The organism is Melioribacteraceae bacterium 4301-Me, assembly GCA_041538185.1.
GTDB classification, from domain to species: domain Bacteria; phylum Bacteroidota; class Ignavibacteria; order Ignavibacteriales; family Melioribacteraceae; genus Pyranulibacter; species Pyranulibacter aquaticus.
On record JBGORM010000001.1, the window covers coordinates 346,029 to 461,371 of the forward strand.

General features: G+C 33.1%; 77 protein-coding genes (2 of these 77 cut by a window edge). 42 read left to right on the forward strand and 35 right to left on the reverse strand.

Annotated features, from left to right (window positions below; all coding sequences use genetic code 11):
- Together ABRY23_01600 and gltB are read right to left on the reverse strand one after the other, a co-directional pair.
- Positions 1-655: the start of a glutamate synthase subunit beta gene (locus ABRY23_01600; GenBank protein MFA3781741.1), read on the reverse strand. 776 nt of this gene lie to the left of the window's left edge; the window shows 655 of its 1,431 coding nt (coding positions 1-655); the start codon lies at positions 653-655; its stop codon lies off the left edge, out of view.
- Positions 648-5,219 (reverse strand): glutamate synthase large subunit, encoded by a 4,572-nt coding sequence (gene gltB / locus ABRY23_01605; GenBank protein MFA3781742.1) that lies wholly within the window; start codon positions 5,217-5,219, stop codon positions 648-650. The genes ABRY23_01600 and gltB overlap by 8 nt, the downstream gene beginning before the upstream one ends.
- Positions 5,220-5,840: 621 nt before the next feature.
- On the opposite strand from gltB, the gene pgeF reads away from it, so the two are divergent.
- The 12 genes from pgeF (at position 5,841) to ABRY23_01665 (ending at position 21,215) form a co-directional block, all read left to right on the forward strand.
- The gene (gene pgeF, locus ABRY23_01610) at positions 5,841-6,581 is read left to right on the forward strand and encodes a peptidoglycan editing factor PgeF (GenBank protein ID MFA3781743.1); all 741 of its coding nucleotides are present in this window, start codon (positions 5,841-5,843) and stop codon (positions 6,579-6,581) included.
- A gap of 148 nt (positions 6,582-6,729) precedes the next feature.
- Positions 6,730-7,119: a dihydroneopterin aldolase gene (folB, locus tag ABRY23_01615; protein ID MFA3781744.1), complete on the forward strand. Its 390-nt coding sequence runs from the start codon at positions 6,730-6,732 to the stop codon at positions 7,117-7,119.
- Positions 7,106-7,612, forward strand: a complete 507-nt coding sequence (gene folK / locus ABRY23_01620; GenBank protein MFA3781745.1) for a 2-amino-4-hydroxy-6-hydroxymethyldihydropteridine diphosphokinase — start codon at positions 7,106-7,108, stop codon at positions 7,610-7,612. Before folB ends, folK begins: the two co-directional genes overlap by 14 nt.
- 13 nt (positions 7,613-7,625) lie before the next feature.
- A complete protein-coding gene (locus ABRY23_01625) occupies positions 7,626-8,270 on the forward strand; it encodes a deoxynucleoside kinase (GenBank protein MFA3781746.1) in 645 nt (214 codons plus the stop codon).
- A 1-nt stretch (position 8,271) separates the two neighbouring features.
- Complete coding sequence (locus ABRY23_01630) at positions 8,272-8,490, forward strand: hypothetical protein (protein ID MFA3781747.1); 219 nt, start codon at positions 8,272-8,274, stop codon at positions 8,488-8,490.
- A gap of 14 nt (positions 8,491-8,504) precedes the next feature.
- Complete coding sequence (locus ABRY23_01635; GenBank protein ID MFA3781748.1) at positions 8,505-9,644, forward strand: glycosyltransferase family 9 protein; 1,140 nt, start codon at positions 8,505-8,507, stop codon at positions 9,642-9,644.
- On the forward strand, positions 9,641-11,185 hold the full coding sequence (locus tag ABRY23_01640) for an HD domain-containing protein (GenBank protein MFA3781749.1): 1,545 nt from the start codon (positions 9,641-9,643) through the stop codon (positions 11,183-11,185). The genes ABRY23_01635 and ABRY23_01640 overlap by 4 nt, the downstream gene beginning before the upstream one ends.
- A gap of 65 nt (positions 11,186-11,250) precedes the next feature.
- On the forward strand, positions 11,251-12,321 hold the full coding sequence (locus ABRY23_01645) for a hypothetical protein (GenBank protein ID MFA3781750.1): 1,071 nt from the start codon (positions 11,251-11,253) through the stop codon (positions 12,319-12,321).
- Between the two features lie 404 nt (positions 12,322-12,725).
- A complete protein-coding gene (locus ABRY23_01650; protein ID MFA3781751.1) occupies positions 12,726-15,329 on the forward strand; it encodes a PAS domain S-box protein in 2,604 nt (867 codons plus the stop codon).
- Positions 15,330-15,828: 499 nt separating this feature from the next.
- Positions 15,829-19,416 carry a pyruvate:ferredoxin (flavodoxin) oxidoreductase gene (nifJ, locus tag ABRY23_01655; GenBank protein ID MFA3781752.1) on the forward strand — a complete coding sequence of 1,196 codons (3,588 nt, stop codon included), beginning with the start codon at positions 15,829-15,831 and terminating at the stop codon, positions 19,414-19,416.
- A gap of 49 nt (positions 19,417-19,465) precedes the next feature.
- Positions 19,466-20,464, forward strand: a complete 999-nt coding sequence (locus ABRY23_01660) for a dihydroorotate dehydrogenase-like protein (GenBank protein MFA3781753.1) — start codon at positions 19,466-19,468, stop codon at positions 20,462-20,464.
- 577 nt (positions 20,465-21,041) lie between these two features.
- Positions 21,042-21,215, forward strand: coding sequence for a hypothetical protein (locus ABRY23_01665; GenBank protein MFA3781754.1), 174 nt, complete (start codon positions 21,042-21,044; stop codon positions 21,213-21,215).
- A 41-nt stretch (positions 21,216-21,256) separates the two neighbouring features.
- Here the strand turns inward: ABRY23_01665 and ABRY23_01670 are convergent, their stop codons facing one another.
- The 12 genes from ABRY23_01670 to hisG all read right to left on the reverse strand — a co-directional run bounded on the left by ABRY23_01670 (position 21,257) and on the right by hisG (position 33,204).
- Positions 21,257-22,360: a prephenate dehydrogenase/arogenate dehydrogenase family protein gene (locus ABRY23_01670; protein MFA3781755.1), complete on the reverse strand. Its 1,104-nt coding sequence runs from the start codon at positions 22,358-22,360 to the stop codon at positions 21,257-21,259.
- A complete protein-coding gene (aroF, locus tag ABRY23_01675; GenBank protein MFA3781756.1) occupies positions 22,361-23,374 on the reverse strand; it encodes a 3-deoxy-7-phosphoheptulonate synthase in 1,014 nt (337 codons plus the stop codon).
- A gap of 14 nt (positions 23,375-23,388) precedes the next feature.
- A complete protein-coding gene (locus tag ABRY23_01680) occupies positions 23,389-24,045 on the reverse strand; it encodes a DUF1684 domain-containing protein (protein ID MFA3781757.1) in 657 nt (218 codons plus the stop codon).
- Positions 24,042-26,636 (reverse strand): DNA mismatch repair protein MutS, encoded by a 2,595-nt coding sequence (gene mutS / locus ABRY23_01685; GenBank protein MFA3781758.1) that lies wholly within the window; start codon positions 26,634-26,636, stop codon positions 24,042-24,044. The genes ABRY23_01680 and mutS overlap by 4 nt, the downstream gene beginning before the upstream one ends.
- 126 nt (positions 26,637-26,762) lie before the next feature.
- Positions 26,763-27,368 (reverse strand): bifunctional phosphoribosyl-AMP cyclohydrolase/phosphoribosyl-ATP diphosphatase HisIE, encoded by a 606-nt coding sequence (gene hisIE, locus ABRY23_01690; GenBank protein ID MFA3781759.1) that lies wholly within the window; start codon positions 27,366-27,368, stop codon positions 26,763-26,765.
- Complete coding sequence (gene hisF, locus ABRY23_01695) at positions 27,365-28,120, reverse strand: imidazole glycerol phosphate synthase subunit HisF (protein MFA3781760.1); 756 nt, start codon at positions 28,118-28,120, stop codon at positions 27,365-27,367. The genes hisIE and hisF overlap by 4 nt, the downstream gene beginning before the upstream one ends.
- On the reverse strand, positions 28,110-28,829 hold the full coding sequence (gene hisA, locus ABRY23_01700; protein ID MFA3781761.1) for a 1-(5-phosphoribosyl)-5-[(5-phosphoribosylamino)methylideneamino]imidazole-4-carboxamide isomerase: 720 nt from the start codon (positions 28,827-28,829) through the stop codon (positions 28,110-28,112). Before hisA ends, hisF begins: the two co-directional genes overlap by 11 nt.
- A complete protein-coding gene (hisH, locus tag ABRY23_01705) occupies positions 28,823-29,410 on the reverse strand; it encodes an imidazole glycerol phosphate synthase subunit HisH (protein MFA3781762.1) in 588 nt (195 codons plus the stop codon). Before hisH ends, hisA begins: the two co-directional genes overlap by 7 nt.
- Positions 29,407-30,006 (reverse strand): imidazoleglycerol-phosphate dehydratase HisB, encoded by a 600-nt coding sequence (gene hisB, locus ABRY23_01710; GenBank protein MFA3781763.1) that lies wholly within the window; start codon positions 30,004-30,006, stop codon positions 29,407-29,409. The genes hisH and hisB overlap by 4 nt, the downstream gene beginning before the upstream one ends.
- Entirely contained in the window at positions 30,003-31,055 is a 1,053-nt protein-coding gene (hisC, locus tag ABRY23_01715; protein ID MFA3781764.1) for a histidinol-phosphate transaminase, read from the reverse strand. The genes hisB and hisC overlap by 4 nt, the downstream gene beginning before the upstream one ends.
- Positions 31,046-32,338 carry a histidinol dehydrogenase gene (gene hisD / locus ABRY23_01720; GenBank protein MFA3781765.1) on the reverse strand — a complete coding sequence of 431 codons (1,293 nt, stop codon included), beginning with the start codon at positions 32,336-32,338 and terminating at the stop codon, positions 31,046-31,048. The genes hisC and hisD overlap by 10 nt, the downstream gene beginning before the upstream one ends.
- Positions 32,335-33,204 carry an ATP phosphoribosyltransferase gene (gene hisG, locus ABRY23_01725; GenBank protein MFA3781766.1) on the reverse strand — a complete coding sequence of 290 codons (870 nt, stop codon included), beginning with the start codon at positions 33,202-33,204 and terminating at the stop codon, positions 32,335-32,337. The genes hisD and hisG overlap by 4 nt, the downstream gene beginning before the upstream one ends.
- A 776-nt stretch (positions 33,205-33,980) precedes the next feature.
- Here hisG and ABRY23_01730 point away from each other — a divergent pair.
- Complete coding sequence (locus ABRY23_01730; GenBank protein ID MFA3781767.1) at positions 33,981-37,616, forward strand: alpha-amylase family glycosyl hydrolase; 3,636 nt, start codon at positions 33,981-33,983, stop codon at positions 37,614-37,616.
- Between the two features lie 74 nt (positions 37,617-37,690).
- Here ABRY23_01730 and ABRY23_01735 read toward each other — a convergent pair whose 3' ends face one another.
- The 6 genes from ABRY23_01735 to ABRY23_01760 are packed head-to-tail and all read right to left on the reverse strand — an operon-like array spanning position 37,691 to position 43,728.
- Positions 37,691-38,233, reverse strand: coding sequence for an outer membrane beta-barrel protein (locus ABRY23_01735; GenBank protein MFA3781768.1), 543 nt, complete (start codon positions 38,231-38,233; stop codon positions 37,691-37,693).
- 53 nt (positions 38,234-38,286) lie between these two features.
- Positions 38,287-39,453, reverse strand: a complete 1,167-nt coding sequence (locus ABRY23_01740) for an ABC transporter permease (GenBank protein MFA3781769.1) — start codon at positions 39,451-39,453, stop codon at positions 38,287-38,289.
- A complete protein-coding gene (locus ABRY23_01745) occupies positions 39,450-40,613 on the reverse strand; it encodes an ABC transporter permease (protein ID MFA3781770.1) in 1,164 nt (387 codons plus the stop codon). Before ABRY23_01745 ends, ABRY23_01740 begins: the two co-directional genes overlap by 4 nt.
- Before the next feature lie 27 nt (positions 40,614-40,640).
- Entirely contained in the window at positions 40,641-41,621 is a 981-nt protein-coding gene (locus ABRY23_01750) for an HlyD family secretion protein (GenBank protein MFA3781771.1), read from the reverse strand.
- Between the two features lie 10 nt (positions 41,622-41,631).
- Positions 41,632-43,092, reverse strand: a complete 1,461-nt coding sequence (locus tag ABRY23_01755; protein ID MFA3781772.1) for a TolC family protein — start codon at positions 43,090-43,092, stop codon at positions 41,632-41,634.
- 48 nt (positions 43,093-43,140) lie between these two features.
- Positions 43,141-43,728, reverse strand: a complete 588-nt coding sequence (locus tag ABRY23_01760) for a TetR/AcrR family transcriptional regulator (GenBank protein ID MFA3781773.1) — start codon at positions 43,726-43,728, stop codon at positions 43,141-43,143.
- Positions 43,729-43,937: 209 nt separating this feature from the next.
- Between ABRY23_01760 and ABRY23_01765 the strand changes: the two genes are divergently transcribed.
- The 6 genes from ABRY23_01765 to ABRY23_01790 all read left to right on the forward strand — a co-directional run bounded on the left by ABRY23_01765 (position 43,938) and on the right by ABRY23_01790 (position 51,667).
- On the forward strand, positions 43,938-45,083 hold the full coding sequence (locus tag ABRY23_01765; GenBank protein MFA3781774.1) for a Re/Si-specific NAD(P)(+) transhydrogenase subunit alpha: 1,146 nt from the start codon (positions 43,938-43,940) through the stop codon (positions 45,081-45,083).
- Between the two features lie 30 nt (positions 45,084-45,113).
- A complete protein-coding gene (locus ABRY23_01770) occupies positions 45,114-45,398 on the forward strand; it encodes an NAD(P) transhydrogenase subunit alpha (protein MFA3781775.1) in 285 nt (94 codons plus the stop codon).
- Positions 45,399-45,406: 8 nt separating this feature from the next.
- Entirely contained in the window at positions 45,407-46,801 is a 1,395-nt protein-coding gene (locus ABRY23_01775; protein MFA3781776.1) for an NAD(P)(+) transhydrogenase (Re/Si-specific) subunit beta, read from the forward strand.
- Positions 46,802-47,546: 745 nt separating this feature from the next.
- The gene (locus ABRY23_01780; GenBank protein ID MFA3781777.1) at positions 47,547-49,325 is read left to right on the forward strand and encodes a PAS domain S-box protein; all 1,779 of its coding nucleotides are present in this window, start codon (positions 47,547-47,549) and stop codon (positions 49,323-49,325) included.
- A gap of 3 nt (positions 49,326-49,328) precedes the next feature.
- Positions 49,329-49,769: a response regulator gene (locus ABRY23_01785; protein ID MFA3781778.1), complete on the forward strand. Its 441-nt coding sequence runs from the start codon at positions 49,329-49,331 to the stop codon at positions 49,767-49,769.
- Positions 49,770-49,795: 26 nt separating this feature from the next.
- Positions 49,796-51,667 carry a PAS domain S-box protein gene (locus ABRY23_01790; protein ID MFA3781779.1) on the forward strand — a complete coding sequence of 624 codons (1,872 nt, stop codon included), beginning with the start codon at positions 49,796-49,798 and terminating at the stop codon, positions 51,665-51,667.
- 10 nt (positions 51,668-51,677) lie between these two features.
- Here ABRY23_01790 and ABRY23_01795 read toward each other — a convergent pair whose 3' ends face one another.
- Both ABRY23_01795 and ABRY23_01800 read right to left on the reverse strand, forming a co-directional pair.
- On the reverse strand, positions 51,678-52,145 hold the full coding sequence (locus ABRY23_01795; protein MFA3781780.1) for a SufE family protein: 468 nt from the start codon (positions 52,143-52,145) through the stop codon (positions 51,678-51,680).
- Entirely contained in the window at positions 52,135-52,998 is an 864-nt protein-coding gene (locus ABRY23_01800) for a sulfurtransferase (GenBank protein ID MFA3781781.1), read from the reverse strand. The genes ABRY23_01795 and ABRY23_01800 overlap by 11 nt, the downstream gene beginning before the upstream one ends.
- Positions 52,999-53,117: 119 nt before the next feature.
- On the opposite strand from ABRY23_01800, the gene ABRY23_01805 reads away from it, so the two are divergent.
- Entirely contained in the window at positions 53,118-54,023 is a 906-nt protein-coding gene (locus ABRY23_01805; protein ID MFA3781782.1) for a DMT family transporter, read from the forward strand.
- An 83-nt stretch (positions 54,024-54,106) separates the two neighbouring features.
- Here the strand turns inward: ABRY23_01805 and ABRY23_01810 are convergent, their stop codons facing one another.
- From ABRY23_01810 to ABRY23_01820, 3 genes are all read right to left on the reverse strand, one after another.
- Positions 54,107-55,789, reverse strand: coding sequence for a cation:proton antiporter (locus ABRY23_01810; protein MFA3781783.1), 1,683 nt, complete (start codon positions 55,787-55,789; stop codon positions 54,107-54,109).
- A 3-nt stretch (positions 55,790-55,792) separates the two neighbouring features.
- On the reverse strand, positions 55,793-56,632 hold the full coding sequence (locus ABRY23_01815; GenBank protein ID MFA3781784.1) for a universal stress protein: 840 nt from the start codon (positions 56,630-56,632) through the stop codon (positions 55,793-55,795).
- Between the two features lie 913 nt (positions 56,633-57,545).
- Positions 57,546-58,880 carry an MATE family efflux transporter gene (locus ABRY23_01820; GenBank protein ID MFA3781785.1) on the reverse strand — a complete coding sequence of 445 codons (1,335 nt, stop codon included), beginning with the start codon at positions 58,878-58,880 and terminating at the stop codon, positions 57,546-57,548.
- A gap of 430 nt (positions 58,881-59,310) precedes the next feature.
- Here ABRY23_01820 and tatA point away from each other — a divergent pair, with 430 nt between their 5' ends.
- From tatA to htpG, 3 genes are all read left to right on the forward strand, one after another.
- Positions 59,311-59,547, forward strand: coding sequence for a twin-arginine translocase TatA/TatE family subunit (gene tatA / locus ABRY23_01825; GenBank protein ID MFA3781786.1), 237 nt, complete (start codon positions 59,311-59,313; stop codon positions 59,545-59,547).
- A gap of 244 nt (positions 59,548-59,791) precedes the next feature.
- Positions 59,792-60,256, forward strand: a complete 465-nt coding sequence (locus ABRY23_01830; GenBank protein ID MFA3781787.1) for an Hsp20/alpha crystallin family protein — start codon at positions 59,792-59,794, stop codon at positions 60,254-60,256.
- A gap of 144 nt (positions 60,257-60,400) precedes the next feature.
- Entirely contained in the window at positions 60,401-62,365 is a 1,965-nt protein-coding gene (htpG, locus tag ABRY23_01835; protein ID MFA3781788.1) for a molecular chaperone HtpG, read from the forward strand.
- A 113-nt stretch (positions 62,366-62,478) separates the two neighbouring features.
- Here htpG and ABRY23_01840 read toward each other — a convergent pair whose 3' ends face one another.
- Positions 62,479-63,774, reverse strand: coding sequence for a glycerate kinase (locus ABRY23_01840; GenBank protein MFA3781789.1), 1,296 nt, complete (start codon positions 63,772-63,774; stop codon positions 62,479-62,481).
- Between the two features lie 132 nt (positions 63,775-63,906).
- On the opposite strand from ABRY23_01840, the gene tkt reads away from it, so the two are divergent.
- A complete protein-coding gene (gene tkt, locus ABRY23_01845; protein MFA3781790.1) occupies positions 63,907-65,931 on the forward strand; it encodes a transketolase in 2,025 nt (674 codons plus the stop codon).
- 580 nt (positions 65,932-66,511) lie between these two features.
- Entirely contained in the window at positions 66,512-67,510 is a 999-nt protein-coding gene (gene mgrA / locus ABRY23_01850) for an L-glyceraldehyde 3-phosphate reductase (GenBank protein MFA3781791.1), read from the forward strand.
- A 1,334-nt stretch (positions 67,511-68,844) separates the two neighbouring features.
- Here mgrA and ABRY23_01855 read toward each other — a convergent pair.
- The 4 genes from ABRY23_01855 to ABRY23_01870 all read right to left on the reverse strand — a co-directional run bounded on the left by ABRY23_01855 (position 68,845) and on the right by ABRY23_01870 (position 73,501).
- Positions 68,845-69,621: a phosphatase PAP2 family protein gene (locus ABRY23_01855; protein MFA3781792.1), complete on the reverse strand. Its 777-nt coding sequence runs from the start codon at positions 69,619-69,621 to the stop codon at positions 68,845-68,847.
- 326 nt (positions 69,622-69,947) lie between these two features.
- Entirely contained in the window at positions 69,948-71,930 is a 1,983-nt protein-coding gene (locus tag ABRY23_01860; protein MFA3781793.1) for a prolyl oligopeptidase family serine peptidase, read from the reverse strand.
- Entirely contained in the window at positions 71,920-72,852 is a 933-nt protein-coding gene (gene murQ / locus ABRY23_01865; GenBank protein ID MFA3781794.1) for an N-acetylmuramic acid 6-phosphate etherase, read from the reverse strand. Before murQ ends, ABRY23_01860 begins: the two co-directional genes overlap by 11 nt.
- Before the next feature lie 49 nt (positions 72,853-72,901).
- Positions 72,902-73,501 (reverse strand): GNAT family N-acetyltransferase, encoded by a 600-nt coding sequence (locus tag ABRY23_01870; GenBank protein MFA3781795.1) that lies wholly within the window; start codon positions 73,499-73,501, stop codon positions 72,902-72,904.
- Positions 73,502-73,754: 253 nt separating this feature from the next.
- Here ABRY23_01870 and ABRY23_01875 point away from each other — a divergent pair, with 253 nt between their 5' ends.
- The 7 genes from ABRY23_01875 to ABRY23_01905 all read left to right on the forward strand — a co-directional run bounded on the left by ABRY23_01875 (position 73,755) and on the right by ABRY23_01905 (position 87,629).
- Entirely contained in the window at positions 73,755-74,750 is a 996-nt protein-coding gene (locus tag ABRY23_01875; GenBank protein MFA3781796.1) for a hypothetical protein, read from the forward strand.
- A gap of 19 nt (positions 74,751-74,769) precedes the next feature.
- Positions 74,770-77,256, forward strand: coding sequence for an Ig-like domain-containing protein (locus ABRY23_01880; protein MFA3781797.1), 2,487 nt, complete (start codon positions 74,770-74,772; stop codon positions 77,254-77,256).
- Between the two features lie 51 nt (positions 77,257-77,307).
- Positions 77,308-79,686, forward strand: coding sequence for a glucosamine-6-phosphate deaminase (locus ABRY23_01885; protein ID MFA3781798.1), 2,379 nt, complete (start codon positions 77,308-77,310; stop codon positions 79,684-79,686).
- A 361-nt stretch (positions 79,687-80,047) separates the two neighbouring features.
- On the forward strand, positions 80,048-81,916 hold the full coding sequence (locus tag ABRY23_01890; GenBank protein MFA3781799.1) for a PQQ-binding-like beta-propeller repeat protein: 1,869 nt from the start codon (positions 80,048-80,050) through the stop codon (positions 81,914-81,916).
- Between the two features lie 66 nt (positions 81,917-81,982).
- Positions 81,983-84,976 carry a fibronectin type III domain-containing protein gene (locus ABRY23_01895; protein ID MFA3781800.1) on the forward strand — a complete coding sequence of 998 codons (2,994 nt, stop codon included), beginning with the start codon at positions 81,983-81,985 and terminating at the stop codon, positions 84,974-84,976.
- Between the two features lie 76 nt (positions 84,977-85,052).
- Entirely contained in the window at positions 85,053-86,168 is a 1,116-nt protein-coding gene (locus tag ABRY23_01900; protein MFA3781801.1) for an acyltransferase family protein, read from the forward strand.
- A 39-nt stretch (positions 86,169-86,207) separates the two neighbouring features.
- Positions 86,208-87,629, forward strand: coding sequence for a transglutaminase family protein (locus tag ABRY23_01905; protein ID MFA3781802.1), 1,422 nt, complete (start codon positions 86,208-86,210; stop codon positions 87,627-87,629).
- A gap of 1,136 nt (positions 87,630-88,765) precedes the next feature.
- Here the strand turns inward: ABRY23_01905 and ABRY23_01910 are convergent.
- Genes ABRY23_01910 through ABRY23_01930 form a run of 5 tightly spaced genes read right to left on the reverse strand, consistent with a single transcriptional unit; the run spans position 88,766 to position 95,473 of the window.
- On the reverse strand, positions 88,766-89,914 hold the full coding sequence (locus ABRY23_01910; GenBank protein ID MFA3781803.1) for a dipeptide epimerase: 1,149 nt from the start codon (positions 89,912-89,914) through the stop codon (positions 88,766-88,768).
- Positions 89,914-91,110, reverse strand: a complete 1,197-nt coding sequence (locus ABRY23_01915) for an NlpC/P60 family protein (GenBank protein MFA3781804.1) — start codon at positions 91,108-91,110, stop codon at positions 89,914-89,916. The genes ABRY23_01910 and ABRY23_01915 overlap by 1 nt, the downstream gene beginning before the upstream one ends.
- Positions 91,111-91,121: 11 nt before the next feature.
- Positions 91,122-92,903: an MFS transporter gene (locus ABRY23_01920; GenBank protein ID MFA3781805.1), complete on the reverse strand. Its 1,782-nt coding sequence runs from the start codon at positions 92,901-92,903 to the stop codon at positions 91,122-91,124.
- Between the two features lie 38 nt (positions 92,904-92,941).
- Positions 92,942-93,874, reverse strand: a complete 933-nt coding sequence (locus ABRY23_01925; protein MFA3781806.1) for an N-acetylglucosamine kinase — start codon at positions 93,872-93,874, stop codon at positions 92,942-92,944.
- A gap of 39 nt (positions 93,875-93,913) precedes the next feature.
- Positions 93,914-95,473, reverse strand: a complete 1,560-nt coding sequence (locus tag ABRY23_01930; GenBank protein ID MFA3781807.1) for a glycoside hydrolase family 10 protein — start codon at positions 95,471-95,473, stop codon at positions 93,914-93,916.
- 196 nt (positions 95,474-95,669) lie between these two features.
- Here ABRY23_01930 and ABRY23_01935 point away from each other — a divergent pair, with 196 nt between their 5' ends.
- The 10 genes from ABRY23_01935 to ABRY23_01980 all read left to right on the forward strand — a co-directional run.
- Positions 95,670-98,798, forward strand: coding sequence for a two-component regulator propeller domain-containing protein (locus ABRY23_01935; protein ID MFA3781808.1), 3,129 nt, complete (start codon positions 95,670-95,672; stop codon positions 98,796-98,798).
- A gap of 64 nt (positions 98,799-98,862) precedes the next feature.
- Positions 98,863-99,501 (forward strand): response regulator, encoded by a 639-nt coding sequence (locus ABRY23_01940; GenBank protein MFA3781809.1) that lies wholly within the window; start codon positions 98,863-98,865, stop codon positions 99,499-99,501.
- 625 nt (positions 99,502-100,126) lie between these two features.
- Positions 100,127-103,213 carry a carboxypeptidase-like regulatory domain-containing protein gene (locus tag ABRY23_01945; GenBank protein ID MFA3781810.1) on the forward strand — a complete coding sequence of 1,029 codons (3,087 nt, stop codon included), beginning with the start codon at positions 100,127-100,129 and terminating at the stop codon, positions 103,211-103,213.
- 29 nt (positions 103,214-103,242) lie between these two features.
- The gene (locus tag ABRY23_01950; GenBank protein MFA3781811.1) at positions 103,243-105,312 is read left to right on the forward strand and encodes a hypothetical protein; all 2,070 of its coding nucleotides are present in this window, start codon (positions 103,243-103,245) and stop codon (positions 105,310-105,312) included.
- A 23-nt stretch (positions 105,313-105,335) separates the two neighbouring features.
- Positions 105,336-106,361 (forward strand): PorV/PorQ family protein, encoded by a 1,026-nt coding sequence (locus tag ABRY23_01955; protein MFA3781812.1) that lies wholly within the window; start codon positions 105,336-105,338, stop codon positions 106,359-106,361.
- A gap of 33 nt (positions 106,362-106,394) precedes the next feature.
- Positions 106,395-107,648, forward strand: coding sequence for an IPT/TIG domain-containing protein (locus ABRY23_01960; GenBank protein ID MFA3781813.1), 1,254 nt, complete (start codon positions 106,395-106,397; stop codon positions 107,646-107,648).
- A gap of 59 nt (positions 107,649-107,707) precedes the next feature.
- Positions 107,708-109,012, forward strand: a complete 1,305-nt coding sequence (locus tag ABRY23_01965) for a T9SS type A sorting domain-containing protein (protein MFA3781814.1) — start codon at positions 107,708-107,710, stop codon at positions 109,010-109,012.
- A 488-nt stretch (positions 109,013-109,500) separates the two neighbouring features.
- Positions 109,501-111,864 carry a family 10 glycosylhydrolase gene (locus ABRY23_01970; GenBank protein MFA3781815.1) on the forward strand — a complete coding sequence of 788 codons (2,364 nt, stop codon included), beginning with the start codon at positions 109,501-109,503 and terminating at the stop codon, positions 111,862-111,864.
- Positions 111,865-112,948: 1,084 nt separating this feature from the next.
- Entirely contained in the window at positions 112,949-114,418 is a 1,470-nt protein-coding gene (locus tag ABRY23_01975; GenBank protein ID MFA3781816.1) for a glycosyltransferase family 2 protein, read from the forward strand.
- A 209-nt stretch (positions 114,419-114,627) separates the two neighbouring features.
- Positions 114,628-115,343 carry the beginning of an FAD-binding and (Fe-S)-binding domain-containing protein gene (locus ABRY23_01980; protein ID MFA3781817.1) on the forward strand. Its footprint extends 2,212 nt past the window's final position, so the window shows 716 of its 2,928 coding nt (coding positions 1-716); its start codon is at positions 114,628-114,630; its stop codon lies off the right edge, out of view.

A 115,343-nucleotide genomic window follows, 5' to 3' on the forward strand; every position in this document is an offset into this window, starting at 1 on the left:
ATCCTACGTCTACTGAAGGTTCAAAAATTACCCCCTCGGCTTTCATCTGTTCAAGTCTTCTATCGATAATGTGTTTTTCCAATTTAAAATCTGGAATTCCATACCGAAGTAGTCCACCTATTCTGTCATTTTTTTCAAACACAACAATTTCGTGACCTGCTCGTGCCAGTTGCTGAGCAGCAGCTAATCCAGATGGTCCGGAGCCAATTATAGCAATTTTCTTCCCGCTTTTTTGTGAAGGCAATTCGGGTTTAATCCATCCTTCTTCCCAGCCTCGTTCAACTATTTGTAATTCAATGTGTTTTATTGTAACTGGGGAGTTGTTAATTGAAAGGGTGCATGCATGTTCGCATGGAGCAGGGCAAACTCGTCCAGTAAATTCCGGAAAATTTATTGTTGAATGAAGCAAATCGAGTGCTCTTTTCCATTGTTTTTTGTATACCATATCATTCCAGTCTGGAATTCTATTATTAACCGGACAGCCGTAAGAGTGGCAGTAAGGTATTGCGCAATCCATACACCTGGCTGCTTGTTCAACAATGATATTTTCCGGCAAAAGTGATTCAAATTCTTTAAAGTATTTAACCCTTTCTTTAATTGGTTGTTTAGATGGGTTTTTTCGTTCGTATTCAATGAATCCCGTTGTTTTAGCCATTGAAAACCTCCTCAGTAGCAGCAACTGTTTCTATATCAGCAATTTCGCTTTGTTTCATTCTTTCAAGAACTTTTCTATAGTCAATAGGAATAACTTTTACAAACATTGGTACACTCGATTCCCATTTGTCTAAGATTGTTTTTGCTAATTGACTTTGGGTGTAATAAAAATGTTTTTCAATCATTGAATGAAGGAAGAGCTTATCTTGTTTATCCCATACACTTTCAAGGTCGACCATGTCAAGATTACATTTTGTATCAAATAGCTGAGTTTGATCGTATACATACGCGATACCGCCGCTCATCCCAGCTGCGAAATTTTTTCCTGTTGAACCAATAACAATAACTATACCGCCAGTCATATACTCGCAGCCGTGGTCTCCTACGCCTTCAACTACAGCAGTAGCACCGCTATTTCTAACTGCAAATCTTTCTCCAGCCTTACCATTAATGTAAACTTCTCCCCCTGTCGCACCATACAAAACAACGTTCCCACAAATAACATTTTCGTGTGGTGAAAATTTAGATTTAGCTGGCGGTACTACAATTATTCTTCCTCCCGACATACCTTTACCGAGGTAATCATTTGTGTCTCCTTCTATTTTCATTGTAATTCCAGGCGCAAGGAAAGCCCCAAAACTTTGTCCGCCTGAACCTTTAAAATTTATTTTTATTGTATCATCTGGTAATCCTTTAGCACCATATCTTTTTACTATTTCGCCGCTTAATCTTGCTCCTACTGTTCTATGGATATTTCTGATAGGCAGATTTAATTCAATTTTCTTTTTTTGTTCAATAGCTGGTTTAACCATTTCAATTAGTTCGTTATCAAAAGTATCGACTGTAGTTGGTGCGTTAACACAGCAAATTGTATTTTTAGCAGCCATCGAATTGAACAGCGGAGAAAGGTCGAACTTGGAAGCTTTCCACAATTCTTTTGGCGGGTCGTATTCTAATACTTCAGTGTGACCAACCATCTCTTCCACAGTTCTAAAACCTAACTCAGCCATAATTTCCCTTAAATCTTGAGCAAGAAATTTAAAAAATGATTCAATATACTCGGGTTTGCCAGAGAAGCGTGCTCTAAGCAGCGGGTCCTGTGTAGCAACTCCTACTGAACATGTATTTAAGTGACATTTCCTTAGCATTACACAGCCGATTGTAATTAGTACAGAAGTAGCAAAGCCAAATTCTTCTGCACCAAGTAAAGCAGCAATGGCTACATCTCGACCGGTTTTCAATTGACCGTCAACTTGCACACGAATTTTATCTCTGAGTTTATTTTGGATTAATGTTTGATGCGTTTCTGCTAAACCAATTTCCCAAGGAATACCTGTGTGTTTAATAGATGTTAATGGAGAAGCACCAGTGCCTCCTTCGTATCCGGAAATTAAGACTAAATCTGCTTGAGCCTTAGCTACACCAGCTGCAACTGTTCCTACTCCGGATTCTGAGACAAGTTTAACTGAAACTTTTGCATTTGGGTTAATACACTTTAAATCATAAATTAATTGGGCAATATCTTCAATGGAATAAATATCATGGTGTGGTGGCGGGGAAATTAGGGTAACGCCTGGTGTAGTGTGCCTTACTCTTGCGATTTCTTCTGTTACTTTATGACCAGGCAGCTGCCCGCCTTCGCCAGGTTTAGCACCTTGGGCAATTTTTATTTGAAGTTCTTCTGCACTTAATAAATATTCTGGTGTTACTCCAAATCTACCTGATGCTACTTGTTTTACTTTTGACCTTGCTGTATCGCCATTAGCGTCGACTTTATTACGCGACATATCCTCACCGCCTTCGCCTGAATTACTCCGCGAGCTAAGTCGATTCATTGCAATTGCAATTGTTTCATGAGCTTCTTTGCTGATTGAACCAAACGACATGGCAGAAACGACAAATCTTTTTATTATACTTTCAACAGGTTCTACTTCATCAAGAGGTATTGGATTTTTTTTCTTGAATTTTAACATACTTCGTATTGTGGTAGGGCTGTCAGGACCCTCATTCACACTTTTCACATATTCTTTGAAAATCTCATAATCATTAGTTCTCGTAGCTAATTGTAATTTTGCAATTGTATCATGATTCCAAAAATGTTTTTCACCGTTTACCCTGATGGTATATTCTCCGCCTGCATCAAGTAAATTTCCGTCTGATGCAAAACCGTTCTGCGGATACCCGAAGTTATGTCTCATTATTGCTTCTCTTTGGATTTCTGACAGACCTATGCCGCCAAGTCGACTTATCGTGCCAGTAAAATATTTATCGACCATTGACTTATCTAATCCAACGGCTTCAAATGTTTGAGCGCCAAAGTAACCATGTAATGTTGAGATTCCAAGTCGGCTCATAGTTTTTAATAAGCCTTTTTTTACTGCTATTATGTATGAATCAACTGCTTCTTCGGCTTTAAGTTTTTGTTCTAGCAAATTATTTGTTGCGAGATTTTTTACTGTAAGTAATGCAAGATAGGGACAAATAGCATCTGCTCCGTAACTAATGAGCATTGCAAAATTCATAACTTCTCTAACTTCTCCGGAATCAATAATAATACTTGCCTTGTTTCTTAGTCCATTACGGATTAAATAATGGTGAAGTCCAGAAACAGCAAGCAATGAAGGAATTGGAACTTTCCATTGGTTAATGTTCCTATCGGATAATACAAGAATAGTAGCACCTTCATTTATATATTTTTTAGCAGTTTCAAATATTGAGGTAAGCGATTTTTCCAATGTATTTTCATCGCCATTTTTATCGAACAAAATATCAATGTACTTTATTTTAACATTTGGATGATTTGCTTTTTCAATTCTCAATAAGTCTTCGGGTGTAAGAATAGGATGAGATAATTTAAAGCCTCTAAAATTTTCGGGTGTTTCTTCCAATAGATTTCCCTCACCGCCTACGAAGCTTTCTAAGGACATAACTAACTCTTCGCGTAATGGGTCAATTGCTGGATTAGTAACCTGTGCAAATCGTTGTTTGAAGTAATAAAAAAGTAAGTTAGGCTTATTGGATAAAATGGCAAGTGGAGTATCGTTGCCCATAGAACCAACAGCCTCCTGGCTACGTGAAGCCATTGGGGTTAAGATTAACTTTAATTCCTCGTCTGTATAACCAAAAGCACGTTGCTTTTTTAATAAAATTTGCGGCTCTTCTTCTAAAACTGTAGATGGATTAAACAGTCCTCTTAATGTAATTATATTTTCTTTTATCCATCTTCTATATGGTTTTTGACGAGAAATTTTAGCTTTTATTTCTTTATCTGGTACTACTCTATTTTGTTTAAAATCTACAAGCAACATTTTACCTGGCGAGAGTCTGCTTCTTTTAATAATTTTTTCTTCGGGCAAATCTAAAACGCCAGTTTCAGATGCAAGTAAAACAATTCCGTCACTTGTAATAGTATAACGTGCAGGTCTTAAACCATTTCTATCAAGAATTCCACCTAAGTACCGCGAGTCACAAAAAACGATGGCAGCTGGACCGTCCCATGGTTCCATTATTGAAGACTGGTAATCGTAAAATGCCCTTTTATCCTCACTCATTTGAATTCTTGGGCCGTATGCTTCTGGTATCATCATCATCATGGCGTGAGGTAAAGAGCGGCCTGCAAGAACTAATAATTCTAATACATTATCAAAAATTGCAGAATCTGAACCATCTTCAACAATTACAGGCTTAATTTTTTCTATATCGTCACCGAACAATTCTGATTTTAAATTAAATTCGCGTGCTTTCATTCGATTAATGTTACCGCTAAGAGTATTTATTTCGCCATTGTGAGCAATAAATCTAAATGGCTGCGCAAGATTCCAAGTCGGCAATGTATTGGTACTGTATCTTTGATGAACTACACCAAAGCAGGAAGCAAAACGTTCATCGGAAAGATCAGGATAAAATGTAGTAAGTTGATTTGCAGTTAGTAAACCTTTGTAAACAATTCTGTTTGAGGATAAACTTGGTATGTAGAATTGAGTAGTGTCTTCTTTTATTGAAGTAATTTCTTTTTCTATGAGTCGGCGTATAACATATAATTTCCTTTCGAAAGCTTCTTGGTTTATGTTTGCTCGATGAATAAAAATCTGATAAATATTTGGTTCAGTTTTTTTTGCTAGTTCTCCTATAACCGAGTTGTTAACTGGTACCTTCCTCCATGCAAGGACATCACATCCTTCGTTGATAATATGCTTTTCAATAATATTTTTACACTTATTGGCGAGTATTTCCTCTTTTGGCATAAATATCATTCCTACTGCGTAGTCGCCAATTTGGGGAATCTCAATCCCTTGTGCTGACAATTCTGTTCTAAAAAAATTATCTGGTAATTGAACCATAACGCCGGCACCGTCGCCGGTAGATTTATCGCCGCCAAGTGCACCTCTATGTTCAAGATTTATAAGTACCGTAATTGAATCATCAATAACTTTATGAGTTGGGATTCCATCTAATTTAGCTATGAAACCCACTCCGCAGCCATCGTGCTCAAATCTTGGATCGTATAAACCGTTTGGATTAATTTTTCCATCGGCTCTGCTGAAATTATAATTGTCTTTGCTCATGCGATTCTCCTTTACGGTAATCATTAAAAATGTTTAATAAGTTTTATTGGCTATTTATGAGAAGGGGAGTAGACCAATTCACTTGTCAAACTATGGTCTTGGTCTGCACGTCCGTATCCGCGTACAATTAATTTCCACCGTAGTTGATAGTAAATTTTTCCTATAATCTACTTGACTAAGATTTTTACTTGTTCCAGCATTAAAATTGTAAACGGAATTATCTTGCATATTAAATTTTTTATTGTACACGATATTTTCAGTATTGTGCCTCATCGGATAAGCAGTACAACTTCACTAATGGTTTTTTAATTTTTCTTTCAGATGCAGCTTGTGGCAGCAATCCTTGGTAAGTGTATTAGATTTACTTTTGGTAAACCTAAATTTTGCGTGCAAAGGTATATAATTGTAATCGAAATTGCAATACCTTTTTAATTTTATTGTAAAAATATACACCTAATAATGATTTTATGAATACTTATGCATTCGTGAGAAAAAATAATGTTAGAAAATAAACTGATGATTTGAGGAAAAGAGTTATACATAATAATCAAAAAAATTTTTATATATAATGCTCGTTAATTAGTTTAAAATAATTTTTTTAAGAAATCTTTGAACGAGTGAATGAAAATAATTTACAGCAGATTATTCGAGAGATTTCCAGAAATAATCTTTGGCTTTTCTACTAAAGTGGGATTGAACCGACCTGCCCCGTATTATTTTAACTTATCATTAAGTGTAGGAGATGACTCTAATAATGTAATAGAAAACAGAAATTTCTTTTTTAAACAATTAGGCCTTAGCAGTAATGAAATTGCTTATCAACGGCAAATACACAGCGATTTAATATCAATAGTTGACAGAGCTGGTTTTGTTGGAGAAAGCGATGCAATGATTACAAGTAAAAAAGGAATTGGGTTGGCAATTTCTGCTGCCGATTGCGTTCCTATTTTTATTTACGATAAAAAAAACAATTTAATTGCTGCTGTGCATTCAGGATGGAGGGGTACTTACAAAAAAATTTTAGCTAAGACATTACTTAAATTACAATATGAATTTAATTCGATGCCTAATAATTTATTTGTTTGTTTAGGACCATCTATTTCACAAAAAAAATATGAAGTTGGCCAAGATGTTGCTAATTTGTTCGATGAAAAATATTTGATTAAAAAGAATAACAAATTTTATTTGAATATAGTTCAAGCAAACATTGACATGTTGCTAAACGCAGGGGTTCCGGAAAATAATATTGAACAAAGTAACTTATGCACATTTGAAGAGAAAAATTTATTGCATTCTTACAGAAGAGATGGTAAAAACTCCGGCAGGTCATTAGGCATTATTGCGCTAAAAAATGTTGACTAGGGTTAATAAATCTAACTTACTTGCAGCAAACAAGTCAGCTAATTTGGGATTAATTTACTAACTTTATTATGTAAAAAGTTATTAAAAGATATTTCGCTGAATTTTTTGCATTTTATCATAAAATAATTTTTATCTTAACAAGTAAAAAATGATTAACATAATTCGCTTAAAAAATGCTTCTTTTTATGCGTATCACGGTGCACTGCAAGAAGAACAAAATATTGGTGGTAAGTTTGAAGCCGATGTAGATATTTACACAGATTTTAGCGAAGCAGCTAAAAAGGACAGCTTAAAACATACTATTAATTATTACGATGTTTATAAGTATATTAATACCGTTGTTCACGAAAAAAAATATTATTTAATTGAATCGATAGCCACCTTAATAGCAGATGAATTGCTAAAACGTTATCCGGCAATTCAAAAAATAGCTGTTAGAGTAAGAAAGCATAATGTTCCTGTTGGTGGTGTTATAGATTACGTTGAAGCTGAAGTAATAAAAGAAAATGGGAAATCAATAAGTGATGAACTCTCATAAAGTATTTCTTGGGCTTGGTTCCAATAAGGGTAATAGAGAAGAATACATCAGATCTGCTTTAAAAAAAATTAGCGAACTTAAAGAAACAAGCATTAAAAAAGTATCTTCTCTTTACGAAACAAAGCCTTACGGTAATACAGAACAAAACGATTTTTATAATTTAGTTGCCGAAATACTCACTCGGCATGATATTAAGAATCTTTTCAGTGAGTTGAAGCGTATAGAAAGAGAAGTTGGCAGAATACAATTGGACAAAAAATGGCAGCCAAGAGAAATCGATATTGATATTCTTTTTTTTAATGATTGGATTTATTCAGACGGTCAAATTGAAATTCCTCATAAGGATTTACTGAATAGAGACTTTGTGTTAGTGCCACTAATTGAAATTGACCCTAATTTTGTGCATCCTTATTTGGGAATAAGCATAAGTGAAATAGATTTTTCTTCTGTTCAAAAAAATATTATTTGTAAATTCCCATTTGAGTACAAATAAATTTTACACTAATATGATAGAAATAAAATATATTGCAATTGAAGGTGTAATTGGTGCAGGTAAAACTACACTTGCACAAAAATTAGCTGACCGACTTCAAGCTAATCTTGTCTTAGAAGAATTTGAATCCAATCCCTTCTTAGAAAAATTTTATGAAGATAGGAAAAGATATGCTTTCCAAACTCAAATGTTTTTTCTTGTAAATCGTTTTAAACAACAACAGTTACTCAATCAAGGAAATTTATTTTCATCGTATATCGTTTCAGATTACATTTTTGAAAAAGACAAAATTTTTGCATACCTAAATCTTTCAGGCGATGAGCTTAAACTTTACGAAACAATTTTTCCATTGCTTGAACGTAACTTGCCTAAACCAGATTTGGTAATTTATTTACAGTCCGGAATAGACCGTCTTATTTCAAATATTAGAAAAAGAGGCAGAAAAATTGAAAGGAATTTAACACGCGCTTATTTAGTTGAACTTTCGGAAGCTTATAATAATTTTTTCTTTAAATATAATACTACGCCGTTGTTAATTGTTAACTCAAACGATATTGATTTTGTAAATAACAAGAATGATTTTGATTTACTTTTTAACCAAATCTTTCGGGATGATAGGGGGTTTATTGAATATTTTAACCCAGAAATAAGAGGTTGACTTGTTAATTCGATTTATTGTTTGGTCTATTATATTTTATTTCTTTTTTAAGCTTATCAAGAATGTTATTAAATATTTTGCTGATGAACAAAAATTAAATACTTCAAAACGGTATGAATTTACAACCCAGCAAAATAATCCAACTTCTGGCTACAAAGTAAAAAAAGAAGATATAATTGACGCTGAATTTGAAGAATTGGATAATAATAAAAAAAAGTAGTTTAGCTTATTTTAATGCCAATCAAAAAAATATTTCAAAGGATTCTAACAAATTTTATAAAAAGATTTTTTTCTGTTGCGGAACTAAACACTAAAAATTTAGGCCACCCACAAAAAATTTTACTAATTCGACAGCATAACCAATTTGGTGATATGCTCGCTTCCGTACCTCTCTTTAGAGCTATTAAAGAAAAATTTCCAAATTCTAATTTGACCCTTATTGCAAGTCCAGAAAACTATTATGCCGTTACCAAAAATAATTTTATAGATGAACTTTTCATTTTTGATAAAAGGAAAATTATAAACCCTTTGTATTTGTTAAAACTAAAGAAAACCTTAAAAGCAAATTATGATTTAGCCGTAGTGCCAGCAACAGTAGCAATCTCCAAAACAAGCTGCATTTTAGCTGCGCTTAGCGATGCTAAAATTAAAATTGGTCCTTCTTCTCTAAACGGTAAAGTAAATGAATTAAGCAGCCTTTTCAATTTTAAAATTAAACTCAATTGGCAGAAATATCCTGACATACATGTTTCCGATTTTATCCAAGATATTTTGCGACCATTTGGAATCAGCACAAAAAACTTAAAAACGCAAATTACCATTGAAAAAGATGACCTTAAAACCGCAGAAGATTTTATTGAAACTTTGAAGGGAAACACTAACCACGAAGTGGTGAATTCTCATAAATTAGTTGTTGGACTGCATATTGGAGCAGGCAAACGATTGAATAGATGGAGTATTGAGAAATTTTTGCAGTTAACCAATCTACTTTCTGTTGCTTACGAAGTTGTATTCTATTTTACAGGCAGCAAGAGCGATAAGGAAGAATTAAATTATGTAAAAAAAATATTTGGTGAAAATACAGCCTTTTTTATCGACCATAGTATTCCCGAATTGGCTGCATTGATTTCTTTATCCGACTTGTTTATTACAAATGATACTGGTGTTATGCATGTAGCCGGTGCAACTGATACCCCTCAAATTTCTATTTTTGGTCCTACAAATCCGTATAATTGGGCACCTATGGGACCAAATAAGTATTTTGTTAGAAAATCAGATTTAACTGATGATGTTACAGTTGAAGATGTATTCTTACTTTGTAAGCTTATTTTAGAAAAAAAAACTTCAGAAAAAAATAAATCCAATTTGATATGAACAACACAAATTTTGCAGCAATTGATGTCGGCACAAATTCTTTTCATTTAATAGTAGTCAATATAAAAGAAGATGGGAATTTTGAAATAATTGACCGTGAAAAAGAAGTAATTCGTTTGAGTGAAGGAAGTGCTGGTGATATAAAAGAAATTAAAGAAGAAGCGATGCAAAGAGCTATTACAACTTTAAGCCATTTTAAAGCTATCGCTGATTCTCATCAGGCTAAAATTAGAGCAGTAGGTACAAGCGCTGTTAGGGAAGCACTAAATCGAAATGTTTTTATTGAAAGAGTTTTGCAAAAAACAGGTATTGAAATTGAGGTGGTAAATGGACAAGAAGAAGCAAGGTTAATTTACCTGGGCACCATGAAGGCAGTCCCAATATTTAATAAAAGAGCTCTTGTTATCGATATTGGTGGAGGCAGCACAGAATTTATTTTGGGCAGAAAGGGAATACCAGAGTTTTCTGTAAGCATAAAAATTGGTGCAGTTAGACTTTCGCAAAAATTTTTCCCAGATTATAAACTCACCAAAGAAAGAATAAAAGAATGTGAACACTGGGTAGAAGTAGAAATATTTCCCCTCATTAAAAAAATTAAAGAAAAAGGCTTTGATATTTGTGTGGGCTCATCCGGCACTATTATGTCAACAGGATTTATGATACTGTCTCGCCGAAAAAATTCAGTATCGAACAATACTCTTCTTAATAATTTTGAATTTACATCTGAAGAACTGTTTGATATTCGCAAGGAAATTCTAAATGCTAAAACAGTTGATAAAAGAAAAAAAATTAAGGGTATGGATGAAAAAAGAGCTGACATTTTTCCAGCGGGAATAATTATTCTAAGTAAAATATTTGAACTTTTTGAGCTAAAAAAAATGACAATATCTGCTTATGCTTTAAGAGAGGGAATTGTTATTGATACTATTCATAAGGAAAAAGAAAGTTATTCTGCTTTAAGTGATATACGCAGAGAAAGTGTGAAACATTTAATGAATACTTGTAATTATGATAAAAATCACTGCAAACACATTGCAAGTCTTTCTTTGAAACTATTCGACCAATTAAAACCGCTGCATAAACTTGAAGAGTATACAAAAGAATATTTGGAAGCTGCTGCTTTGTTGCATGATATAGGCTATCATATTTCTCATAATAACCACCACCGCCACTCATATTATATTATTAAAAATAGTGAACTGCTCGGCTTTACTGAAAATGAAATTGATATTATTGCTAATATTGCACGATACCATCGCAAAAGTCACCCTAAAGAAACTCATTCGGAGTTTGCAGTTCTGCCAGAAAAATGCCGTAATATTGTACTGAAATTATCGTCAATATTAAGAATTGCTGATGCATTCGATAGGACTCATTCAAAAGTCGTTACAGATATACATCCACATATTTATAGTAACAGAGTAGAATTACAACTGATATGCAGAGATGGTCTATCGCCTGATATAGAATTATGGAGTTTAGAGCGACGCAAAGGTTTGTTTGAACAAGTCTTTAATAAAAAAGTTGTTGTAAAGACTTAATACTTTACCTAACAATCACATCTGCAAATAAAAATTTCACCTCTCAGTAAAAATGTTTTAATGATATGAAAAATAAAGTCGGCAGGATTATACTATCAAAAGTCCTTAGCATGTCTTTAGAACAATATCTTAAATACATACATGACAAAACAAGTAAGTTGAAAAACACACAGCATGCTTTAAGGTTATTGCCCTATACTTATAAAAAAGAGATGAAAAAACGAACTAGTAAAAGATTAATTTATGCTAAAGTTTTAGTAAAGAAGAATAATTTGACTTTTAGAGTAACTAACCCTCTTTTAATGAAAAATATTCACTTAGACAATCATGCTATTTTAGGTAACGGTATTGTTGCATTAAAGTGGATTAACACAAGAAATCAATTATCTAAGCATATTCTAAAAAGCTTGCTTGACTATCAAAAGTCATTTTGGTTATCGGGCAACGAAATTGATTTAAAACCTTTAACGCTCCAAGAATTCCTTAAGATGTATCCGACCCAATTTCTTGATAAAAGCAGGTTATCTAGATTACTACCTACCCTATTAGTAGAGACACCGCAAGGTAAAGTAATATGTCTTAGAAGATTATTACCATCAAGGAAAAAATGTTATTCTTACCGTATACAAGAAATTGTAAATCAACATGATGTTCATCTAAAAGATGCTGACATAAAAAAATATCTTGATTATCAAGGGGTGCATCTCTCATTACGCTCAATTTGTTACTACAGAAAGTCGTTGAATATTCCTAATTACAAATATCGCATCTCTCATTACTATGGAAAGAATGCACAGTTTAGTGATTATATAAAACTTTATAAAGGGCAATATAATCGTATCCCCACAGAGTCTGGAGTTTATGAGTTGAGCATATCAAAAAAAATTAAATATTTGAAAAATTATTCCGAGGTTGTATATATAGGTGCTTCAAAGAACATAAGAAAACGTGTGTTAAGTTACTCAAATCTCAAGACGAAAAATGCAAGACTAAAGATGATTGTCCACGATTCCACCCTTTTTGTGCGTTACATTTTATCTAACGATTATAAAAATTTAGAGAAATGTCTTCTAAGACATTTTAGGATAACTTATGGTGAACTGCCTAAAGGAAATAAATTGGGAGGTAAAGAATAATGAGTAATTAAATATAATTTAATTCATTACTTATTAATATTATTTGGTAATTAATTTAATTAAAATTAGTTATGACTTATTAGTCAATAGCAAAATTTTTTTGTGGAAAATTTGGATTAATAAAAATCCAGAATAAATCGATAATCATTCTAAGACCAATTAATTGTTTGAAATAAATTAAAAAATTAATAATTTGTTAACCGAAGTTCTGTTAAGAAAATGCTTACAAATAACTTAGCCCTTTTTATTATGAGTTTTACTTTACAATATATATTTCCGTTAGGAGAGCTAATCGAAACTACCTTCCCATCTCTTAAAAAAACACTAAGCGATACAATTAATTTTCCTTTTACTGAGTCAACCCACACTTCACAATTAATAATGTTACTGCTGGAGTAAGTATTATGCTGCAAGCAATTATTCTTGTTGACAAAACAGGCAAAATTGTTCGTTTGAATGAGCATGTAGAGCAACTTTTTGGCTACACTAGTCAAGAATTGCTTGGTCAAAATGTTGAGATGCTTATTCCTGAGCAATTTCGCAGACAACATGTAAAGGACAGAAATGATTATTTGGCTTCACCTAAAATGCGTCCTATGGGCTCTGGATTAGACTTATTTGCACAGCGAAAAGATGGGACTTTTTTTCAAGCAGATATTTCACTTACTCCTATTGAAACAAAAGAAGGCGTTCTTACTATGGCAATTATCCGCGATATAACAGAACAAACACGCCTAATTCGATTTACTGAAAATATTTTATCAACTATTTCATCAGCTTTAATTGCAATCGATAAAGATTTTAAAATTATTTCTGTTAACAGAAGTTTTTGTGAGTTCTTTGAAATTAATCGTAAAGAAGTTGAAAATAAACATGTTAATGAAATTCTTAATTATATAGGCTTACCTGAAAAATACCGAAGTATGATACTCCAGCGTCAAAAATTCCATAATGTTGAATGTGCTTTTGTAATTCCTAAAAAAGGTATTAGAACAGTCCAACTTACTCTTTCTGGAATACGTGTTGCAGAAGAAGAAGAAGAAGAAGAAGTGCTGCTGGTGATTGACGACATTACAGAGCGTAAAAGAGCTGAAGCAGAACTGCGCGAAAGCGAAGAGCGTTTTCGTTTACTTGCTGAATCTGCACTTACTGGCATTTATCTTATTCAAGATCAAAAATTTTTATATGTTAATGAATCATTAGCAAAAATATTTGGCTATAAAGTAGAAGAGATTATTGGCAAGTTAGGTCCGGTTGATTTAACCCATCCAAACGATAGACCACGCGTACTTGAAAATATTAAGAAGCGTGTTACTGGAGAAGTACAAGGCTTGAGATATGATTTTTGTGGGGTCAAAAAAGATGGTAGCACCATTTTCGTTGAGGTACACGGTAGGCGGATAGAATACGGTGGTAAAGTAGGGATAATTGGCACTCTTGTGGATATTACTGAACGCAAATTATCAGAACAGAAACTTAGGGATACACTTTCTTTGCTTTATGCTACATTGGAATCTACTGCCGATGGTATTCTTGTAGTTAACCTTGAAGGGAAGATAGTCAGTTTCAATCAGAAATTTATTCAGATGTGGCGTATTCCATCTGCAGTAATTGCATCCGGAGACGACAAAAAAGCTTTGTCGTTTGTTCTAAACCAACTGAAAGATCCTGAAAGCTTTCTGAAAAAGGTCAATGAGTTATATTCACAACCAGAAGCCAAGAGCAATGATATATTAATTTTCAAAGACGGCAGAATTTTTGAGCGCTATTCTCAGCCGCAAAAGATAGGTGATAAAATAGTTGGCAGGGTGTGGAGTTTTCGAGATGTGACTGAACGCAAATTAGCTGAGGAAGCTTTACGTGAAAGTGAGGCTAAATTTAGAAATGTTTTTGAAACTGCCAATGAGGGAATTTTAATCACTGATGAAAACGAAATTATCAAGGATGTTAATCAAAAATTTGCAGATATGGTTGACTATTCAGTTAATGAGTTGATTAACAAAAATTTTGAGTTTCTTTTATTTGAAGAAGATTTGCCAGAACATAATAAAATGATGTCTGAAAGAAAAAAAGGTATCACTGGAAATTATGAAAGGCGCCTCCTTAAAAAAGACGGTTCAACAATTTGGACTTTAGTTTCTGCCTCACCAATTATAGACTCTACCGGCGAATATAAAGGTTCCTTCGGTATGTTTACCAACATAACCGAACGCAAGCAGATGGAACAAGATTTAATAGTAGCAAAAGAAAAAGCCGAAGAAATGAGTAAGCTTAAAACTAATTTTCTTACAACAATGAGTCATGAACTTAGAACACCCTTTGTTGGAATTATTGGTTATGCCGAATTATTAGCCGAGTCGCTGTCTAATCCAAATGATAGGGAAATGGCAATTGGTATTTTAGAAGGTTCAAAAAGAATGGTTGATACACTATCAAAAATATTGAATCTTTCCAAGTTAGAATCAGAAAAGATTGAACTGGCTTTTAAGAAAATTGACCTCAAAGAGTTAGTAGAAAATCTTTGCAGGGATTTTAAGGGCGCAGCTTTGCAAAAAGGTATATCACTCAATACAAAAATAAACTTAGAAAATTCATTTATCGAATGCGATGAATCTCTGCTGCTTGATATTTTAAGAAATCTTATAAGTAATGCAATAATTTATACGAATAAAGGCGGTGTTGAAGTCACTGTTAATAGTTTAATAAAAAATGGAAGGAATTTACTTCAGATAAAAGTTTCTGATACAGGTATTGGGATTCCTAAAAGTAAACAAGAAATTATATGGCAAGAGTTTCGACAAGCAAGTGAAGGTACTACAAGGGAATTTCAAGGCGTGGGGTTAGGCTTATCTATAGTGAAAAAAAGTGTTGAATTATTAGGCGGTAAAATTCATTTAGAAAGTGAAATTGAGAAAGGTTCGGTTTTTACCGTTGAACTCCCATTGGAAAATGTTACTTCCCAAAGAAAAATATCTACTAAAACTAGTATAGAAAAAGGTCACTCATAATTCATCATATTATATCCTGTCTTTATGTAGATAATTTGACACAATCTCAATAATTTCAAGAAACCTTAGAAAAATTTTAGATGTAATTACAAGCAATGTTGATTTGAACGTAAGTCCATGCTTTAGTGAAAATCACAATTATATCTATGTTGAACAATAAGGTGAAGAAGGTTAATTATCATGGTACATTAGCTTTTTTACTATCTTAGCAACATGAACAAATAAATTAACCGAACATTATGAGCTTATTGAACATCAGCTAAAAAATTTTGGGTTTAACTATTTGTTATTATAAGTCCAAAAAAAATTCTTACTTATAAGATTAACTTGAGATAAATTCTAATTATTAATAGACATAAGATTCCATTTCGGCAAAAAGACTTCAAAAACGTTAGAAAATGGGAATAAATGTGCCTTAATGTGGCAAGAAATTTGTTTTTTACTATTTTTATTAAAAAGGAAGTCAAAGCAATTTATAATTTAAAATTCGGAGAATTAAATGAACAGACGTAAAATAACAATTGATGGAAATGAAGCAGCAGCGTATATTGCATTTAGAGTTAGTGAAGTAATTGCGATATATCCAATCACTCCTTCTTCTCCCATGGGTGAGTTGTCTGACGCATGGGCTTCGCAAAATGTGAAAAACATATGGGGAACAGTCCCTAGTGTAACTGAAATGCAAAGTGAAGGAGGAGCAGCTGGAGCTGTTCATGGTGCACTTCAAAGCGGTGCGCTTACCACAACGTTTACGGCATCTCAAGGTTTGTTGTTAATGATTCCAAACATGTATAAAATTGCTGGTGAATTGACACCGACAGTTTTTCATGTAAGCGCGCGTTCTTTAGCAGCTCAGGCATTGTCAATTTTTGGCGATCATAGTGATGTTATGGCAACACGTCAAACAGGATTTGGTTTAATTGCATCTGGTTCTGTTCAAGAGGTAATGGATATTGCATTAATTACTCACGCTGCTACACTTGAATCCCGAATTCCTTTTGTTCATTTCTTCGATGGATTTAGAACTTCTCACGAAGTGATGAAAATTGAAGAGCTTACTGAAGATGATGTCAGAGCAATGATTAATGATGAATTTGTTAAAATGCACAGACAAAGAGCTTTAAGTCCCGATCATCCTTTTATAAGAGGTACTGCACAAAACCCGGATGTATATTTTCAAGGTAGAGAAACAGTTAATAAATTTTATAATGCATGTCCTCAAATAGTCCAAAAATACATGGATAAATTTGCTGAACTAACAGGCCGGCATTATCACTTATTTGACTATTATGGTGCACCTGATGCTAAAAGAGTAATTGTGTTGATGGGTTCTGGAGCTGAAACTGCCGAAGAGACAATTGAGTATATGACTGAAAGAATGGAAGAAAAAGTTGGTGTGGTTAAAGTGAGATTATACAGACCTTTTTCAGCTGAAGCTTTCATTAAAGCTCTGCCAAAAACCACCGAAAAAATTGCAGTATTAGATCGTACTAAAGAACCAGGCTCTACAGGAGAACCTTTATACTTAGATGTAATAACTGCATTGGCTGAAAACATGGCTTCACCTAACCCAGCCTTTGAAAAAATGCCTGTTGTCGTAGGAGGCAGATATGGCCTTTCTTCAAAAGAATTTACTCCTGCTATGGTTAAAGGTGTATTTGATAATCTTAAGCTTGATAATCCTAAAAATCATTTTACAATAGGTATAATTGATGATGTTACTTTTACAAGTCTCGATTACGATAAAAACTTTGTTACAGAAAGTGATAATGTGGTTAGAAGTTTGTTCTTTGGCTTAGGTGCTGATGGTACGGTAGGAGCAAACAAAAATTCAATTAAAATTATTGGTGAAGAAACTGATAATTACGCACAAGGATATTTTGTTTATGACTCTAAAAAATCTGGCTCTACTACCGTTTCTCACTTAAGGTTCGGTAAAAAACCAATTCATTCATCATATTTAATTCAGTCTGCCCAGTTTGTAGGTTGTCATCAATTTAATTTGTTAGAGAAATTTGATGTGCTAGAAAAAATAGTGGAAGGTGGCACATTTCTGCTGAACAGTCCCTACGGCAAAGATGAAGTTTGGAACAAACTACCTAGGAAGGTCCAAAAGCAAATAATAGATAAAAAGTTAAATTTTTATGTAATAGATGGTTACTCGGTTGCGCAAAAAACTGGCATGGGTGCTAGAATTAATACAATTATGCAGACTTGTTTCTTTGCTATTTCTGGAATTTTACCAAAAGACGAGGCTATTGAACAAATTAAAAAGGCAATAAGAAAAACTTATGGTGCAAAAGGCGAGGATGTAGTAAAGAAAAATTTCCAAGCAGTTGATATGACCTTAGAAAATCTTTTCAAGATTGAAGTGCCTTCACAAGTTACAAGCGACATAGATTTACCGCCAATTGTTTCCGATAAAGCACCAGATTACGTTAAAAATGTTTTAGCTAAAATTATGGAAGGCAAAGGTGATGATATACCAGTCAGCCAAATGCCTGTTGATGGTACTTTCCCATCAGCTACTACTCAATGGGAAAAAAGAAATATTGCTTTAGAAGTACCTGTGTGGGACCCAGAAATTTGTATTCAATGCAATAAATGTGTTATGGTTTGCCCACACGCTGCTATTCGTGTTAAAGTTTATGATAAAGAATTACTTAAAAATGCACCCCCAACTTTTAAGTATATGGATGCAAAAGGGAGAGAGTTTCCGGAAAATTCAGCTTATACAATTCAAGTTGCAGTAGAGGACTGTACGGGTTGTGAATTGTGTTATGAGGTATGTCCTGTTAAAAATAAAAAGGAGACAAGGTTAAAGGCTCTTAACATGGCTCCACAAATTCCATTGCGCGCCCAAGAAAAAGTAAATTACGATTTCTTTTTAAGTTTACCCGAATTTGATAGAACGAAAGTAAATTTGACTACAGTTAAAGGATGCCAGTTACTTGAGCCGTTATTCGAATATTCTGGTGCTTGTTCAGGTTGCGGTGAAACCCCTTATATTAAATTGGTAACGCAGCTTTTTGGAGATAGAGCAGTTGTTGCAAACGCTACTGGCTGCTCGTCAATTTACGGAGGTAATTTGCCTACTACTCCTTGGGCTGTAAACAAAGAAGGAAGAGGACCCGCATGGTCTAATTCATTGTTCGAGGACAATGCTGAATTTGGTTTTGGTATGCGTTTAGCAATTGATAGGCATAATCAATTTGCAAAGGAGTTATTAATTAAACTACAGGATAAATTAGGCAATGAATTTGTTGAATCTATTCTAAATGCAGATCAAAAAGATGAAGTAGGAATTTATGAACAAAGAAAGCGAATAGTAGAACTAAAAGCTAAATTGGAACAAATAAATACCTTTGAAGCAAAAAAATTATTGGAGATAGCTGATTACTTAGTTAAAAAATCTGTTTGGATTATAGGCGGCGACGGCTGGGCCTACGATATTGGTTACGGAGGGTTAGACCATGTACTTGCTTCAGGTAAAAATGTTAATATACTTGTGTTAGACACTGAAGTATATTCGAATACTGGTGGTCAAATGTCCAAAGCAACTGGCTTGGGTGCTGTAGCAAAATTTGCTGCTGCTGGCAAACCAACCCCTAAGAAAGACTTAGCTATGATGGCGATGAGCTATGGGAATGTTTATGTTGCTAAAGTTGCTATGGGTGCCAACGATGCGCAAACTGTGAGGGCTTTCTTGGAAGCAGAAGCCTACGAAGGACCATCACTTATTATTGCTTACAGTCATTGTATTGCTCACGGAATTAATATGGCTAAAGGTTTAGATGCTCAGCGACTTGCAGTTGACAGTGGTTATTGGCCATTATTCCGTTACAATCCAAATAATTTGACAGAAGGTAAGAATCCATTAAAGTTAGATTCTAAGCCTCCTAAAATTAAACTCGAAGATTATGTTTACACAGAAACAAGATATAAAATGCTCACAAAATCGCATCCTGAACATGCTAAAGAATTATTAAAGCATGCTCAAAAAGAAGTGCTGAAGAGATGGAAAATGTATGAGGAGTTAGCGTCGTTTGATTTTTCAAAAAAAGATAATAAGGACACACAAGCTTAAAGTAAGCTGAAGAAAGTTAATAACTAACAACCGAAAACATGGAGAGAATATGGACTTTTCAACGAAATATTTAGGACTGCAATTAAAGAATCCGATTGTTCCTTCGGCATCACCTTTATCCCAAAACGTTGACACAGTTAAGGCTATGGAAGATGCCGGGGCTGCAGCGGTTGTTGTTTATTCGTTATTCGAAGAACAAATAACACACGAATCGGGCGAACTGGATCATTACTTAACTTACGGTTCAGAAAGTTATGCTGAAGCAATAAACTATTTTCCTGAACCAAATGAATTTTATCTTACTCCTTATCAATACTTGGATCATATCGCTAATCTTAAAAAAGAAGTTAACATACCAATTATTGGAAGCTTGAACGGCGTGAGTAAAGGTGGCTGGGTCAAATATGCAAAAAATATTGAAGAAGCTGGAGCAGATGCATTGGAATTAAATTTATATTACGTTGCAGCCAATCCTAATGTACCTGCAAATATTATCGAAGATATGTACATAGACACTTTGAAAGCGGTAAAATCAAATGTCAAAATTCCTGTTGCCGTAAAGCTTAGCCCTTACTTTACTTCTATGGCTAACATGGCAAAAAAACTTGATGAAGCCGGGGCCGACGGGTTAGTTCTGTTTAATCGTTTTTATCAACCCGATTTTGATCTTGATAAGTTAGAGGTAGTGCCAAATTTAATGTTGAGTACAAATTGGGAGATGCGATTGCCTCTAAGATGGATTGCAATTTTATATGGCAATGTTAAAGCAAGTTTAGCAGCAACAAGTGGAATTCATTCCTATGAAGATGTGTTAAAAGTGATAATGGCTGGCGCTGATGTTGCGATGTTAGCTTCTGAACTGTTAGCTAACGGCATCGGCAGAATTAAAGAAATATTAAAAGGAATGGCAAGATGGATGGAAGATAATGAATATTCTTCTATTGAAATAATGAAGGGAAGTATGAGCCAAAAATCAGTTGCTGACCCCGCCGCATTTGAAAGGGCAAATTACATGAAAACTTTACAAAGTTATAAAACTCTTCTTTAAACTATTTCTTATCCGTAAAATTTATTTTCTCAGCCGGCCCAAGTAATCATTTACAGGGCCGGCGTTAATTTATTATTTATTATCTATTATTTATTATTTATGCTTTGATGCCATATTTTAATTATACCTCTTAGGCAAAAAGAAATCTTCTAATGAGAAATTTGTTTTAGAATATTTACTCGCAAAAACTTTAGAAAAATTTAATCCATCGGGCATGACTGCTGAAGTAAATCTTTAATAAAAATAGAATACAAATTGCATTGAGTAAAACAAACTCACTGCTAAAAAGATATTGTAGATTTATTAGCTTTATGTCTATTAAAGAACTCTGGAATCGTGCTTTTTGCATGACAAAGAAATTTATAATTGGATAAGAAATTATTGTCAATACAACAGAAGCCATTGCATTTTTCATCAGGAGGAGGAAGTATTTCTTATACAACTCATTACAGTTTTTGCGAACGAACGAAGCGAGTGAAGCAATTTCAAACAAAAAGGTAAGATGATAAATTCTTAGCAGTAGGGATTACTTCCCCTGATAAAAGACATCGAGGAACGTAATGACAATGGAAATGGATTGTTTCACAAAGGCAGTATCTTTTTTGTCCCATCAACTATGAAAACAGATGTTTGGGCAAGAGGAGCAGAGCTTACACTGGCGGGAACAAATGTTTCAAACGATGCAGGCTCGATGTCTCCCAGCCATGCTTATTTATCCCTTATAGACTTGGTGGAAATTCTGACATTATGAAAATGATAAAATAAAAAATTGTTTTTTCAATGTCCCTTCAATTAAGAAATGGCATTAAAACCAATTTGTTCGATAATTTGTTTGGCTTTACTTGCAATGTCATTGGTCTCAAATGAGAGTCTGAATGTGCCGCCTCTGCCATCTCTTACTTTTAGAAGTTCAATATCTTTTATATTAATGTTTGCTTTAAATAGTTCAGTTGTAATTTTGCTTAGGACCCCGGGCTCATCTTTCACAGAAATAAAAATATCAACTAATGGATTTATAAAACCCTTATTTGCTTTTGGAATTTCATCACGTTTAATTCTTGCGTTTTCAAACTTTTCATGGATAATTGAGAAATCACCTTTGTTAATAGCTTTTCTCATTTGCAACAAATCATTAATAAAATTATCAATTGCAAGTTCAATATTTCGTTGATTGTATTTAAAAATATCTTCCCAAATAATAAAATCGCTTGCTGCAATTCTTGTCATATCTCTAAAGCCGCCGGCAGCAAAATCAAAAAAATTTTTATCGCTGTGTTTCAAACTTGCTGAATTAATTAGAGAAACCGAAACTAATTGTGGCAAATGGCTAACAGAAGCCACAATTATATCGTGAATTTTAGGTGTAAGGTAAGCAATTTTAGCACCTGTTAATTCTATTAGCTTAATAAATTGATCTATAATAGGGTAGTCTTTAGCATTTTCATTTAGAATGTAAATACTGTTTTCATATAAATAAGGGTCGGAGTTTTCGTAACCGCCGTTTTCCTTGCCAGTCATTGGATGCCCACCAATGTAAAAACCGTTTCTTTCTTTTTCATCCCACACATTTTGAAAGATGCTTTTAACTCCGCAAACGTCACTAATTATTTGTTCATCTTTTAATTTTTCTATAAGTAATCTGAAATAATGCAGTGAAGTATCTACTGGTAAACAAAGAAAAATGACATCGGCTTGAAGGCAATCTTCAACGTCTTCGCTGAATGAGTCTATAACTCCCTCTTCGAATACTTTTTTTAGCACTTCTTTCTTGTCGAATCCATGAATAGATAAATTCTTGCCACGAAGTAGTGAATTCTCATTGTTATTTTTAAATGCCTTTGCCAGTGAGCCGCCTATTAACCCCAACCCAAGTATTGATATTTTTTTAATTTCCATTTATATCCTTCTACCAATTGCCTGAGCAATTAATTTAAGTTCTTCGACAAGCTTTAAAAAAGTGTTAGGGAGTAAAGCTTGTGGTCCGTCGGATAAAGCATTTTCAGGGTCATCATGGATTTCTATCATAATTCCATCAGCACCAGCAGCCACAGCGGCTCTTGCCATTGGAGGCACCTGGTCACGAATACCTGTAGCATGTGAAGGATCGGCAATTACAGGCAAGTGACTTTTCTTATGTACAACCGGGATAGCCGATAAATCAAATGTGTTTCGTGTATATGTCTCAAATGTTCTAATTCCTCTTTCACATAAAAGAACATTTTTATTTCCGTTAGCAAGAATATATTCTGCAGACATCAGCCATTCTTCAATGGTAGCAGCTATTCCCCGTTTTAGCATTACTGGTTTATTTACTTTGCCAAGTTCTTTAATAAGGGCAAAATTTTGCATATTACGAGCACCCACTTGGTAAAGATCTGTATATTTTCCAATCATTTCGATATGCTCAATTTGCATAACCTCAGTAATTACAAGTAAATTATATTCATCAGCTGCAGCACGAATTAGTTTTAGCCCTTCTTCGCCAAGTCCTTGAAAAGAATATGGTGAAGTTCTTGGTTTAAAAGCTCCACCACGCAAAATTTTTGCACCCGATTGAGCAACAATTTTTGCGAGTCTAAATATTTGATCTTCACTTTCTATAGAGCAAGGTCCGGCAATAAGAGCAATTTGATTCCCGCCAATTTCCACGTCTTTAATTTTTATAATAGTATTTTCTTCATGAAAATTTCTGCTTGCAAGTTTATAAGGTGTTGTTACTCGGTAAACATCGGCAACACCATCAAGAATTTTAATTTTGCGTGTATCGAAATCAGGTTGAACGCCGATTGCGCCTAATATTGTCTTTTCGACACCAACTGACTTATGTACTTGAAATCCATAGCTTTCAAGTGTGTGAACAATTTTATCTACTTGTTCTTGTGTAATATTTTTTTCTAAGATTACTACCATTTATTCTCCATATTTTATTCGTGAAATTTTTTTTCGCCAGCTTTTATTTCAATTGGTATAAAATCATCTTTTGTTGGTATTGCGCATGAGTAATTAGGATTATATGCACAGTATGGATTGTAAGCTAAGTTAAAGTCAATTGTATAAATGTAATTAGGGTCGTCAACTTTTTCAAAATCGAGATACCTGCCAACGCCATAGGTTTCTTTATTTGTCGTTAAATCAGTGAACCAAATACTATAGTAAGTTAAGCCACTGTTTGTTTTCCCTTCGTAAACATTTACGTTAATGGGTTTGTTCTTGAAATTAATTTTTACGTAACCAAATTTTACCATTTTACGCGGTTCGCCTTTAGTTCCATAAATTATAATTGTGTCTTTATGGCTGTATTCGTATAGTTTACTTTTAAATACGAAATCGGGATTAACATCGTAATAATTCAGGTCATGGAATTTAATTTTCATTTTATAGTTAAATGGGGAAGCAGGGTCGTTTTTCATGAACTCGTTTTTACTACGTCTTTCTTTTTCGATTTTTTCAATGTATGCTTTTTGTTCTGGAGAATAGTTTTTTCCGCATGAAGGAAGAACAAGTAGAGTTAAAATTAGGATAGGGAAAAAATATAGGTAACTAATAATTGTTTTATCTATTGTTTTCATTTGCGAAGTCATTTTTTCTCATCAACTTTCTTTTTTAGTTCGTTTAGTTTGTTCAAGGCTTCAAGCGGCGTTAAATTATCAACAGATATATCAGAAATCTCTTTTCTAAGTTCATCTTCTTGAGCTTCGAACAAACTTATTTGCATATTGTCATAGTTTTTAAGCTTAGCAAGTTTAGCCTTTTTAATTTCGTAAGGGGTTAATTCTTTGCTTTCTAGGTTGAATAAAATTTCTTTAGCTCGGTTGGTGACAAAAGGCGGCAACCCAGCCATTTGAGCCACTTGAATGCCGTAGCTATGGTCTGCACCTCCAGAAGAAACTTTATGAAGAAATATTACTTTATCGCCATATTCTCTTACTTCAACTTTGTAGTTTTTTATTCGGGGGAAAATTGATGCCATTTCATTGAGTTCATGGTAATGAGTTGCAAAAAGAGTTTTAGCTTGAACTTTAGGATTTTCATGAAGATATTCAGTGATTGCCCAGGCTATAGAAATACCGTCAAATGTGCTTGTACCTCTTCCAATTTCATCTAATAAAATTAAACTCTTGGGTGTAGCGTTATTCAATATATTAGCTGCTTCTTGCATTTCGACAAGGAAAGTACTTTCTCCAGCTGTGATGTTGTCGCTTGCCCCTACGCGTGTAAAAATTCTGTCAACTAAACCAATTGTTGCCTCTTTAGCTGGTATGAAAGAGCCTATTTGAGCCATTAAGACGAGTAACCCTACTTGTCGCAGGTAAACTGATTTACCAGCCATATTTGGTCCAGTTAAAATTATAATTTGGTCGCCGGTGGAAGAGAGCTTACAGCTATTCGGTACAAATTTTTCTCCTGGTGGCATAATTCTTTCGACTACCGGGTGACGACCATCAATAATTTCAATTGTATCTGATTCGTTTAACTGCGGTTTTGTATAGTTATATTGTTCAGCACATTCAGCAAAAGATTGGAAGCAGTCTAACATGGCTATTAGTCTAGCATTTTCTTGAATCGTTTCAGCACTTGCTGCAACATAAGCTCTTACTTGTTCAAAAAGCTGGAATTCAAGATTAGCAATATTTTCTTGTGCGTTTAAAATTTTGTCTTCATATTCTTTTAATTCTGGCGTAATATATCGTTCACTGTTAACTAATGTTTGCTTACGAATATAATTGTTGGGAATTTTATCTTTATGAGCATTACTTATTTCAATATAGTAACCGAACACTTTGTTGTAACTAACTTTTAGTGATGGAATTTTTGTACGTTCTCTTTCAGTTTTTTGTAAATTTGCAATCCATTCTTTAGCATTAGATGAAAAATTTCGAAGTTCATCTAACTCAGCGCTGTAACCATATTTTATTACTCCCCCTTCACTAATACTAACAGGAGGTTCATCATTAATTGCTAATTCTATTTTCTCTACAATGTTATCCAAAGGTTTTAGTTTTTCATTTATCTGTGAAAGAGTATCAACAATAGTTTGGTCTAATAGTTGTTTTAGTAGTGGTATTTTTTTAAATGATAACTTGAGAGATACAATCTCACGAGGAGTGATTCTGCCGGTACAAGTTTTAGAAATTAAGCGCTCAATGTCGCCTACTTCTTTTAATTCGCTTTGGATAGATTTTCGTAATTGTTTTTTATTAAAAAGTTCTTCAACGCATTCTTGGCGTTTTAATATGGGTTCTAATTTTCGTAATGGTGCGGTAATCCATTTTTTGAGCAGTCGACCGCCCATCGGTGTAAGAGTTTTATCAAGTATTGATATTAATGAACCTTCGCGTTCTCCTTCATTTATACTAAAAAATATTTCTAAATTTCGTTTTGTGGCATTATCTAATATCATATAGTCGGATGGGTTGTAAAGAGAGATTTTGTTTATATGTATAAGATTTACCTTTTGAGTTTCTTTAAGGTAATTTAGAACTGCTCCAGCTGCTGAAATGCCGCAGTTTAATTTGTCAATTCCGAAGCCCTTTAATGTTTTTGTTGTAAAATGATTAACTAAAATTTCTTTACCGAAATCAAAAGTAAAAACCCAATCGTCAATTTTCGTTATTCTACAGTTTGGTACAAATTTTTGTAATAGCGGTTCTAACTCATTTTTATTTTTTTTAGGTATTAGAGCTTCGGATGGATTAATAGATTCTAATTGTTCCTTAAGTTGATTTTTATGAACTTCATACGTAAAAAATTCACCCGTAGATGCGTCACAAAAAGATAAACCTACAATTTCATTTTCTGGATAGATTGCCAGCAAGTAGTTGTTTTTTTTGTGATCTAAAATTCTATCAGAAAGAACAACGCCAGGTGTAACAATTTCAACGACTTCTCTTTTTACAATACCTTTAGCAAATTTAGGATTTTCCATTTGTTCACATACTGCAACGCGATAACCAGCTTTAACAAGCTTGGGGAGGTAAGTATCAATTGCATGATAGGGAAAACCAGCTAGTGGCACATCTTCAGCAGCGCCGTTTGCTCTTCTTGTTAAAGTAATGCCTAATACACTTGATGCTATTTTAGCGTCATCTTCAAACGTTTCAAAAAAATCACCTACTCTAAATAAAAGAATTGTATCGGGATAATCTTTTTTAATCTTATTGTACTGATTCATTAATGGCGTAACAGACATACTCAAATGAATTTATTTATTAAAAATATACAAAAAAAATTTTATTGCAGTTTAACGTGTATTAGTTGTACAAATAAATAAACGACAATATTTATTAAAAAGTCTAATTTATTTAGCATGCCTTTCCGTAAGTTTATTTGTTATATCTTCGAGCTCAATTTCTCTATCGACAAGCATTACAAACAAATGGTAAATCAAATCGGATACTTCATTAATTATCTCATTTTTATCATTGTTTTTTGCAGCAATAATAGTCTCTACTGCTTCTTCTCCTACTTTTTGAATTATTCTATTTGTACCTTCTTGAAATAGTTTACTTGTGTATGAGTTTTTTGGTAATTCTATTTTTCTTGACTGTATTAGCTTAAATAAATATTTCAAAAAATTTAGGTTCTCTTTTTCAATTCCAAAACAAGAATAATTTCCTGTATGGCATGTAGGTCCTTCCGGTTTGGCAAAAATAAGCAAAGCATCATTATCACAGTCAGCTAATATTTTAGATAATTTTAAATAATTGCCGGAAGTCTCACCTTTAGTCCACAGACTTTTTCTTGAACGACTAAAGAAAGTAACAAGCTTTGTATCGATAGTTTTTTGTAATGATTCACGGTTCATGAAACCAAGCATTAGAACTTGAGAAGTAGTTTCATCAACGACAATTGATGGGATTAAGCCATTATTCTTATCAAAGTTCAATTTATCAATTTCAGTCATAGTCTTATTCCTATGTTATTATCCGACAAGTATTTTTTTAGTTCAATTATATTTAATTGGTTATAGTGAAATAAACTTGCAGCGAGACATGCATCAACATTAGTGAATTTAAATGCTTCTAAAAAATGTTCTTTTGCTCCAGCACCGCCGCTTGCAATGACTGGTATTGTAACTAAATCAGCTAATTTTTTTAGGAACTCTAAATTGTATCCTTTACGAGTTCCATCATGGTCAATTGATGTGAGCAAAATTTCCCCGGCACCGCGATCACATACTTCTTTACACCATTTAAAGCCTTCGAGTTGAGTCTGTTGTTTTCCGCCTTGAATGTAAACAAGATATTTGCCGTTTACTTTTTTAACATCAATTGCTGCAACTATCGCCTGGCTGCCAAAAATTTTAGAAGCTTCTTCTATTAAATTTGGATTGCGAACAATTGCAGAATTTAACGAAACTTTATCAGCACCCGCATCCAATAAATTCCCTATATCAGTTAATGTTGAAATTCCACCGCCGACAGTAAAAGGAATTCTTATGACACGTCCAACTTCTTTTACTAACTCAATTAAAGTCTTTCTTTTTTCTTCTGTTGCTGTTATATCCAGAAAAACTAATTCATCTGCATTTTCGATGTAATAACGATGCGCTAATTCTACTGCAGAACCGCTGTCTTGTAAATTTATAAAGTTTGTACCCTTTACTACTCTTCCGTCTTTGACATCTAAACAAGGTATAATTCTTTTAGCTAACAAATTTGCTTAACTCCTTAAGGCTAATTTTATTTTCATAAATTGCTTTGCCGACAACTGATGCGTAAATATTTATTTTTTTTAATGCAAGAAGGTCATCAACCGAGCTAATACCGCCAGAAGCAATTAATTTAATTTGTGGATAAGAAGACATAATTTTTTTATAAAATTCTATGTGAGGTCCTTGCAAAGTGCCATCTTTTAATACATCCGTACACAAGTAATATTTTATGCCCAAAGAGATGCAATAATTTAAATGATCCCAAATACTGATGTTACTCTCTTTTGTCCATCCTTTTATTAACACCATTTCGTTTTTTACGTCGAGTGCTACAACAATACTTTCGGCACCAAATTTAATTACGGTTTTTTCAAAATCATCTTTGTTCAGCACTGACATTGATCCAACGATAATTTTATCAATTCCTTCTTTTATGAGTAATTCAGCTTGCAAAAAATTTTTTATTCCGCCGCCAAATTGAATTCTTAATTTTGAAGACTTCTTAATTTCTTTCAATAAATTTATTGTGGTGATATTACCACTTACTGAAGCGACAAGGTCAACAATGTGAACCCAAGGAAATAAATGCTGCTCAAATTTTTGTATTATTTCGATTGGGTTATCACCATAGATTTTAATTTGATTAAAATCTCCTTTAAGCAATCGTACAACTTTGCCATTATAAATATCAACTGCTGGTATAGTTAACATTTCTCTATAAAATTTTTTAATAACTTAATTCCAACTACACCGGATTTTTCAGGATGAAACTGCACACCGTAGAAATTTTCTTTTTGCACTGCAGCAGAAAAATTAATTTCATAATTGCAAGAAGCTATTGAAAATTGATTTGCTGGCACATAAAAAGAATTTGCAAAGTAGAAATAAGTTTCATTTTCAATTTCATCAAATAATTTTGATTTATTATTTATAAAAATTTTATTCCACCCCATGTGTGGCACTTTAACTTTTTCTGAATTAAATTTTTTTGCTGCTACGGGAATAATACCTAGACATTTAACGTTGCCTTCTTCTGAATAATCGCAAAGTAATTGCATGCCGAGACAAATTCCCAAAAAAGGCTTTTTACATTTTTGGATAATGTCAGTTAAATTTTGTGAATTAATATTATTCATAGCAGAAGAAGCTTCGCCCACGCCCGGGAAAATTATTTTCTCACTTTCATTTATTTCTTTGGCGTTGTTTGTAACAATAAAGTCAGCGTTCAAATCGTCGAGCGCATTAATTACAGATTGAATGTTTCCTGCTCCATAATCGATTATAGCAATCATAAGACACCTTTAGTAGACGGCAAGTCATTTTTATTTCTTGGGTCATATTTAAAAGCCTCATTTAACGATTTTGCAACAGCTTTAAACATAGATTCAATTTTATGATGGTCATTTTCTCCGGATGTTTTTAGATAAATATTTGCTCGCATTCCTTGGGCAAGTGACTTAAAAAACTCTTTTGTCAATTCGGTAGGAAAGTCGCCAACATATTCTCTGTTAAATTTACACTTAAAAACAAGGTAAGGTCTTCCTCCCAAATCGATGGCGCATTGTGTAATTGAATCATCCATAGGGAGTAGAAATCCATAACGAGAAATACCGCGTTTATCACCTAAAGCTTTGTCTATTGCTTCGCCAAGTGCTAAACCAACGTCTTCTACCGTATGATGTTCATCAACATATAAATCGCCTTTTACAGATAAAGTTAAATCAATATTCGAATGCTTTGCTAATTGTTCAAGCATGTGGTTAAAAAAGCCTAAACCTGTGTTAATCTTATACTTCCCTGAACCATCTAAATTTACTGAGATTTTTATTTTGGTCTCTTTAGTGGTTCTTTCATATTTTACTTTTCTGACTGGGCTTTTTTCTTTCATAGTATTTTCTTCAGTTCGTCAATAAATTTTTTGTTTTCTTTTTCGGTGCCTACCGTAACACGTAAGCAGCCTTTAACTTGATTGCTTCTATCACGTATAATTATTCCTTTTGCTGCCAATCTTTCATAAATAATTTTTGGTTCTTCTACTTCAAATAATATGAAATTTGAGTCCGATGGGTAAACTTTTTTAATCCCTCTTATTTTGTCCAACTCATCTATCAAATATTTTCTTTCTGATATTATTTTGTTTTTTAATTTTTCTTTTTCCCCGATATTCTCTAATGCTTCAATAACTTTTGCTGAAGTTAGTTTATTTAGGTTGTAAGGAAGTTTGATTTTGTAAAGGTAATTAATAATTTCTGGTTGAGCGATGCAATATCCACATCTAATTCCTGCTAAACCCCAAGCTTTAGAGAATGTTCTAAGTAATATGATGTTTTTCAAATCTATTGTTTTGACTAAATCTATTTCTTCTTCTGCAAAATCATAATAAGCTTGGTCAACTACAATGATAGCTGGGAACTCTTTAGCTAAGCGTAATATGGAGCTTTGCTCAATTAAATTGCCTGTCGGATTATTAGGAGAACATAGAAAAATAATTTTTATTTTTTCATCGAAAGAATTTTTAACAGCGTTAAAGTCTATTTGAAATTTTTTGTTTAACTCTACCTTTACAACTTCAACGTCGTTGATATTACAAGCTACTTCGTACATTCCATAAGTTGGTTCTAATATCATAGCTTTGTCTTTGCCAGGAGTACAGAATATTCTTATAGTTAAGTCAATAATTTCGTCTGAGCCAACTCCAATGAAAAGATTTTGTGGATTTACATTTATGTATTCAGAAAGTCTTTCTTTAATTGTTCTATGATAAGGATCTGGATATCTATTGAGCATTAAGCCATTATCATTAACCACACTACCGTAAGCATTTTCATTTGCATCCAGCAAAATTATAGATTCATCTTGCGGCAGATGAGATTCTCTGGCAGAGGTATACGGTTTTAGTTTTTCAATGTTTTCTCTAACTAATTTTCCTATGTCCATTTTGCCATCCTTATTTTTACAGCGTTTGCGTGAGCATTTAGTTTTTCTTCTTCCGCCATTTTTATTACAGTTCTAGAAATTTTTTTAAAGCCCTCTTTTGACACTTCCTGAAATGTTATTCCTTTCATAAAAGATTCTACACTAACACCTCCAACTGATTTAGAATATCCCATTGTGGGTAGTGAATGGTTAGTTCCTGATGCATAATCACCTATGCTTTCTGTTGAGTATCTGCCAATAAAAACTGACCCGGCATTTTTAATTTTGTTAATGAGTCTTTTTGCATTCTTAAAATTCAGTATTAAGTGCTCTGGAGCATAAATGTTCGAAAGTGTAACAGCGTCTTCTATTTTAGTGACAACTAAGATGAAAGACGATTTCAATGATTCTGTTATAATTTTTCGGCGGGGAAGACTGCTGACTTGTTTTTCCATCTCATCTTTTACTTGTCGAGCAAGATTAAAATCATCTGTAATTAAAATTACTTGGGAATCTGCGCCATGCTCTGCTTGCGAGAGCAAATCAGCTGCAACATGTGCAGCATTGGCAAATTTATCTGCAATTATGAGTAACTCGCTTGGTCCTGCCAACATGTCAATTGTGCATCCACTTGAATCAATACTTACAAGACTTTTCGCTGCTGTTACGTATTGATTTCCTGGACCAAAAATTTTGTCGACTTTTTTAATTGATTCAGTTCCATAAGCCATCATTCCAATTGCTTGTGCACCACCTATGTTATAAAATTCTGTAATATTGCATTTGAGAGCAGCATAAGCCATTTGTGGACTAATCTTATTATCATTTAATTTAGATGTTACAATTACTCTTTTACAGCCAGCAATTTTTGCTGGAATTCCGAGCATTAATAATGTAGAAAATAGTTCAGCACTTCCTCCGGGGATATATAATCCTACATTCTCTATTGGTAAAAATATTTTCTTACATTTTATTCCTTTCGTTGTCTCGATTGAATAGCCATTCGGTTTTTGGTATTTATGAAAATTGTAGATATTATTTGCTGCTGTATCAATCGCTTCTTTTAATTCTTTATCAATTTTTTTTGCAGCATTAATTATCGTGTTACGAGGCACTAAAAAATTTTTACCTCTGAGGCCATCGTATTTTTTAGCGTATTTGATTAACGCTTTGTTGCCTTTTTGCTTTATATCTTCAAGAATCGGTTTTACAGTTTTAATTGCACGTTCGTTGTTTATCGCTGTTCTTGAAAATAATCGCTCAATAGTTTGATTTGAAGTTTTGTTGTAAGTATAAATTTTCATAATATCATGTTATCTATTGTTAGAAGCAAAATATCTGATGCGCCAACTTTTTTTAAATTGCGTAATATGTCCCAAAACTTATCAGAAGGTATTACAGCATGAACTGCCACCATCGATTCATCTGCCAAGGGAAGAATAGTTGGACTTTTTAGTGCTGGCAGAACACTTTTTATTTTTTCTATTGCACTCTTAGGTGCGTTCATCATTAAATACTTAGATGATTTAGCTTTAAGCGCAGAATCAATACGAAAAAGTAGTTCTTCAAATACATTATTCTTTTTTTCGTCTTTATGAATAAATTTATTTGCAATTAAGACAGCTTCTGATTCAAACACATCAAATGATTTTTTAAGCTTATGTAATTTTAATGTGTTACCGGTCGAAACTAAGTCGCAAATTGCATCTGCTATACCAAGTGATGGAGCAGTTTCAACTGAGCCACTAATTTCTACTATAATTGAGTTGAGATTATTTTTTTTAAGGAAGTCATTGAGTAAATTAGGATATGAGGTAGCGATACGTAGCCCATTGAATTCATTTAGTTCTTTTACTTCTTTGCTTTCCGGCACGGCAAGAGAAAATTTACACTTACCAAAACCAAGTTTTCTTATTATTTCTGCATCTGCTTTTTTCTCGTAAAATACATTCTCACCTACAATTCCTATATCGGCTACTCCATCTTTAACGTATTCTGGAATGTCATCGTCTCGTAAATAAATAATATCCATATCGAAATTTTGTACTGAGATTATAAGTCTATCGTTATAATCCTCTATTTCTAATCCCGCTGTTCTTAACAATTGAATTGATTTTTGAGTTAGTCTGCCATTTTTTTGTATAGCTAATTTTAAGTTACCGTTAAGCATACATGCTCCATAAAAAAAAACCCCGACTTTAGCGTCGGGGTTGTGTGAGTAAATAATATTAAACTGACTAAACTAATCCGACGCCTCTTGGAGGTATAAAATGATAATGATGATAATATGTATGGATTAGCCTTGTCATTTCGCGTTCATTTTTGTACTGCAAAAATAAGCATTTTGGATTTAATGTCAATACTTTTACTGCTGTATTGTTGTTAGTTCCATTGGTGTCCAAAATAATTTTGGAATCAAATCCCGAAGGGATGGATACCCAAATAAATTTATAATACAATCAAATTCTTATGGGAATACATCCCTTCGGGAATTGTTTTTCTTAATTAGTTGATAAAACCTATCTCGTCCCTACGGGACTTTTGAATTCATAGGGTTGTAAATCTTCTAGAAATATTCAATCCCTAACGGGATTATGATAATGTTAAAATAACAATCCTCAAAAGCTTTTTGTCAAATTAGGGACAAAATATCTATAGAAAGAGATAATCCCAACATACCACAAGGTGTGGGAATCCACCACTTCGTGGGTGGTGAATTCTCATCGTGGGTGAATTCTCATCAAAAAGTCCCGTAGGGACGATATAAAAAATTATTTTGGACAGATATGGTTAGTTAAGTTCTATGTCCTAATTGCATAAAAAATAGAAAGTTATAAACTACTAAGCGCAATACAAAGACTACTTTATTTATGAAGATTATAAAAATATTTTTTATTTATATTTATTCATCGAATTGATAGGATTTATATGCAGCTAAGAGTTAATATGAGATATAAAGAAAATTATTGTTCATTACTAAAAACAGGCATTAAGTTTGAATTTCACATTGCAAAGCAAGTAAGGGAGCAGTATCAATTTGATGATGAGCTTTTTTCTATTAACGGCAATGTAATTTTTGCAGATTTCAAAAGTGTACGTCTTTTTGTTCAAAAAATAAACTCGAAAAGAAATTACGAACTTCATGTAAGACCTGGTGAGGTTAACGCTGCTGGGTTGATTGATGAAATTTATCATTTTATACTTAATGAGTATGAAAATCGTGTGAATCCAAACGTATTTCAAAAGGCAGTTAATTTTTTAATTGAAGAAGTTAATGCAGATTCACTTAACAATGTGTTGTCTGATTTTATCGATGTGTTTCCACCTATTGATGTTTATAACGGAAAATTAAATACTGCAGATTACCTAAATTCTTCAACGGAAAACAAATCTCATATAGAAATTACATTACAAGAAATTATAACGCTTTATTTCGCCAATTTTAATCCGGCTAATCAGCGAATTATTGAGCTTTTCGATGAAAATTATTTAAATGAAAAGAGCTTATATAATTTTCTGATAAAAAAATTGGATGAGTTCTTTCAGCGAGAGAAAAAGTTTGGGCCTGATAACCAAGATATTTTTTCGTTTTTAAAAACGCCAATTATTAAAAATCCTAACAGTCACGAAGCTCAACTCGATTTTATTTTTGAACGATGGGGCGTACTTATTAAAGAAAAATTTGGCAATAGAATTTTACAAAGCAAAGATTTAATGAAAGAAGATTTACGCTTTGAATTTTTGGGAGGAGGAGCTCCAACAGCAGTACCTAAGTTTAAAGATAAAATGAATGATGCAGATTTTCTTACACTTGGTAAATCGGGCTATAGATACGCTGAAGATATTTGGAAAGATTACGAAGAGCCGAAGAACTTCACAGAAGATATTGATTGGATGCCAAAAGTAGTTTTGATAGCAAAAAATGTTTACGTATGGTTAGACCAGTTATCCAAAAAATACCAAAGAACAATTAAAACTTTAGATCAAATCCCCGATGAAGAATTAGATTTATTAGCTAATTGGGGATTTAACGGCTTGTGGCTAATTGGTATTTGGGAAAGAAGCAGTGCATCACGTAAAATAAAACACTTATTGGGAAACATTGATGCAACTGCTTCAGCATACTCACTCTACGATTATCAAATTGCAAGTGATTTAGGAGGCGAGGACGCATTCAATAATTTAAATGCTCGTGCATTTCAACGAGGCATTCGTCTTGCAAGTGATATGGTGCCAAATCATACAGGTATTTTTTCCAAATGGATTTTGGAAAAGCCGAATTATTTTATTCAAATTGATTATTCACCTTTCCCAAATTACACTTTTAATGGACCTGACCTTTCTGATGATCCATCTATCCAAATTCGAATTGAAGACCATTATTGGAATCGTTCTGATGCTGCAGTCGTTTTTCAAAGAATTGATAATCGTACTGGAGAAATACGTTACATTTATCACGGTAACGACGGCACTAACATGCCATGGAATGATACTGCTCAACTTAATATGATTAAACAAGAAGTAAGAGAAGCAGTAATTCAAAAAATCTTAGAAGTCGCAAGGAAATTCTCTATTATTCGATTTGATGCCGCAATGACCTTAACCAAACGTCATTTCTCACGTTTATGGTATCCACCACCTGGTCAAGGTGGCGATATCCCATCTCGCTCTGATTTTTCAATGACACAAAGTGAATTTGATAAATTATTCCCAACAGAATTCTGGCGTGAGGTGGTCGATAGAATTAATTCTGAAATGCCAAATACTTTGTTACTTGCAGAAGCATTTTGGCTAATGGAAGGATATTTCGTACGTTCACTCGGTATGCATCGTGTCTATAATTCTGCTTTTATGCACATGATGATGAAAGAGGAAAACGAAAAATATCGCGACCTTATTACTAATACATTAGAATTTGAGCCTGAAATATTAAAAAGATATGTTAATTTTATGAGCAATCCAGACGAGGAAACAGCTATAAAACAATTTGGGACAGACGACAAATATTTTGGTGTTTGCACTTTAATGGTTACTTTACCCGGTTTACCAATGTTTGCTCATGGACAAATTGAAGGTTTCACTGAAAAATACGGCATGGAATATAAAAAGGCTTATTATCAAGAATCACCTTTGCAATGGCTTATCGAAAGACATGAAAGAGAAATTTTTCCATTAATAAAAAAGCGCTACATCTTTGCTGGAGTAGAAAATTTTTGGCTGTTCGATTTCATCGATAGCTTTGGAAATGTTAACGAAAATGTTTTTGCGTTTACTAATATGGCACAAGGTGAGCGTGCTGTAGTTTTTTACAATAATAAATTTGAATACACCTCTGGTAAAATTTATCGTTCAACATCTAAACTTGTAAATGAACAACTACAAACTAAAACATTGTCAGATGCCATTAAAATAAATACTTCTAAAAACTACTTTTATGTCTATCGTGAATTAAATTCGAAATTGGAATTTATTAAAAGTGGTGAAGACATAGCTCAGAACGGATTCAGTGTTGAACTACATGCTTTCAAATATAAGGTTTTTATCGATTTTAAAGAGGTTTATGATGACTCTGGTGCATGGCAAAAATTATGTGAAAAATTAGATGGCAGGGGAGTGTCAAATATTCAACAAGAGAAAATTTTGATGACCTTAGAACCAGTCCATAAATCTTTTGGGGATTTATTTTTGCCTGAGACGATTGAAGGTTTTATAAACTATTTATTTGAAACGGGGAAAAATAATAGTGCTAATACGATTGTTGAACCTTTAGAGAATAAGTATAAAAATCTGCTCAAAGAGATAACAAGATATTGCTCAATTGAAGTCGATCATTCCCAGATGATAAGTAATTTTATTTCTGTTGCAGAATCTGCTCATAATTTGAATTCAGTTTTATGCAACGAATTCCCAGTTGATAAAAATATTGTGAATAAAAATATACAAGATATGATTGTTTTTTCTATCATCAATAATTATAAAGAAAATATTGTTCTACTTTTGCTGTGGGATACAATTAGAAATTTAAAAGAATTATTTGAAGATAAAGGTAAAATTAACAAGAGCAACTTCATTAATAAACTTATGCTTGATATACCAATAAAAAATATTTTGATGGGAGTAACGCACAATGATACTAATCTCTATTACGAAATATCACTATTAAATGTTTTATTCCATAATAAAGTCAATCTTCTAAATTTATTTGAGATTAATTACGAAGAAAAGCAAATAGATAACATTACTAAAACAACTAAAGATAATTATCTCAGTTTAATTGACTCTTTTTTTGAAAATGAGCATGTTAAATTTTATTTGGGTGTAAATTGTTTCGAAGGTGTTTGGTATTATAATAAAGAAAGGTTCGAAGAACTACTTAAGTGGATTTTAACTATCAACTTACTTTCACTTTATACAAATGATAAAAATAAAAGCAAAGAAGAAATAGCCATTTTTTACATAAAAAAACTATCCAAATTATATAGTTCTATCGTTACACTCTCAAATGAATGTGGGTATAAATATGATTTTTTAAAAGAGAAATTGAAGAATTTAATTTTAGATAATAATCTTAAATTAATATGAAAAGGTAGACACTACATCGTGTGGATGTCTACCTTTTTCAGGAGGTGTGAGAACAATCTTAATTCTGATTTATTCTACAAATTAAAATTATATCTTAATCCTATACTGCTTGTCATACCTACAAAATTATAACCGTCATTGTAAAAGCCGAGGTCGGCATTTAACCCAATGTTGTTAAATAAAGCATAGTCTATTCCAACACCAACTCTTCCGTTGAGTTTAGTTTTTGTTTCTGTAGGATTTGTTATAGAGTATTCAAATTTTCTGTTTGTCAAAACTATCCCCATAGAAAAGTATGGTCTAATCTTGTTAAATACAAAAGGTGTTAGGTATAATGAAAGATGAGTACGCAAATCCTTTTCGTTTCCGGAAATATTTTCCATGTTTCCGCTTAAATATTCACCAGTGAATGCAAGAGTGAGATTTTTGTTAAAAGAATAACCTAATATAATTCCGTAACCAGATGGATTATTGATTTCACTTATTCTGTTATTCTGGCTTGAATTGTTAAACCATGAACCTACAACTCCCACTGAAAACCTATTTTGACTAAATAGGTCGGAATTAGCAAACAGCGACAATAATAAAATTACTGTAATACTAATCGAGCGTTTCATATTACCTCCTATTTGTTTGTAGTTAAAAAATTGAGACATTTTTTATTATTTATTCATCTCACATTACTAAAAAGTGTTTTCATTCTAATGCTTGCAACAGCAAATCCAAGTATTGTTAATGCTAAAAGATGGATAACTTGTAGATATACATCAGAAAAACTTGCACCCATTCTAATTATTCTTATATATGCATTGTAGAAAGGTGTAATGGGAATTAAATATGCTATTACTTTTATGTAAATTGGCATTGATTGGATTGGCCAACTGTACCCAGAAATTAAAAAAACGGGATACGATGTTAATGTTAAAAATTGTAATGAGATTATCTTTTTCTTAAAAAAGGAAGAGATAAAAATACTTATGTAAATCACAGAAGCTATAAGTAAAACTACTGTCAATGACAGTGCGAACCAACTGCCTAATATATTTATAGAGAATACCTTAAAGTTAATAGTGAGAAAAAAAAGTGAATAACTTAGATAAAGAATAAAATAGAATAATCCCTTACCGTGAATTGCATCAGTTACATTCCCTTTTGTCAAATAAAATAACTCGCTTAAAGTACCTAATTCTCTTTCCTTAGCAATGCTTTCCGATAGTCCTATAAGCAGCGTTTGATGTATAATTAAGATTAATATAGCAGGTATTAAAAAATCACCATAAGTTTCAGTAAAACTGAACATGGGATGTATTTCTCCATGTATGGGCTCTATTAATTCTTTAGCTTGCTCGTACGAATAGCTATTAGATAAAAAATATTTTAGTCGAATTTCAGCACCTGCATACGCAATTGTTTCATTAATGGCTTTGTTAATATCATTAGAGACTAAAAAGCGACTTGAATTAAGATATAACTTCAAGTCAGCGCCTTTACCACTTTTGAGATTCTTTTCAAAATTTTTTGGGAAAAAAATCATAGCCTGAGCATTTCCTGTGTTAATTTCTTTAACTCCATTGGAAAAATCTGACACTACTTCATATACTTTTATTTTTTGGTGAGCATCAAAATTTCTTATCAATTCTTTTGTAATTGATGAATTATCCATGTCAACTACAACTATTCTTACGTTTTCTTCAGTCTTATTAGAATAAATGGAGCTGTAAAAAAATGAATAGAAGATAGGTGCCAATAATAAGACGGCGATTAAATTCACATCTTTTGAGATTACTTTGATTTCTCTTTTAAAGACAGTGATAATATTTTTTATTCTTTCTTTCATAATTTTTTGATTTTGTATTTAAGTATCAGAATAGATAGCAAGAATGAACCTATTGTAAACAAGGTAAGAATTCCGATTTCAGGAATAACAGTTGCAATAGGTGTATCCATCAAATAAAGTTTTAAAAATCCATTTAGAAAGTGAGTAAAAGGCATTAATTGAGCTAATACTCTTGGTATTAAAGGCATAGCCCAAATCGGGAAAGTAAATCCACTTAGTATAAATGCAGGGGTATTTATAAAAACAGCAAATTCTGTTGCCAAAAGTTGATTGTGAAAAATAGAAGAAATCAACAGACCAAGCATCACACATGAAATAATGTAGTAAATAATAAATAAAGCTACGAGAAGAACATTTCCATGAATTGGTATATTGAGTAAAGGGAAAATGATACCTAAAATTAAAAATACGTTTACTGTGTGAATTAATATAAGCGGTAAAGATTTGCCTATTAAAATTGCAGATAAATTATTGTCTGGGATTTTTAATAGTTTCTCGAAAGAATTATCTGTGAATTCTGAACCAATACTTACAGCTGCAGTAATTATTATTATTATTTGTAAACTAAATGCAATTAAACCTGGGACTAAATAGCTGAGGTAACTGTAATTTGGGTTATATAATGAATTTGTATCAAGCCTAATTGGGTTAATTAAATTAATAGCACTTTCCTTGCTAAGTTTTTTTGCCTCTAATTTTTTTAATAATATTCCACCCGAAATTGTTCTTAGTATAGTTAGTCCATCTTTATAAATTATATTACTTACAATTAAGTTAGATGCATTAATATAAATAACAACAGTGGAGTTTTCGCCTTTTTTAATTTTATTTTCAAGCCCTTTAGGTATGTAGAATGCAGCTACAATTTTTCCTTGTCTCATACTTTGTTTAATTTCTTCTACTGAAGTAAAGTAATGCATAATCTTCATAGAAGAAGTGCTTTCGACTGATTCAGTAATTTTTCTAGAAAGCATACTATAATCTAAATCGCATATTCCCACTGGCAGTTCCCTTACAAGTTCATTCTTGTATATTAAAGCATAAAGAAAGAAAATAATTAATGATGTTATTATGGATAAGACATATATAGTTTTCTGTTCAGTGATTCTTTTGAACTCTCTTAGTACAATTTCTTTAATGTTTTCAATAGACTTTTTCATGTTCTTTTTTTAAATAAAAACTATGTTTTACATTTTAATATTTACTGTCATACCTGGCCTTAAGTTGTTTATTGGTGATTTGCTTCTCAGATGTATTTCAAAAGTTTTCAAATCAAACTCACCTTTTTGATTTGTAGGTTTCCAAGTTGCAAAATCTGCCATAGGGGAGATGTACGTAACTTCAAATTCATATTCAGAATTATTGAGTGCAGGGACAAATCCTTTAAAGATTTTTCCCATTTTGATTGTGTCCATTTTATCTTCTCGTACTTGAAGAACCACGTAGGAATTTCTTAAATCCAGAATTGTAAAAATTGGGTAACCACTGTTTATTACTTCACCAGTATTTGCAATAATTTTACTTACTTCTCCATCAATAGGTGATTTGATAATTAGTTCATCTTTATAAGCACATGCTTCGTTGAAAGCATTTTCTGCTTGATGATATAAAGACTCTGCTGCATCAATTTCTTCTGGTCTAGCTCCTTTCATTACCATCTCGTATTTTGCTTTTGCTGCTTCCATCTGTGCTTTAGCAGAGTTGTATTTGAATTGCATTTCATCCATTTCTTGTTTTGTTATTACAGAATCTTTGAAAAGTTTCTTAAATCTTATCCAAGTTTTTTCGACATAATTAAATTGTTCTTTTGCTTGAATGTATAATTGTTCAACAGCTATTTTTTCTTCTGGACGAGCACCGTTTTTAGCCATTTGTAGTTTTGCTTTTGCTGCTTCCATCGCTCCTTTTGCTTGTTCTACTTTTGCATCCATTTCTTTGCTTTCTAAACTTGCTAAAACTGATCCCTTGTCGATGTGCTCACCCTCGTTGACATATATAGTATCAATTCTACCTGGGATTTTAGAGGCTACGTCAATTTCGGTTGTCTCAACTATCCCCGTTAAAACTTCTTCATTAGAGGTGAATACAGAAGCGATTAAAAATATTAAAGAGATGAGCATTATAAAGATTGGTATTGATACAACTATTTTTCCTTTAGTCAATTTCATTTTGGTTCTCCTATTCATACCAGATTCTTAAAAATTTATTAGGGTTACCTTCAGCAAGAAACAATGAACTTAGTGTTTCGTAGTAGTCAAAAAGTGATTTTAAGCGATCAACTTTCACTTTTTCTAATGAAAGTTGTGCGTCAATTACTTCAAGCGAAGTTGCCATTCCAGCTTCAAATCTTTTTTCGTTTTGTTTTAAATTTTCTAATGCAAGTGATTCGGTCACACTAAGTTTTTCATATCTCGTTTTTGCATTTTGCATGTCCTTGTACGATTTATCGATCCATAAAGAAACTTGTTTTCTAACATCCGATTCTAAGAACTTTAATTCATTTTCAAGATGTTTAGCAGATTGTAAATTGAGATAATCTTTAAATCCCTTAAAAATATTTAGGTTAAACTGAATCCCAACAGCCCAGCGTGGTTCTAAACTTGATAAATATTGAGGATACATCTCATACTTTCCAAAAGCGACAATTTTTGGTAGAAATTCTGACCTGGCAATACTAAAATTTTGATTAGCTTCAATATTTTTTTCTTGAATTATTTTTAGTAGTGGTTGGCTTTCAAAAGCGTTTTGTTTGAATACATTAACAGAATCTTTGATTTCTTTGAAAACAAGTGAGTCAGTAAGCACAAAAGAAGTATTTTGGTCTATGCCTAAAGATTTTTTTAGTATTATCCATGATAGTTCTAGATTGTTTTTATCTGTTGATAAATTATTTTCAGCTTCTGCTACTGCTACTTTTGCACGCAGGTAGTTGTTGACAGCAATTAACCCCTCATCATACAATTTTTTAGCTTCTTTTTCATGGTTTCGCATTCCATTTAAAACTTCTTCTCTTGTTTTTACAACATTATTGAGTAGCAGTACTCTTAAATAATTGACTATAATTTCGCTTTCTATTTCATTTTTTACTTTTGTTAATTCTATCTCAGCCGATTTTTTTTCGGCTGTGGCATAATTTTTTGCAGCAATTAATTTTCCACCTAAAAACAAAGGCTGTGTAATAAAAAGCGTAGCAGTCCAATAGTTTTGTTTTTTGAAAGTTTCTTCAAATGAAGGTATTGTACTATTTAATGTGCTTAGTGTTTGAGAGAATATATTGTTTTTAATTTCTATAGGAAGAGGGTTACCATTGTTTAAAATGTTGTAAATATTAGCAAGCTCGACTTGATTTTTAGCTTGAAGATTGGTTATTACTTCTTTAATTGGGTTTAGATCTATATTAAGTTCTTGATTTAGATGAGTAAAATTTCCTTCAAGCATTATTGACGGTAAAAAGTTTCCATAAGAAGATAAATCATCAAATTTTTTTTGAGCAAATCTTTCATAGAACTGCTTAATTTTATCATTGTTCTTAAGTCCAATATTAATTGCTTCGGATAATGATAAAGTTTGTCCAAAAGTTAAATTGTTGCATAGGACTATTATTAAGAAAGGGGAAATTTTCTTTATTAGTTTCATCATATTCCTCATTGAATAATGAACCATAATTCATTAATAAAGCAAAAAAAATTATTTTTGTATTCCATGTTTAATTAAAAATTTCACATTTCTTCTTATTTTATTTAGTGAATATTTATTTTGATCTTTAGCCCAAAGATGAAGAAGATTTCGCAAAGCACCGAATATAAAGTGACGAAATACTGATAAATCAATATTTGGATCAAACAAATTTTGTTTAATTCCTTCTTTTATAACTAGCTCGCCTTGGTCTAAAAACATATCGTAGTATTTTGTAAATTTTTGGTTAGTAGATTGAATTAAGTGGTTTTGTTCGTTAACAAAAACAACTGCTAATGATGGATTTTCTGTAAATATGTCAAATACAAGGTCGATCATAGCATCAATTTTTTCGATAGGAGAGATAGCAGTGTTTTCAGCAACTGATTTTAATTCCACAAACAATTTTTGCCATAGTTTTTCGAATATTTGCAGTAGTATACTCTCTTTATTTTTAAAATAAATGTAGACGCTTCCTGTGGCTACATTTGCTAATTCTGCTATTTTTGATATTTTGGCTTTATGATAACCATAATCTGCAAAGACTTTTATTGCTGCTTCCAAAATATCTTTTTCTTTATTCCCTTCTTTAACTCTCATTTTCGTTAAAGAAATTATTAATGAATAACGATTCAAAAATAAATAAAAATTAAATATAAAGTCAATACAACAAAAATTTTTTTTATACTTTCCAAATTTTGCACTTAATCTTGCTTTTTCACTGCTTATTATCTCAATCTTTTATTTGGCTGCAAAGTTTAATATTGCTAATTTTGATTTCGAATTTATAATTGTATAGGAGAAAAATTGTGGTCATTGGAGTTCCAAAAGAAGTAGCTTCCGGCGAAAACAGAGTAGCAATTGTGCCGGATGTAGTGCCAAAGTATATTAAAAAGGGGTACCAAATTTTAGTTGAAAAAGGGGCAGGGATTAATGCTGGATTCCCCGACGAAAAATATGAGAGCGCTGGTGCCAAAATTCTAAGTGACGTAAATGACCTATATTCCTCATCTGATATTATCTTGAAAGTGCAAAGACCAACTGAGCATCCTACCTTAAAAAAACACGAATTGGAGCTGATGAAGAAAGGCACTTTATTGATTACTTTTATGTATTCCCTCCATTACCCCGAATTAGCTAAAAAGTGTGCTGAATTGGGTATTAATGTTATTTCGATGGATGCAATACCCAGAACTACAATAGCACAAAGAATGGATGCCCTTAGCTCTCAATCTAATATTGCCGGTTATAAAAGTGTAATAATAGCAGCAAATCATTTAAAGAAAATATTTCCTTTGATGATGACTGCTTCGGGCACAATTTCACCAGCAAAGGTTGTAATAATGGGTGCTGGCGTAGCAGGTTTACAAGCTTTGGGTACAGCAAAAAGACTTGGCGCCGTTGTTGAAGTCTCTGATGTTCGTCCCGCAGTCAAACAGGAAGTAGAAAGTTTGGGCGGTAAGTTTATTGATATGCCAACCAGTGAATCAATGCAGGATGCTAGTGGTTATGCAAAAGAGCAGTCAGAAGAGTTTTTAAGAAAACAAAAAGAAATAATTTTTAAACATGTGACTGAAGCCGATATTGTTATAACTACCGCTTTAATTCCCGGTAAAAAAGCACCGATATTAGTTACTGAAGAAATGGTGAAAAATATGCGTCCAGGTTCAGTTGTGTTGGATATGGCAGTAGAGTTCGGCGGTAATTGTGAAATAAGTGAAAAAGGTAAAACTGTTGTAAAACACGACGTAACAATTGTTGGCGAACCAAACTTGCCAAGTTTAGTGCCTTATCATGCAAGTGAAATGTATGCTAAAAATCTTTATAATCTTATTGAATATTTTACGAAGGAAGAAGGTAAGTTTAATTTTAACATGGAAGATGAGATTTTGAAAGGTGCTACTATTGTAAAAGACTCACAAGTTATTCACGAAAGGACAAAAGCCTTGTTATAAAATTTTTCAAATAAAAAAAGGATAATAAATATGGAAGGTACTGGCATTTTAATGTTAATCTACGTTTTTGTGCTTGCTATATTTGTAGGCTTTGAGTTGATTACTAAAGTTCCGCCAACGCTTCATACACCATTGATGTCTGGCTCAAATGCAATTTCAGGTATTACAATTGTTGGAGCGATATTATCAGCTGGCTTACAAGAATTTACAGTAAGCACAATACTTGGTTTAATTGCTATGATTTTTGCCACTATCAATGTGGTAGGCGGTTACTTAGTAACAGATAGAATGTTAAAAATGTTCAAAAAAAAGTGAGATGAACAATGAGTGTAATCATAGAAATCTCTTATTTAATTTCATCCATACTTTTTATTTTTGGAATTAAACAATTAGCCTCACCAAAAACTGCACGTCAAGGAAATTTCTTATCTGCTGTTGGTATGTTTATTGCCATAGTTGTAACACTGCTTGATAGGAATGTATTAACTTATGAATGGATTATAATTGGATTTATTATTGGTGCGCTTGCTGGTTCTATTATGGCTTATAAAACACCTATGACGGGTATGCCTCAAATGGTAGGTTTGTTAAATGGTTTTGGCGGTGGTGCATCAATGCTTGTTGCAATTTCAGAGTATTACAAGATTCAAAATTTTATTCAGTTTACGGGTGACCTTCAAACAAATATTACAATTATTCTTAGTATTCTTATAGGAGCGGTCACATTTACTGGTTCGTTAATAGCTTTTGGTAAGTTGCAAGGGTTAGTAACTGGCAGGGTTGTTAAATATCCATTGCAGCATCCAATTAATTTACTTCTGCTTTTAAGTGTTTTTGCAGGTGGAGCCTATTTTGTAATTGACCCAACTAAAGGTTCGCTTGTAATTATAATTGCAATTGTGTCCTTAATACTTGGTGTCTTATTAGTGCTGCCAATAGGCGGCGCTGACATGCCAGTTGCAATTTCTCTTCTTAATTCTTATTCAGGTCTGGCTGGTTCTATGACTGGATTTGTCTTGAGAAATAATGAATTAATTATTGCTGGTGCGTTAGTTGGTGCATCCGGAATTATATTGACGAATATAATGTGTAAAGCAATGAATCGTTCGTTAATGAATGTTGTGTTGGGCGGTTGGGAATCTGCAGGGGCATCGAGTTCGTCTTCAACTGCCGAATCTCCAAAAGGACAAGTAAAATCAGTCGACGCCGAAGAACTTGCTATGTTGTTTGATGCTGCATCAAGTGTGATTATTGTGCCAGGTTATGGAATGGCAGTTGCTCAAGCGCAACATGCAGTTAGAGATCTTGTAAATGCTCTCGAAGCTAAGGGTAAAAAAGTCAGATTTGCAATCCATCCTGTAGCTGGCAGAATGCCTGGACATATGAACGTGCTCTTAGCCGAAGCTCAAGTACCTTATGAAAAGTGCTTCGCAATGGAAGATATTAATGACGATTTTTCTAATACCGATATTGCTCTTGTTATTGGCGCAAACGATGTTGTTAATCCTGCTGCAAGACACGACCAATCAAGCCCAATTTATGGAATGCCAATCCTAAATGTTGATTATGCTAAAACTGTTGTAGTTAATAAGAGGTCACTTAATGTTGGCTATGCAGGAATTGACAATGAATTGTTCTTTTACCCAAATACTTTAATGTATTTTGGCGATGCTAAGGATGCTATTACTAAGTTGACTCACGAAATTAAAAATCTGTAGATCGTCTTTATAAACATACTATTTAACAGAGCTGCCTCAGAAGTAATGATTCAATAATAAGTTCGTAAAGAATTTTGCTTTTGAGGCAGCCTCAATTTTCAAATAATATTTATCTGTTTCTTCTTCTCTAAAAACAACTTTAAAATAAACTTCTTTTAGTAATAATTTGACTAACCGACAATTATAATAGACCCAGCATTTGCCTTAGAGAATTATATGTTCACCTTTACTTGTGGCTTGTTGCTAAGGTTCACTTACCACTAAGTGTGGTTATCCACCACCCACCCACGAAGTGGCGAATTTTCGGAAGTGGTGAATTCTCATCGTGGGTGAATTCTAAAAATACCTTATCCTTTTTTTACCACCTTAGTAACATGAACAAAAAAAAGCGAACCAGACCTTATTAGCTTATTGAAAAATGACCATGCTTGCAGCAAGCAAGTTTCTGCGTCTTCTTTTATATACAAGGACAAAGTTATTTTTTTATATGATATTGCATAATTGGGATAAGTTACATTCCATTTTTATTTTAGCTGCACAATTTGGTATTGTATATATGTTTCTAAAAAGATATATTACTCCACTAAAAATAAGACAACTTGTGAAATTAGAATTAATATGTAATGATATTCGAGTTCCATTAATACAATTTGAGTAGTTGTTAATACATCCTTGCAAGTATTTACCAGCCGAAATACTTCTTATTCCATAAATAAATGGAGAGTTTTTGTAAAAAAATCATTTTATGGTTTTGTCACTCACAAGAAAGATATATTTAGTACTCTCATTAGGATTCGCAATTGTTCTTGCAGTTAGTATAACCTCATACTATAGCTTTCATAGTTATACCGAAGAATTGAAAACTACTAATCATGTAAATGATATCAATAAGCAATTAGATGCAATTGAATTAACATTGATAGACCTTCAAAGATTTGAGCGCGGTTATATAATAACTGGCGATGATGAATTTTTAATGTTGTTTAATAAAACTATTGTTGAGGTAAAAAAGAAATTAGATGAATATGATAAACTTATTGCGAGTGAAGACTCAAATGACAAATGGAGTGATATATTAAGATCAAGTGTGGATAGGTTAATCAATACTTATAATCGCATCATACATTTAAGAAAAGAAAGAGGTTTTGAAGAGGCTGCTAAAGCGGTTAGGTCACGTGAAGGGAAATTAGCTTTAGATAAAATTCAAGAAGATATTAACCAAATTAGATTTGAAGAACAATTAAATCTGCAAAAAATCAAATCCTCAGTTAATGATAAGCTTACAATTTCGAAATATGTTATTGTGCTGGGCAGTTTTTTAAACCTTGTTATTGTAATTTTATTCAGCTTATTTTTAAGAGCAGATATAAAAGCGAGAGAAAAAGCAGAGAATTTATTAAAAGAAAGTGAAGAAGAATTTAGGTCTATTTTTGAACAAGCTGCTGTTGGTGCGGCTATTGTTTCAATAGATGGAAAGTTTTTGAAAACTAATTACAAGCTCTGTGAAATTTTAGGATATGATGAAAAAGATATCTGTTCGTTGTCATTTCCCGATATTGTCCATCCTCAAGATTTAAAAACACACTACGACTACATAAATAAAATTTTGTCAGGTGAAATAACAAGTTATACAACCGAAAAAAGATATATTAAAAAAGATAGGTCAACCATCTGGGTAAATGTGGCTGTCTCTGTAGTAAAAGATGAGAAAGCACAGCCTAAACACATGATAGTAGTTGTGGAAGATATTTCAGTAAGAAAAAAGCTCTCGTTAGAATTGCAAAATCTCAATCGTGAACTTGAAAATAAAATATCACTACGCACCGCACAACTGGAAGCTGCAAATAAGGAATTGGAATCTTTTACTTACAGTGTTTCACATGATCTAAGAGCACCACTAAGAGCAATAGACGGATTCAGTAAAATTATTTTTGAAGATTATTACGATAAATTAGATCAAGAAGGAAGAAGATTGCTTGAGATAATCGGTACTAATGTAAGTCGTATGGGTAAGTTAATTGATGACTTGCTCGCATTTTCTAGACTTGGCAAGCAATCACTTTTTAAGAGCGAGATTAACACTAACTTGCTGATTAATTCTATAATTAATGACTTAATGATTGACCAAACTCATAGAAAGATAGAGTTTAACATTCATAAGCTGCCAAACATTTATGCTGACCCAAACTTGATAAAACAAGCTTTTACTAATCTGCTATCTAATGCAATTAAGTATACAAGCAAAAAAGAAAATGCAATTATCGAAGTGGGAGCTAATTCCAGCGAAAATGAAAATGTCTTTTATATAAAAGATAACGGCGCTGGCTTTGATATGAGGTATTACGATAAACTTTTCGGGATATTTCAAAGACTACATACTGAAAAAGAGTTTGAAGGCACTGGAGTTGGATTAGCCCTGGTCAAAAAAATTATATTGATGCACGAAGGTAAAATTTGGGCTGAGAGCAAATTAAATGAAGGTGCTGTTTTTTATTTATCAATTCCTAAAAATGAGGTGAATTAAAAAATGAATAATAATGAAGTAGAAATCTTGTTAATTGAAGACAACCCAACTGATGCGGAGCTGACAATAAGAGCATTGAAAAAATTTAACCTTGCTAATAATATTTTGGTAATTGACGATGGTGAAAAAGCTCTGGAATATATTTTTGCTGAAGGTAGTTATTCTGGCAGAAATATAAACAAAAGTCCAAAAGTAATTTTACTCGATTTGAAGTTACCAAAAGTAAGCGGGTTGGAAATATTGAAAAAAGTTAAGTCTGATGAACGAACTAAGATTATTCCTGTAGTTGTTTTAACTTCTTCGCGGGAAGAAAGCGATTTAATTGCAAGTTATAAATTAGGCGTGAACAGCTTTATTGTTAAACCTGTTGATTTTACTTCCTTCGTAAGTGAAATATCAAAATTAGGGTATTATTGGCTGATTCTAAATAAAAAACCATCTTAATTTAATACTTACCAGAAGGGCGCTAAATGATTAAGATACTCTATTTAGAAGATAACCCGTACGATGTTGAAATTTTTGAACGATACTTGAAGAAAGCTTCTCTTGATTATCAACTTGAAGTTGTTGCAGATGAAAAAAATTTTAAGAGAGCACTCAAAGAATTCAATCCAGATGTAGTTGTTTCGGATTACAAACTGCCAAGGTTTAATGGAATTGAAGCATTAAAAGTTATGTTAGCTGAGGCTCATGATATACCATTTATTTTTATATCTGGCACTGTGGGCGAAGAAATTGCCATATCGACACTTAAACTTGGAGCTACGGATTACATCCTAAAAAATTATCCTGATAAAATTGTACCGGCTATTAAACGGGCAATCGAAGAAAGAAAGGAAAGGCAATTAAGAATTGAAGCTGAGACAGCTCTTAAAAAAAGCGAAGCGAAATATCGTTTACTTTTTGAAAAAAGTTTAGCCGCTGTGTTTAGTTCTAAAATTGATGGTACACTGCTTGAAGTTAACCAGACTTATTCGGAGATGCTGGGATATCAGTCGCCAGAAGAAATGAAAAAGCATAACGCAAGAGAATTTTATGTCTCACCAGAGGAAAGAGAAAAACTGATTACTATTCTTTTAGATCGTGGTGAAGTAAAAAATTATGAGCTTCAACTGAAGAAAAAAAACGGTGAGTTAATTAATGTTATAGAGAATATTGGAATATTAGAAGATGAAGAAAATAAGGAAAAAATTATTCATGGAACGTTGTTCGATATAACCGAATTGAAAAAGGCTGAACAAAAAATTCGAGAAAGCGAATTATTGTTTCATACACTTGCTCGATCTTCTCCAGTAGGAATATTTATGACACGAGCTGATGGTTATACAACTTATGTAAATCCAAGATGGTGTTATTTATCTGGAATTAACGAAAACGATGCCTTAGGTTATGGATGGCTTAAAGCGTTGCATCCGGAAGATAAAGATAGAGTCGTAAATGAGTGGAACGATGCTGTTAAAAGTAAAAGAACCTCTGTTGTTGAATATCGATTTATTAATGATAAAGATGAAATTATTTGGGTAATGGGACAGGCAGTACCCGAATTAGATGAACATAACAACGTTAAGGGTTACATTGGAACTATAACCGATATAACCAAAATAAAAGAATACGAACAAGAATTAATTGCTGCTAAAGAAAAAGCTGAGTCTTCAGATAAAATTAAATCCGAATTTTTAGCTCAAATTTCTCATGAGATAAGAACACCATTAAACGTGATTTTAAGTTTTGGCGAATTCATAAAAAATGAAGTAAGAAATTTTATTGATGAAGACACATTGGCAACTTTTAGTGTATTTGATTCGGCTGGTAAAAGAATAATTCGAACTATCGATTCTATACTAAACATGGCCGATTTACAAACTGGTGCTTATAAACCTTCACCAAAAAGATTTGACTTATACGATATTTTATTAATTGAATTGTTTGCAGAGTTTAAATCACAAGCCGAAGCAAAAAATTTAGAATTTTCGCTTGTAAAGAACATAGAGAACGCAAGTATATTTGCGGATGAATACAGCGTAAAACAAATTCTAAGTAATTTAATAGATAATGCAATTAAATATACTCCTAAGGGGAATGTAGTTGTAACTATAGAGCAAAACGAAAACAAAAACGTCTTAGTAAAAATAAAAGATACAGGCATTGGCATTTCTGAAGAATACAAAGAGAAGTTATTTGTGCCGTTTACTCAAGAAGAACAAGGCTATACGAGAAAATATGAAGGTACAGGTCTAGGGCTGGCAATTGTTAAAAAGTTCTGCACATTAAATAATATTAATATTAATGTAGAAAGCAAAAAGGGCAAAGGCACTACTTTTACTCTAATTTTCCCAAGTTAAATGTTAAACTTCACTTTTTGCCGTCAGAGTTCAATAAATTTTTTACCTGGCTCTTAATCATTTGCAGTATCCCAATTAATCCTAGATTTTTACCCATTGATAAACTTTGTCCAAATATTTTAAATATAATATCATTTTCAACATCGAAAATATTTTCTGCTGGTTCTCCATTTAGACATTCTGAAAAAATACCGCAAAGGGCTTTTGCAGATACCCCCTGCGGATTTTCAACGTAAAAATAAAAGTTGAATTTGTTGTCGTCTTTTTTTACAGTCCATACATAAGCACCAGACTCGCAGTATTCAACTTTATTTTCCAAATTATAAGGTTCGGTTGCTATTTCCTTCGGAACAGGTTTGTATTTTTCTGAATATTCAATTAACGTACTTATTCTATCTTGCTGGTCAGGCAATGAATTCAAAAATGAAATTAGTTCTTGTAATTTTTTTGGTATCATAATCTCAAGGTTATTTTTCAATTGGCACACCAACGGAGTTTCCCCACTCGGTCCAGCTGCCATCATAATTTTTTACATTTTTATAACCCAGCAAATAAGTTAGAACGAACCAAGTGTGGCTGCTTCTTTCACCAATTCTGCAATAAGCAATAATTTCATCATCTGGTCTTAAGTGATTATCAACTTCATAAATTTTTCTTAGTTCTTCAGCTGTCTTAAAAGTGCCGTCTTCGGGATTTATTGCTTTTGCCCATGGAATATTTACTGCGCCTGGTATATGACCTCCTCTTAAAGCACCTTCGTTAGGATAATCCGGCATGTGTAGTCGTTGACCAGTGTATTCCTCTGGACTTCTAACATCAACAAGTGGCAGTCCTTGGTTAACGTGACTTAAGACTTCATCTCTAAAAGCTCTAATATCATGGTCATTTCTTTCTAAAGCTGTATATGTTGTAGGCGGGTATTGAGGAATTTCTTTTGTTAATGGTTTATCTTCTTTTTCCCATTTTAATCTGCCGCCGTCCATTATAACAGCCTTTTGATGGCCAAAAAGCTGAAAAATCCAAAATGCATAGCAAGCCCACCAGTTGTTTTTATCACCGTAAAACACAACTGTTGTATCGTTGGATATACCATTTTTCGACATTAATTTTTCAAATTGATTTTTATTTAAATAATCCCGAATAACTTGGTCATTCAAATCTGTTGTCCAATCAATTTGGACAGCACTGGGTATATGTCCCGATGAATATAAAAGAACATCTTCATTAGATTCTACAATTCTTATTTGTGGGTCATTAATATGTTCCAAGACCCAATCGGTTGACACCAATTTGTACGGTGAGGCATAGCCTCTTTCATCTATGTTTTTCATATAATATCCTTTCTAAAATTGTTGTAAAAAAAATCGGTTGGTTATGAACGAAAAAAATATATTTATATTTTTGGAGTCAAATTACAGATATAATATATAAAAATAAGAAAGAATGTCCAATGAATAGATTTGCCCCTATTTTTGTTGCTATAGCTGCAGCTTTGTGGGGAGTAGACGGTGTAGTGCTGAGGCCGTCACTTTACAATTTGCCTGTTGTTTTGGTTGTTTTTATTGAAAGCTCTATAGTTGCATTGATGCTTTCTCCTTTTTTTCTAAAGAAAATTGATTTAATAAAACAACTAAAATTAAAGGACTGGTTAGCTTTTTTCGCGGTTGGTTTATTTGGGGGTGCATTAGGTACAATTGCAATAACAAAGGCTTTATTTTATGTTAATTTTGTGAACCTTTCAGTAGTAATATTAATTCAAAAATTACAACCGGTTTTTGCACTTTTGTTGGCAGCAATAGTATTGAAAGAGAGGTTACCAGTTAGTTTTTTTATTTGGGCTGCATTTGCCATAATTGGAGCATACTTTATGACTTTTGGTGCAGAGCTTCCAAATTTTAATGCTGGCAATAAAACTACTATAGCTGCAGCTTTATCCTTATTTGCTGCTGTTAGTTTTGGTTCATCAACTGTATTGAGCAAGCGGGCATTAAAAAATGTTAGTTTTGGTTTAGGCACTTACTTAAGATTTTTGGTTGCCTCTTTAATTATGCTCTTGATAGTATCAACTACTGGCAAAATTACTTCGATTACAACTGTTTCAAATAATCAATGGCTAATTTTTCTGTTAATTGCATTTACAACAGGCGGTGCTGCAATTTTTTTATATTACTATGGATTAAAAAAAATTTCCGCTTCTGTTTCAACAATTTGTGAATTAACTTTTCCTATGACCGCAATATTATTAGATTATATTTTGCACGGTAATATGCTAGATATTGTGCAATGGACAGGATTACTTGTAATGATAATAAGTATTGTTAAAGTATCTAAAATAAATTTTATTAGCTCAACATAAAATTGTAATCGGATAGTTTTAACGAAATCCGGCAAGTAAATAATAATATGCGTCTGCATCAAGTAAAACACTTTTTCTAAAATTTAGGGTAGGGATTTCATTTTAGAGATAAAATCGTTAACATCTTTAGAATCTACAAGTTTATTTATTTTTTCAATATTGTTCATTTGTTTAGAAATTTCGGCTAAAAGCTTTAATTGTAATTCAGCATCATTCTTAGGAGTAATTAACAAGACAATAATTTTTGCTGGCAGACCATCCAAAGATTCAAATTCAATCCCGTTTTTGTGGATAGCTACTGCAACAAGCGGGTCTTTAACATCTATTTTTGCATGTGGTACTGCTAAGTGGTTTTCAAGTCCGGTAGAAATTAATTTTTCTCTTGCCATAACTTCATTAAAAATTTTATTGCTGTCTAATTTATATTGATTAGCTAAAGTTTGGCATAATTGACTAATTACCTCTTGCTTTGATGATGAATTTGTGAAAAAAACATTTTCGGGTTTTAAGAGACTTAAAAAAGTTAAAAGTTGTCTACTTCTTTTTAGGAAGAAATTAATCATAGGGGCACTAACTACTGAAGTAATAAGAGCCATTATTATAATAGCAACGAATACTTTTTCGTGGATAAGTCCAACCTGGAAGGCAATAGTTCCTAGTACTATTTCCATAGCCCCGCGTGAATTCATACCAAAACCCACTGCAAGGGATTCATTTTTGCTCATTCCTCCCCAGTAAGCACCTAGACCACAACCAACAATTTTACCAACAAAAGCAAGAAAAAGAAAAATACTTACTATTCCTAAATCAAAATTATCAATAAAGTTTACGCGAAGACCTATTGAGACAAAAAATAGAGGGGCAAAAATATTTGTTACAAATTGCTGGATTACTTCTCTTATTTCTTCTTTTAAATGAACTGTATCGCCAATTGCAATTCCCATTATAAAGGCGCCAAATATTGCATGAATGCCAATATACTCTGTAAATGCTGCTCCAAGAAATCCCATTACAAAAATAAAATTTAAAACACCACCCGGACTTGTAGTAACTTTTTCAATGTAGGGGAACAAAAAATTAATAATTTTTCTGCCAATTAATAGCATAAACATAATAAAAGAAAAAAGTACGATAATAAGAGTTGGTAAATCAATTGGATGTGAATTTTGACCAATTATCCCGAGAATAATGGAAAAAACTATCCAACCTACAAGGTCATTAAACATTGCAGAGGTAATGATTATTAAACCAATTTTTGTTTTATAAATGTTCAAGTCCATTAGTGTTCGTGCTACAACTGGTAAAGATGTTATCGATAAAGAAATGCCAACGAATAATGCAAATACAAATCTCATGTTAATATCTTTAATGCCCATCCACTCTGGGAAACAATAAGCAATAAAAAATCCAATTGTAAATGGGAATAAAATTCCGGCTGAGCTGACTAACATAGCTGCTTTTCCTTGTCTAACAACAAGACTTAAATCAATTTCCAATCCGGATACTAACAGTAGCATAACAACACCAAGAATTATAATTCCTTCAAGGGCGGTCATTGCAATTTGTGAACTGTTAAATAATTCATTAAACATTGCAGGAAAAATAGAGCCAAAAATAGTTGGGCCTAAAACAATGCCTGCAATTATTTCTCCAATAACAATTGGCTGTTTTATATATTGCATAGTCTCGCCAATTACACGGGCAAAAAAAAGCAATAAGCTTATGCTTAAAAAAAATATTACAATTTCATTAGGAGAATAATGCATTATTTATTCTTTCCTTTTGATTATAAGTAAAGCACAAGGTAGCTGCTGGAGTATAAATTCTAAATCATGTTGAAAAATTCTATCGAAGAGTTTTAACTTTTTAGTGGGAGAGGGAACAATTAGCAAATCACCACCAATTTCTTTAACATAATTACTTGAAGCCCATCCTTGTTTGCCATAAATACAAACTGTCTTTACGTTTAGTTCGTGTAAGTTTATTTCATTTGCAAATACTTTTAGTTTTAACTCTTCTTCTTTTTGCCAATCGGCTCTTTTTTGTTCAGCTTCATTTATTGAGCCAGTGTCAGCTATTGTTATTGCTAAGCCTGGAATATCAAATTCCTTAATTAGAATGAACTCATCTGCGTTTTCAAGTTTTGCAAATTCGTATGCTGTGCTAATAGCATATTCCCCTAAAGGTGTATACTGTACTAATGCACAAAATTTTTTAAATGGCTTAATTCCAAAAGAAGGACCGGTTAAAATTAAAACAGAGCATGGAGATTCTCTCATAATGTTTCTTGCAACAGAGCCAATGTAATATTTTAAAATATTTTCTTTTTCAAGTGCACCAGCAATTAGTAAGTCAATTTCTTTTTTAAAACTGAGATTCAATATAACTTTTGTTGGTTCACCATCCTGCCATATTAGTTCATAATTATTTTGAATCTCTGCTTTAAATAACAGATTTGACATTAGTCCTTCTTTTGAACTTGTTTTTTCTCCAACATGAATTAAAAATAATTTGGCATTGAACAAGTCTTGCAAGCGCTTTGCTGCCTGAAGCAGCGGTAATGCATTTGGTGAAAATGTGATTGCTAATCCGATCTTATTAAAAATCATTTCTCTGCTTTTTTATTTTTATTTACAATTTACAAAAAGAGAAATTTAACCCAAAATTTCTATTTAGATAATTCTTGTAAAAATATTTTTTTGTACTATCGTCATAGTTCTTTTGAAATGAACATATTTATCTAAAAATAATTTTGTTTTCTCGTGTGAATTTGTAGTATGTATATGATTTTTGTAAATAGCTCACCCTCTATTCCACTCGTCAGAGTCCGACGAAGTCTGTCGACCTTCTTTTGCAAAGAGAAGGGGGTTAGAAAGTTAGGCTTGATATTTACTTTTTCATTGCTGTAAGAAGTGTTTTGGACAACACCTCACATCTTAATAAGGTTATGGTTTTTTATGAGTAGATTTGTTACTAAGGTTTATTTCTTTTAATAAGGTCTTTTCCAATTTTCAGTGACACAAAAAAATATGTCATTTTTAGAGAGGGAAAAATTATCTTTTTTCAGGATTATAGGACAAAGCAATCTTTAACCCTAATGTGAATTTTCCAAAAATCGTTATTAGTTATGTTTAATTTTGCTAAATGAATAATAGCACTTTATTTATCCTGCCATAATCTTAGTAACATAAGCTTATTGTAGAACTTTTAGCCTTTTAGAATTAACCACTTTGTGGATTAGCTTATTTCATATAAATTTTTTTTCTAAGTTCACGTCCAAACTTTGTGTACTCTTCTTTGGGAATATTCTTTGGGAATACTAGGCTCGAAGGTACAAAGGTTCACATCATCGTACTATAACACCTCTTGTGTGCATGCATGAATAACTTTGTTGGGTTCAAATCAATAAAAATTGTTTGCAGTAAACATAATATTTGTTTTTTATTGCTCTGAAGAAATATTTTGGACAATGCATGAAATGTAGTAAAAGCGGCAAAAGCTTTTTATTAATTAGGTCAACTCTTAGCTTAAAACTTTTTTACTTCTTATGGCAAAACGGCTTGTTAAAAAAACAGCAAGTGCTGCAAGGCCTAATGAAAGTCCTGTCCAAATACCAATTATTCCTAACTTTAATCCAAAACCTAAGAGCAAAGCAACTGGGATTGCTATAATCCAATAAGAAATAAAACTCATGATGGTAGGGATTCGTACATCTAATAAACCCCGCAAAATACCAAGCCCAGTTACTTGGCTACCGTCAAAAACTTGGAACATAGCCGCAATTATTAAAAGTTGAGATGCAATATCAATTACTTTAGGGTCATTAATATAGATATGCGGCAATAAATTTCTAAATACAACAAACGACAGCCCAAAAAATGACATTAATGTAATTGCTAAACCTAAGGCAGTAAAGCCGGCATAACGAATTTCTTGCTTATCATTTTTACCAACTGCATTTCCAACTCTAATTGACCCAGCAGAAGAAATACCCAAGATTATCATGTATGTAATTGAAGCAAGATTAATTGCAATCTGATGAGCTGCAAGCTGAGTAGAGCCCAGCCATCCAATCATTACAGCGGCAAATGAAAAAGCTCCCATCTCCATAAAAAATTGAAATCCACTTGGTAATCCAATTTGAATAATTTTTGTAATTAATTTCTTATCTAATACTTTAATATTTATTTGAGGCGAGTAACTAAAGAATTTTTTTGAACTGATTACATAAAACATCAATGAAAAAGCCATTGTAGTACGTGTTAGAGTTGTAGATAATCCAGCACCAAAAAGACCTAAAGCTGGAGCGCCAAGATTTCCGTAGATAAAAATCCAGTTTAAAAAAGCATTTAACAAATTTGCTAATATTGCTACTAACATAGGTGGATTTGGAATTGATAATCCTTCCAAAAATTGTCTGTAGGTTTGAAATAATAAGAAAGGTATAATAGACAAAATAAGTATTTGTAAATAAGACTGACTTAATTTAACTACTTCTGTAGGCTGATTTAAATAGGGGATTAAAAGCGAAACTATAAACATTAACGTCATTAACACTATGGCAAAAGCCATATTAACAAATAAAGAATTATTTAGCGTTTTACCGCATTCTTCTGGTTTGTTTGCTCCTAACGACATTGCAATTAATGGCGAAAGTGCAGTCGACATCCCTATTCCTAAAACAAGAATTAGAAAAAATAAACCATTAACCAGAGAAGCTGCAGCAAGTGAGTCAGTCCCAACTTTACCTACCATTATGCTGTCCACAACCCCCATCATTATATGTCCCACTTGACCAAGAGAAATTGGGATTGAGAGCTTTATTGTTTCTAATATATGTTTCTTGAACTTGCTCATTATTAATCGTCTTATGTAAAAACAATTTTATAATATCTAAAATATAGATTTAGAACTTAATACAAATTTTTTTATTCCAAATAATTTGGACGTTATGTTGCAAATCTTGACAGTTGAACTTTCTTTGAGAATTTTTAACATTAGCATTTGTTATTAAACTAAGAGAAGCGTTTTATTTAGCGGATGCTTATTAGTAATATTATAGATATACTAAGAAAACACAAAGCACATTGATTTATTTTTCTCTTTATTAAGATATTATAATAAGTTAATTTAGCATTAGTATTTTTACTTGAATTAGGGATTACACTTAATTTACTTATTTGCATGTTGTTGATAAAACTTATAGGATAAAAAATTTTTTGAATAAACAAATTCATCCAGCAAGTGGAAATAATTTTAATAAATTTTTAACATCACGAGGAAATAAATGTTTGAAAATATTGGTCCAATGGAATTAATACTAATTTTTTTGGTCATACTAATTTTTTTTGGCGGCAAGAAAATTCCCGAAATTGCAAAGGGAATGGGACAGGGTATACGTCTATTTAAAAAGGCACTTCAAGGAACGGATGAAGAAGAGAAGCCTTCCAAAATAGAACAACCAAAAATTGAAGAGCAGAAAATTGCCGAAGAAAAAAAAATTGATGAACAAACCAAATCCTAAATTGATTTAACAGACCACCTTTCTTTTCTGCAATTTTTCTTCTCTGAAAAATTGTCTGAATCAATTTTACTTATTGTCTTATCGATGAATTCTTGTCTTAATTTTTGTCTAAAATTCAAAGGTAAAGAATAATCACACTTTTGTTGGTAACCTATTGAAATAAAATAACTTATTCGGATAGAAATTCTTGGCACGTTTGTTTGTAGTGGTTAAGCATGAAAAAATAAAAAAGGAGGTGGTAACTATGAAACTCGTAAGATGGAATCCAATGAGAGATTTAGTAGAAATTGAACGTGAGTTTGACCGTCTTTTCCGTAACTTTGACAGCAGGTTCGGTTTTAATATTGCCGGTAATGGAAACGAAGATTTAGAAAATGCTGTATGGGCACCGCTATCTGATATTTATGAGGATAACGATAATTTTGTAGTACGACTCGATTTGCCAGGTGTTAAGAAAGAGGATGTTAAAATTTCTTACGATGATGGACAATTAATAATTACCGGCGAGCGTAAACAAGAAAAAGAAACCGAGAACCACAAATTCCATCGTGTAGAAAGAATTTATGGTAAATTCTATCGCTCTTTTGTTCTTCCTAATAAAATTAAGGAAGGTAAAATTTCTGCTGAATTTAAGGATGGTCAACTCACAATCACAATTCCAAAAGCTGAAGAAGCTAAACCAAAAGAAATTCCTATTAAAGTTAGTTAATTCAGTTCTATTCGAAAAAGAGTCTTTGCCGCTAAGGCAAAGGCTCTTTTTTTTGTATAATTAATTTTAGTAGGAATCAGTAAGAAATCATATTTTTTTATTTTTATTTTTGAATCAACTTTTACTGAGATTTGTGGAGGAATTATGAGCAGTTCAACAACTGAAAAGTTTGAATTTAAGGCTGAAATTAAACAACTGCTGGATATTTTAGTTCACTCGCTTTATACAAGTCGAGAAATTTTTTTAAGAGAATTAATTTCCAATTCGTCTGACGCTTTAGACAAATTAAGATTTCAATTGAACAAAGGAACTGAAGTTTATCAAAAAGACTTACCTCTTGAAATTAGAATTTCGTTGGATAAAGACAAACCACAAAGTGGCGAATATTCAAAAACTATCACTATTAGCGATACTGGTATTGGAATGACAAAAGAAGAGATAATTTCCAATATTGGTACTATTGCAAAATCCGGCACTTCTGAATTTCTAAAAATGCTGAAAGAAAATAATGTAACTGCAAACAACATAATAGGTAAGTTTGGTGTTGGTTTTTATTCTGTTTTTATGGTCGCTAAAGAAGTAATCATTAAAACCAGGTCCTATCGCTTAGATGCCAAAGCAGTTGAATGGAAGTCTGATGGTTTGGGTGAATACGAACTTAAAGAGATTGATGAAGAATTGCCTAGAGGTACTAAAATTGAAATTAAGCTGAAAGATGATGCTCATGAATTTTGTGAAAAGTATAGAATTGAATCTATAATTAAAAAGCATTCTAATTTTATTTCATTCCCAATTTATTTAGAAAATGAAAAGATTAACACTATTTCTGCAATATGGAGGGAACCTAAGAGTTCTATTTCACAGAACCAGTACAACGAATTTTACAAATTTTTGACCTATGATAATGAAGACCCACTCTTTGTAATTCACAAATCTGTTGATGCGCCTATTCAATTTAACTCTCTTTTGTTTATTCCAAAGAAAAGTGATGAATTCTTTTGGTTCGATAGAGAAAATTATGGCTTAGATCTGTACGTAAGAAGAGTTTTAATTCAGCATAAAAATAAAGATTTATTGCCGGAATATTTAAGTTTTGTTAAAGGAGTAGTTGATTCTGAAGATTTACCTTTAAATATTTCTCGTGAAACCCTACAAGAAAATGTTATCTTTTCAAAAATATCACAGAACATTACGTCTCAAGTCCTAAATTTTCTTGCAGAGACCTCAAAAAATTCTCCATCAGAGTACGTAACATTTTGGAAAGAACATGGTAAAATTTTTAAGCTTGGTTATACTGACTTTTCAAATACTGATAAGTTCTTGGAGTTAATTAGGTTTAATTCTTCATTTAACCAAAATAAAGATGAATTAACTTCTTTAGCTGAATATGTATCAAGAATGAAAGCTGAACAAAAAGAAATTTATTATGCCGTTGGTCAAAGTAGGGAGGGAATTGAGCTTGATCCACATCTTGAGTTATTCAAGGATAAAGGACTGGAAGTTTTGTATCTGTATGACCCAGTGGATGAAATTATTGTTACTTCATTAAGAAAATATAAGGATTATGAGTTCAAATCAGTAGAATCAGTAGAGCCAGCTAAGTTAGAAAAGTTCGAAAGTCAAACTGATAAAGAAAAAATTGAAGAATTAAGCGGCGATGACAAAATGCATTTTAGCAGCCTACTTACTAAAATGAAAAAGATATTGGGCGATAAAGTAGAAGATGTTAAACAATCTTACAGACTTACAACAAGTGCTTCTTGTTTAGTTTCCAAAGATGGCGGGCTTTCTTCTACTATGAACAAAATTCTAAGAATGACAAATAAAGAATTTAACCCACAGAAAAAAATCATGGAAGTCAATCCAAATCATAAATTAATTAGAAACCTTTTAAAATTGTTTAAGAATAATTCGGATGACAAATTTATTGCTGATGTTACAGAACAGTTGTATGAATCGGCACTTTTGCTCGAAGGTAATTTGGATGATCCCCATAAACTTGTAACCCGATTAAATAAAATGCTGGAGCAGGCAAGTGAATGGTACTTGGAATTACACCAAGTTTCACAAAGTAATCACAACATGTCACAAGGTGAGAAATTGAATTAATCCTCTTTCATTAAAAGTCTGATTGAATTTTAAAAAACATAAAACTCCTTTGCGGAACTTAGTGAATAACTTTGTGTAACTTTGTGATACTTACTCAAAGTTATATTTTCGGTTTAGATAGTTAATCCTACTGCAATATCCATTACATTTGTACCAGTAGGACCTATTTTTATTAGCCCACCTACTTGAGAAAAAAATGTGTAAGCGTCATTATTGTAAAGGTAATCAATTGGATTTAATTTTTTTTCTTCCATCTTTTTTAATATTAATTGGTCAACGAACGCTCCAGCTGCATCGGTAGGACCATCAATTCCATCTGTGCCAGTACTTGCAATAATAAAAGGAGAATCTGTGTTCCTCATTTCAATTAAAGCCGACAGAACGAATTCTTGATTTCTTCCACCTTTACCATTTCCTTTTACAGTTACAGTAGTTTCACCCCCGTACAAAAAGCACTTTGGTTTATTAGATAAACTTTTTGAAGTTATGTTTTCTTTTATTAACTGTGCAAAATTTATCCCCACATTACGAGCTTCACCTTCGACTTTATTTTTTGCAATTATTATTTCATATCCTAATTCTATTGCTTTTTGCTTGGCAGAATTAATAGCTGTTTCGTTATTTCCTATGATATAATTATAAACTTTATTGGAAATATTACTTGCATTTTGATTTGTAGAATTTTCGAGTAACTTTTTTATAGAGACTGGAATTTGGCCTAGTAAATTATATTTCTTAATAATTTCTAATGCATCTAATTTTTGTTCTGTAAGAGCGACAGTTGGGCCGCCGGCAATAAGCTCTATAGGATCGCCAATAATATCAGATAGAACTAGGTTAATGCAGTCTGACGGAAAGATGTATTGAAGCAACTTTCCGCCTTTAATTTCTGATAAAGATTGTCGAACCACATTAATTTCTTGGATAGGTGCGCCACTTTTAATCAGCAAATTAGAAATTTCTTGAAATTCATTTAGCGTAATGTCATTAGGCAGCTTTTCTAACAGAGCCGAACCGCCGCCTGAAATCAAACATATTACTAAATCTTCCTTGGTAGTTTTAGAAACAAAATCAATAATTTTTTTACCAGCTTCTAAGCTATTTTCATCTAAAATTGGATGACTTGCTTCAAAGACTTCAATCTTATTGCACTTTTGAGCATTATTATAATTTGTTACTACAAACCCGCTGTTGATTTTATCATTAAGAATGCTTTCAACTTCGAAAGCCATTTGTGATGATGCTTTCCCAAAACCAATAACGTAAATGTTTTTGTAGTTAGATATGTTAAATGCGTTGCCTTTAATAAAAAGATTAGCTTTATCAATAAAAATATTATTTCTGATAATAGAATGTGGTTTTACTGATTCTATTGCTGACGAGATAATTGTGAAAAGATCCTTTCTCATACTTGTTCCCAGCAGTTAAGTTTTTTCCAGATAATTGTTCATTAGTTTTGATAAATTAGCAAAGTTAAAATAAAGAAATCACTCTTTATTTTTCTCTTTAAGAAATATCAATAAATAAAAGGTTAAAAAATTATGAGGAACCAAGACTTCGAGGTTAAAGAAAAAATAGAAAAATTAGCCGTTAACACAATTAGAATACTTTGTGCTGAAGGAGTACAAAAAGCAAATTCAGGTCACCCTGGAATGCCAATGGGTATGGCCGATGTTGCTTATGTTTTGTGGACCAAATTTTTAAAATTCAATCCGAAAGATCCTGACTGGATTAATAGAGATAGATTTATTCTTTCTGCGGGACATGGTTCAATGTTGCTTTACACTATGCTTTATCTTAGTGGTTACGATGTAACATTGGACGATTTAAAATCATTTAGGCAACTGAACAGTCGTACTCCTGGTCACCCAGAATATGGCTGCTTGCCAGGTGTCGAAACAACTACTGGTCCTTTGGGACAAGGGTTTGCAAATGGAATTGGAATGGCGATTGCTTCAAAAATGTTAGCTGAACGATACAATACGGAAGAATTTAAAATTTTTGGCAATCATTATATATATGCAATTGTAAGCGACGGCGATTTAATGGAAGGCATTGCATCCGAAGCTGCTTCGTATGCAGGTTACTTAGGCTTAGGCAATATAATTTATATTTACGATGATAATCATATTACTATTGAAGGTAATACAGAACTAACTTTTTCTGAAGATGTTGCAAAAAGATTTGAAGCTTACGGTTGGCATACGGTAAAAATAGATGGGCAAGACCACACACAAATTTATAATGCAATTTCAGAAGGGCAAAAAGAAAAAGATAGACCTACATTAATTCTTGCAAGAACAACAATTGGCTATGGCAGTCCTAACAAAGCTAATACTGCCGGTGTTCATGGTTCGCCTTTGGGTGAAGAAGAATTGCAATTAACAAAGAAAAATTTAGGATGGAATTATCAAGAAAGTTTTTTCGTACCACCAGAAGTAAAACAAATATTTGATAAGAGGATAAATGAACTTAAAGCAGAATATGAAATATGGCAAAAGCAGTTTGTGGAATGGAAAAGTAAATACCCTGAATTAGCTAAAAAGTTCATTAAAGCACTTCATAAAGAACTTCCTTCTAACTTAGAAAAATTATTGTTTACGGAGGATTTGCTTAAAGAAAATGCGACACGTTCACTTTCAAGTCAAGTTATTCAAAAAATTGCTGACTATATTCCTTTTGTAGTAGGAGGTTCTGCCGACCTTGCGCCTTCAACAAGTACATTTATGAAAAAATACGAAAGTATATCAAAAGGCAAATTTGGAGGTAAAAATTTTCACTTTGGAATTCGTGAGCACGGAATGGGTGGAATTTTGAATGGTTTATCTTTGTATGGTGGATTTATTCCATTCGGCGCTACATTTTTGGTTTTTTCAGACTACATGAGAGGTTCGATTCGTCTTGCTGCACTTTCAAAATTGCAAGTAATTTATGTCTTTACACACGATAGTATTTTCCTTGGTGAAGATGGACCTACTCACCAGCCGATTGAACATTTGGCTGCGCTGCGTGCTATTCCAAACTTAATCGTGATTCGCCCTGCAGATGGCTACGAAACATTAGCAGCTTGGTCATACGCATTGAATAATAAATCAGGCCCAACTGCAATAATATTAACTCGTCAAAAAGTCGGTACGGTTACTAGAAATTTGGATTTTAATTACGAATTGTTTTATAAAGGAGGATATATTGCAGTTAAAGAAAAAGAAAACTTGCCAGAATTAGTGTTAGCTGCCAGTGGTTCTGAATTAAGTTTAGCAACCGAAACTGCTAAGTTGTTGCATGACAAATTTTCAGTTAGAGTTGTTTCTGTGCCATCTTTAGATTTATTAAAAGAACAATCAAAGGAATATTTACAGGACTTAATACCATCAACTTCTAAAGTAGTTGTTATCGAGGCTGCAATTACTCAAGGATGGGGTGATTTAATTAGGAACGAAATTTTAAGAATAGACCTTAATGATTTTGGTAAGTCTGCTCCATATAAAATTTTAGCAGATTATTATGGATTTACTCCACAGAAAGCTGCAAATAAAATTTTTGACTGGCTGAAATTGACAAATTAATACTATAAAAAACTAATATTTTATTGACGGGAGTAAAATTAATAAGTCATAGATTCTTAATAAAAACATTAGCTGCTAAATAAAGTAATTTTTCTTTGTTATAACAGTTAGTACAAAACTATCAACTTTTGCAAATGAAAAAGTCTTCTACTAAAAACATATCTTTCCAATATATTTTTTATTTTGTCCCTAAAGGGACTTAATCTATTTCTTTGTTCTTTATCCTATAAATATTTTGTCCTGACGGGATAATAAAGCTTTGATTATCCTTAAACCAATGTAATCCCTTTAGGAATTATATAGTTATAGAATAAATAAATATCAAACTGAAGTTAAAAGTCCCGTAGGGACGAGATAGGGATTGATTTACAAGACAAGTAGAATAGTCCAAAATCTTGAAGTTTTCTAAATTTATTTGGTAATTCATCCCTTCGGGATTTGATTTCAAAATTATTTTGGACAACAGTGATTGATTTTCATCTCTTACAAGAAATTCATAAATTGGCTTTGGTGTGATTTGTTTTACAATTATATTGGTTGTTAAATTTTTTAAAAACCTTAAATTATTATAGGAAAATTAATGATGGATAAAGTAAAATTTAACGCTCACCGCTATGAGAAAATGCTTTATCGCCGTTGTGGCAGAAGCGGCATACTTTTGCCTGTGATTTCATTGGGACTATGGCATAACTTTGGGGGAGTTGATGACTTCCAAACGGCTAAGAAAATAATTTTTAGAGCGTTTGATCTTGGGATAACCCATTTTGATTTAGCAAATAATTATGGACCTCCTCCTGGTAGTGCTGAAGCTAATTTTGGTAAAATTATTAAAAACGAATTAAAATCCTATCGCGATGAATTAATAATTTCAACTAAAGCTGGTTATTTGATGTGGGATGGACCTTACGGTGAGTGGGGCTCGAAGAAATATTTAGTTGCCAGCTTAGACCAAAGTCTTAAACGAATGAATTTAGATTATGTCGATATTTTTTATCATCATCGTCCCGACCCTCAAACTCCTTTAGAAGAAACAATGGGAACATTAGATTTAGTTATAAAACAAGGCAAAGCACTTTATGCCGGAATTTCAAATTACGATGCAGAAAAAACTAAAGAGGCATTTTCTATCTTGAAAAATTACGGTACTACACTTCTAATTCATCAACCAAAATATAATATGTTAAACCGCTGGGTGGAACTAGATTTACTTTCTACATTGTGGGACTTAGGTGTAGGCTGCATTTCTTTTTCTCCATTGGCTCAAGGTATCTTAACAACCAGATATTTTAATGGTATCCCTAAAGATTCAAGAGCTGGGAAGAAACACGGTTTTCTTAAAAAAGAAGAAGTTACAGAAGAGGTAATGAACAAAGTAAAAAGGCTTGCAAAAATTGCCGAACAAAGGGGACAAACAATTTCACAATTGGCACTTGCTTGGAATTTGCGCTATAAAACAGTAACCTCTGTCTTAATTGGTGCAAGCAGTGTAAAACAACTTGAAGAAAACGTAAAAACTATAGAGAATCTCGAAATTAGTGAACATGAATTAGAACAGATAGATGATATTTTAAAAAGCTGACTGCAGACTTTCTTATAAATTGTAAAGCGGATGAATCTCGATGGTTATTATCAAGATGAAGCCCGTTCACGAGGTTTTGCCAAAAGCGAACAATCTCTTTTTCTGTCATTACGACTCCCGACGGAGTAAGTCGGGATGAAGCAATTTCCAACACAAAATTATTTAGTCGTTCGTCTTTATGTAAGAGTTTGCTTGGCAAAGGCGGTTTTATTTCTTTTGTTAGAGTTTGCTTCGGTCGCCTTGATGGAAAGTGCAATGAAGCTCCCTCGCAACGACAGTGGTTCTTTTTTTTTGTCATTACGAGTTCCGAGGTTTTTTGTCGGGACGAAGTAATCTCCAACAACAAAGGTTTAACCATTTTATCTTTGTCAGAGATTGCTTCGGGCTATCGCCCTCGCAAAGGCGGTTTTATTTGTTTTGATAGAGGTTGCTTCGGTCGTCTCTGAGCCGATGGCTCATCTGCTTATGGATTAAGACTTTGGCTGAAATGAAGAACGCTATGACACTCTTTCATTGTAAAATTACTTTTTTAAAAATGCCCACAACCCTTGATTGAAAAACGTTTTAGGAATAGACAAACATTCTAATTAGTACAAGTAATAAAATTTATTTTTATGCTTAACTATGATTTCAAAAGAAGAAATATATAAGAAAATTAAATCAGCTTTTTAGGATTATAATATCGATCCTGAAGTAATTTATTTGATTGCTATAGGTGAAAAAAAGTAGCAGTGGGTATATTACGAAAGAGAAAATTATACTTCGTTTGTTTGAAAGATTAAGCTGGTATGAGCTAATTGATATTTTTAGTATAGATTAGTTAAAAGAAAATCTCACAATACAATTAATTGAAAAAATTAGAAATCCTTCTTTAAGACAAAGGTATGAGTTCATCAGAGAAATATTACAGGGAAAAATTGTATCCTCTTCAGGATGGAGTTATAAAAATAGTAAAAGGCTTAAAGCTTCCATTTTATTTAACAGGTAGGACAACGCTTAGCCGATATTATCTAAATCATCGTTACTCAGATGACCTATATTTTTTTGTAAACAATGATTCGTAATTTGAATCATATCTAAAAACATTTTTTGAATATTTCAGAATTCCTTTAGAAACTGATATTAAGATAAATACCGAAAGAATTTTTATACCTGAGAATTCAGCTCAATTTTATGTTTATCTTATAGTAATTTTTTTTAGTTGATAATTAATCTAGTCTTCAAGGTCTCTTTGGTAACGATAAACTAAAAAGGAAAGGAGTGAAGTTTTCTGATTTTTCATCAACTATAGTAATGATTTTTGGGGAAAAAGAGTTTTTTGAACTGTAATTGGCTTAAAATGTAAACGTGAAATTAATTTGTTGTTCATTACCTAAAGATACACTTATGTTACTGTGCAAGTTAGTAACATAATAGCCTACAAAATATCCTAACGCAGCACCTAAAAAAGTATCAGATGCCCAGTGCTTATTTTGGTAAACTCTCGAAATTACAGTTAAGAATGCCGGCACATAAAAAATAATTTTTAATGGTGTTGAATTAGTATTGTTTGCTAAAACAGTTGAAAGCGAAAAGGCAAGTGTAGCATGTCCAGATGGAAGTGATTCTTCACCTGAATCAAAAGAAAAAGGGTTGTATTTTTGAGATTCGTTGCTGGCATACGGTCTATATCTGCCTAAAATTACTTTTAAGATGAGTGCAATGCTGCCCGAATAGCCAGCAGACTGTAAAATTTCATAGCCAAGTTTTTTTGTCTTTACATTATCATCAAAAATACCATGTAGGTAAAACATGCCTCCAATAACTCCAGTTGTGTAAGCTTCTCCCCAAATTCTGCCAGTCTCGATAGGAAAACTTTTGTAATATTTTTGATCCTTTAATACATTATTTCGAATATCAGAATCAAAGTGCATTAAAGCTACAGTTCCTGCCACCACTCCGCTTAACTTTAACCAATCACTTTTTTCCCATTTAGCAGGATTTATTAAAAAATCTAAAGTTTCTTTTTTAGCTTGGTGGTAATCGTAATTATTCTGAGCAAAGGAAACTTGATAAATAAACGATAATTGAAGAAGGGCTGCAGTAAAAAAAATAAAGTTTGTTTTCTTCATTGATTAAGGACTTTAGTTAAATACAACAAATGAAAATTTTGTTTAATGCAATATAATTAGGTGTGAAGATAAAAATAAAATTTTAGATAGATTTTACGTGATAAACTATTTTATTAATTCATACATAGTGTGTAAATGCTTATTTCTGTAATCCTCACAAAATAATTTCATAACGTGGTATTATAATATTTAATTTTGTCTGGGAGGCATTGACTCAATGACATTGTGGTGGAGGTGACCTCGCGCCTACAACCATTGAATCATCAGTTTTCATCGCTGTATGTGCGAGGCCAGCTCAATCAACTAATTTTACTTCACCGCTGCAATTATTCCCTCAAAAATTTATTTATCCATTCGATTTCATTTTTTATTAGTTGGTATTGATGGCTTAACTCTTCGATTGAGTGGGATTCACGCGGAAAGACTAATAAATGTGTAGGAATATTTAGTCTGTTTAAGGCTTTCCACATTTCTAATGATTGAGTTAATGGTACTCGTTTATCAAGTTCGCCGCCGACAAACAAAGTAGGCGTAGTAATATTTTTTGCATATTTTATTGGTGATTGACTAAACCATTTTTCATAATTGTCATAAGGTGTGCTGTTAAACCAAATTTCTCTTAAATAAGGGACTTCGGTTTGTGCGTAGAAGCTTATCCAATTTGACATTCCTGCAATTGAAATTGCTGCTTTAAAAATATTTGTCTGTGTTATTATCCAATTTGTAAAATGGGCACCAGCACTATAACCAATTAATGCTAATTTATTTTTATCGGCTATTCCAGTTTCAATTAAAAAATTCACTCCGCTTAAGATATCTTCTGTTCCAAGTTCAAAAAAGTTATTAATTATACCACGCATAAAAGAATTACCATAACCCGCAGAGCCTCTATAGTTTACTTGAAGTATAATATAACCATTTGAAGTTAATAATTGTGGTAATGTTGACCAGTGTTGACTGTAAATTAATTGATAACTCCCGTTAGGTCCGCCGTGTAACTCAACAATTAATGGATAAGGTTTGGTTCTATCGAAATTAGCAGGTAATATTACAATACCTTGAATTTTTGTGCCATCAGTACTGAACCATTCTATAGGTTGATATTTTGGTAAAAGGGATTTGTTAATATTGGGATTTAAGTCTAACCACGAGGTAGCGAATTTTTGTAAAATCTTAAAATCCCACTTGCCAATTTGTCCTATTGCAAGTACATCAGGAGTATAAGGGTCAGAAATTTGAAGTACAATTTTGGAAGATACATTGTTAATTAAAAAGTTTTTTACCACGCCTTTATAATCTGTTAATTCGTTAACTGTACCATCATTAATATTTAGTTTAAACAATTGTTGTGTTAATCCTTTATTAGCAATAAAGATTATTGATTTAGAAGTTGGTTCAATATCGTATTTGATAACTTGATATTGGAATGTTGGTAAAAGATTAATGGGCTTTTCGCCGTTAAGGTTTAGTTTAAAGATAGTTTCTTGGTAGTATGGTTCTAAGTTTTCGTTTGCTGCGGAGATAAAAAGTAAATAATCGTCATTCTCACTCCATGATAACTGTCGCTCTATAATATTATTTCTGGTCAATCTTTTAGTTGTTTTCCCTTGAACGTCGTAAAGATAAACTTCAGTGGTATTTTCGGTACTAATATTTGCGTCTGTTGTTCCTAAAACACCAATGTATTTTCCATTGTGCGACAGTGTAAATGATTTTATGTTATAACCAAAAGTTAGTTTTGTTGTTTTTTTTGTCGTTAAATTAAGCTCATATATAGAATTGAATTTTTTATTTTCTTCCCAAAAGTATCCATCTTGTTTTTTTTCTAAAACATTTTTTTCTCCCGACGAGAGTGTATCCTCAGCTAAGTAATATAGTTTGTCAAAAGTATTTGAGAAAATGTATTTCTGTATGGACTTTGGAGAATTAGTAATTTGTTGTAGTGTCCCGTCGTTTAATGAATAAAAATAAACTTGATTTCCGTTCCCGTTTACGTTGGATAAAAAATATATGTTTTTCCCATCATTAGAAGCTGTCAAAGATGAATATGAGCCGTCCTTCAAATTAATTTTAGAAGCTGGGGAACCGCTTGTTAAATCTTTCATCCATAATGTGTTAGTATATTTATTTTTTTCGAAATTAGGGGAAGAGACAGTATATATAATTTTGTTGCCATTACCAAAAAATGAAATACTTTCGAAATAGCTTACAGTGTATAATTGTTGAAATACTTTTTCGGTGAACTGTTGAGAGAAAAGAGACAACGGTAGCACAATAATATATATGAATATAATTTTATTAATGTTCATTTTTTATATTCATTATAGCTTTTCTAACAAAGCCATCTGCTTTTTGAAGCAACCTACGAGCTTTATCGGCGTCTACTTTTGCAAGAATCATTACAAGAGCAGTTTTAACATGGCCATCGGCTTTTTTTAAGTATTCTTCGGCTTCCTCGTAAGAAACACCAGTTATTGTCATCACAATTCTTTTTGATCTTTCTACTAATTTCTTATTTGTCATTTGGAGATCGACCATCATATTTTCGTATACTTTTCCTAATTTAATCATCGATGTTGTTGTAAGCATATTAAGTACAAGCTTTTGAGCAGTGCCACTTTTCATTCTTGTAGAGCCCATTATTACTTCAGGCCCTACATCCACACAAATTGCAACATCCACCTCATTGATATTAAAAGTACTTCGTGGTGTACATGTTACATACAGAGTTTTAGCTCCAAGTTCTTTCGCCTTTTTTATTGCGCCTACAACATAAGGTGTTCTTCTGCTTGCAGCTATTCCGCACACTACATCTTTAGAATTAACATTAGCATTAATAACATCTTTAGCCCCATTCTCTTCATAGTCTTCTGCACCTTCTTGAGCGCGAAACATAGCTTTTTTACCTCCGGCAATAAATCCTTGTACTAAATCGTAGGGTGTACCGTAAGTTGGTGGGCATTCAGAAGCATCGACCACTCCTAATCGCCCGCTTGTTCCTGCTCCAAAATAAAGAAGTCTGCCTCCATTTTTTAACGCCGCTACAATTATTTCTACTGCTTCAGCAATATATTTTAATTCTTTTTCTACAGCAAAGGGTACTGTTTTATCCTCATTATTAATTATTCTTAAAATCCCCTCAGTTGTTTCTAAATCGATATTCATTGAATTAGGATTTCTCTGTTCTGTTGAGAGTGAACTGATTTCCTCAAATAATTTTTTTTTGTCCATTATCTTTTACTTTCCCTTAAATAGTTCATAAAAATTTATTGATGTATTGTCATGAAAGATACATTCCGTAAGCTAAGGAAAATTCATATTCTTTAATTAAATGAAAACCTGTCTTTTCATAAAATCTTATTGCGTTTGTATTTTTCTTACCTACCTCTAAGTGAACGGCTGGTACGTCCATTTCTCGTAGTTTATTTGTAAATGTGTTAATTAATTTCTTCCCAAATCCTTGTCCTTGTCCCTCAGGTAAAATATCAATGTGCAAGTGTGCAGGATAGCTTTTTAGCTCGTCTTTAGGCAGATGACCCTTATAGATTAATCTGATAATGTTAGCATCTGGAGAGATGTCATCCTTAGATGGCAGAGTGTATTTTTTTCTAAAAGCTGGGAAATAATCTTTTTCACATTGCAGATAAAAATTGTACGAATTATTAGTGCCTAAAATATAACCAATTGGAAGGTCATTTAATGCTAAGATGAAGGTTAATTCTGGATGAAAAATAACATACGGTGCTACGTAATAGTGACCTAACAGTTTATGGTCGTTGTAAATGTGACTTGCATCTTTGCCACTGTTGCCAGTCTTTAAACAAATTTCGTAGAGTCTTTCCAAATCTTTTTTTGAATAGTTTCTAATCTGAAATTCCATTTTACAATCTTGCTTAACCAAAAAATTTATATTCTAACTTCCAAAAATAATCAAGTGATAATGTATAATCCTATTAAATAAATTATTACATTGATAGAAATTATAACTACCCAATCGTGTAGTTAAAAAATCGTTAATAATTATAGATTATCAACATTTAATAAGTGTTTTTGTTAAGAAGAAAATATCATAATAAAATTAAGATATTTAATAAACTTTTTTGCTCGTCAGCTTTTTAATTTAGAGGGAAATAATGAATACAAAAATCGCTTTTTCTTTTATCGCTACGTTTATAATTAACATCTTGGTATTGAATGCACAGGTGAATATTTCACAGCGGCAAATAAATAGTGACAGTAAATTATCTGTTGGAACACCACAGAAGTTAATACTTCCGGATAGTCAATATTATATGTCACCTTCTTGGTCACCAGATGGAAATTATTTAGCATACACAAGTTCAAACTACAAAGGGATATGGGTAATGAACTTAGCTACTAATGAAGCCAGGCAAATTACTGACGAGATTGCAGCTGGCTTCGGTTTTGAATGGTCACCCGATTCTAAGGTCATATTGACAAGAGTTGCAAAATATGAAGGAGTAAAAAGATTCAACGCTGTAAAATTATTTTTTGTTGAAAGCAAAGAAGAAAAATTATTGACAAACTACCGAACATTTATGCCAAGTTTACCTCATTGGTCCCCAAACGGTGAAAATGTTTATTTCTACAACGGAAGAGAATTGGAGATCATTCCTAGTGGTATTTCAGTGAATTCACTTAAAAAAAATACAATTCAACAGAAAATGGCATACAGTAAAAAGAATAAAATTTACGTGGGAGATTCTATCCAGCAAAGCTTTAACTCTTTTGAACCATTTAAGGATAGAGAGTACTTAAACATTACAACATCGCCGGACGGACTAAAAATAGCTTTTGAAGTCTACGGCGGAAATTTATATGTAATGAATTCTGACGGAACAGGGTTAATAGATTTGGGGAAAGGATACCGTCCTAAATGGTCACCCGATAGCAAAAGAATAGTTTATATGATTAGTGAAGATGACGGTTACAATTATACTTCTTCTGATTTATATGTGATTAACGCAGACGGTACAAATAAAATTCAACTAACGAAAACTAAAGATGAATTGGAGATGGATCCTTCGTGGTCGCCAGATGGAAAATATATTGTTTATAATGAAATGAACGAAGGAGCAATTTACATACTTCCAGTTAATATACAATAAACAAAACAGAGTGGGACTAATGAAGAAGTTTTTCTTTTTGTTTTTTGCAATTGAATTTTTAACACTAAAAGCGCAAGTAACAGGTTTATCTGGATGGAATATTTATTTAGACCCTGGTCACAGCCAAAATGAAAATGTTGGAATATATGGATACTCTGAAGCGAAAAAGGTTCTGCGGGTTGGTCTGGCTTTACGTGATTATTTATTGAAAGAGACAGACATAGATACAGTTTACATTTCCAGAACAAATGATGATCAGTATGTAACATTAACGCAAAGAACTGACCAGGCAAATTCGTTAGGAGCAGCGTGGTATCATTCTATTCACAGCGATGCTGCAACTATGGGCTCAAATGTAAATAGTACTTTGCTTCTTTGGGGTCAATACAAAAATGGACAAGAAAAAATTCCGAATGGCGGTAAGGCTATGAGTGATATTATGGTTCAAATCCTTACAGCAGGTTACAGAATTCCAACGAGAGGCTCCATAGGCGATTGTACTTTTTATGGTTGTACAGGTACCGGTCCATATCTTCATGTTAATAGGGAAACAACAATGCCTTCTGAATTGAGCGAGGCAGGTTTCCACACAAACCCTTCTCAAAATCAAAGAAACATGAATGCCGAGTGGAAAAAGTTAGAAGCCAGAACATTGTTTTGGTCAATACTTAAGTATCACAACATCCCGCGTCCACCGGTTAGAATTTTAACAGGAATAATTTCCGACGCCGAAACAGGCATCCCAATTAACGGTGCTACAGCAACTGTTGATACTCAATCTTATACTACAGATACATATCAATCACTTTTTCATTTGTATTCTACAGATTCAACGCAACTTCACAACGGTTTTTACTATTTAGAAAATGTGCCATCTGATTCCTTGAAGTTAGTTGTTACCGCACCAGGTTATTTGTCAGATACTTCCTATATTGCTGTGTCTGATACATTCTTTACTTTTAAAGATGTTCAACTTGTTTCCACAGTGCCCCCTACCTTGCTTTCGTCTTCTCCAACAGAGAATGATTCAATCTATCCCGGAATGGATAATATTGTATTTAATTTTAGCCGCAAAATGAATCGGGATTCTGTCGAAGCAAATTTAATAATTACCCCAGCAGCGCATCTAATTTTTTCATGGAGTAATTCTGATAAAACTTTAAAAATTTTGACTGACAGTCTTAAGTTTTCCACTAACTACACAATAAAAATATTGCCTAATGCAGTTAGTTTTTTGGGAAATTTATTATTTGATGGTAATGGTGATGGAATTGGCGGAGATACATTGGTATACAATTTTAAAACAAAACAATTAGATCAGTACCCGCCAAAAATTATTTCTTTTTATCCCGATAAAAAGGAAAATGTAGAACTTCGTCCAGTAATAAGAATTAATTATAACGAGAAAATTGATTTTACTGGTGTTACAAATTTACTTAAACTTGTCAAAGCTTCTGACCAGATGGAAGTCAGTGGAAGTGTAAGACATTATGTCATCAATAATAAAAGTGTCTTGCATTTTTTCCCATCTAAAATACTTGATTCATCGGAAGTTTACCAGTTTAAAATATTGGCTGGAGTAAAAGATATTTTTGGAAACACAACCGCAGCTGACACATCGATAAATTTTAAAACTGGAGATACTGATTTTCAAGTAACAAGCATTGATAATTTTGAGGGCGATTTTACAGCAAATTGGTGGCAACCAACTGCTAGTGGTTCAACAGTTGGTGTTGTTCCAGATAATACTAAGATTTTAATTAACTCTTCAGTAACAAATTTAGTTACTAACAGCAAAAGAAGTATGCAATTAAACTATGAATGGGATACAGGTGCAACATCGTGGCTGATACGTGAATATTTAAATACTGGTACACCACGAAACATAACTTTCAACAAGAGTTATATTCTACAAGTTTATGTTTTTGGGGATGCAAGTAATAATCAATTTCGTTTTGCTGTAGATGATAACGTACCACCAGGCACCACACATGAAGTGAGCCCGTGGTACACAATAGATTGGTCGGGTTGGAAATTAGTTTCTTGGGATATGACAAATGACAGTACTGGTTCATGGCTTGGCGACGGCAATCTTGATGGAACATTGCGTTTTGATAGTTTTCAATTGACGCACAATCCTATCAACGGTGCTCAAAGTGGAGTAATTTTGTTCGATGATTTGAGAGTCGTTAAGAAAATAATTGTTAGTGTTAATGAAGGTGAAATTGCATCGAACCTGCCATCAAGTTTTAAATTATTCCAGAACTATCCTAATCCATTCAACCCTGCAACTATAATCACTTATCAGGTACCAATTAGAAGTCATGTTACCTTGAAAGTCTATGACATGCTTGGGAGAGAAGTAGCCACATTAGTAAATGAAGAAAAAGCACCTGGTAAATACAATGTTAAATTTAATCCGAGTTACTTACCAAGCGGCGTGTATTTTTATAAGTTCGAATCGAATAATTATGTGTCAGTAAAGAAAATGATTTTTTTGAAATAGTATCTTTTATTCAATATTATTCGGAGAAAAAAGTGAGGAATAATTACTGCAATGAAAGTAAATAAAATCTCAGAAACATCCGCTTCGCGGAAAATAGATAAACTGCAATCAAAGGTTGAACAATATTTTCTAAATAAATCGGGTAAAGAATTAATATATAGACCCACTGAAAAAATTCCTGTAATTCAAGTATCAAGTTTTCCTGAACTTGGAAAGTTAACTGCTCTAAGATTTATTGAGTGGGTTTTAGAAAATCCTAATGGTGTAATTTCCTTGCCAACTGGTAAGACACCTGAACATTTTATTAAATGGGTGGAAAAAATTTTAAAAGAGTGGGATACAAAAGAGATTCAAAATATTTTAAAAGAAGTAGGTATTAATACAGCAAAAAGACCCAGCTTAGAAAATCTAAAGTTCGTACAAATAGATGAATTTTACCCAATTGATGTAAAACAGCATAACAGCTTTTATTATTACATACAAAAGTTTTATTTCCGATTGTGGGGCTTAAATCCTAAGAATGCTTTGCTAATGAATATTAACGAAATTCCTACTCCAGAAAATTTATCTTTAGATGAAATCTTTCCAGGGAAAAAAGTTGATCTCTCTCTTAGAACTAAATGGGCAAGCACAAGATTAGAAAGACTGCAAAAGGAAACAATTGAAATTGTAGATGAATTTTGTACGAACTATGAACGAAAGATAAGGGAAATGGGAGGTATTGGTTTTTTCCTTGGTGGTATTGGTCCAGATGGCCATATAGGGTTTAATGTAAGAGGGAGTGACCATTTTTCAACAACAAGATTAACAGAAACCAACTACGAGACACAAGCTGCAGCGGCAGTCGACCTTGGTGGAATTGAGGTCGCTAAAAATCGTCTTGTTATCACAATTGGATTAGAGACCATCACTTATAATAAAGATGCTACTGCTATTATTATAGCCGCTGGTGAAGCTAAAGCAAATATTGTTAGGGATTCAATTCAAAATCCAATCTCAAATAAATATCCAGCTACAGCTTTACAAAAATTAAAAAATGCAAGATTTTATTTGACTCATGGTGCAGCAATACGATTATCAGAACGAAGATATGTTGAAGCAGCTCAAGAATCACCTCTATCTCAGTTTACAATAGAAAGAAGTGTTATCAATTTAGCTGTGGAGAAATCCAAGACTTTAGTCAATCTTACTAAAGATGATTTTAAAGATAATAAGATTACTAATCTCGTATTAAATACATTAAAACAACCGACTTCTCAAATAACAAAAGAAATTGAGGAGAATTTAATTAAACGACTTGAAAGGGGTATGCAGCCTGTTGAAAATGAAGTTATTCTTCATACTGCACCTCATCACGATGATATTGAACTTGCTTATCTTCCTTATATTACTCACTTAGTAAGAACACCATTGAATAAACATCATTTTACATACCTTACTAGTGGCTTTACTGCCGTTACAAATTCGTTCATGTTAAGTCTGATGGAAAATTTGGCTACATTCTTAGAATCCAATTATTTTGAAAAAAAGTTTGAGGAAAAGTATTTCTATAAGAATAATATTGAAGCAAAGAATAACGATGTGATGCATTATTTAGATGGTGTAGCAGCTCACAGCAGGACAATTCAAAATGAAGCTTTGGCTAGAAGACTGCTTAGGAATATAATAGAAATTTATGAGGAAGAAAATTACGTTTACTTAAAGGACCGCGTTAAAGAATTAATAAATTATTTTAAAACCCAATACCCAGGTAAAAAGGATATTGCCCATGTACAAAAATTAAAAGGGATGCAGCGAGAATTTGAAAGTGAAATCTTTTGGGGTTATTACGGGTTTAGAGTGGAGGATGTTTCACATTTAAGATTAGGGTTTTATCAGGGCGATATTTTTACCGAACAGCCAGAAATGGATAGGGATGTTATACCAATTTTCAATCTGCTTAAAAAAATAAAACCTACTATTGTTTCTCTTGCTTTCGACCCGGAAGGGAGTGGTCCTGATACTCATTACAAAGTAATGCAAGCTATTTCTGAAGCTCTAAAACTTTATGAAAAATACAGCGGAAATAGTAACATCAAAGTTTGGGGCTATAGAAATGTATGGTATAGATTTCACCCTGCCGAAGCTAACATTTATGTGCCTGTTAGTTTAAATTCATTCGCTATTCTCGAAAATACATTTATGAAAAGTTTTAGTTCGCAAAAGGATGCAAGTTTTCCTACTTGGGAATACGACGGACCATTTAATCGAGCAGTTCAAAAAGTACAAGTAGAGCAATATAATGTACTTAGACAATGCTTAGGGAAAGATTTCTTCTTAAAACACCAGCATCCAAGAATAAGAGCAGCTAAAGGAATTTGCTTTTTACGCGAACTTTCTTTAGATGAATTTTATAAACATACAAGAGAATTAAAGAAGGTTACAGAATAATTTTAAAAACTTTATAAGATATGGGGACGACTGAAAAATTAATATTTGGGACTTCTGAAAAATTCGATGAGTCATTCCAGTGGAAACGGGAATCCATTGTTTCAAAGTTGATTCCCACTCCCCACTTTCATTGAGAATTCACCACTTCGTGGGAGGACAGGTTCCGTGGGAATGACAATCGCTGATAATTCTATTTTTTAGATGTCACTGTTTGCTTCTGTTGGTTAGATAAATTGTTCTTTGTCCATTTCCCTCTAAAATTGATGTTGTTTTCTTTTAATGCCATAATGTGATTTTTAAGAGTGAGATATTTTCAGAGGTTTCAAATAATTACTTTTTGATCATCTTTAGAAAACTTTTTATGATGGATTCATTTAAGAGATTTTTCCTTGCTCTAATTCTTCTTTCCTATTACTCCGTCTTCTGTCAAACTGATACAATCAGATTTGCCTGGCTGAGCGATACACATGTAGGCAATCCAACCGGTGCGCAAGACCTTAGGAATTCCGTTAAGGATATAAATTCACTTCATGGTATCGATTTTACTATAATTTCTGGTGATATTACAGAAATGGGGACTAATGAACAATTGCTTCTTGCAAAACAAATTCTGGACAGTCTTAATACAAAATATTACATAATACCAGGCAATCACGATTGTAAATGGTCTGAATCTGGCGCGACATTTTTCCCTAAATTATGGGGTAACGACAGATTTGTATTTCAGTATAAGAATTTCCTTTTCATTGGATTGCATCAAGGTCCAATTATAAAAATGGGTGATGGCCATTGGGCGCCGCAAGATTTACGATGGCTTGATTCCACATTAAGTAATGTCCCTAAACAAGAAAAAATCTTTTTCGTAACTCATTACCCAATTGATAACAGCATCGATAATTGGTACGAAGTTTTAGACAGGATGAAAAGTTACAATATTCAGGCTTTTTTATTTGGGCATGGACATAAAAATGCAACTTATGATTTTGAAGGCATACCGGGTGTTATGAGCAGGTCGAATTTGCGTGCAAAAGACAGCTTGGGTGGATACACAATAGCCGAGATTGTTGATGATACAATTAAGTTTTATGAAAAAACTCCGCTTACAAGCAACAAAAGATATTGGTATAAAATTGCTCTTGGTAATCATCACTATGATAAATCATTCAAATTAGAGAGACCAGATTTTTCCGTTAATGAACGTTATCCTAATGTCAAAGAAAAATGGATTTTTAATTCCGGATTTACAAATGCTTCTTCTCCAGCAATATGGCAAAATTCAGTTTTTACTGCTGATGCTTCTGGAAAGCTTTATAAATTGTCACTGAATGATGGAAACATACAAGGTACTTTTGAGGCGAGAGGACCTATCTACTCATCACCGGCTATAAGTAACAACTTAGTAGTTTTCGGTTCGGCAGATAGTAATATTTATTGTATTGATGCTGAGACAGAAACAATAATTTGGAAAATAAAAACTAACGCTGCAGTCTTAGGCTCACCATCAATTGACAACAATATTGTTTACATAGGTGGAAGTGATAGGAAGTTTAGAGCAATAAATTTAAAAACCGGCGAGATAATTTGGTCATTTGACAATCTTAAAGGATTTGTAGAGACGAAACCCTTGATTTACAATAACAAAGTAATTTTTGGCGCTTGGGACTCATATTTGTATTGTCTGAATAAAATTAACGGTGAATTACTTTGGAAGTGGGAAGGAGATCAAAAAGGTGTGCTCTATTCGCCCGCTGCATGTTGGCCAGTAGCTGCTCGTAATGTAGTATTTATTGCAGCGCCTGATAGAAAATTAACAGCAATTAACGTTAACTCGGGAAAACAGCTATGGCGAACTGCAAAGTATCAAGTGAGAGAGACAATTGGAATTTCTGAAGATAGTACTAAAATTTTTATAAGAACAATGCGAGACTCAATTATTGCTCTTCCAACTAAATTTGAAACTGAAACGGTACCTCAACCATTATGGGTTACTAATGCTGATTTTGGTTACGATATCAATTCCGCTCAATTGATAGAAAAAGATGGTGTCTTATTTTATGGAACTAAAAACGGATTGCTCATTGCGCTTGATTCGCCAACAGGCAAAATTCTTTGGAAACATAAAATTGGTGTAAGTGTCGTCAACACAATTACACCGCTAGATAAAAATCGAATTGTGTTGAACGATATTGATGGAAGAACTATGCTCGTAGAGTGTGAAGGTAAAAGGTAAAAGGAAAAAGGTAAAAGGAAAAAGGCAAAAGGTAAAAGGAAAAAGGTAAATCATAGAAAAATGCTTATGAAAAAGAACTTATTACTTCTACTTACTATTTTACTTGCAGCATGTACATCAGTCAAAGAAATTCAAAAACCCCCTAAGAAGGCTGCTCTTCCAGAACTGCTTTCTGACATGCAAAATTTAATTAAAGAAAATAAGTTCAGTATTAAATTCCCAAAAGGCAGCGAATTTACAAAATATGAAATTGATAGCCTTAACAATGAAATTATTATCAATGCTAATAAAGAATTTTCTTTTCAGCCTTTTAGAGAAGATAATGTAAATGAAATTTATAATTCAATAAAAGATTTTTTGGGTGATGAATATTCTCGATATAAAATAGTGGTTAAGTCACTTGGCACTCCAATAGAAGAATTAATCCCGAATTTCTACAGAAAAAAAATTCAAAGAGATACAAGCCGATTATTTACAAAGCAATTCCGACCTTTAAGCATAGTTAGAAATATTAGCAAACCATACTACCCAACAAAAGGCTTATATAATAGGAACATTGCTCTTTGGGCTAGTCACGGACGTTATTATAACAAAAAACTTGATAGGTGGATGTGGCAGAGAGCGAGGTTATTTCAGACTGTTGAAGATTTAGGTCCAACTGCCTTCGTAATCCCATATTTAATCCCAATGCTTGAAAATGCTGGTGCTAATGTATTTACTCCACGTGAAAGAGATATTCAAACAAGTGAAGTGATAGTAGATAACGATGATAATTCTGATAGTTTTGTTTTGCAAGACACCAAGAACAATAAATGGAAAATCGGTGAGGGTTCAGCTTTTGCTTTTGGTAGTCCTCCTTATAAATCAGACTATAACCCATTTGAACATGGCACTCATTTAATTATTCGTTCAGAAAATAAAATTACAGCAACGGCAACTTACATCCCAAATATTCCCAAAGACGGTGAATATGCTGTGTACGTTAGCTATCATTCATCAGATAAAAATGTAAATGATGCACATTACACAGTTTATCATGCAGGCGGCAAGACTGAATTCGAAGTTAACCAGCAAATTGGCGGTAGTACATGGATATATCTTGGCAAATCTAAATTTAAGAAGGGAGTTAATCCATCGATTGGTAAAGTGGTTGTTGATAATAAAAGTGATACTCCAGGTAAACTAATTTCTGTTGATGCAGTTCGTTTCGGTGGGGGTATGGGAATTATTGAACGTAACGGTAAAACAAGCGGATTGCCCAAATTTATGGAAGGAGCTCGGTACTTTTTGCAATTTTCTGGCATGCCAGATACATTAGTTTACAACCTCAACGGTGATACTTTGGATTACAACGACGATTATCAATCAAGAGGAGAGTGGGTTAATTATCTTACTGGTGCACCTTATGGACCAAACAAAGATAGAAAAGCAAAAGGACTTGGTATTCCAATTGACCTTTCACTTGCATTTCATACAGACGCTGGAGTAAATCAGAACGACTCTACTATTGGTACTTTGTCGATTTACAGCATACCAGATTTTGATTCAAATAAAGTTTTTCCAGATGGGACATCAAGACTTGCTAATAGAGATTTAGCAGACATTTTACAGACACAAATTGTTAATGACTTAAGAGAAAAATATGATTCATTGTGGACAAGAAGAGCGTTACGAGATGCAATGTACAGTGAAGCAGCTCGTCCCAATGTTCCATCAGTTCTTCTTGAGCTGCTTTCTCACCAAAATTATTACGATTGCAAGTTTCAATTAGATCCCAGATTTAGATTTGATGTTTGCAGAGCAATCTACAAAGCTATGGTTAAATTTATTGCTTCAGAATATAATACCGATTATGTTATTCAACCTTTACCTGTCACAGACTTTTATACAGAATTAGATCAAGACGGAAATATTAAATTATCATGGAGACCACAACTTGATGAATTAGAGCCAACGGCTATTCCCAAAAAATATATTGTTTATAGAAGAATTGGTGATGGCGGTTTTGATAATGGTACCTTAGTCGATGATACAACTTATACTTTTACGGATACTAAAAAAAATGTTATTTACAGCTTTAAAGTTACTGCTGTAAATGAAGGTGGTGAGAGTTTCCCGTCGGAAGTATTATCAGCTTGCAGTTTTGGTAAGGATAAGCAACCTGTTTTAATTGTAAATGGCTTTGATAGAATTGCCCCACCTTATTCCGTTGAAAGCAAAAATTTTACTGGCTTCTTGAATATAGTTGATCCAGGTGTGCCAGATAAATATGATCTTGGCTTTACAGGTTACCAACATAATTTTGATCCTTCAATAAATTGGACATCGGATGATATGCCTGGACTTGGTGCAAGTTATGCGGATTATGAATCCAAAATAATTGCTGGTAATAGTTTTGATTATCCATTCATTCATGGTAAAACAATTGTGGCAAATGGCTATTCCTTTGTTTCTTCAAGCGATGAAGCAGTTTGGAATGGATATGTAAATTTATCTAAATATAAATTTGTTGATTTTATAATGGGTGAAGAAAAAGAAACTCCATGGCAGTCAAATTATGCTAATATAAAATATGGAGAACAGTTTAAAGCTTTTCCCTATTCACTTCAAAAGAAAATTTCAGAATATCTCAATTCAGGCGGGAATATTTTTGTCTCTGGTTCTTATATAGGCACTGATTTATTTTGGAATAAAGGTAATGACAACAAAGATGTTGTGTTTGGTAAAAATTATTTGAGATACAAGCTTTCTACAGACCATGCAGTCCGTATAGGAAAAGTCTATGCTAACAGCGATATTGTTTTCCCAAACGGTTTTGAAATAGATTTTAATACTTCATTAAATGATTCAATTTACGCAGTGAGCGCTCCAGATGCGCTTGGTGAGATAAATGGCAGCAAGACAATTCTAAGGTATTCCGAAAGTGATACTGGTGCGGGTGTTGCTTATAAAGAAAATTACGGCGTCGTAGCTTTTGGTTTTCCATTCGAGACAATTCTTGATTATAAAAAACAAACTGAGGTAATGAAGTACATATTGAATTACCTCATTAAAAATTAGAATAATTGCTATTATTTTTTTATCGAAAGATAATAGTAGGATTAATCAATAAATTTATAAACAATTATGAGTGTTTATGGAAACCAAAACGGAAAGATTATTATCGTTAGATATTTTTCGCGGGATGACAATTTTAGGAATGATACTTGTCAATAATCCTGGGTCATGGTCTAATGTCTACCCGCCGCTTCTTCATGCAAAATGGAATGGATGCACACCCACAGACATTATTTTCCCATTCTTTTTATTTATAGTTGGTGTAACAACAACCTTTTCTCTTTCTAAGTACAGAATTAATGGTAATAATAAAGAAGCTTATATTCGATTGCTGCGCCGAAGTGCGAGTATATTTCTGTTGGGTCTTTTTATGGCAGGGTTCCCTCATTTTGATTTTACTACGATAAGAATTCCTGGTGTTTTGCAACGTATAGCGGTAGTTTATTTTTTCACCGCTTTAATTTTCTTAAATGTTAAAAAAGAAAAAATTATTTACATAATTGCTGGATTGCTGCTTTTTTACTGGGCTATTATGACTCTTATTCCTGTGCCTGGAGTTGGTTACTCTAATCTTGAGCCCTCTACAAATTTAGGTGCTTGGTTGGATAGATTACTTTTAGGAGGTCATCTGTGGAGTCAATCAAAAACTTGGGATCCCGAAGGAATATTAAGCACAATACCTGCTATTGGGACCGCACTAATAGGCGTATTAACTGGCTATTGGCTGAAAAGTGATAACGATAAAACTACTAAAACCGTAATGATGTTTTTTTACGGTAGCATCTTAATGGCTGTAGGTTATGTATGGGATTTTTTCTTTCCTATTAACAAAAGTTTGTGGACTAGCTCGTATGTAGTTTACACTGGCGGTTTAGCCTTAATTTTTTTAGCTGCTTGTTATTGGCTTATTGATGTAAAAGATGTTAAATGGTGGATTAAACCTTTTCATATCTATGGAACAAATGCAATAGCAGTTTTCTTTCTTTCTGGAATTTTGGCTGTAATTATGGGTATGATTAAAATTACTGAAAGTAACGGCGAAGTAATTTCTCTTAAGTCTTTTTTATTTAAAAATATTTTTCTGCAGATTGCAAATCCAATAAACGCATCTTTACTCTTTGCTATATCTTACGTTCTGCTTTGGCTCTTTTTAATGTGGCTTTTATATAGAAAAAAGATTTTTATAAAACTGTAAGTGTTAACTTGAACTTTGATTATTAACAGTAGGTGCGCAATGAAAAAATTACTTTTTTTATTAATTTGTTATATGACTATCTCAGTAGCACAAACAAAATATAACAATATCAACGAGGCAATTCGGAATGGCGAGTTTAAAAAAGCAGAACAATTAATCGATAGTTTAATATACGCGGAAAATTTGTCAGAAGAAGAAATTTATGAGCTGAATTTTGAAAAAGAAAAAATGGAAAGAATAAGAAAAGATTTTACTAAAACGTTGCCAGATATTTTAACATACGTGAAAAAGTATTATCCTAATGTTAGCGATTCGGATATTAGAAAATGGGAAGAGGATGGCAGTCTCGAATATAAAATTATTGATGGTACAAAATATTATTTCAACAGAGCAGCACAAAATCTTTTTAGAATAAATAAAGACGCTAAAAAAAAGAAAAAAGAAGTTGACGGTAATCAAAAAGATAAATTAGATGTTTTTTTGGAAAGCTATTTGCCAAAAGTTGTTAGTGAAGCGAATTCTAAAAACTTTTCTCTAGTTAAACCTGAACGAATTAAAATTACTTATAGGTTAACCGTTCATTCTGATGCTGTGCCACCTGGTGAAGTAATTAGGTGTTGGCTACCATATCCACGAGAAGAACATGCTCGTCAAACGAATATTAAATTAATTCAAGTTAATTCAGATAATTATTTAATTGCACCCAGCAAATATCTGCAGCGTACAATTTATATCGAAAAGAAAGCAGTAGCTAACAAGCCGACAATTTTCGAATATAGCTTAGAATATGTTGGTAAAAACCAATTTACCAAAATTGATGTATCTAAAATAAAACCTTACGATACAAGCTCTGCTTTATATAAAAAATATACTGCAGAAAGAAAACCGCATATTGTTTTTACAGATAAAATAAAGAACTTATCTCGTGAAATTATCGGAAATGAAACAAACAAATATTTAATTGCTAAAAAAATTTATGAGTGGATAAATGATAACATTCCTTGGGCGGGTGCAAGAGAGTACTCTACAATTGATAATATTTCCGATTATTGTATTACTAATGGTCATGGTGATTGTGGAATAAAGACACTTTTGTTTATGACTTTGGCCAGGTACAATGGGATACCTACAAAATGGCAAAGCGGATGGATGTTACATCCCGATAATGTGAACTTGCATGATTGGTGTGAAATGTATTTGGAAGGTTACGGCTGGCTGCCTGTGGATCAATCATTCGGTTTGAAAAATTCTGATAACCAAGATGTAAAATGGTTTTACTTTGGCAGTACAGATGCTTATCACTTTATTGTAAATGATGATTATTCAGATGATTTGTTTCCAGCAAAAATCTATCCAAGAAGTGAAACTGTTGACTTTCAACGAGGTGAAGTTGAATGGAAAGCTGGCAATCTCTATTTCGATAAATGGGATTATAATATGGAGGTAGAGTACTTGAAATAACAGATAAATTTTGAATCAAAACTATGCTGTTTAAATTAATTTTTCATTCCTTGTAGCGCAGACTTTAGTCTGTGAACTTGCCTGCAGTAAGCAGTGAATAAAATATAAATGCAATTATAATAACAACAGACTTTAGTCTGTTTTACATTTAGATTACCTTCAGAAGAGCGGAATGAGTTATTTTATTTTTTGAAAAAAATCACGTACATGCGACAAACTCGCATGAGTGAATTTTTATAATAAAAAATTATTTTGGACAGATATGTTATATACAAGGACATAGTTAATTTTTTCATATTCTATTGCATAATTTGGGTTTATAGTATGGACAGGCTTTTTAACCTGTTAAAAATATTTACAGCCTTATAACTCTGTATTATGCAACTTCAGTTTTTGATGGAACTATACACCAAGTGGTGAATGCTCAATGTCATTCCCGTGACACTTGGCCTCCCACGAAGTGGTGAATTCTCAACGAAAGTGGGGAACGGGAATCCATTGATTTGGTTGAAGATTCCCGCTTTCGCGAGAATGACAAACAGTGAAGTTGGGAATCCGCCACTCCACAAAGTGGTGAATTCTCATTGTGGGTGAATTCTAAAAATACCTTATTCTTTTCTTTACTACCTTAGTAACCTCAGTAAGAAAAAAAGACCAAACCTTATTAGCTTATTGAAAAATTACCATGCTTGCAGCAGCAAGTCTGTGAAAACTTGTGCTGAGTTAGCGAAGCATCCGTTAAAACCTGACTGCTCAGGCAGGTCTGTGTTGTCCGTGTTCTACTTTCTAACTTGTCCGCCGCATTCTGGCGGAAAAATTTTACTTTTTAGTCAGACCCTATCTATAAAAAGAGATAATCCCACCAGACCAGAAAGTGTGGTCATCCACTTTGTGGGTGAATTCTTATTGATATAAAAAATTATAAAGTATGCGAGTTGTAAAGAAGAATAAAAGGCGCACAAGAATTATCTATTACACAGCTTTTTAAAACCAAACTTAACCACTGCAGTTAAATAAGAAAAAATGAATCATCAAAATCATTAATCAACTATCCATTTAACACTAGCTGTAAACATTATTAATTATCTCAGCTTCCAATCCAAAGCAATGTTTTTAAAGAAATTTTGTTTAACGTTTCAAAATTCTTTAGGAACTTTAGAAAGTCCTATTCCTGGCTCTTCATTCAAAACAATTTTTCCGTTCACTATTTTTGTACCTTCAAACGGGTCGTTGCTTATTAATAGATTGCCGTCTAAATCAGCCCAATGCACTTCAGGTGATAATTGTGAAGCAGCAGAAATAGCGCACGAAGTTTCTGTCATACATCCCAGCATTACTTTCATGCCCAATGATTTAGCTAAGTCGAGCATTTTATGTGCTTCCCGCAAGCCAGTGCATTTCATTAATTTTATGTTTATTCCTGAATAGACCCCATGTGCTTTAATAACATTGGGTAATCGTTGAACAGACTCATCACCAAAAGTTGGAATAGGGCTGTGTTCGGTTAACCATGCCATGTCATCTACTTGTTCTTTAGGCAGTGGTTGTTCGATTAATTTTACGTTTCTTTCGTTAAGCCAGTGAATCATATCAAGAGCAAATTGTTTATCGTGCCAGCCTTGATTAACGTCTGTTATAATTGGCTTATCAGTAACCGAACGAATAGTTTCAATCATTTCTTTGTCGTTATCACCGCCAAGTTTTACTTTTAAGATTTTATACTCTTCAGCTTCTTTTACTTTTTGTCTTACAACATCAGGTTTATCGATACCAATTGTAAAAGAAATGTAGGGAGTTTTCTTTTTATCATAACCCCAGATTTTATGCCATGGTTTGCCAAGTAATTTCCCTACGAGGTCGTGTAAAGCAATATCCACAGAAGCCTTAGCAGCAGTATTTTTTTCTTCAATTGAATCGACATATTCTAAAATGTCTTCCAGTTCAAATGGGTCATTAAATTGTGATAAATCTACTTTAGAAAGAAATTTTGTTGCTGTTTCTTGAGATTCACCCAAATATGGCGGCATTGATGCTTCGCCATATCCTGCAATGCCGTCATATTCAATTTTAGTTAACATAACTGGGGTTGTTGTTCTTGAACTAACTGCTATTGTAAATACGTGTTTTAATTGTAAAGTATAGGGTTTGAAAGTAAGTTTCATTTTTTTATTACTCTTAATTATAGAAATATTTTTTGAAAACAAATCATTTGATAATCCCCCCAATAACAGCGAACCTCCGGCAAGTCCACTTAATTTCAAAAAGTCTCTTCTATTGTGTTTCATTAGAAATCTCCTTGATAAAATTTATTATTTTTTACTGTGATAACGCCATTTTTATCAAGCGAATTAATTATTCTTTTTGCTCTTATGAAATGATTTAGTCTGTAACTGCTAAAATTAGCAGAGTCTTTTTCAAAACTGTTTATCATAACTCTGCCGGAAGCATGTATATATTCATAGTTGCCAATATAAATTGCAACATGAGTAACTTTCTCTTTTTTATCACCCTTTTCTTTTTCTCCAAAAAACAATAAATCACCTGGGCGTAAATTTTCGAAGCCGTTTTCTGTATCGACCAAAGTTCCAGTGTTAACTTGTTGAGATGCATCACGTTGAAGAACGACTCCGTTTAAAAAATAAACAGTCTTGGTAAAACCGCTGCAGTCCATCCCTTTTGCTGATGTACCGCCCCATAAATACGGTATTCCTAAAAATCTTTTAGCAGTTGATATAATATTTGCTTCGGTAGGTTCAGCTTTACTTAGCCAATCATCTAATGGAAAACATTTTTCTTTTTCAATGTATGCTGTTCTGTGGTCGGGAAATTCAACATAATAAAAATCGTCTTTTTCACCTAAGTTAATCAATATATTGCCAGCTACAAGGTCAGACACATGTTCAGAATTTACATTGGGTTCTTTATATGCAAAGCCGAACTCGCTTGTAAAAATAATTTTAGGTTGCTCAATCCATTCATTAATTTCCTTTTTGTTCATTAAAATTAAACCGCCATCGTCAATCCAAGAAATATAATAGTCTGGTGTTTGGACAAGATAAAATCCATCATCTTTCTTTAGAATTTTTACGGGAGTTCCAAGTAAAGCTTGAGTTGCTAATTCAGCCGAATGTGACGGGGCAGTTCTTATATTTGCAACTGAAAGGTTAATTATTCCGTAAGTATTTTCGCCTAAGAGTTTTGAAGGCAGCAAATTTATTTTATCTTCAAACGATATATTAAGTTTATTAAGGTTGTCGATTAATTCATTTTTTGCTTCAGTTAAATTTGTTTCGCCTGAGAGAACATATACACCTCCAGAATCAGTTGCAGTTATTTCAAAAACAGCTGTTCTTTTGTCGGGTGCGTAAGTTGATTTTACTTTTTTTATAATATCATTTATAAGGGACATTTTATTTTCCTGCGTGTATAAATTGCCAAATGCTAATAATAAAATAAGAATGGTTACTTTTGATTTCATCATTTTTCACCTCTTTAGTTAGAAAGCGTTTGTTCTTTTTTACGTCCAAAATCTTCATCTAAAGGGATAAATTTAGTAATAATAAAAGCGGGAATAGTAGCTAATAAAGTCCACACGAAAAAATACTTATAGCCGATCATATCTTCAATCCAGCCGCTAACCATTCCAGGCAGCATCATACCAAGGGCCATAAAAGCAGTTGCGATTGCAAAATGAGCAGTCTTGTGGTCGCCTTCGGATATATAAATCATATACAACATATAAGCCGTAAATCCGAATCCATAACCAAATTGTTCTATTGCAACGCAAAGATTAATAAAGAAGAAAGAAGTAGTTTGGGTAAATGAGAGTATTATATAAACGCTATTAGGAACATTAATTGCTGCGACCATCCACCAAAGCCAATGTTTTAAGCCATCTCGTGCTGCTAAAAAACCGCCTAGTATTCCGCCTGCGAGCAAAGCTAACATTCCAACGGTACCATAGACAATCCCAACTTGGCTTGTCGTTAATCCTAATCCGCCTACACTTCTGTAATCAAGTAAAAAAGGTGAAGCAAGTTTAACCAATTGAGATTCGCCTAAACGGTAAACTAATAGAAAAGTTATAAAGATTGCAATATTTTTTTTCTTGAAGAACAAAACAAAAGTCTTGAAAAACTCTGAAAAAATATTTCCGTTATTAGCTGAAGCAACTGATTTGTCATTTGGCGGATAGGGTAGAATAAAGAGATGGTAAATGAAGAAAAGCATAAACAAAACACCAAGTACAGAAAAAGTTATTACCCACGATAGACGGATATTGCCAGCAGTAGCATAAAATATTGCTGCTCTGTTTGGTTCGACAGTGTTGTTAGTGTATATTAACGAGTAAGCAGGCTTGTTCCAATTAGATGAATTAAATGTGAAGTCGTTGCCCTCAATAATTGATATTCTATCATCTCCGCTTTTGTAATCAAATTTTACTTTAATATTTTTATCAGCAGGGGGTTCTTTAGATAAGTGAAAGTAGATAGCCGCAACGCTTCCATTCTTTTTACTGAATGAATTTATATCCCCCTCACTGTTAGTATAGAAGCCATTCTGGATGTTCCAATTTTTAATCAGAGATTTAATTGAATCGATGTTTTGGTTTTTATTTTGCGAAATATTCAAAAAAATTTTGTCTGTTGACGCAATTACTCTAAGTTTGCCTTCTTGAGGTTGGAATTGAGTTTGTTTCAGTTTTATATCGTTTGGCTTACTCGAATTAGCTATAGTAATTATTTCAGTTTTAACAGGGGGTAAACCAGTTGAGGTTTCGAGATAACCTACAAAAATTATTAACAGTCCTTGACCTGTAATCATAGCAATTCTATAGAAAGTACTTCTTATACCAATGAAAAAAGCCTGTTCATGTTTTTGTAAACCAAGCATGTAAAAACCATCGGCAGCAATATCATGCGTAGCAGAACTAAAAGCCATCAACCAAAAGAAAGCTAAGGTATATTTAAAGTAATTTGGTGCCGGGATACTAAGAGCAACAGCTCCAAGTGCAGCTCCAATAATGAACTGCATTAATATTATCCAAAAGCGTTTTGTTTTCAAGATATCTACAATTGGGCTCCATAACGGTTTAATGACCCACGGCAAGTAAAGCCAGCTGGTATACAAAGCAATGTCGGTATTCGACACACCCATTCTTTTATACATTATAACAGAAACAGACATTACAACAACATAAGGAATACCCTCAGCAAAATATAAGGTGGTTACCCAAGTCCATGGATTTCGGTAAGTTCTTTTTTGCTTTTTCATATATGTTTTATTTGATAAGAGAAAACAGCTTAAAAAAGTTAATTAGTTTGGGCTAAATTTTTAGCCATAATTGCTGCACCCATTGCTGGTTGATTTTCTGCTTTTACAATTTCAACTTTTTGCAGAGTTTTTTTTAACTTATCTTTAAATAGGTTTGAATAATAATTTTCTGTTGAAATAACGCTACCGGTCAAACACAATTTCATTTCTTCTTTGTTCATAATTTTTAACATTGATTTTACATGAAGAATTAGTTCATCAGACTCTTCATCCAGTACTTTTTTTGATAGTGCGTCACCCATTTGAGCAGCCTCAATTACTTTTGGTGCAAAAGATGCAATGTCAAAATTATTTCTGTAGACTTGAGTTATTAATTCTGATGCAGAAGTGATGCCAAAATCTCTACTTAACATTTCGGTAAGCAATGTTTTTCCTCCTCTGCCATCATATTCTTTAGCAACCAAGTTAAGCCCTTTTCTTCCCAATGTATAGCCGCTGCCTTCATCGCCTATAAGTCTGCCATAACCGCCAGCGCGATAAATTTTATTAAAATTATCTTTAGCTATTATAATAGAACCCGTTCCAACGATTAAAAGGCATCCTTCTTTACCAGAGAATGCTCCTTCAAGTGCAATCCTTGCATCGCTTTCAACAATAAATGATTTAAAGCTATAGCCCTCAACTTTTGCGTAAGTCATAAAATCGTTTTTTAATTTTTCAGCGTCATCCTTTCTTCCGGCTCCTGTTGTGCCTATCAAAATTGATTCAACATCTTCAGAAGATATTTTAAGGTAATTTAATGCAGATAAAATTAATGAGAGAATGGTTGAAGCGACTCGCTGTGTACCAATAATAAGAAAATTTGATTGACCTCCTTCACATGAATAGAGTGGATTCAATTCGTAGTCGGTCACTACACACTTTGTTTTTGTGCCTCCGCCATCTAATCCAATAAAGTATTTTGAACTCATTTAATTAATTAAATTATTCTAATTTATTTGTGAGCTGTTTTATTTAGCAGTAAGATTATTTACTCCAATTATAGCAGGTTTACTTTCGTTGCTAATTTTATCTACAGCCGATACTGCAATATGTGTCAATTGTAATTTTTTTACAACTAATTCGCCATTATCATTAATAAATTTATATTCTGAAATTTTTGGGATGATGTAGGAATTAACATCAGCTGTAAGAATTTTATAGTCCCATCTTCCATCGTACTTGAAATATACAACCCACTTAAAAATGTTTTTGTTGTTATTGCTTGACCAAGATATTTTCACGCTATCATTTTCCACAGAAGCAGAAACTTCGGGTGTTTTTGGTGGCTGAATGTTGAACCATGGTGTGGATGGTATAAGCGCTTGCTGTTTATAGGGCCCGTTTGATAGAGCAGCAGCTAATTCGGGCGAATCTTCCAATGCTGAAACGCTGTAATGAATATTACCGGGCGATTCTGGCAACATAGCTCTTGTTATCATTATTTGGTTAATGATTTCTGTTGTGTTTAAGTCATTATTTTCTCTAACGATATATATGCCTGGCCAGAAATGCCTGTTTAATTTATTCTGCTCCTTCCACCACCCTAAAATTATCGGATAACTTTGATAGAGGTTACTTATTTTCCAATAAATTTGAGGTGTCCAGTAATCTACCCAACCCTTATTAATCCATAATTTCGCATCTGCATAAATTTTTTCATATTGGTCGAATCCCTCAACAGACTCTGGGTGACCCGGTCTCCAAATTCCAAAAGGACTTAGCCCAAACTTAACAGTTGGTTTAATTTTTTTTATTCCGTTGTAAACTCTTTGGATAAACTTATTTATGTTTTCGCGTCTCCAATTGTTTTTATCTAACTTGCCGCCGCTGTTTAAATAATCTTGGTAACTTTTTCCATCTGGGAAATCTTCATTATTGTTGTAAGAAGGGTAGGGGTAAAAATAATCGTCGAAGTGGATGCCGTCTACATCGTACCTTTTGGTTATATCCATTACTACTTTATACGAATAATCCTGCACTTCTTTGTTGCCTGGGTCTAACCACCAGTAACCGGATTTTAGTTTTACAACCCACTCAGGGTGTTTTTTGACAACAGAATAGTTACTAATCTCGCCCCCTTTTACGTGATGAGCACGATAGGGATTTATCCATGCGTGTAATTCAAGCCCTCTTTTATGAGCTTCTTCAATCCAAAACTCTAAAGGGTCATAAAAAGGCGATGGAGCAACACCTTGTTTGCCTGTTAAATAATAAGACCAAGGTTCAATATCGCTTTTATAAAAAGCATCACATTGAGGTCTAACTTGAAGTATCACCGCATTAAAGTGATTATTTTCTAAAATATCTAAAATTTTTATTGCTTCTTTTTTCTGCTCCTCTGTTGAAAGGGATTTACTGCTTGGCCAGTCAATATTATCTACTGTTGCTACCCAGGCGCCTCGAAATTCTCTTTGAGCTTTGGGCAAATCGTTGCATTCTTTTTCTTGTAAAATAGGATGACTATTTGTGATAAGATTGTAAGAAACTAAAAATAAAAAAATGAACAAAAGTAATTTTCTTATTAGCATAAGATTACTCAAAATGTATTGAATGAATTATTTTTTGTCCCATCTTATTATTTCTTAAGAGAAAAATTATTTTAGCAAAGTTAAATTGTAGAGTTAATGCAATTTTTTACTTCATCGATTGGAATGAAAATATAAAACCGTTATTTATTTTTACTACATAATTGGGTAGTTTTGACACGAAAGTTGTTAAGTTTATATGATGAATAAAATAGGATTTAAGTTGTTATATAAAATGGGCGTTATTTTTTATCTAATATTCTCGTTGCTGCTTTTAACAGATATAGTTTTTGCTCAATCCAATAATTTTACTTTTGAACGAATTACCAGAGAACAAGGGCTAATACCGGGCAATGTAAACGACATTGTTCAAGACAGCATTGGCTTTATTTGGATGGCTACAGAAAACGGGCTTTGCAGGTATGATGGATACAATTTCCTTTATTTTAGGAATGAACCTACTGATACTGCAAGTCTAAGTTTTAATAATGTATTCAGCTTGCTTAAGGACAAGAACGGCATTATTTGGGTTGGTACTCTTGGCGGCGGTCTAAATAAATTTGATAGCAAGACGAGGAAGTTTAAACGGTTTAGATACAACCCAAATAACCCAAACTCAATAAGCAGTGATATAATTTATAAGTTGTATAGAGATTCCAAAAATAGAATTTGGATTTCAACACTTGGTGGTGGCTTAAACTTATTTAATCCAGTAACTGAAACTTTCGTTCGCTTTCAGCATAATCCTCATGATTCAAATTCCATAAGCAGTAATATGGCTAGTGCAATTTATGAAGATAAATATCATAATTTTTGGGTAGGAACTTTTGATGCAGGCATGAATTTATTTTATCCTGATGAAAAAAAGTTTATACACTTTAAAAATGATTCCTCGAATATTTATTCGATAAATCATAATCAAATAATGCAATTCTTAGAAGATGATAAAGGCAGATTTTGGGTCGCAACTTTTGGCGGTGGTGTTAATTTGTTTGACCGTAAAACGAAAAAATTTTATAACATCAAAAACAAAAAGAACTTTACAATAAAACCTGACCACTTAAACGTTAGAACTTTATATGAAGACGAAAATTACTTGTGGGTAGGCACTTACAATGGGCTCTTTCTTTTTGACAAAAATAATTTTGCAAAGATTGATATTTATTACAACCCAAATAATCCTCAAACAATTAATAACAACAACATAAGGTCAATATTTAGGGACAGAACAGGGGTTTTCTGGGTAGGAACTATTACAGGGGTTAATAAATATGATTCTATGAAAAAACGATTTCATCTTATCAGTTTTAAAGAAGCTTATAAACATAAAATGAATAATCTACGCTCTTTACCATCAAAATTTATTTTTGAAAACATACTATGGGCTAGTTTGGAAAAACCAAGTAATATTGACAGAAAAAACAGAAGAATATATTATTGGAGCAGCTCAGACTTTACAAATAAAATTAACATGACTATTTCACGCAGTTCTTATTTTGACGAAAAAGGGAACCTTTGGGTAGGCAGCTACGATGGAATACACTATTATGATAGATTTATCAATGAATTTGTTAATGTGCAATATTCAGACGATGGTACCCCAACACTTGGTAATAATTTTGTCAAATGTTTTTATGTAGATAAACAAGGTAATTTCTGGGCTGGCACAATGGCTGGCGGTTTAAGTTACTATAATTACAAAAAAAATATTTTTAAAAAGTATTTGCACTACGAAAATAAACCCGAAACAATTAGTGACTCACGTGTAATGTCTATTCTTGAAGACAGCAAGGGATTGCTTTGGGTTGGTACTTTTGGCGGACTAGATATATTTAACAAATCTAATGAAACATTTAAACATTACCAGTCAATTCCGAACGACAAGACTACTATCTCTAACGACCGTATTTATTGTATATACGAATCAAAAAATGGTGATTTATGGATTGGTACTTATCAAGGTCTTAATAAATACAACAGAGAACAAGATAACTTTGAAAGATTCCCTGCAAATCAAAGTTTAGGTGAAGATACAATTTATGGAATACTGGAAGATGATTACGGTAATTTGTGGATTCGAACTAATCAAGGTATTACTAAATTTAATCCTTCTAAAAAAGAAGTATATGATTATACTTCAGAAGATGGTTTGGCTGGCTTAGAATTAAATGGAAACATATATTTTAAGGATGCAACTGGAAAAATGTTTTTCGGTTTTTCGAATGGACTCATTTCTTTTTATCCAAATGAGATTGTAAATAATCCTTTCAAGCCAGAAATAGTATTTACAAAACTTTCCATAATGGATCATGAAGTTGGAATTGGAGAAGATTCACCATTGACAAGACCATTAAATGAAATGAAAGAAATTGTACTTTCATATAAAGATAAGGTGATTAGCTTTGAATTTTCCGCACTTCATTATGCAATTCCATATAAAAATAAATATGCTTATAAATTAGGGGGACTTTTTGATGATTGGACTTTTGTAGATGCAGAACACAGATATGCAAAATTTACTAATTTGAGCCCGGGTAAATATGTCCTAAGAGTGAAAGCTTCTAACAACGATGGTCTTTGGGGTGATAATGAACGCACGATAAGTATAATTATAAAACCACCTTTCTGGGAAACTTGGTGGTTCAGGTCTATTGCTGTAATTGCTGTTTTACTGATAATTTTTTTGTTCTACGAAAATAGATTGAACAGATTATTAGAAATTGAAAGAACACGTACCAGAATTGCTCGAAATTTGCATGACGAGGTCGGAGGTTCGTTGTCAAGCATTCAATATTTTGTTAGAGCAATTAAGAAAAACCTTTCAACTGAAGACAATAATGCTGTTTCAAAATACTTAAACTTAATTATGGAAAGCTCCGACGATGCACAAGAAAAAATAAAAGATTTAATTTGGACTGTTAATCCTGAAGAAGACGGCTTAGGGAAATTCTTAATCAAATTTAACAGATATGCCTCAGATTTACTGGATTCTAAAGGAATAAGTTATCATATTGATTTACCAAGCGGCGTAGATAACAAATCTATACCAATGGAAAAAAGACAGCATTTATGGTGTATTTGTAAGGAAACTGTAACAAATATAGTTAAGCATTCGCAATGCAAAACTGTAGATATTAAGTTCACAATTCAGAATAATAAATTGAACTTTTATATAGCAGATGATGGTGTAGGGTTCGATATGGAACAAAAACATTCGAGCAATGGAATTGTTAATATTAAAAACAGAGCAGAACAGTTGAAAGCTGATTATTCTTTAAAAACTTCTCACAATAAAGGTACTAGTTGGTTCTTTTCTATAAAAATATAATTTCACCTAATTGGGTAGTGTCAAAAATTAGTTTTATTAAGAGATTAATATTGTAAGGTGAACTATGGTAACCATTTCAATAATAGAAGATAATATTTATGCTCGCACTGCATGGGAATCAGCTCTTAACAGCGAAGAAGATTTTGTTGTACTTGGCTCTTTTGGTTCTTGTGAAGAAGCCATTGAATCTGAAGCCATAAGAAAGAGCGATGTAGTTCTCCTTGACATCGGTTTGCCTGGTATTTCAGGAATTAAAGGAGCTGAAATAATTAACAATATAAATAGTAACGCCCTGATTATTATGATTACAATTCAAGATGATGATAAAAGTATCTTTGGCTCGTTGCAGTCTGGTGCTATTGGTTACCTTCACAAATCAGTTTCGCCGGATGAATTAATTGAATCAATAAGGCAAGCTGTAAAGGGCGGCTCGCCAATGACTCCTCAAATTGCTCGTAAAGTACTAAAATCTTTTCACAAATTTAATCCTACTCACGAAAAAGATAAGCTTACTGAAAAGGAAATTACAATTTTAAATTTATTGGCTGAAGGAAAATCATATAAAAAAATTGCAGAAGAGGTTTTCCTTTCGGTAGATGGAGTTAAATATCATATAAGAAGCATTTACGAAAAACTTCATGTCCATAGCAGAGCTGAAGCAGTGAGCAAAGGACAAAAAATGAGAATTTTGCCTATAATATAAATTTATGAAAGTAATTTAAGTGCAAACAGTATAACTATAAATCCAAAAAATAAAATTGTATTGTACAGTCCTTAGTATGAGATTTTAAAAACATTGAATCTTAAGTTTTTTATTCGAAAAGTTTGCTCATATAGTAAATAAGATAAAGTAACTTACTACTATACAAACACTTACATATGGCTTTGGTATATGTATTCTATAGCTTTAATTTCTGACGATATCGGCTCTCTAAAAAATTTAATATCCCTATGACTTCGTATATAATTAAATGACTTGGATAATATAGCAGTTTTAAAAACTACACATTGGTGTAGTGTTATTGCGTTGAATAGTTTACAAATTAAATCAGCAATAAAATTTCCTTTCGGTTACTTAGAAAGAATAGATTTATCAAATACTTAGGAAATGATGATTATGTTTGATACTATACATGCAAGTTACAACTTATCTGAATTTATTAACAGAAGGAAATTTTAGTCATTGTTCTAATTATTTTGATAATCTTGAAAGAGCTAATTGACTAATTATTAACTTTATTGATGCTACCATGTTCTTTACAACTTTCAGTAGTGATTAACGAATTGTTAATCCAAAAATTCAGAGCGAAACTTAGGAGATTTAGAGTATGAGAAAAATTTTACTTTTTGCATTCCTCTCATTCTTTATTGCATTACAAATCCGTGCGCAGACAGGTAAAATAGTAGGTACAGTTAAAGATGCGGCTACAGGTGAGCCTCTCATAGGCACCAATGTAATTATAGAGGGTACCACCACAGGTGCTGCCACAAATGCTGATGGCTTTTATGTTATTCTAAATGTACCTGCTGGCACTTACACGTTAAGATTTTCTATGGTGGGTTATACAACCTACACTGTAAGAGATGTTGTAGTAAATATTAACCAAACAACTACAATAAATGCCGAACTTTCTACTGAAACAATTCAAACAAATGAAATTGTTGTTACAGCAACAACTCCAATTGTACAAAAAGATGTCTCATCAAGTAGAATTAATCTTGATGTAAAACAAATTTCAAGTTTGCCAGTTACTAGTATTACAGGTGTTATAGGTCTGCAAGCAGGCGTTGAACCCGGTCTTGTTATAAGAGGCGGTGCAGCAAATCAAACTGGATTTGTTGTTAACGGTATGACGTTAAGAGATGAAAGAGATAATTCGCCTTTTACAGGTATTAGCTACACAGCAATTGACCAAATTCAAATTCAAACAGGCGGATTTAATGCTGAATATGGAGACGTAAGGTCGGGCTTAATTAACGTTACCACCAAGGAAGGTTCTAAAGATAAATATTATTTTAGCTTCCTTGGGAGATACAGCGCACCTTCTGCTAAACATTTCGGTCCTTCACCAAATGACCCTAATACTTATTGGTTGAGACCTTATCTCGACCCAGCTGTATGTTGGACAGGCACAACTAACGGTGCTTGGGATGAATATACTCAAAAACAATATCCTTCGTTTGAAGGCTGGATTGCTATTGCAAATAAAACACTCCAAGATAATGACCCTAAAAATGATTTAACACCACTTGCTGCCCAAAAATTATTTTTGTGGCAGCATAGAAGACAACTTGATATTAGGCTACCTGATTATGATATGGATATGAGCTTTGGCGGACCGGTTCCCGTAATAGGTAAGGATTTGGGCAACCTTAGATTTTTTGCCTCTTATCGCCAAACACAAAATGAATATGTAATACCTTTATCTCGCAATGGTTTGAACCAATATAGCGGACAAATAAAAATTACAAGTGATGTTGGTAAAGGGAAAAAATTAATGGTGCAAGGCTTGTTGGCTCAAGATTTAGGGACTAATAATAATAACGCTGGTTTAAATGGATTGTTTACTTCTCCGGATGGTATTGCAAGCGTTATGAATCAAGTTAGTTACATTGATGCCCGTATGTTTGCACCAGACTACTGGGCACCAAGCACTGTTAATTATTTTATGTACGGTGCAAAATTTACCAATGTAATTAATCCATCAACACTTTACGAAATAACCTTTACTGCTTTTGGTTCAATATATAAGACAGGTCCTGGGCGCAGCAGAAACACAGACAGTGTTTATCAATTTGGCAATAATTACTTTGTTGATGAAGCTCCTTTTGGATATTCAGATTTTCCTACTAGCGGGATTGGCAGCGGTTTAAGAATGGGAGTTGGTTTCAGCAACTCAAGAGATAGCAGCCGTGTTACTACGTACAATTTAAGAGGTGATTTTCAAAGCCAAATTAATGAACATAACGAAATTAAAGCTGGTATTGAATTTACTTTTACTGACAATAATGTGCATTACGGCTCAATTGATGAATACTTGCCAAGCGGCAGGTCAAGGTCAATTTGGCATACTTATCCTAAAAGAGGTGCAATTTATATCCAGGATAAATTAGAATTTGAGGGAATGATTGCTAATTTAGGTCTTCGTGCCGAGTATTCTGATCCGGGAGGTACTTGGTACGACTTCAGCAGTCCTTATACTCATGCTTTATCTTCTACTGGTACATTAGACACTGTAGCACAGTCTCCTGTTGTTAAACAATTTACAATTAGTCCAAGACTTGGTATTGCATTCCCTATAACTGAAAACAGTAAATTATACTTTAATTATGGGCATTTTCGACAAATACCTACTCCGGATAATCTATACTTAGTAAGAAGATTTTTAGACAACAATGCTGTTACAAGATTAGCTAATCCAAACCAACCATTACAAAAAACTGTAGCTTATGAATTAGGTTACGAGCAGAACTTGTTGGATATGTTTTTAATTCACTTGGCTGGTTACTATAAAGACGTTTCACTTCAATCACGTTTAGTTACTTTTGTAAGTCGTGACGGTAAAGTAAATTATTCAGTAACAAGGCCAGATAATTACCAAGATGTTAGAGGTTTTGAAGTAACTGTAACAAAAAATAGAGGTTCATGGATTCAAGGTTTTGTTAATTATACTTATGATGTAACAACAGCTGGAAATTTTGGATTTGACACTTATTATGAAAACCCTGCTGAACAAAAAAGATACGAACTTACTACTACTTCTTATTATCAAGAAAGACCAGTTCCACGTCCTTATGCTAGAATGAGTGTTGATATTTTTACACCCCCAGATTTTGGTCCAAAGCTTGGCGGCATAGATATTCTTGGTAATTGGAGATTGAATATTGTTGGCTCGTGGCGTTCTGGTTATTACTTTAGTTGGGCTAACGGCGGTTCCATTCCAGGCGTAGTTAATAATGTTCAATGGAATGATTACTGGAATTTTGACTTGAGACTGAGCAAGAGTTTTCGTTTTGGGATAGTGGACCTTGAATTGTTTGCGGATGTAAATAATGTTTTCAACTACAAATATATGTCGCAAGGAGGATTTGTTGATGCAAACGACTATTTGGCTTACATGAGGTCTTTGCATCTGCCTAAATCAGCTTTTGACAACTATCCTAGAAACCCTGATGGCTCTGTAAATATTGGTTATTCAAATACTACTGACCCATCGTACTACGAATTTGGGAATGATAGACCTGGTGACTATAGAACTGGCCCTTATCACCCTTGGGATCCAAATGCTGACCCTGCTACAAAAGAACAATGGCTGAAAAATAAATCGTATATCGATATGCCTAATCAAACATTTTTAACATTCTTAAATCCAAGAGATATTTTCTGGGGATTAAAAGTTACTTTGGAATTGTAAACATAATAGCAATTAATTCTGAGGATTAAATGAAAGTTTTATTAAATATCCGTATGAAAAAATATCTAACAATTATATTGACAATAATTTCTATAGCATTGCCAGACAAAATTTTTGCACAATATAATATTAAGTGGATGACAGCCGGCTCACTCCAAAGCTGGTTTTCTGAAATTGGTTGCGAAATTGAAGAAGGCAGAATTAAAGAGCAGCAAGATGGAATGCAATGGCCGGCAATTTACCAAAGACAAGATGCTGAAGCAGCAAGAGGATTTTGGATCGGAGCAACTAATTTTACAGATGCTGACGGCGTAAATTATCCATATAAAGTGGTGCATGTTGGACCTAGGGTCCCCGGCACAAACGAATTCTTCCCGCAAGAATTTAAAATGATTAGCAAATTCGATCCTCCTGTAGTTACTGTCGATGGTATAGTATCTTATAATAATCCTACCGATAACGATGAAGTTGATCCTACTATTAAACCTGATAGAATGATTGTGAATGTAGTTAATACTCAGCTCGGTATTACTATGACTCGTAAAATTATGCAATTTAGCCAGCAGTACCACGATAATTATTTTATTTACGATTACACATTTACAAATACTGGCAATACAGACGGTGACCCTGAAATAGAACTACCTAACAATACCCTAACTGGTGTTTATTTTTATTGGCAATACCGTAATGCTCTTGTAAATGAAACAAGGTATGAAATTGGTAATGCCACGGGCTGGGGAATTAATACAATGAACGACACAAGAGGCGATGGTGTAAAAGTAGACCCGCCAAATGAACAATTTAGAGCACAATACTCATGGCATGGTCATTATCCGCCATTTACAGCATACGATAATATTGGTGCTCCAATTTGGACGCCGGCAGTTAACATTTCTCCAGGTGACACAATCGGCAGATTAGGTGCACCGCATTTTATAGGCGAATTGACCATTCATGCTGATAAATCCGCAACTGATCCATCGGACGACCCTGCACAGCCTTCGACTACCTCTTGGGAAAGTTCCGACGACCCGCTTAATTCTAACAACGATGCTTATAACATTGCTAAGATGACTACCGAATATCAAACTTTTATTTCACGCGGGCATAAATCACCCAGACACGCAGATGCTGTTCAACCCGATGGTAATTTTATTAATCCCGCAAAATGGGGTGACCCCTCTTTAGGAACTTCAGGTGGTTATTCTTCTGCAAATGGATACGGGCCTTACACTTTAGCTCCAGGTCAAAGTATTCATATTATTATTGCTGAAGCTGTTTCAGGTATTAGTAGGGAGAGGGCAATTGAAGTGGGTAAACAGTACAAACAAAAGATTATTGATGCTGCTACTAAAAACGCAATTGTAATGACTGGTAGGGATTCGCTGTTCCAGACTTTTAGAAGAGCAATAGCTAACTATGAATCAGGCTATAACATACCTGAACCACCAAAGCCACCGACAAGCTTTACTGTGACTTCACGTGGTGATGGTATTTCATTGGATTGGACAGCAGATGCAAGCGACCCAAAGTTAGACCATTTCGAAATTTATCGCGCCGTTGGAAGATATGACAGTACTTATACCTTGCTTTACACTGCAGGTCCTAATGAAAGGCATTATGATGACTTGACACCTGTCAGAGGACTCCTTTACTACTATTATATTGTAAGTGTAGGAAAAGCATCTGATAACACTGGTGTTGGTTTAACTCCACCCGGTCCATTAAAAAGCAGCAGATATTACACTCAGACTTACAACCCTGCTATTTTGAAGAGGCAGCCTGGTACCAGCATGGATCAAATAAGAGTAGTACCTAATCCTTTTTACATTGGTGCTGCGGCTGAATTAACCTTTGGCGACCAGCAGCCCAATAGATTGGCTTTCTTTAATATACCAGGCAGATGTACAATAAAAATTTATACCGAATTGGGGGAATTAATTAAAACTATTGAACACACGGATGGAAGCGGAGATGCTTATTGGGATTCTGTAACTTCTTCTAATCAAGTGGTTGTAAGCGGTTTATATATCGCTGTAATTGAAAACCATGATACAGGTGAACGTAAAATTATAAAATTTGTAATTATCAGATAATCAATTACATGGCGGGAATGATAATGAAAAATAAAATTAAAATTTTAGCGCTTAGTTTAACTTTTGCTTTAACTGCTTATCAAATTAACGCTCAGCAAAAGTTAGCACAAACTGGAATGAAATTTCTTAATGTATCTCTCGATGCAAGATCCAGCGCATTAAGCGAAGCTGTTACTTCTTTTCATACCGATGCAACAGCAATGTTTTATAACCCTGCTGGAATGGCAAGAATATCTAATTATGTAAGTGTTGTAGTGGGTACTACAAATTATATTGCAGATATTAAATACCTTTATGGAGGGGTAGCTTTTGCACCTTTCGATGGTAATTATGGTGTTGTGGGAATTAACTTTGAATCTGTTGACTACGGCGACCTTCAGGCTACAATTCGATACAATAACGACCAGGGGTATTTGGATGCTGGCACTTTTTCACCTACAGCTCTTGCAGTTGGAGTTGGATATGCTAAAGCACTTTCTGATAAATTCTCAATTGGCGGCAATATTAAATATGTAAGACAATCATTAGGTACTGCAATTGTAGGAGGCGTTCAAGTAGGTGCAGGTAATACACCTACAGGCAGAACAGTTGAAGCTAAGACAGACGTCATCGCTTATGATTTCGGTGTAATTTATAAAACGGGATTTAAAAGCCTTGATTTTGGTATGAACGTTAGAAATTTCTCTAGAGAAGTGAAATACGTTCAAGATGGATTTCAATTACCGCTGACTTTTAAAATTGGTATATCTTTCGATGCTATGGATCTTCTTAATGATGTTGATAAAGATATGCACTCGCTTTTGCTTTCCTTCGATGCCTCTCATCCAAGGGATTATCCAGAGCAAGCTGCTTTTGGTGTCGAATATACGTTTATGAAAACATTGTCTCTTAGAGTTGGTTACCAAACCCCTACTGATGAGAAAGGTATTAGTGCAGGTGTTGGTTTTAAGCATTCATTCGCTGGTTTCGATTTTGCTGTCGACTACGCTTACACTTCTTTCGGTGTTTTCAATAATGTACAACAAATTTCTGTAAGGTTTGCATATTAACTTTTTGCTTAAAAAAAATTACATGGAAATAGTATGAAAAGATTTTACAAAATATTTAATTCATTATTGCTAATTATTTTATTGAGTCTTTTTGGCTGTGGAGAAGAACCTACTCCAAGTTTATTTAATAGTGTTCCTACTGGACCAATTGGAGCAACGCCTGTTATTACATCAATTACTCCTTCTGATTCTGCTCGTGCTGGCGTGGATTTACTTACTATCGCTGGCTCTAATTTTTCTTCTGATATCAACAGAAATTTTGTCTTTTTTAATGGTAGGAGCGTACAGGTAATTTCTGCATCTACAACAAGCTTGGTTGTTAAGGCTCCAAAATTATTGAGTGATACTGCAAGGTTTGAGGTCGGGAAGTTTAAAGTATCAACCCTTGATGCTGAATTGTACAGCAATGAAGTCCAATATAAACTTAAGCCCGTTATATTCCAATTTTTCAAGTTTACTCAGTTCCAAAAACCATACTCATTTGTAATTGATGCATCTAAAAATATTTTTATTTCTATGACTAATGATTTAGGCGTTGGTATTGGTGTTAAAAAGCTTACTCCATCGGGCCAATTACTTGACTACGCTCCGAAAGGTTCTGAAACTTATTGGACTGCAATGCGTTTTGGTCCCGGAGGAATTTTAATTACAGTAAGGCAGGATAATGTAAGAGCACTGTTCCAAATTCCAGCAGGCGGGGGCACACCTTCTACTTATGTTGTGCTTCCTAACAATTCAGCTAAAATCGCTTCAATTGACTTTGATGCAAATAACAATTTGTGGGTTGGCGGCAATAATACGGCTATTTATAAAGTTAAACCCGACAAATCAATCACATCTTATAATTTTACGGGTAATATTACTGCTTTAAGATTTTATAACGGCAACTTATATGCTATAGTTAAGACAGATTCTGGAACACTCATCCAAAGTTTTCCTATTGATGCTAATGGTGATTTAGGGAATCCATCACTCTATTTTGATTTTTCAAAAAGTTATGGCAGCCAAAATGTTAATGCCATTGAATTTTCATCTGATGGTGATATGTTTCTTGCCACAAGTGATGTAAAAAATCCAATTATTATAGTCCATGCTGATAAGACTTCTGAGACTTTATTCCCGGGCGTATTGGCAGCTAGCCCCGCATTGTTCTTAGGATGGGGATCTGATGGTTACTTGTATTACACAAGAGCACAGGGTACTAATCCTTCAACGGGAGAGCAGATTTCTCAAAGTATTTTACGTTTAACAATACAAAAACAAGGAGCGCCATATTACGGACAATGATTTTAATTCTTTTGTTCATAATAAATAAACTTCTTTAATAAACAAACAAGGAGAGCGATATGAAACTAAAAATAACCATCACTATGCTTGCAGCTCTAGTAATTTTCGCAGTTCCTCTTAAAGCTCAATGGAATAATCTTGGCGCATGGCCAAGCGATGCTTTTAAGGGCTCAACACACGGTATTGCAGTAGACCCCGATGGAAAAGTTTGGGTCTCAAATTATTATGCTGACACTACTATTGTAACTATTAATGGTACAGATACAGTAAAAAGTTCTTATAGAACCATTAAGGTTTTTAATCCAGATGGTACCCAAGCCTCATTTTCTCCAATTATTTTTTTGAAAAAGAATGGTGTTGTAAAAGATACACTGAAATATTCAACTAGAGGGATGAGAGCCGACAATAATGGTAATATTCTATATGTTGATGGTTTTTGGCAGATGTACAGGATTAATTATAAAACGGGCGAAGAAATGAATAAAATTCCTGAAAATCCTGGAGACCCCGACTTAGGATTTGCACCCACATCTCCTGCTGTAGATCAAAATGGGAATATCTATGTAGCTCCTGTTCTGCCTGGCAATCCAATAAAAGTTTACGATACCGATTTTAATTTTATAGGCACCGCAGTAGATGCTACACCAGGCTATTCTAGAACTGTTGAGGTTTCTAAAGATGGTAATACAATTTATTTTGCTGGTTATAGTAATGGAGCAATTACCGTTTATCAAAGACCTGATGAGTTTTCTCCATATGATTCTGTTGGTACAATACTCAACGGATTTCATTGTGAGGCTTTAGCCTGGAACCCAGCAACAGGTTATTTGTGGGCAAGTGCTGGCTCTGGTAATGATCCAGCAGAAATGGGTTACACGAATAATACCTGGTATGCTTATGATGTTGCTACAGGAGAAATTAAGGATAGTCTAAAATGGATATTTACCACCCCAGGCAGTTCTAATGAGAGACCAAGAGGAATTGCATTCAGTCCCGATGGAAATATTGCATATATAAGTTGTTTTGGTACAAATGATATTCCTTTAATTCAAAAAGTTGTGCATACAGGTAATTCAGTAAGAGAGCTTGCAGAACTTCCAAGCGGTTATACTTTATCTCAAAATTATCCTAATCCATTTAACCCTACCACAAATATTAAATTCTCTATTCCGGAAACTGGTTTTGTTACGTTAAAAGTTTATAATACATTGGGTCAGGAAGTAGCAACACTTGTTAATGAAGAGAAACGTGCCGGGACTTACGAAGTTAATTTTGATGCTTCTAATTTGGCAAGCGGGGTTTATATGTATACTCTTAGCACAAATAAAATAACTCTTTCGAAAAAAATGTTACTAATTAAGTAAGAAGAACCACATAATTTTCTTAAGGATGAATTTTAAGAGTGTACACCAAGATGTATGTGTAGGGGCGAGGGGACCTCGCCCCTACATCTTAAATGATTTTTGAGAAAATTTTTGCGTAATGTAGAACAGACTTTAGTCTGTTACACAGTAAGTTTAAAAACAAACATTAGTCTGTTACTTGTGTTATTATAATAATCTTCAGTTTGTTGCCATAACTACAAAATGATGATTTTGTGTATTTGTGGTTTTTGACTTTTTTGCGAATCAATCTTGCCAGCTGTCGCTCTCATGTTAGAGTTTGTTGGGTTATATGAGGTTGGCAATAAAGGTAGCTTAGACTTTTTAGCAAAAAGGGGTAAGCGAGCACTTTGTCTCAACTTTTTTCAAAGGTTGAAGAACTATTAGGGCTGCTGTTTTTAGGTGAAAGAAATAATTGATAATCGGAAACAATGATGAATCAATTTGTGAATAGATTAGGTTGTCATTTTATGAAAAAATATCTACTCTTATTTCTGTTAGCTAACTCAATTTTTGCACAGTTTAATTCGCCTAAAAGAGAATTAAGAGGCGTTTGGATTGCCTCCTTAGGCATCGATTGGCCATCACAACAAGGTACAAGTGCGTCTGTTATTGCCAATCAAAAAAATCAATTGATCGATATATTTAATGCACATAAAAGTTATGGATTGAATGCAATATTTTTTCATGTTCGACCAATTTGTGATGCAGTTTATAAAAGCAGCTATGAACCGTGGTCCAATTTTTTAACCGGCACTCAAGGTGTAGCTCCATCGGATACAAGTTATGACCCGCTTAAATTTGCAATTGAAGAAGCTCATAAAAGAGGGATGGAACTTCATGCATGGCTAAATCCTTATAGAGCTGAACTATCAGGCGGCAGCCAGGTCTCTGCTAATCATGTAATTAACAAGCACCCCGAGTGGATAATAAAATGCAATGGCAGCGAATACCGCTTTCTTAATCCAGGTCTGCCTGAGGTAAGAAAATATGTTTTACGTATTGTTATGGATATAGTTGAAAGATATGATGTAGATGGAATCCATTTTGATGATTATTTTTATCCTTATCCCGAATACGGTACATTTAACGACGATGCTACATTTGCATCGTATCCGAATGGCTTTACTGATAAAGCAGCCTGGCGCAAGAACAATGTTGATTTGCTGCTAAAGATGATTTCTGACAGTATTAAAGCTGTAAAGCCTTGGGTAAAATTTGGTATCAGTCCATCTGGTAATCCATCAGTTAACAGTTCAATTTTTATTAATCCAGCAGATTGGTTAGCAGGTAATTATACTGATTCCACTGGTACCTTTCATTCCGGAGAACCTTATATTGATTATATAATGCCCCAGCTTTATTGGGCTAATTATGGTGGGTATTTATATAGCTGGACGACTTCTTCCTTGTTAAACGGAAGACATTTATATATTGGACAAGCTGCATATCGTTATTCGGAGTTTCCTTCAGGTGAAGCTGCTTGGGAAATTAATACAAATAGAAATAACCCGGCAATTAACGGCGGTGTTTATTTTAGCTCGAGAAGCTTAACTGTTTATAACTATAATTATATTGCTGACACACTTAAATATCGATACTTTACACATCCAGCTATTCTGCCTAAGATGACCTGGAAGGATATTAGCCATACTAAACCAAATCCACCGCAAAATCTTAGATTTGAAATCAATTCATCCACAGGCAAATATGAACTTCATTGGGATAAACCACTTCCAACAGATAATGGAGATTCAGCTTTTTTCTATGCAGTTTATCGCTCGGAAAACAGTTTCCCAGATATTAACGATTCTACAAATCTTTTTGGATTGACCGGGGCAACATTTCTCTCTGCCGATGAAGCAAAGTATTCAGTTACAAAAGGAAATTATTATGCTGTAACTACAATTGATAGATATTCAAATGAATCTGAAATCAGTAATGTAGTTTTATTTGATTTGCCGTCTTTAATACCTAACAAGCCTGTACTTGCTTCTCCATCTAATGGCAGTCACGATTTGGGTTGGTCAACTACTTTGGTCTGGACAGGCGATTCTAATTCGGAACGGTATATTGTGGAGGTTTCTAAAGATTCTTCTTTTAATTCCAATATTATTTTATCGTTAGCCGAGTATAGAAATAATCAAATAAATTTTAGAAATATTGTACCGGGTGAAACATACTATTGGCGAGTTAAAGCATTTGGTCAAGTTGGAGAAAGTGAATATTCGGATGTGTTTAGTTTCAAGTCTGGTGTGCCTTTGCCTCCAATTCTAATTTCTCCAGCCCATGCAACTTACAATGTTTCGTTAACACCAGTGTTTACATGGCACTCTACCGAGAATGCAACTTCATATAGAATTCAGGTATCAACTGTAGTTCAATTGAATAGTAATTTTGTTATTGATACTACAGTAACAGATACAACTTTAGCATCCACAATAACCCTTTTGCCAAATAAGAAATATTATTGGCATGTGAATGCGAAGAATAATTACGGTACAAGTGATTGGTCTACTGGTTTTGGTTTTCAAACTACTGTGACATCAGTTGAGAATGAAAATATTCCAACTGAGTTCTCTTTGCAGCAAAATTATCCTAATCCGTTTAACCCAACAACTATAATTAGTTACCATCTGCCTGTTAGCAGTCATGTTACATTGAAAGTTTTTGATTTGCTGGGAAGGGAGGTTGCGGTCTTGGTTAATGAGGAAAAAACACCCGGTAATTATGAAGTAAAGTTTGATGGTAGTAATTTTGCAAGCGGAATATATTTTTATAGAATTAATGCTGGTAATTATTCTCAAATGAAAAAGATGATACTTTTAAAATAATTCTTCATAGTGCCTCCATTGTAGTAAAATAGGTTCCCCTTCTAAATGATATTTGGAAGGGGAATTCTTTAATTTTTGTTCTATAATTTAATTTTTTGTTAGGCCAAAATTATGGCATTAAAAGTATTGGTAATAGCCATCATTGATTGTGAATTTTTAAGGCTAAAATTAAGATTCTCCTAACAAACTTTTTGAAGAGTAAGATTAAGGAGGAGAAACCTTTTTGAAGTTACAAAAGCTTAGTAACATATATAAACCATAAGATCCTAACCTTATTACCTAATTTTGTTTTTTTCTTTGTCCCAATGTAAATCGATAAGGTAATAGGGCTTGCTTAGAGGGATTCGGAGTGTTACTAAGGTTTTAAAACGGATAGGGTCTTTGGATAATGTTTACTGGTGAAATTATGATTAAGATTGAGAATCGTCGTAGGATTCCTGCGTAGAATATGTTATTGTATTTATGAATCAGGGCTTTTAGGTTATAGTTTTTCAAAAGGAGCTGGTAAACAAAAATAAGGTTCGCGGTTAAGATTTTAATTCTCAAGAAATTAAAAAGTATGCTTAAGAAAAGTATAAATAAACTCGTTGGTTGTAAGACTATGAGTATTTTGAAATCGTGCATCTTAATAAGGACGTTTCAAATTTTTGAACATTATTAGCTTATTGAAATGTATAGTGTAACTATTTATTTATTTTGAGACACTGAAAAATAGAATTATCAGCAATTGTCCAACGGTGGGCTGTCTAAAAAGTAAGATTTTCCGCCAGAATACAGCGGACAAATTAAAAAATAGAATATCGACTACACAGACCTGCCTGAGCAGTCAGGTTTTAACGGATCCGCCTGCAGCGGGCAGGCCTGTCTACCTGTAGGTAGATTTTTACAGACTTGCTTGCTGCAAGCAAGCCTACCGAGGTAGGCAAGTTTTAAAATTGAAAAATTACTTTCCACAAGATGGTGAATTTTCATTAGACGACCCCGATTTATCTAGTTTTTCAGAGGTCTCTATTTCCTAAACAATAATTTGTATTTCTAATAAATAGTTAGGTTAAATATTTAGACTAAATATAGGTGTAAAACAATGATAACTGCTTTTCTACCTTATAGTGGTTCAGACTTCAGTAAATCGATAATTGAAACACTAATTAACACCAACAAAGTATCTAAGATATATTTGTTGGTAACAGATGAAACTGTTGCTCCTGTAAAAGGCTGTGAATTATTAAAAATTAATAACTTGACCAGCACTGAATCTGTAAAACGAATTATTGAAAAAACGAAAACAAATTATGTGCTTCTTTTTACTTTGGACAATAAATATGAATTCGGTCAGTTTGCAATTGAAAGATTTTTAAATGTTATTGATTCTACTGGTGCAGGATTAGTTTATTCTGACTATAGAACAATTAAAGAAGGTTTATTAGAGCCTCATCCAGTAATTGATTACCAACTTGGCAGCGTTAGAGATGATTTTGATTTTGGACCAGTGATGATATTTAATTCAGAGTTTTTGAAATCTTACAGTGAAGCAATTAATTCAGATAAAAGTAAAATAGACTATCGATTTGCCGGGCTTTATGATTTGAGATTACATATTTCTCGTGAAACAGAAATTTTGAGAATACCCGAATTTTTATACACAACAATTGAAACGGATACTCGCAAAAGTGGGGCAAAACAGTTTGATTATGTTAATCCAAAAAACCGGGAAGTACAGATAGAAATGGAAAAAGCTTTCACAGATCATTTGAAGAAAATCGATGCTTACTTAAAACCATCATTTAAAGAAATTGAATTTAATAGGGAGAATTTTGAATATGAGGCTTCTGTTATAATCCCTGTTAAAAATAGAGTTAAAACTATTAGCGATGCGATTGAGTCAGTGCTAAGTCAAAAAACTACTTTTAAATTCAACTTGATAGTTGTTGATAATTATTCAGCTGATGGAACCACAGAAAAAATTAAATCTTATACTGAAAAAGATTCGAGATTAATTTATATAATTCCAGATAGAAAAGATTTAGGAATTGGTGGCTGTTGGAACGTAGCGGTTCATAACGAGAAATGTGGTAAATTTGCAGTTCAGCTTGACAGTGATGATATTTATGCAAATGAAAATACCTTGCAAAAAATTATAGATACTTTTTACAAAGAAAAATGCGCTATGGTTATCGGCTCATATAAAATGACTAATTTTAAATTAGAGGAAATTCCACCTGGAATTGTAGATCATAAAGAATGGACTGAAGATAATGGCAGAAATAATGCTTTGAGGGTAAATGGACTTGGAGCACCAAGAGCTTTCTATACACCTTTATTGCGTGAATATAAAATTCCAAATGTAAGTTATGGCGAAGATTATGCTCTTGGTCTTATGATATCCCGTGATTATAAGATTGGCAGAATTTATGAACCCATTTACCTCTGCAGAAGATGGGAAGGAAATACTGATGCGGAGTTAGATATCGATAAGCTAAATAAATATAATCATTATAAGGATAGATTAAGAACAATTGAAATACTTGCTCGTCAAAGAAAAAATAAAAGTTAAGTCTGGGTATGATTTGTTTTAACTGATCAATTTGTAAAAATTATTTTTTCAGTTACATAAAGGAATGCATTAAACTTAGCTTTGGAATTGTTCTCTCAAAATCATTTTAGAAAAACTTTATGAGTAATTAGTGTAACTTAGTGAAACCTTTAGTTTTAGTAACATAAAGTATAATATTGCATTAAAGATACAGGAGTTTAAGAAAATATATGGAACGAGATGTATTAGAAAGATTAACAGAATTAAAAAAAGATTTTCAAGGTGATATTCTCATCGATGAACTGACGAGAATAATTTATGCTACTGATGCATCTGCTTACAGAGAAAAACCAATTGCCGCTGTTTTGCCTAAGTCAGTTGATGATATAAAGGCTATCGTAAAATTTGCTGCTGAAAACAATGCTTCCATAATTCCTCGAGCTGCCGGCACTTCATTAGCTGGACAAGTTGTTGGCAATGGCATTGTAGTAGATGTTTCAAAATATATGAATAAAATTTTAGAAGTAAACAAAGAAGAACGATGGGTACGAGTTCAACCTGGCGTCAATCTTAATGAGTTGAATATTTATTTAAAAAAATACGATTTATTTTTTGCCCCAGAAACAGCTTCAAGCACAAGATGTATGCTTGGAGGTATGTTTGGCAATAATTCATGTGGTGCGCATTCAATTCTTTATGGTTCTACTCGTGACCATGTTATTGAAGCTAAAGTAATCTTAAGCGACGGCAGCGAAGTTACTTTTAAGCCGATTAAGAAAAATGAATTTGAAGAAAAGTGCAAAGGTAATTCTTTAGAAAACATTATTTACAGAAAAATAAATGAAATATTATCCGACCCAAAAAATCAAAAAGAGATTTTAGACGAGTATCCTCATCAGGAAATTAACAGGCGTAATAATGGTTATGCAATTGACCAGCTTTTGAA

Bases quoted from the DNA above. Each gene is read 5' to 3' on its own strand.
- gltB (MFA3781742.1), bottom strand. From the start codon at position 5,219: ATGAGCAAAGACAATTATAATTTCAGCAGAGCCGATGGAAAAATTAAT.
- pgeF (MFA3781743.1), top strand. From the start codon at position 5,841: ATGAAAATAATTTACAGCAGATTATTCGAGAGATTTCCAGAAATAATC.
- folB (MFA3781744.1), top strand. From the start codon at position 6,730: ATGATTAACATAATTCGCTTAAAAAATGCTTCTTTTTATGCGTATCAC.
- folK (MFA3781745.1), top strand. From the start codon at position 7,106: ATGAACTCTCATAAAGTATTTCTTGGGCTTGGTTCCAATAAGGGTAAT.
- ABRY23_01625 (MFA3781746.1), top strand. From the start codon at position 7,626: ATGATAGAAATAAAATATATTGCAATTGAAGGTGTAATTGGTGCAGGT.
- ABRY23_01635 (MFA3781748.1), top strand. From the start codon at position 8,505: ATGCCAATCAAAAAAATATTTCAAAGGATTCTAACAAATTTTATAAAA.
- ABRY23_01640 (MFA3781749.1), top strand. From the start codon at position 9,641: ATGAACAACACAAATTTTGCAGCAATTGATGTCGGCACAAATTCTTTT.
- ABRY23_01645 (MFA3781750.1), top strand. From the start codon at position 11,251: ATGAAAAATAAAGTCGGCAGGATTATACTATCAAAAGTCCTTAGCATG.
- ABRY23_01650 (MFA3781751.1), top strand. From the start codon at position 12,726: ATGCTGCAAGCAATTATTCTTGTTGACAAAACAGGCAAAATTGTTCGT.
- nifJ (MFA3781752.1), top strand. From the start codon at position 15,829: ATGAACAGACGTAAAATAACAATTGATGGAAATGAAGCAGCAGCGTAT.
- ABRY23_01660 (MFA3781753.1), top strand. From the start codon at position 19,466: ATGGACTTTTCAACGAAATATTTAGGACTGCAATTAAAGAATCCGATT.
- ABRY23_01670 (MFA3781755.1), bottom strand. From the start codon at position 22,360: ATGGAAATTAAAAAAATATCAATACTTGGGTTGGGGTTAATAGGCGGC.
- aroF (MFA3781756.1), bottom strand. From the start codon at position 23,374: ATGGTAGTAATCTTAGAAAAAAATATTACACAAGAACAAGTAGATAAA.
- ABRY23_01680 (MFA3781757.1), bottom strand. From the start codon at position 24,045: ATGACTTCGCAAATGAAAACAATAGATAAAACAATTATTAGTTACCTA.
- mutS (MFA3781758.1), bottom strand. From the start codon at position 26,636: ATGAATCAGTACAATAAGATTAAAAAAGATTATCCCGATACAATTCTT.
- hisIE (MFA3781759.1), bottom strand. From the start codon at position 27,368: ATGACTGAAATTGATAAATTGAACTTTGATAAGAATAATGGCTTAATC.
- hisA (MFA3781761.1), bottom strand. From the start codon at position 28,829: ATGTTAACTATACCAGCAGTTGATATTTATAATGGCAAAGTTGTACGA.
- hisH (MFA3781762.1), bottom strand. From the start codon at position 29,410: ATGATTGCTATAATCGATTATGGAGCAGGAAACATTCAATCTGTAATT.
- hisB (MFA3781763.1), bottom strand. From the start codon at position 30,006: ATGAAAGAAAAAAGCCCAGTCAGAAAAGTAAAATATGAAAGAACCACT.
- hisC (MFA3781764.1), bottom strand. From the start codon at position 31,055: ATGGACATAGGAAAATTAGTTAGAGAAAACATTGAAAAACTAAAACCG.
- hisD (MFA3781765.1), bottom strand. From the start codon at position 32,338: ATGAAAATTTATACTTACAACAAAACTTCAAATCAAACTATTGAGCGA.
- hisG (MFA3781766.1), bottom strand. From the start codon at position 33,204: ATGCTTAACGGTAACTTAAAATTAGCTATACAAAAAAATGGCAGACTA.
- ABRY23_01730 (MFA3781767.1), top strand. From the start codon at position 33,981: ATGAGATATAAAGAAAATTATTGTTCATTACTAAAAACAGGCATTAAG.
- ABRY23_01735 (MFA3781768.1), bottom strand. From the start codon at position 38,233: ATGAAACGCTCGATTAGTATTACAGTAATTTTATTATTGTCGCTGTTT.
- ABRY23_01740 (MFA3781769.1), bottom strand. From the start codon at position 39,453: ATGAAAGAAAGAATAAAAAATATTATCACTGTCTTTAAAAGAGAAATC.
- ABRY23_01745 (MFA3781770.1), bottom strand. From the start codon at position 40,613: ATGAAAAAGTCTATTGAAAACATTAAAGAAATTGTACTAAGAGAGTTC.
- ABRY23_01750 (MFA3781771.1), bottom strand. From the start codon at position 41,621: ATGAAATTGACTAAAGGAAAAATAGTTGTATCAATACCAATCTTTATA.
- ABRY23_01755 (MFA3781772.1), bottom strand. From the start codon at position 43,092: ATGATGAAACTAATAAAGAAAATTTCCCCTTTCTTAATAATAGTCCTA.
- ABRY23_01760 (MFA3781773.1), bottom strand. From the start codon at position 43,728: ATGAGAGTTAAAGAAGGGAATAAAGAAAAAGATATTTTGGAAGCAGCA.
- ABRY23_01770 (MFA3781775.1), top strand. From the start codon at position 45,114: ATGGAAGGTACTGGCATTTTAATGTTAATCTACGTTTTTGTGCTTGCT.
- ABRY23_01775 (MFA3781776.1), top strand. From the start codon at position 45,407: ATGAGTGTAATCATAGAAATCTCTTATTTAATTTCATCCATACTTTTT.
- ABRY23_01780 (MFA3781777.1), top strand. From the start codon at position 47,547: ATGGTTTTGTCACTCACAAGAAAGATATATTTAGTACTCTCATTAGGA.
- ABRY23_01785 (MFA3781778.1), top strand. From the start codon at position 49,329: ATGAATAATAATGAAGTAGAAATCTTGTTAATTGAAGACAACCCAACT.
- ABRY23_01790 (MFA3781779.1), top strand. From the start codon at position 49,796: ATGATTAAGATACTCTATTTAGAAGATAACCCGTACGATGTTGAAATT.
- ABRY23_01800 (MFA3781781.1), bottom strand. From the start codon at position 52,998: ATGAAAAACATAGATGAAAGAGGCTATGCCTCACCGTACAAATTGGTG.
- ABRY23_01805 (MFA3781782.1), top strand. From the start codon at position 53,118: ATGAATAGATTTGCCCCTATTTTTGTTGCTATAGCTGCAGCTTTGTGG.
- ABRY23_01810 (MFA3781783.1), bottom strand. From the start codon at position 55,789: ATGCATTATTCTCCTAATGAAATTGTAATATTTTTTTTAAGCATAAGC.
- ABRY23_01815 (MFA3781784.1), bottom strand. From the start codon at position 56,632: ATGATTTTTAATAAGATCGGATTAGCAATCACATTTTCACCAAATGCA.
- ABRY23_01820 (MFA3781785.1), bottom strand. From the start codon at position 58,880: ATGAGCAAGTTCAAGAAACATATATTAGAAACAATAAAGCTCTCAATC.
- tatA (MFA3781786.1), top strand. From the start codon at position 59,311: ATGTTTGAAAATATTGGTCCAATGGAATTAATACTAATTTTTTTGGTC.
- ABRY23_01830 (MFA3781787.1), top strand. From the start codon at position 59,792: ATGAAACTCGTAAGATGGAATCCAATGAGAGATTTAGTAGAAATTGAA.
- htpG (MFA3781788.1), top strand. From the start codon at position 60,401: ATGAGCAGTTCAACAACTGAAAAGTTTGAATTTAAGGCTGAAATTAAA.
- ABRY23_01840 (MFA3781789.1), bottom strand. From the start codon at position 63,774: ATGAGAAAGGATCTTTTCACAATTATCTCGTCAGCAATAGAATCAGTA.
- tkt (MFA3781790.1), top strand. From the start codon at position 63,907: ATGAGGAACCAAGACTTCGAGGTTAAAGAAAAAATAGAAAAATTAGCC.
- mgrA (MFA3781791.1), top strand. From the start codon at position 66,512: ATGATGGATAAAGTAAAATTTAACGCTCACCGCTATGAGAAAATGCTT.
- ABRY23_01855 (MFA3781792.1), bottom strand. From the start codon at position 69,621: ATGAAGAAAACAAACTTTATTTTTTTTACTGCAGCCCTTCTTCAATTA.
- ABRY23_01860 (MFA3781793.1), bottom strand. From the start codon at position 71,930: ATGAACATTAATAAAATTATATTCATATATATTATTGTGCTACCGTTG.
- murQ (MFA3781794.1), bottom strand. From the start codon at position 72,852: ATGGACAAAAAAAAATTATTTGAGGAAATCAGTTCACTCTCAACAGAA.
- ABRY23_01870 (MFA3781795.1), bottom strand. From the start codon at position 73,501: ATGGAATTTCAGATTAGAAACTATTCAAAAAAAGATTTGGAAAGACTC.
- ABRY23_01875 (MFA3781796.1), top strand. From the start codon at position 73,755: ATGAATACAAAAATCGCTTTTTCTTTTATCGCTACGTTTATAATTAAC.
- ABRY23_01880 (MFA3781797.1), top strand. From the start codon at position 74,770: ATGAAGAAGTTTTTCTTTTTGTTTTTTGCAATTGAATTTTTAACACTA.
- ABRY23_01885 (MFA3781798.1), top strand. From the start codon at position 77,308: ATGAAAGTAAATAAAATCTCAGAAACATCCGCTTCGCGGAAAATAGAT.
- ABRY23_01890 (MFA3781799.1), top strand. From the start codon at position 80,048: ATGATGGATTCATTTAAGAGATTTTTCCTTGCTCTAATTCTTCTTTCC.
- ABRY23_01895 (MFA3781800.1), top strand. From the start codon at position 81,983: ATGAAAAAGAACTTATTACTTCTACTTACTATTTTACTTGCAGCATGT.
- ABRY23_01900 (MFA3781801.1), top strand. From the start codon at position 85,053: ATGGAAACCAAAACGGAAAGATTATTATCGTTAGATATTTTTCGCGGG.
- ABRY23_01905 (MFA3781802.1), top strand. From the start codon at position 86,208: ATGAAAAAATTACTTTTTTTATTAATTTGTTATATGACTATCTCAGTA.
- ABRY23_01910 (MFA3781803.1), bottom strand. From the start codon at position 89,914: ATGAAACACAATAGAAGAGACTTTTTGAAATTAAGTGGACTTGCCGGA.
- ABRY23_01915 (MFA3781804.1), bottom strand. From the start codon at position 91,110: ATGATGAAATCAAAAGTAACCATTCTTATTTTATTATTAGCATTTGGC.
- ABRY23_01920 (MFA3781805.1), bottom strand. From the start codon at position 92,903: ATGAAAAAGCAAAAAAGAACTTACCGAAATCCATGGACTTGGGTAACC.
- ABRY23_01925 (MFA3781806.1), bottom strand. From the start codon at position 93,874: ATGAGTTCAAAATACTTTATTGGATTAGATGGCGGAGGCACAAAAACA.
- ABRY23_01930 (MFA3781807.1), bottom strand. From the start codon at position 95,473: ATGCTAATAAGAAAATTACTTTTGTTCATTTTTTTATTTTTAGTTTCT.
- ABRY23_01935 (MFA3781808.1), top strand. From the start codon at position 95,670: ATGATGAATAAAATAGGATTTAAGTTGTTATATAAAATGGGCGTTATT.
- ABRY23_01940 (MFA3781809.1), top strand. From the start codon at position 98,863: ATGGTAACCATTTCAATAATAGAAGATAATATTTATGCTCGCACTGCA.
- ABRY23_01945 (MFA3781810.1), top strand. From the start codon at position 100,127: ATGAGAAAAATTTTACTTTTTGCATTCCTCTCATTCTTTATTGCATTA.
- ABRY23_01950 (MFA3781811.1), top strand. From the start codon at position 103,243: ATGAAAGTTTTATTAAATATCCGTATGAAAAAATATCTAACAATTATA.
- ABRY23_01955 (MFA3781812.1), top strand. From the start codon at position 105,336: ATGAAAAATAAAATTAAAATTTTAGCGCTTAGTTTAACTTTTGCTTTA.
- ABRY23_01960 (MFA3781813.1), top strand. From the start codon at position 106,395: ATGAAAAGATTTTACAAAATATTTAATTCATTATTGCTAATTATTTTA.
- ABRY23_01965 (MFA3781814.1), top strand. From the start codon at position 107,708: ATGAAACTAAAAATAACCATCACTATGCTTGCAGCTCTAGTAATTTTC.
- ABRY23_01970 (MFA3781815.1), top strand. From the start codon at position 109,501: ATGAAAAAATATCTACTCTTATTTCTGTTAGCTAACTCAATTTTTGCA.
- ABRY23_01975 (MFA3781816.1), top strand. From the start codon at position 112,949: ATGATAACTGCTTTTCTACCTTATAGTGGTTCAGACTTCAGTAAATCG.